The following is a 109,810-nucleotide window of genomic DNA, read 5'->3' as shown; positions in this document are numbered from 1 at the left end:
GGCGGGTGAGCCTGGCGATTATCAGACCGTTGTCAGCGGCCTTCCTCTTTTGGCGATGGATCGGCACATGCATGCCGATATCCTGTCGGAATCCTTCCGTATGCTGAGGCAGGGCGGGGGCTTCATCCAGTTCACCTATTCGACCCGGCCACCTGTCAGCCGCGACGTTCTTCAGGCGCTGGACCTGGATGTTGCCCGCGTGGGGCAGACGGTTCGCAACTTCCCTCCGGCGACCGTCTTTCGCTTTTTCCGCCGGGGTGAATAGAGGCGCGGTTGCGCCGTGCGAGCAGCCACCTATCTTTTCGTTGTTTCCAACATAAGGGGGCATATGCGCGCATGGCGTCCATAATCACCGTCAGAGGCCTGACGAAAAGCTATGCGTCGGGGTTTCAGGCGCTAAAAGGGGTGGACCTCGCGATCGAGGAGGGAGAAATCTTCGCGCTGCTCGGCCCCAACGGTGCTGGCAAGACGACAATGATCTCTATCATCTGCGGCAATGTGAGGCCCAGCAGCGGCACCGTTACGGTGGCTGGGCATGACATCATCAGCGGCTATCGCGGATCACGATCTGTGATCGGCCTGGTGCCGCAGGAACTGCATACCGACGCGTTCGAGCGGGTGATCGATACGGTGCGCTTTTCGCGCGGTCTTTTCGGCAAGCCGCGTAACGATGCCTATGTCGAAAGGGTGCTGCGCGACCTGTCGCTGTGGGACAAGCGGCACAGCAAGATCCTGGAGCTTTCGGGGGGCATGAAGCGGCGCGTCATGATCGCGAAGGCGCTGAGCCATGAACCGCGCGTGCTTTTCCTTGATGAGCCGACGGCGGGGGTGGATGTGGAACTGCGCCGCGATATGTGGAAGCTGATTGGTGAACTGCGGCAGACGGGCGTCACCATCATCCTGACGACCCATTATATCGAGGAAGCCGAGGAGATGGCTGACCGGGTCGGTGTTATTAATCGGGGGGAACTGGTGCTGGTCGAGGAAAAGACGGCGCTGATGAAGAAGCTGGGCCGAAAGACCTTGAGCATATCGCTTGACGAACGTCTGGAACGCCTGCCCGCCGAGCTGGCCGATTGGGACCTGACGCTGAAGGCCGAGGGCATCGAAATCGAATATGTATTTGACACGAAGGCGGAACGGACGGGAATTTCCTCGCTGCTGCGTCGGCTGGGCGACCTACGCATCGGCTATAAGGATTTGAACACGCAGCAGAGCAGCCTGGAGGACATCTTCGTCAACCTGGTGAATGACGGAGCCGGCGCATGAACGGGTTCAATCATCGGGCCATTTGGGCGATCTACAAGTTCGAGTTGCATCGCTTCAGCCGCACCCTGCTGACCGGCTTGCTCGTGCCGGTCATCACAACTTCGCTCTATTTCGTGGTGTTCGGGGGCGCGATCGGATCGCGGATGACGGAGATCGACGGCATCCCCTACGGTGCCTTTATCGTGCCGGGCCTCATCATGATGTCGATGTTTACCGAAAGCATCTTCAATGCAAGCTTCGGCATCTACATGCCCAAATTCACCGGCACCATATATGAACTGCTGTCAGCACCGGTTTCCGCTGGGGAGACGGTAATTGCCTATGTCGGCGCGGCGGCGACCAAGTCGTTGATCGTGGGCACGATCATTTTCGTGACGGCTCACCTGTTCGTCGACGTGCAGGTCGCGCACCCGGCGGCGATGGTGGCCTTCATGCTGCTGATTGCGGTGAGCTTCTGCCTGTTCGGCTTTATTTTGGGAATATGGGCGCAGAGCTTCGAGCAGTTGCAGATCATCCCGCTGCTGCTCATCATGCCTATGACATTCCTGGGTGGCGCCTTCTATTCGATCCACATGCTGGGTGAACCGTGGCGAACGATCACGCTGTTCAACCCGATCGTCTATCTCATTTCCGGGTTCCGCTGGACCTTCTTTGGCCGCGGCGACGTGTCGATCGGCTACAGCCTGCTATTCGTCGCGGCCATGCTGGTTATTTGCCTGGCGGTCATCAGTTGGCTATTCAGGTCGGGTTACCGGCTCAAGAAATGAAAAAGGTCGTCCTCGACAAGAGGTCGCCCTTGGACGGTGGGACAGCGGGGCGTCAGGCTGCGGCGCTCTCCGGCGCAATCGCGAAGAGCGTCACGTCCTTATATTTCGCGTCATTTTCGTCATAGAGGCCATACATCGCCTCAAACCCCTCATCCAGCAGCCTGACGTCGTTGAGACCGGCAAGCTTGAAGGTGCCAAGCTTCAGTTCACGGGGCGGACGCTCATCGCGCTCGAGGGTCACGGCATCGATGAACATCTCATCATGGCGTGTGTAGAGGATGTGGGGCGCCAGCTTGACGACCATTTTATTGTAGGTCGCCATCAGGCATTTCTGAAGCGCGATCGCTTCGAAAATGATGGTCGGGGGTGTCATGATGCCCCTGTTCATTACTGATTCGCCGCGCCGGTTCAATTGCTTTGTGCGTTGCGTCATCACGCTATGGCGCATCCGCTCCGTTTTCGCGACGAGCGGCCCCAGCCTTATTATGCGGACGCTAGCGTTTCCGGAGCAGGTGCAGGATAGCCACAACGATGCTGCCGATAACCAGCCCCACAATGGCGCCGCCGATGGCATTCATCAGCCATTCGACCAGGGATGCCAGCGCCGGGACAGCACCGGCCGCTCCCTGTGCCAGATGATCAATCGCGCCGGGAATGAGCTGCCAGTGGAACTCGTGCAGGCCATGGACGATCAGTCCGCCGCCCACCCACAGCATGGCGGCGGTGCCGACTACCGACAGGATCGACATGACCGCCGGCATGGCCTGAACAAGACCGCGCCCGATCATGCGCGCCGACGGCGAGGAGCGTTTCGCGAGGTGCAGGCCCATATCGTCCATCTTCACGATGAAGCCGACAACGCCATAGACCCCCGCCGTAATGAAGATGGCGACCAGCACCAGTATCAACGCCTGTTCCCACAGCGGTTCGGCAGCGACGGTGCCCAGCGCGATCGCCATGATCTCGCCCGAGAGGATGAAATCGGTTCGGATGGCCCCGGATACCTTATGGTCTTCCAGTGCCTGCGAACTATGGGTCTCCACCGCCTCTTCCGCGACATCATGACCTTGCCCGATCGCTTCGAGCAGCTTTTCGACGGCTTCAAAGCAAAGGAAGGCGCCACCGATCATCAACAGTGGCGGTAGCAGCCAGGGTGCAAAGGCGCTGAGGACAAGTGCCGCGGGCAGAAGGAAGAGCAGTTTGTTGCGGAGCGAACCGCGCGCGATCTTCCAGATGATCGGCAACTCGCGATCGGGGGTCAGCCCCATGACGTAGCGCGGCGTCACCGCCGTATCGTCGATCACCACGCCTGCCGCCTTCGACCCGGCCTTGCCAGCCGCGGCGGCAACATCGTCGAGCGAAGTCGCAGTGATCTTTACGATGCCCGCGACATCGTCGAGCAGCGCAATCAAACCCGAAGGCATTGATATTCTTCCCCTGTTAAGGCGCTCGTAAAAGCCCGTCCCAGCCTCGTCATACGAACGGCGATGGTCAGGGGCAACCGCCATGCGTTAGCGGCGATCGGGCGACGCCGCGATAGTTGCCGGGCGGATCGCTGGCCGGAAAGGATTCGTCCATCTGCTCGTCGACAAGATCCCAGTCAGCGGCATCGACATGCTGTTCCGCGGGGCCGGCATCCCGCACGATACCAAAGGAGCCTGCCGGCGCGCGATCATCCTGGACATCGGCGGAGGGGCGACGGGACAAGCTTTTCCACAGCGCCGAACCCAGTCCCGCAACCAGCGCCAGTTTCCACAACCGCTTCATCGCGACTTCTCCTGAGGATCATGAACATGGACCCATTCGGCATGGTTGCCGGTCACGCCTTGGGGAGGGAGGGAAAATTCACCCTCCTCGTCAGTGCCGGGCCTTGCTTCGCCGCCGCCGCTGGCGGGGGCTGCCGACCAGCGCTGGCGCAGCGCTGCATTGATCATCGCGCGCCAGACGCCCTCATCGCCTGCTTCGCGCATCGCAGCGTCGGGTACCTTTACGATGGCGAGGATGCTGGCCGCGTCGGCTGCCCGCGTCTGCCATTGGGCCGGGTCGTCGCCGGCAAGGTGGCGCGCCAACCGCTCGATCATGGTGCGTTCTTCCATAGAGGCTGGAACGCCTGCCCAGGCGCTTCCGTTCCTCGACGGTCGTGACGGATGCGGAGCGGTGTGAACAGGAATGGCGCGTGCTCGTTGAACGGGAGAGCGATGCCACGGAAAGGAGATCGATGATGCCTCAAGGTGACAAGAACAGCTATACCGACAAGCAGAGACGCAAGGCCGACCATATCGAGGAAGGCTATGAGAAGCGCGGCGTCTCCACGAAGGAAGCCGAGCGACGGGCCTGGGCCACAGTCAACAAGGAATCAGGGGGCGGCAACAAGTCCGGTTCCGGAAGAGGCAAGCCCGACACGCATGTCTCGTCCCGCAAAGGTGGCACGGCATCAGCCAAACGGTCAGCGGCCGACCGGTCCGCCGCCGCCAGAAAGGGTTGGGAGACGCGGCGGAAGAAAACTGGCTGATCCCCCTTACTTCACCGGGCCGCGTTCCAAGCGAATTTCGAACAGTTTCGCCCAGTTCTTTCCGGTGACGAACAAACGGTGGCCTTTGGCATCATAGGCTATGCCGTTGGGCACGGCCTCGCTGTCTGTTGCGCCGCTCAGCGGGACGAGCCGGCTGATGTCGATCCAGTCGATGACGGAGCCTGTGCGCGGGTCGATGCGGGCGATGCGATTTGCGTACCAGATGTTCGCCAATATCTCGCCATTCACATATTCCAGTTCGTTGAGCCGGTCGACAGGGCGCCCGCGGAAGCTGACGGTGAGGCGTCGTTGCTCGATAAGTTTTTCCGGATCCAGGAAGCGGAGTTGCGCGGTGCCATCGCTCATGATCAAGCTGTGGCCGTCCTGCGTAAGGCCCCAACCTTCGCCTTCATAGCGGAACTGGGAAACAGGCGAGAAATCGGCGAGTTTCCAGACGAAACCCTGGCGGTGGCGCCAAGTGAGGCTGATCAGCCGATCCTTCCAGTTGACGATGCCTTCGCCGAAATAGGGACGGGGGATGACCCGTCGTTCCAGCACAGTGCCGTCCTTGAGAGAAAGCTTGCGGATTTCCGACTGACCCTCCAGTCCAGTGCTTTCGAACAGCGCACCGTCATGGAAGAACAGGCCCTCGGTGAAAGCAGCCGGATCATGCGGATAGCTCCGAACCAACTTCCAGGGCGTGTCGGCCGCTGCCGGAGCGGCAAGCGTCAGGGCAGCCAGAAGCGCCAGCAGCAGGCGCTTCATCCTGCCTGTTCCGCTATCGCGCTGGCAAGCCACCGGGGAAGAATGGACGGGGTGATATCCTCGATGCGCCGCAGTTCGATCGAGAGGCCGAGGTCTTCCAGCACCGCGCGCTGCCGCTTGGGCTCCGCCTCAGCTAGCGGGACGGCGACCAGCCGACGATTAACCTTGTGCCGGTAATGCATCCGGGCGGTATTTTCCTGGCCGATATAGCAGCCCTTGTCATAATCGACGCCGTTCAGTTCCTCGGCATTGGCTTCGAGCCAGAGCGTCTGGTCCTGGCCAAGTTCCCTCACCCCCTCGAACACGCCGAATGACAGCCGATGAGCGCGAAATGCAGGTGAAGCATCGCCTTCCGTTGGCGGGGCTATCCAGCGGTGGCCCAGCGCGGGAAGGCGCGGGTCCAATGGTTGGTCGCTGGCCATTGCCGACCAGTGGACCGCCAGCCCGACCTCGCGCCCTATCGTTACCGCGCGGCGCAGGCGATAGAGCATGAGGCGCCTGGCAAGCGCGTCGATCTCTGCCCCCTCGCAGTCGATCACTATGTCGTCGCCGTCCGCCCACAGGATGAAGTCGAACAGCGCCTTGCCCTGCGGCGTCAGCAGGCCCGCCCAGCGCGGCTCGCCGGCTTTCAGCGTCAGCACGTCGCGGGTCAGCAGGCCCTGAACGAAGGGCCGCGCTTCTTCGCCTGAAATTCTGAGCAGGGCGCGGTCGGTAAGGGTGGTGCCGGTCATCGGCTTTAGGTAGGACAGGCGTCGATCATATCCAAGCGGTGAACGAGCATGTCCGAGACTTTCGACCTGATCCTGAAGAACGGCACCGTCCATACGCCGGGCGGCGCCGAACAAGTCGACGTCGGAGTGCGGAGCGGACGGATCGCGGCGATCGGGACCGGCCTGGGCGATGCCGGCGAGGTGATCGACTGCAGCGGACTGGATGTCCTGCCCGGCTGCATCGACAGTCAGGTGCATTTTCGCGAACCAGGGCTGGAACATAAGGAAGACCTCGAATCGGGCAGCCGCGCGGCGGTGCTGGGCGGCATCACCGCCGTGTTCGAGATGCCCAACACCCATCCGAACACCGACAGCGAGGAACGGGTGCGCGACAAGCTTGCCCGCGCGCATCATCGCATGTGGTGTGACCATGCCTTCTATGTCGGCGCCACGGCCGACAATGCCGAACAGCTCGGGCAACTGGAGCGCATCCCCGGCACGGCGGGGGTCAAGATCTTCATGGGCGCGTCAACCGGCAGCCTGCTGGTCGACGATGACGCGGCGCTTTCCCGCGTGCTGGCGAGCGGAACGCGACGTGTCGCGATCCATGCCGAGGACGAGGCGCGGATGAATGCGCGCAAGGACTTGCGGGTTGAAGGGGATCCATCCTCTCACTCCGTCTGGCGCGATGACGAGAGCGCGATGATGGCGACGAAGCGGATCATCGATCTTGCCCGCAAGGCGCGGCGCCGCATTCACATCCTGCATGTGACGACGCCCGCGGAACTGGAATATATTGCGGCGAACAAGGATATCGCGACCTGCGAGGTAACGCCGCAGCATCTGACGCTGGCGGCGGAGGACGCTTATCCGCGTCTTGGCACCTATGCGCAGATGAACCCGCCGATCCGGTCGGCCGCCCATCGAGACGGCCTGTGGCGCTGGCTGAACCAGGGCGTGCCCGATGTACTGGGCAGCGATCATGCGCCGCATACGATTGAGGAGAAGGCGAAAACCTATCCCGCCTCTCCCAGCGGCATGCCCGGTGTGCAGACGCTCGTGCCCTTGATGCTCAACCATGTCGCGCAGGGGCGGCTGTCGCTGCGGCGTTTCATCGAACTGACCTCGTCAGGGCCGCAGCGCGTTTTCGGGCTGGTGAGGAAAGGGCGGATTGCGCTGGGCTATGATGCCGACTTCACCGTCGTCGATCTCAAGAAGCGGTGGACCGTGGGCCGTGATTGGTTGGCATCGCGTTGCGACTGGTCGCCCTTCGACGGCATGGACCTGACCGGCAAAGCCGTTGGCACGATCGTGCGCGGCCACCGCGTCATGTGGGAGGATACGCTCGCCAATGAGGCGGTGGGCGAGGCCGTGCGGTTCGAGGCGACGGAATTCGCCTGAATGTGACAGCGCGGTCACCGGTTCAAAAGATGCCGCCGCCCAGGAACAGGCGCAATGCGCCGAACGCTGCGATGAAAAGGCAGAAGTTGCGCCCGCTGTTCCTGCTGGACAGCATGCCGATCAAGGCGCCGAAAAGCGCCATGGGCACCAGCAGCCAGTTGAGGATGCCGACAAAGGGCAGGATTGCGGGAATCATCAGGACGAGCGTCGCAAGCCCGATGAGCACGGAAAGGATGTTGAGCATTGTCAGGAGATGGCCCTTCGGCCTCCGCTGGCCAAGACGGTCACCACGTTAGTTCGGCAAATGCACCGGAATGTTCAAGCATTTACCAAATTCCCTAACGGAAAATTAACGCCTGTTCTTCATGCCTTGTTTACGAAGGAGTGAAGTCATGGCGCGTTTGCGATCCGTTTATGCTGTTGTCCTGTTGCTGGCACTGCCGCTCGGAGGCTGCGGCAAGCGGAACAAAGAGGCCGATCTCAACGCCCTTGATGCTCAGCTCACCAACAATGTGTCGGAGGGCAATCCCGAAGGCGGGTTGGCGGGGCAGATCCTTGTCAATCCCCGCCTTGCGCGCCATTCGCACGGCGGCGCTGGCGGCGGCCGGTCGGTCGTTGCCACCTTGCCGGCGCTCAAAGGCGAAGCCGCCAAGGCGCTAGCCGAATCGGTCAAGCAGGCAGGCGGCAGGCTGCTCGCCACCCCCGCTCTCTCCCAGAGCGAAGCGACGGAGTCGCAGGCGACCTTGGCCGCCGCTGCCCACGAGCAATCGGGCCCCGGAGGCAATGCCTATTGCCGCAAGCAGCTTGCCCAGGGCATGCAGTGGGCCAGCCGATTGCCAGATCCCTTTACCGTCTATCCCGGTGCCCGGCTGGTGGAAGCGGCAGGCGCGGACAAGGATGGCTGCACGCTGCGCGCGGCGACTTTCGTGACGCCCGTGCCGCGCCAGAGCGTGATGGATTATTATTATACCCAGGCCCTCCGATCGGGTTTCGATGCCGAGCACAGGCTGTTGGGCAGCGACCATGTGCTGGGCGGCACGCGCAAGGATGACGGAGCGGCCTTTCTGCTGCTGTTCACTGATGCGCCGGGCGGCAGGACGAATGTCGATATCATTGCCGACAAGGGCCGCTGAGACGGGCAAGCGCCGCGATTGAAGCCCGCAGCCATTTCCTTTGCTGCGTTTTGCCACTAGGGCGGGCGGCATGAACAATATCCTTCTCGTCATGAGTGGCGGCGCCGTGGGCGCGCTGGCGCGCTACCAGCTTGGTCGGTTTGCGGGCCACATGCTGCCGGGTGCGAACTGGCCATGGGGCACTTTCGCTGCCAATCTGCTGGGCGGTTTCGCGATGGGTCTGCTGGCGGGTTGGCTCGCTCGGTTCCACGCCTCTTCCGGCGAGCCGTTCCGCCTGCTGCTGGCGGTTGGCGTTCTGGGTGGCTTCACGACATTTTCCTCCTTCAGTCTGGAAACCATCCTCATGATGGAGCGGGGGCAGTTCGGCCTCGCTGCGGCCTATGCGGCCTTGTCGGTTGTCGGCGCGCTAGCCGCGTTGGCAGGGGGCCTTGCCGTGATGCGGAGCGTGGCATGAAGGGGCGGCCGCCCGGTAAGCCCGCGGGTCCGTCGCGCGGCGGGCGCAAGCCGGCGGACGGCGCACCCGCCGGCCGGGCTAGAGGCGCGGTCAAGGCTGCTCGCGCCCGCAAGCCAGAGGCGCCAAAACCGCCCGCGAAGGCCACCGCTAAGCCCATGGCGACGAAAGCCTCGCCGACAAAGGGCGTTTCGCTCGATGTGCGGCAGTTCCGCGTCGGCGCTGATGACGACGGCATTCGGCTGGACCGATGGTTCCAGCGGCATCTGCCGGACGTCAGTTTCAACACCGTCTCACGCTGGGCACGCACCGGCCAATTGAGGGTGGATGGCGCTCGCGCCGCGCCTGGTGATCGCCTCACGGAAGGACAGGCCATTCGCGTGCCTCCTGCCGAGCCGAAGTCGGTCGAGGCAGCGAAGCCTAAGCGTGTCCGCCCGCAACTCAGCGACGATCAGGTCGCCTTCGCGCAAAATCTGGTCATTCATCGGGACGCGCAGGCGATCGTCATCAACAAGCCGCCCGGGCTCGCAACGCAGGGCGGCACCAAGACTGACGATCATGTCGACGGCCTGCTCGATGCGCTGGAATTCGACCTGGCTCAGCGGCCCAAGCTCGTCCACCGACTGGACAAGGACACCTCGGGCGCGCTCCTGATCGCGCGAACCGCCCGTTCGGCGGCCTTTTTCGCCAAGGCTTTTTCCAGCCGTACCGCGCGCAAGGTTTATTGGGCGATCGTCATCGGCGTGCCGTCGATCGACGATGGCATGATTGAGCTGCCTATCGCCAAGCAGCCCGGCACGGGCGGCGAGAAAATGCATGTGGACGAGAAGGAGGGCCTACCGTCCCGCTCGCGCTACCGCGTGATCGAGCGCGCGGGCAACCGCGCTGCCTGGGTCGAATTGCAGCCCCACACCGGCCGCACTCACCAGTTGCGCGTTCACATGGCGGCGATCGGCCATCCCATCGTGGGTGATGGCAAATATGGCGGGAAGGATGCCTTCCTATCCGGCACCATCAGCCGTAAGATGCATCTTCACGCGCGCCGCATCCGTGTGGACCATCCCGATGGCGGCCGTGTGGACGTGCGCGCGGAACTGCCTGAACATTTCGCCGCCAGCCTCATCTCCCTGGGGTTCGACCTGTCGTCAGGTGACTTGCCGCTGGACGAGGAAGTGGAGCGCAAGCCGACGCGCGAGGATGAAAAGAAGGCGGCCCGCGCCCATGCCAAACAGGTGCGCAAGGGACGGCGCGGGGAGCGCCGGGGGCGCGGATCGGCCGCGCCGCGAAAGCAATGAGCAATCGACTGGCGGTATTTGATTGCGACGGTACGTTGGTTGACAGCCAGCATGGCATCTGCACGGCCATGACCCGAGCATTCGAGGGTGCCAATCTGGTCGCGCCCGATCGCGCGGCGATCCTCTCCGTTGTGGGCTTGTCCCTGCCTTCGGCGATGGCGAGGCTGCTGCCCGACGCGGATGCAGACTATCATCATCTGCTGTCGGAAAGCTACAAGAACGCATTCCAGCAACTGCGCCGCGACAAGGCCGTTTGGGAGCCTCTATATCCCGGAATCGCGGAGCTTGTCCGCGCGCTGGACGCGGACGGGTGGCTTTTGGGCGTAGCCACGGGCAAGTCGGATCGCGGACTCAAGCTCTGTCTTGAGCATCATGGTATCGATGCCCTTTTCGTGACGCTGCAAACGGCGGACCGCCACCCGTCAAAGCCGCACCCGTCGATGCTGCTGACTGCCATGGCCGACGCCGGCGCGTCTCCGGGCAGCACGGTAATGATCGGCGACACCAGTTTTGACATTGACATGGCCGTGGCGGCGGACGTGCGCGCGATTGGCGTGGGCTGGGGCTATCATGCGCCGTCCGACCTGATTGCGGCGGGCGCCCATGTCGTGGTGATGGACAGCGACGAACTGGATCGCCATATCCGCGGCCGATGACCAACATGCCGCCTCCACCGCCGTCGCCAGATCCCGACAGGGTTGCTCGTCAGCGCTTTTTCGCGTTGGGTCTGTTCCGCCTGTCGGGAGCATTCATCGTGATGTTTGGCTTCCTCATCCTGTCGCAACGGTTCGGCTGGGTCCAGGGAACGAAGGCCAAGGCGATGGGCGGGATCTTCGTGATGGTTGGCCTGTTCCAGTTCGTGATCGTCCCCCGCTTGCTGCTTTCCCTGTTCAGAAAGCCGCCGCAATGAGGCGCTTTTACAAGGATGTAGACGTCGTCGCGGGCGAGCAGGGCCATGAGATCAGCCTGGATGGCCGGCCGGTCAGAACGCCGGCGCGGGCGGCTCTCGCATTGCCGACGCTGAAACTTGCAGAGGCGATCGCCGGGGAATGGCGGACGCAAGGCGACACTATTGACCCTCGATCCATGCCTTTCACGGGTCTTGCCAACGGCGCGATCGACCAGGTGGCTCCCGGTCACCGCGACTTCGCCGCCGGGATCGCACGTTATGCGGAGAGCGACCTGCTCTGCTATCGCGCCGATGGGCCGCATGAACTGGTCGCGAAGGAGAGCGCGGCGTGGGACCCGCTGCTGGAATGGGCGCGCCACCGCTATGATGTGGCGTTTCAGGTGACGCAGGGCATCATTCCGGTGGAGCAGCCCGCCGAGACCCTGGAGCGGATGGGCGCAGCCGTTGCTGCCTTGGACCCGTTCCGTCTCGCCGGCCTTTCCACGCTGGTCACCTTGTCAGGTTCGCTTGTTTGCGGCCTTGCCCTGGTCGAGGGTGGTCACGATGTGGAAGATGTCTGGACGGCCTCTGAAATCGACGAGGCATGGGAAATCGCACAATGGGGCGAGGATGCGGACGCCGCAGCCCGCTCTGCTCGGCGCAAACAGGAATTCCTCATGGCGCATCGCTTCTGCGCGCTCGTGGGAGAATAGAGGATCGGACGGCCTGCTGTGGCGGCAAGACGCGTTTTGACGGCCGATCTAGGCGGTTTCGCTCAGTTTGTTTGCGTAGACCATTCGACCAGGACCGAGTAGACCCAGCAATTGCGGCAGCATATGCGGTGCCACGGCGAAACAGCCCTCGCTGCGGCCGATCTTGCCCCACGTGGCGATATGGTTTTCGCTCACATAGTCGGCCCCATGGATCACGATTGCCCGCATTTCGGCATTGTTGTTCTCGGGGTCCAGCCCCATCAGCCGCATGGCCCGGCCATGCTGGCCCTCGTAAATCTCCCCCGTCTTATATGCCCCCGCGCTGCTGGCCAGCGAATTGGGCTCATTGGAAAAGCTCTGTAGCCAGCCGGAATGTTCAGGGTCCGATCCGCGGCCATGCGCGACGAGGTACGAACTGGAATGGCCGCCCATCAGGTCGAGGATGTGGAAGCGTAATTCACGCGACGGGGCGTTGAAGTCCGCCAGCGCGACCCGGTCCCGCAGCTGGAACAGGTGGGCATGCTCGTCCAGAGCCGCCTTGGCCCGTTCCAGCAGTTTGGCGTAGGGCTGGGCCGCCAATGGCGTGGCAGGCAGCGGTGAGCCGGGCGCCGACAGGTTTGGCAAAGCCGCTCGCCCAGCGCTGTCGGCAAGAAAGGAAAAAGCAATCCCGCTTAAAGCGAGTTTCGTAAAACTACGGCGATCCATGAATCGCAATATAGCAAAATCGCGGCTTTGGTCCAATAGCAGTAGGGATCCTTCACAGCGCCTTGTCGTAAAGCATCCGGAATTGGCCTCAATTCATGGAGTTGCCGGACTCGGTTGATCCGCCGTCCAGCCGGGCCGTCATCCCGGTCGCGGCCGCATCGTCCTGGATTTGCTGCTGTTCGGAGATGGTCGGCGGCGGCGCTGGTGCGGGCGCGGCCGTGTTGTTGCTGGGCGGCAAGGGGGCCTCCGGCTCTTCGACGATGACATTCTCGACCGGCGGTTCGGTCAGATTATTGGCCACCGGCGCCTCTTCCTCTTTCTTCTTGCCGCAGGCGGAAAGGGCGAGCGCGCCGGCGAGTATGACAAGAGCGGATGTGCGCATGGTATCAGTCCTTGGATGCGATTGTGGAGGCCGGGGCGGCAGTCGGGTCGAGCCGCCGGCTGGAGGCCTCGATCTTTTCGGCGAGCAGCTTGTCCCAGCCATAGGGATCGGAACGGAAGTTCATCGTGCCGTTGCCGCTGGCGAAGGCGGTCCAGTATAGCAGATATACCGCCACCTCTTTCGGCAACTGCACGCGCTGGGTCTTGCCAGCGTCGATCATTGTCTGGACTTGGCCGGACAGCTTGGGGTCGCTGGCAAGCATCAGTTCAGCGAGGGGCACCGGCTTTTCAAGCCGGATGCAGCCATGGCTCGCGAGCCGGTCATAGCTGGAGAATTTGGCGCGGGCCGGCGTGTCATGGAGATAGACCGCGAAGGGATTGTCGAAGTCGAACTTCAGCCGGCCCAGCGCGCTGCCCGGCCCGGCCGGCTGAACGATCCGCTCGCCGGTTTCGGGCGTGCCGACAATCTTGTATCCCTGCCGCAGTAAGGCCGCGCGCCCCTTGGGCCACAATTCCCTCTTGGCGATGGAAGTGGGTACGTTCCATGGCGGATTGATGACGATCGAGTGGATGCTGGAAGACAGCATCGGCGTCGCATTGTCGGGCGCGCCGGTGACGGCACGCATCGAGGTGACGGGCTGATCGCCCTGAAACACGGTAAGCACCGCTGCGGCGATGTTCACCTGCACACGATTGACCGGAAGTTGCCGCGGCATCCAGCGCCACCGCTCCATATTCGCCATGATCGCGGCGATGCGATCCTCGACCGGAACGTTCAGCTCCTTGAGCGTGCGTGCGTCGAGCAAGCCCGTAGGATTGAGGCCGTAGCGACGTTGCGCCCGCTGGAGCGCATCGGCCAGCTTGTCGCCGGGCTGCACGCCTTTGTCCTCGATCGCCAGACGTTTGAGCACGGCGTCGGGAGCGGACTTTGCAGTGAGAATGAGCCAGCCACCCGCATCGCGAATCCGTTCATAGGCCGAAAGGCCTTTGCGCAGGCCGTCATAGCCCGAATAAGGCGGCGTCAGGCTCGCGGTCCATTGCGGCAAACTATCTTCGGCGATGGCGCGGGCAAGTCCGGGGCGCGGATCGAAAGCGGCGGGGCGCAGCGCCCAGATATTGAGGAAGTCTGCGGTGTCCACGCGGCCCGTGCTGAGTGCCTTGGCTCGATCGAGCACCGCGCTGATCAGTGCATCGCCGCTCAGCGCCCCATTGACCTTGCTGCGGGCCATCAATCCCTGCTCGGCGCCGCTCTTGAGCCAGCCGTTCAGCCAGGCCTGCTGGGCTGCGTTGGGGGTGGGAATCGGCACCGGCGGGGGCGTAATCACGGCTGGCGGCGGAGGAATGACCGGTTGCGCGGGGACGGGCAGGGTGGGCGCGACGACGGGGGGTTGCGCCAGCGTGGGCGTGGCTGCCAGACCCAGGAGGCTGGAAAGGCAGAAGCGGATCAAATCAGGACGGTTCATGCTGGACCAGATAGCGCAAAGCCCCCATCGTTCAAACTCGCGATCGCGGAAAAAGATGATGCTCCACGTTGTTCACCATCCGGCCTATGTCTCCCCCGCGCCGGCGGACAGTCAGTTCCGCTTCGACAAATATGGACTGGTGATGGAGGCGCTTAGGCTAGGAGCCGCCGCCTTTACCGTGCATGAACCCGATCCCATGCCGCGTGAATGGATCGAGGCGGTCCACGACCCCGCCTATGTCTCAGAGGTTCTGACGCTCAATCTCCCGCGTGAAAAGGAACGTCGCATCGGTTTCCCGATCAGCGAGCGCGTGGCGAGGCGATCGACGCTTTCGCCCGGTGGTACCTGGCTGGCGGCGAAGCTCGCGATGGAGCATGGCTATGCCGCCAACGCTGCGGGAGGCAGTCATCACGCGCTGCATGAGAGTGGCGCAGGCTATTGCATCTTCAATGACCTGGCGATCGTCGCAAACCGCCTGGTTGCGGAGGGGCTGGCGGAACGAATCCTCGTCCTTGACCTCGACGTCCATCAGGGAGACGGAACGGCACGATTGCTGGAGGGACGAAGCGAGATATTCACCTTGTCGATGCATGCGGAAAAGAACTTTCCTGCGCGCAAGGCCCGCTCGTCGCTGGACATAGCCTTGGCTGATGGCGTGATGGATGACGAATATATGGCCGCGCTCATGGACGCCCTGCCGATGGTTCTCGACCGGTTCGGGCCGGATATCATCCTGTACCAGGCCGGTGTGGACGTCCATGCCGACGATCGGTTGGGGAGATTGGCCCTGAGTGATGCAGGCCTCGAAACGCGCGACAGGGCAGTGATGAGCCAGGCGGCGCAGCGTGGCATCCCGCTCGCCAGCACGATGGGCGGCGGTTACGGTGCCGATCGCATGGCGGTGGCGCGCCGACATGCCGCCTCCATGACCACGCTCGCGGATGAAGCAGCGCGGGCTGGCCTCTCAGTGCACCGATGAGCGCCCGGCTGCGGCTAGGGTGCGCGGCTCCATGATCTTCGCGGCGATAAGGCCCCCCGCGGCCAGCGCCAGGAAATCGCTGAACCCCAGGTAGAGCATGTAGCCCCATGGCGCATGGTTGAAGACGGATTGCCCGATGTGCAGCCACATCACGGCCGCCAGCGCGAACAGAATGACAAGGCGCGCGCGATTGCCAAAATCGCTCGCCGCGTAACGTAGCGACAGCGCGATCAGCACGCCGGTGGCCAGCGCCAGGATCAGGCCGCCGACCATCGCCGCGCTGTCGGTCACCGGAAAGCCGGTGGTGTTGTAGAAGACCGTTGCAACGGGACCCTTGCCGTAGAGCACCGTGCCCTGCGCGGTTGCCGGATTGGGGATCACATAGACTCCCGTGCCGCTCTTTGTCAGCGCCTGAGCCATCGCATTCTGCAGATTGGCGCCGGCCTGTTCGTCCGTGTGGCTGAAGGCAATGCCGCTGAGCGGCGTTCCCCAGAAAAGGAAGCCGACAAGATACATGCCGAGGCCGCCGAGTAGGCCCCCAATGACTGTCCGAACCATAAGCCCTCCCTGCTGCTGTAAGGATTGGCACAAGAACGCAGTGGCGGCGATATCTTTCCGGGGAAGGCGTTCAGTCCTTTGGACGTGCTGCCTTCTCGGCGATGCCGGACAGGCCCTCGCGCCGGTCCAATTCGTCGAGCACAGCGTCGAGCGGGATATCGAGGTCAGCGAGAAGGACGAGCAGGTGAAACAGCAGGTCGGCGCTTTCGCCCACGACGCCATCACGGTCGGCAGCCATGGCCGCAATGACGGTTTCGACCGCTTCCTCTCCGACCTTTTGCGCGATTTTGGCGCGGCCACGTGCGGTCAGCTTCGCCACATAGGACTGCGTGGGGTCGGCTGACCGCCGCTGGCGGATGGTTTTTTCTAGGGCAAAGAGGGTCGTGCGCATGCCGTGCATCAAGCGCCGGACGGGGGGCGCGTCAACGAAAAACTGGTCAGCCAGCCCGAACCGGAACCCCGGCGGCGGCAAGAGCCTGATGCGCTTCGGCGATGCTATGCTGTCCGAAATGGAAGATGGAGGCGGCGAGCACGGCGCTGGCATGACCTTCGATCACGCCCTCGACCAGATGCTGGAGCGTACCGACGCCGCCGCTGGCGATGACCGGGATGGACACGGCGTCGGCAATGGTGCGGGTGAGGGCGAGGTCATAGCCCTGGCGCGTCCCGTCACCATCCATGGAGGTTACCAGCAATTCGCCCGCGCCCAGTTCGGCCAGACGGATCGCGTGTTCGATGGCGTCGATGCCGGTTGGCTTCCGGCCGCCATGGGTGAAGATTTCCCAGCGATCGTCCCCCACGCTGCGCGCATCGACCGATCCCACCACGCACTGACTGCCGAACCGGTCGGCGATCTCGGCGACGACTTCGGGGCGAGCTACCGCCGCGCTATTGACCGCCACCTTGTCAGCGCCAGCGAGCAGCAAGGCCCGCGCGTCCTCCGGGCTCCGAACGCCGCCGCCCACGGTGACGGGCATGAAGCAGACTTCGGCGGTGCGGCGTACCACATCCAGGATCGTGCCGCGCGCCTCATGCGTCGCCGTGATGTCCAGAAAGCAGAGTTCGTCGGCGCCCGCCGCATCATATACCCGCGCCTGTTCCACCGGATCGCCGGCGTCGCGCAGGTCGACGAAGTTGACGCCCTTGACCACGCGGCCATTGGCGACATCGAGGCAGGGGATGACGCGGGTGCGGACGGTCATGCCGCCGCCTTCGCCACTGCGAGTGCGGCCTTGAGGTCAAGCCGGCCATCATAGAGCGCGCGGCCCGTAATGACGCCTTCGATGCCTTCGTCGGCATGGAGGCTGAGGATGCGGATATCGGCGATGCCCGCTACGCCGCCGCTGGCGATCACCGGAATGTCGGTGGAGCGGGCTAGGTCGACCGTTGCATCGATGTTGCAGCCCTTCAGCAGGCCGTCGCGGCCCACATCTGTGAACAGCAGGCTGGCCACACCGGCATCCTCGAAGCGGCGGGCGAGGTCGGCGACCGCCATGTCCGATTTTTCCGCCCAGCCATCGGTCGCGACAAAGCCGTCGCGGGCATCTACGGCGACCACGATGCCGCCCGGGAAATCGCGCGCGGCGGTCTTTACGAATTCCGGGTCCTTGAGCGCGGCGGTGCCGATGACGATGCGCGACACGCCGAGGTCAAACCAGTGCTCGACCGCTTCCCGATTGCGGATGCCGCCGCCCAACTGGACATGGCCTGGAAAGGCCGCGACGATGCGTTCGACCGCTTCGGCATTGACGGCGTGACCGGCGAAGCTGCCGTCGAGATCGACGACATGGAGATGTTGTGCGCCCGCTTCGGCGAAGATCAGCGCCTGTGCCGCAGGATCATCGCCATAGATCGTGGCGCGGTTCATGTCGCCCTCGGCAAGGCGGACGACCTGGCCGCCTTTCAGATCGATGGCGGGAAAGACGATGAGGCTCAAGGACGCCACTCCAGAAAGCGGGAGAGGAAAGAGAGGCCATAGCTCTGGCTCTTCTCGGGATGAAACTGGCAGCCGATGATCGTGTCGCGGGCAACGGCGGCGACCAGAGGGGCGCCGTGGTGTGTCACCGCCGCGACATGCGCAGGATCGGCCGCTTCGAAATGGTAGCTGTGCAGAAAATAGGCCTCGCCCGCTTCGAGCAGGGGCGGCGTCCCGTTCAGGATCACGTCGTTCCAGCCCATGTGCGGCACCTTGATCGCGGGATCGGCCGGCTCGATCAGGCGAACGGTGCCGGGGATCCAGCCCAGCCCCTCATGCCGGCCGAATTCCTCGCCCGCGTCCGCGAGCAATTGCATGCCGACACAAACGCCCAGGAACGGCGTGCCCCGCGTGCCAACCGCCCGGTTCATGGCATCTACCATGCCGGGGATGGCGACCAGCGCGTCGCGGCAAGCGCGGAAGGCGCCCACGCCCGGCAGCACGATGCGGTCTGCGTTTGCCACCACATCGGCATCGGCGGTGATGGTGACGTCGCTCGCGCCCGCCTTGCGCAGGGCGTTATAGACCGAATGAAGGTTGCCTGCGCCGTAATCGATGAGAGCCAGCGCGGTCACAACATCCCCTTGGTGGACGGGATCGCGTCCGCCTTGCGCGGATCGATCTCCACCGCCTGGCGCAGCGCACGGGCAAGGCCCTTGAAGCAGCTTTCGACGACATGATGATTGTTGCCGCCGTAGAGATTTTCGACGTGCAACGTGATCCCGGCCGCCTGAGCGAAGCTGTGGAACCAGTGCTCGATCATCTCGGTGTCCCACTCGCCCAGCCGCGGGACGGTGAAAGGGGCCTTGAACACTAGCCAGGGGCGACCGGAAATGTCGAGCGACACGCGTGTCAGCGTCTCGTCCATCGGCGCATAGGCCGTGCCGTATCGGGAGATGCCCCGCTTGTCGCCGAGCGCTTTGGCTACCGCCTCGCCGATGGCGATGGCGGTATCTTCCGTCGTGTGATGCTGGTCGACATGCAGGTCGCCGACCGTCCGCACGGTCATGTCGATCAGCGAGTGGCGCGACAGCTGCTCGATCATATGATCGAGAAAGCCGATGCCGGTGGAGACGGTGTAGATGCCGGTCCCGTCCAGGTTGACGGTCACGTCGATCTGCGTTTCCGCAGTGTTGCGGTGAATTTCGGCCGTGCGCATGGCTGCGCCGTATAACGAACTGGTGGCGCCATGCAATGTGGCGTTGCATGTGTGGGGCACACTTGACCCGCCGCGTCGCGCCGCTAGGACATTGCGGGATGAGCGAAGACTTGCCCGACAGCCTGATTCCCTATGATGAAATCGTGCAGGAGGCCCTGCGCGCGGTGGTGGGCCGGGTCCTGGGTGAGGTCGAACGGTCCGGCGGCCTGCCGGGCAGCCATCATTTCTATATCACATTCAAGACCCAGGCCGTGGGCGTCGATATTCCACGCCATCTCGTCGAGCGCTTCCCTGACGAGATGACGATCGTGCTACAGAACAAATTCTGGGATCTGAAGGTCGATGAAGATGCCTTCGCCGTCAGCCTGACCTTCAACCAGGTCGCGGCGCATCTGCACATTCCCTTTGCCGCCATCACCGCATTCGTCGATCCCGCCGTCAATTTCGCGCTGCAGTTCCAGGTCCAGTCGGACGGCGCGCCGGAGCCGCATGAAGAGGCGGAGAATGACGCGCCGCTCGTAAAGACCGAGGACGGATCGAATGTCGTTACCGTCGATTTCAACAAGAAGAAATAAGGGCTGGCGGACAGTCGCTTCGCTTCCCAGATAGTTTCTTGAACTCACCCCGTGCGGGCTGAGCTTGTCGAAGCCTTTTCTTCCTCATTTCCGAGGAGCGCCCTTCGGGAGGTTCAGGGCGGACGGCGCGCCTTTCGGGAGTCGCAGATGAAGACCCGCACCGAAACCGACAGCATCGGCGCCATCGAGGTGCCGGCCAGCGCCTATTGGGGGGCGCAGACCCAGCGCAGTATCGAGAATTTCCCCTTTGGCGCGGACGAGCAAATGCCGATCGGCATCGTTCATGCGCTCGCCATCATCAAGCAGGCGGCGGCGCGGGTCAATCGCAGCCATGGACTGGCTTCCGATCTGGCCGACGCGATCGAGGCCGCCTCTGCTCAGGTAATCGAGGGTGGACATGATGATCAATTCCCGCTCGTCATCTGGCAGACCGGCAGCGGCACCCAGTCCAACATGAACGTCAATGAGGTGATCGCCGGTATCGCGAATGAGGCGCTGACCGGCAAGCGGGGTGGTAAGACTCCGGTTCACCCCAATGATCATGTAAATATGGGGCAATCTTCCAACGACAGCTTTCCCACCGCGCTCCACATCGCTGCCGCCCGCGCGGCAACCGAGGCGCTCTTTCCCGCGCTGGATCGGCTGCACAAGGCGATTGACGACAAGGCGAAGGGCTGGGCCGGAATCGTGAAGATCGGCCGCACGCATTTGCAGGATGCAACGCCGCTCACCCTGGGGCAGGAGTTTTCCGGCTACGCGCACCAGCTGTATCGATGCCGCAAGCGGATAGAACCTGCCGTGATGCACGGTATGACGGCGCTGGCGCAGGGCGGGACAGCCGTGGGAACGGGTCTCAACGCCCCAGCCGGCTTCGGCCAGGCGATGGCCCGTGAGATCGCCGCGCTCACCGGATTGCCGTTCCGCACGGCAGAAAACAAGTTCGAAGCCCTGGCGTCGAACGACCCGCTGGTTCATTTATCCTCTACCCTGGCAACGCTGGCGGTTGCCCTCACCAAGATCGCCAATGACATAAGGCTGTTGGGCAGCGGGCCACGATCGGGCCTTGCCGAACTCGACCTTCCCGCCAACGAACCGGGCAGTTCGATCATGCCGGGCAAGGTCAATCCCACGCAATGCGAGATGCTGACGATGGTCGCGGCGCAGGTCATCGGTAACCATCAGGCGGCGACGATCGGCGGTTTGCAGGGGCACCTGGAACTGAATGTCTTCAAGCCGATGATCGGCGCGGCGGTGCTGCGCTCCATCCATCTGTTGAGCGTCGGGATGGACAGTTTCGCAAAACGCTGCGTCGAGGGGCTGGAGCCCAACGAGGTGCGCATCGCGGAACTGGTTGATCGTTCGCTGATGCTGGTGACCGCGCTCGCGCCAGAGATCGGCTATGACAATGCGGCGAAAATCGCCAAACATGCCCACGCGCACGGCCTGACGCTCAAGCAGGCCGGCATTGCGCTTGGCCTCGTCGACGAGGCGTCGTTCGATCGGCTGGTGCGGCCGGAAAATATGGTGTGATGCTGGCGGAACCGGCGCCCATCCGATACATTGAGGGGCTATGAAGAAACGAGTCCCCACCCAGCCGCTTGTCACCGTTCGCCCCTCGCGAAAGTCCGGCTTGCTGCGCAAGACCGCGCGGTTGGGCGCGGCGGTCGTTGCGGCTCGTGTGGCGGCGGCAACTGGCAAGAAGGGCGTCGTCGGCCTGCTTGCGGGGGCGGGGGCAAAGCGGCTGATCATGCGCTATCCTTTCGGCGCCTTGTTCGTCACCAGCGCTTATCTGGCTGGCAAGGCCTATGAAACAAAGCGGGAGGCCGACCGCCGGCGCGCGGCCAAGGCGCTGCGGGACCAGGGCAATGAGCCGATCCTGATCGAGGAAGCCCGCAAGGCGCGTGGCAACACCCAGCCCTAAAGAGCGGACTGCCAGACCTTCACCGCTTCGATCGGCCACACCAGCATCAGCACGTTCAGCGTCAGATTGTCGCGGATCACCGCCAGGGCGATGAGTTCAAGCGCGATCCCGACGGTTATCGTCACTGCCGCGGGCGCCCTTGCGGCGAAGAGGAAGCCGATCACCATCATGCTGATGTCGCTCATCGAATTGAGGATACTGTCGCCGCTGTAGCCCAGCGCGATCGTCGCGCTCCGGTAGCGATCGATGATGACAGGTGAATTTTCCAACAGCTCCCACAAGGATTCCACTGCAACGGCTACGGCGAGTCGGGGACCAACGGGTTGCCGCCGCATGATTGCCCACGTAACGGCATAGAATAGAAACCCATGGATCACATGGCTTAGGCTGTACCAGTCGGCGATATGCTGGCTGTTCCCGCTGTCCAGCCGCCCGTGCCACAGTTCGACATAGCCGCAGGTACAGATCGCAGGGCGGCCCATCAGAAACAGAAGGGCGCATGTCGCGAGCGCGATCAGCCCCGCGATCAGAAACCCGCGCTGATTGCGCATCCGCTTGCGTCTCAAGATCATGCCCCCTTCAGACCTCTTGCCAAACGCCATCCACGGCGTCACTAGCGGCCATGGCTGACAGCATTCCCACTGAAGCGCCCGATTTCAAGCGTCGTGGCGTGCTTTTCGTTCTGTCGTCCCCCTCGGGCGCCGGCAAATCCACTATTGCGCGCAAGCTGCTCGTGGCCGAGCCGGATCTGGCCATGTCGGTTTCCGCGACGACGCGGCCGATGCGGCCGGGTGAGGTCGACGGCAAGGATTATCATTTCGTCGACCTGGAAGAATTCCGCCGGATGACGGCGGACCATGAGTTTCTGGAATGGGCGCATGTGTTCGGCCAGCGTTACGGCACGCCGCGCGCGCCCGTCGAGGCGATGCTCAAGAGCGGGCGCGACGTGCTGTTCGACATCGATTGGCAGGGCGCACAGCAATTGCACCAGATCGCCGGCGGCGACGTCGTGCGCGTGTTCATTCTGCCGCCGTCCATGGAGGAACTGGAGCGACGTCTGCGTGGCCGGGCCACGGATAGCGAGGAAGTGATTGCCGGGCGAATGGCCCGAGCCGCCAACGAAATCGCCCATTGGGACGGCTATGACTATGTGCTGTGCAATGTCGATGCGGACGACTGTTTTCGCCGTGTGCAGACGATCCTGCATGCCGAACGGATGAAGCGGAGCAGGCAGACGGGCCTGATCGGCTTCATCCGGCGGCTGAGCCGTTATCATCAGGAAGACTGATTGCGCTCAGCTGTTGAAGCCGGCCGGGTCGGCCCAGTCCGGATGGACCCAGGCCATCGCCTTGAACAACGTGCCCATGGCGTCATGGTCGGTCAGCCGGTGGCGCGCCGTTTCGATTTCCTCAGCGCGAGCGGGGGCGCCACGGGCGAGCTGCTCGGCCCGATGGTCAATGCCCAACTGACGCAGAAAGGCGCCCTGGCCTACCGGCCCCAATATGCGCAGACCCGCCTGGCGGGCCATGTTGCCGATCATCGTGAAATCGACATGGGTGGTCAGGTCGCTTTCGCCCGGCTGCAGGAAGGGGTCGGCGAACTGATGATTGCGCACGGCTTGTAGCGTGTCGCCTACGGCTGGTCCTTCATAGCCATAGTCGATGATGATTGCAGCGCCGCCCTGGCGCGCGATACGCTGGGCCAGTTCCAGCGCAATCGCCGTGCCGGCCAGCGGGATTTCCAAGATCGCGCCCTCCGACGCATCCGCCGCGATCGCGGGCACGGGCGATTCGACGCGGCGATATCCCGCCATGGCAAGGAAACGGTCCGGCTCGGCGGGGTCGGGACGGATCACGACGCGCTCGCGCCACTCCATCTCGGTACGCACCAGCTGCCGAACCGGCAGCGCGTCGAAAAATTCGTTGGCGATGACCAGCAGCGGACCGTCGGCCGGCAGCGCGCCGACGGAGTCATGGTGGAAGACATTGGGGATGAGCGCCCGCTGCCGCTCGCGCAGGGCAAGGCTTGTCTCGACAAAATGCGTACGCGGCACGAAGTCGGTGCTGCTCATTGCGCGCAGGGCGTCGGAAGCCAATGTGCCGCGGCCCGGGCCCAGCTCTGCATAGAATGCGTCCGGACGGCTGCCGGACCGCATCCATGTGTCGGCAAGGCAGAGGCCGATCAACTCCCCGAACATCTGGCTGATCTCGGGCGCGGTGGTGAAATCACCATCCGCGCCCAGCGGATCGCGGGTGCTGTAATAATGCTGGTTCGATTCGGCCATATAATGCGCGACCGAGATCGGGCCGCCCGCGTCGATCTGCCGCGCAAGCCGTTCCGAAAGGCTCGACGGTTCAGCTGACACTCGCGCTCCCCGCGATCGGTTCCACGCGAACCAGGCGGCTCTTGGCAGTCACCACCAGGTAGAGGCCGCCCAGGATCATCGGCAGGCAAAGCCACTGGCCCATGTGCAGCCCGGTACGCGCGGCGAATTCCATCAATTGCGCATCGGCTTCGCGGAAATATTCGACGCCGAAGCGGAAGAGGCCATAGAACAGCAGGAACAGGCCGACCAGCATCCCCGGCTTGTAGCGGGCACGCGTCTTCCAGAAGGCGAAGGCAAGGATCAGAAAGAGGATGATGCCTTCGAAAAAGGCTTCGTAAAGTTGGCTCGGATGGCGGGGAAAGGGGCCGCCGGTGGGGAATATCATGGCCCAGGGGACGTCAGTCTCCTTGCCCCATAATTCGCCGTTCACGAAATTGGCGAGGCGCCCGAAGAACAGGCCGAAGGGCACGCAGCAGGCGACGAAGTCATGAATGCGCAGCCAACTGAGCTTTTCCTTGCGCGCCATGTAAAGGATGCCGAGCGACACGCCGATCGCGCCTCCGTGGAACGACATGCCGCCATTCCACAATTTGAATACATCCAGCGGGTGTTGCAGGATCTCTGGCTGGTAGAAGAAGACATAGGCCAGCCGACCGCCGATGATGATGCCAAGCGTCGCATAGAAGATCATGTCGTCGGCATGCCGCCGCGCCATCGGCGATCCGGGCTGGGCAATGAGCCTCAACAGATACCAGTAGCCGATCAAAATGCCGGCCAGATAGGCGAGGCTGTACCATTTCAGCGTGAAGAAGCCGAGGTCGAGCGCGACCGGGCTGAGCCCCAGCTGATCGAAACGGATGGCGCCTGAAGCAGCGGCGGCGGCGAGGTCAAGGATCAAGTTCTCGTTCCCCTTGGGAAATGTGGTGATCGCCATAGAACAAGGAGGGGCGGGGAGGGAAGGGTCCTCGCTCCGTGCAAGGGCCAGTGCGGCCGAATACGCGTCACTTCATCAGGTCAGCATAGCAGGTTGGCGGTGTGGGCAGGGTCAAGCGCGCGATGGTGCCAGATAACAACAGGAAGCCGAGCGCGGCGAGGGCTGGGCGATATCGCACTCCGGCCATGCCTGGTCGCCACAGGATCACCCAAGCCAACGCTGTCGCGAACATGGGCCAGAGATGGTAGCGCAGGTCCGACGAAATGCTGATGACGGCAAAACTGGCCTCCTGGACCAGGGCCGATGCCAGCAGTGCCAGGGCGAGGGTCCGGTCATTGGCCGACGCGCGCGTACTGGCGATCCCTATTCCCCAAAGAGCGAGGGCGAGCCAGATCACCGGCCAGCCTAAGGGTGTTTCAGCGACCCAGCCGGCCAGCTTCTGCCAATGGGCTGCCACGACCGAAGGATTGGGGAAACCGAGGTCATTGGGCTCGGCCTCGGCTGGCGGTGCGGCTAGCGGCCAGTGCAGCGGGACGATCCAGCGCTCGGTCGAATTGAGATGCGCCATCCGGTGACTGACATAAGCCACCGGATGGGCGAGCGCCGCGCGAGCCAGTTGGCCGTAAAGCCAGCCGACCGGTGCCTTGGTCCACGGGCGCACGACGGAAGCGCAGGCCGGGACTTCGCCCAGGCGGTCCCAGAAGAGCGGCTTGACGCAATCATGGGTCGTCAGCGCCCGGGCAGCCTGCGGGTCGAGCCCGGCAGGCCGCTCTCCCGTGCGCACCGCGATGGCGGCGAGGTCATATATGGGTTCGCTCCGGCGAACTCCGCTATCCTGCGCACCCAATAGCCGCTGGTTGATGGGCTGCGATAACAGCAGGATGGCGAAAATGCCGGCTGCTATGGCGGCCAGGCGGGTAAGCGGCTTCAGGGGAGTGGGGAGGAGCAGCACCGCCAGGGGCACCGTCGAAAAAGCGCCGTTCGCCCGGACGAGCGTTGCGTAGGCGAGGCACAGGCAGGCTATGATCAGGGCAGGTAGCGTAATCGGCCGGTTCCTGAGCCGGTAATGGCCGATACAGCCGCTGGCCAGGCTCAGCGCTCCGATCATTTGACTGTCCTTGAGCACAAGAGCGACCCAGCCGACGAAGAGCGGCGACGCCCCCAGTGCGAGGAGCGCGGCTGCTTTCCCCCGGGCCATCGGCTGCGCGAGCAGGCCAATTCCCACCCAGTAACCCGTGAACTGGAGCGCGAGCATCGGACCCGACCCGTGATCGAGTAACAAGAGCACGGACCACAGACGGGCCATGATCGGCGGGTGCCAATCATCATAGCTCTGGGCGAGTATCTGCTGATATTGCGTTAGCGTGTCATATCCGGCGATGCCCGGCCAGAACAACAGCAGCGAACAGAGCAGTAGCGCCAGCGCCACCACTATTGGCCAGCGGGGCAGGATAAGCGCATCCCTGTATATGTGGGTGGTGGAGTGCATCGACGCCCTTGTCAGCGATCAGGCCAGCGACGGTCATTGGCCTGAAAGGCGCGGGCGATCAATCCTTGCTCGCCAGGTTCCGGCACTGCAGCCCCGTGGCAAGCAAGGCGAGAGCGGCGGCGGCGATGCTGACGCCTGTCCAGCCGAACCCGCTCCAGACAGCCATTGCGGTGGCAGAGCCTGCTGCCCCGCCCAGAAACATCGATCCCATGAATATGGTGTTGAGACGCGCCCGGGCATCGGCGCGAAGCGCGTAGATGATGTGCTGGTTCGAAACGAGGGCGCTCTGCACCGCGAAGTCCAGCAGGATCACACCGACGACCATGCCCGCCAGACCGGGCGACAGACCCAGGACAGCCCATGCCACGAGCGTCAGGGCTGCTCCAAAGGCGATAACCTGACGAGGACCGCGCTTGTCGGCAAAGCGGCCGGCCAGTGGCGCCGCCAATATACCGACGGCGCCAACGATACCGAAAAGGCCGGCCGCATCTGCGCCCAGTCCGAAACGCGGTTCCTGCAGGTGAAGGGCCAGCACCGTCCAGAAAATCGAAAACGCGCCGAACAGAAGCGCTTGGGTCGTGGCGGCGCGACGCAGGGCGGGCAACTCCCGCCACAGCGTGGCCATCGACTTCAGCAATTCCCCGTAACGCAGATCGGAAGAGGGTGTGCTCGAGGGCAGGCGCCAGGCCATCAGCAACGCTGCGGCGAGGGCCAGGGGAATGCCCAGCCAGAACATCTCGCGCCAGCCGGCGTGGCTCGCGACAAATCCCGCGAGCGTCCGGCTGAGCAATATGCCGCACAATATTCCGGCCATCACCGTGCCGACGGTGCTTCCGCGACGCTCAGGCGGCGAAAGATGCGCGGCAAATGGGACTATCTGCTGTGCGACCGTCGCCATCGCGCCAACGGCCAGTGAGGCGAGCAGCAGCACCGGTCCGGTCGGAGCGACGGCGGCGACGGTGAGAAGGGCGGCAAGGACAGAAAATTGCAGCACGATCAGGCGCTTCCGCTCCAGCAGGTCACCCATGGGAACGAGGAGGAATAGCCCAGCCGCATAGCCCAGCTGCGTGGCCGTGGGGATCATCTTCGTGACCGGTCCTGGGAGGTCATTCTCCATAATCCCGATCATTGGCTGGTTGTAATAGATATTCGCCACGGCGACACCCGCGGCGATGGACATGGTGAGCGTAAGCCCACCCGACAAACCGGGCGACGCCTGGTCTGAAGAAGCGTGAATTGTCGGAGCTTGCGCGCTGTGTATGGTGCTCATGACGTGGCCTTTTTGATGGGACGACGCCTAGATGCAACATTCACATGGTGCGGGGTAGTTGCTGATCTTGATAGGCCAGCATAACGTAAAACGATATGATCAACCTTTCGAACCTTGTTGTCTTCGTAGAGGCGGTGGATGCTGGCAGCCTTGCCGCTGCCGCGCGTCGGTTGAAGATACCGACGATGACGGCATCCCGCCGCCTGGCCGCGTTGGAGGCTGAACTGGGCGTCCGGCTCGCCCATCGCACCACTCGCAGTCTCTCGCTCACCAGTGAGGGCGAGGCTCTTCTTCCTCACGCGCTGGCTGTGATCGAGGGGGAACGATCACTCAGGGAAGCGATCAAGCCCTCGGTTGAGACGATATCGGGCGTGCTGCGCCTGTCGGCTTCCGTGCCTTTCGGGCGCAAAATCCTGACGCCATTCATCGGTCAATTCCTGCGAGAGCATCCCGGTCTCAAGGTCGAACTCCTCCTGCAGGACGGGATCGTCGACATTGTCAGTCAGGGAATCGATTGTTCCATCCGGATCGGCATATTGCAGGACAGCAGTCTCATTGCGCAGGCGATTTCCGACAATCCTCGGGCCCTCTATGCCAGCCCCGCCTATCTTGATCGGATGGGGCGGCCGACCACGATAGGCCAACTGGCCGAGCATCAATGCCTCGTCCAGTCGGGAACAACGCAGTGGCGGTTCGGGCAAAAGGGCCTCCGCCAGCCGATCCATGGAGCGTTCAGCGCAAACTCGGTCGAAGCGCTTCACCAGGCTGCCGTTCATGACATGGGCATTGCCCTGTTATCGGACTGGGCGGCTCGCGAAGATGTGGCTGACGGCCGGCTCGAGCCGGTTGCGATGGACGAGGGAATCCCCAAACCGCTCAAAATCTGGGCGATCTATCCGAGCGTGCGATTCGTCCCCCCGAAGGTCAGATATTTCATATCCAGCTTGAAGCGCCATTTCGCGGCGGGCGTCCTCGTTGCCTCAGGCGGGGCGAGAGGGGGCACCTGAATTCGAAAGCCGGTCTTCAGGGCGCGGAAGAGCGCTTCGCTGTCGGGAAGGCCGCAATTCCAACAAAAAAGCCGCCCGGTGAAGGGCGGCTTCCTTTGTTCAGTCCGACGAGGAAGTCAGGCTTCTTCGGCCGGAGCTTCTTCGGTCGCGGCGGCGATTTCGCCGGGCTCCGCGTTCGGATCATAGTCTTCGGTGAAGCCGCTCTCGTCCTTTTCGAACAGGTCGGCCATCACGTCGACGCCCTGCGACTGAAGCTCGGCTTCTTCCGGCGAGCGGGCGACGTTCACCGTGATGGTGACGGCGACTTCAGGGTGCAGCGCAACCTTGACGTCGAAGACGCCGAGGGTCTTGATCGGGCGCTCCAGCACGACCATCGCCTTGCTGACGTTGGTGGTGCCTTCGGCGTGCAGCGCTTCAACGATGTCGCGAACGGCGACCGAACCGTAAAGCTGGCCGGCGTTGGACGACTGGCGGATCAGCACGATCTGCTTGCCATTTACGCCTTCGGCAGCCTTTTCGGCGTCCGAGCGGCGAGCGGCGTTTTCAGCCTCGATCTTGGCGCGGTTGGTTTCGAAGACCTTCTTGTTGGCGGCGTTGGAGCGCAGCGCCTTCTTGTTAGGCAGCAGGAAGTTACGCGCGTAACCGTCCTTCACGGTGACAACGTCGCCGATGGCGCCCAGCTTCTCGATCCGTTCGAGGAGAATGATTTCCATGGAGATTACTCCCTCACTTCACGATGTAGGGCAGCAGGCCCAGGTGACGAGCGCGCTTGATGGCCTGGGCCAGTTCACGCTGCTTCTTGGCGGATACCGCAGTGATGCGGCTGGGGACGATCTTGCCGCGTTCGGACACGAAGCCCTGCAGCAGACGGACGTCCTTGTAATCGATCTTCGGCGCATCCTTGGCGGCGAAGGGGCAGCTCTTGCGGCGGCGGAAAAACGGGCGTGCCATGTTTCAGATCTCCTTATTCGCCAGCCGGGACTTCGTCGCGCTCGCGGCGCGGGCCGCGATCTTCGCGCGGACCACGATCACCGCGGGGACCGCGATCACCACGCTCAGAGCGTTCCTGCTTGCGCATCATCACCGACGGGCCGGTTTCCAGCTCGTCGACCTTCACGGTCATGTAGCGGATGATGTCTTCGTTGATCTGGGTCTGACGCTCCAGTTCCGCGACGACGCCGGCGGGGGCGTCGATGTTCAGCATCACATAGTGCGCCTTGCGGTTCTTGGCGATCTTGTAGGCGAGGCTGCGCAGGCCCCAGGTTTCCACCTTGGTGACCTTGCCGCTGTTATCCTCGACGATCTTGGTGGCGGTTTCCGCCAGCGCGTCCACCTGCGCCTGTGCCAGATCCTGGCGCGCAAGGAACACATGCTCGTAAAGAGCCATGGGTAAGCCTCATCTGTTGGCCGATCGCTGACGCCCACCCCATGTGGAACGCCCCTCCGGCTGTCGTCTCGTGCATTGCCACGCACAGCCGCGAGTCACCCGGGGCCATGCGAAGCGGCGCCTATGACCGAAGCGGGACCGAAAGGCAAGGGCGAGTTGGGCCCGGTCGGGTTTGTCGAAGGGCTTGCGCAGGTGGAGCGACGGCGCTTCATCCGGTTTGACGCGACACCGCCCGCTGAATCAATGAGGCGCCCAACATGACATCGCTCGCCGGTATCAGTGGGTCGGGCGTCTGTCGTCTAACGGGCTGGGTCTAGGCCCGGTGCATCTCGGCCGTGCCGACGAAGTGGGCGCGGGTCGAGCCGCCGGCCCGTTCCAGCAGGGCCGTGACCTTTTCCTTGAGACTGGTCGACCGTTGGAAGGGGGTGTCGTAGGCCATCGCCCAGTTCCCGAACTCGCGTTCCGCGATGGCGGTTTCGCGCAGCTTCACGACGGCGCAATGCCGGCCGTCGGCGCATACGCGATCATAGACCCGCTCCACCGCCTCGCGGGGACCTTCCAGCACCTGGAGGAAACGCTTGCCGTTGAAGAGAAGTAGGCCGGTCACATCCTCGGTCTTGTTGCGGGCAGCAGCGGCGCGGGCGATTTCGGCGCACGCAGGGGCGTCATGTCGCCATGCGCGCTGCTGATGTACATGATCTGATGGAGGGGCATGGCGGTTTCCGGTTGATTGATGACCGGATCTTCACCGCAAAGCATTGATATATGGTGTTTAACCCAGATCATGAAAAATGCCCCGGAGGAGAGGTCCGGGGCATTCCACGGGTTTTTTGCTGGAGGCGCGTCCGCTTAACGGATGGCGCCGCTGATGACCGAAGCGATGATGCCGCTGGTGATCGCGACCAGTACCGCGTCGTTGCCCGATCGGACCCAGTGGTAACCTCGCGGCGGGGTCCTCAGCCGATAGCCGCGGTAATTGTCGATGACGCGGTAGTCGCTGGCGTAGCGGCGATCGAAGCGCTGCCCCTTCGCCCAGCGGCGATAATCGCCCCGGTGATCGTTCTTGCGGACAACGGTCGTTCTGGTGACGGTCCTGCCGTGAGGGCCTTCCTTAACGACGCGATGAACTTCCCGCTGCGGAGCGGCTTGCGCCTGGGCAGTCACCATCGGACTCGCGATCATGGTGGTAGCGCTCATGGCCAGCAGAAACGTCTTGAACATGCTCTTTCCTTTCAATCTCTTGCCGCCGTTCCCGGCGTCGAAGACAGAGATAGGACTCAATTGTCGCAGACTTGTGCCGTCCGCTCGAAAGATTGTCGGAAATTGTAACAGGGCGATTTCACGACCCTATTCGTGGCGCAGCGCATCGATCGGGTTGAGCGCGGCGGCGCGCCTTGCCGGAAAATAGCCGAAGACCACGCCGATGGCGGCGGAAAAGAGGAAGGCGATGAGGTTCACCTTCACATCGAACATGAAGGGTACCTGCATCAACGGCGCAAGGGCGACCGAGGCGAGGAGCGCGAGGAACAACCCGATGAGCCCGCCGAGGCAGGATAGCACGATCGCTTCCACCAGGAATTGCATCAGCACTTCGCGGGCGACCGCGCCAATGGCAAGACGAATGCCGATCTCGCGCGTACGCTCCGTCACGGAAACGAGCATGATGTTCATGATGCCGATGCCGCCCACTAGCAGAGAAATCGCGGCCACCGCCGCGACGATCTGCGTCAATATGGTGGTGGTGCCGGTCAGCGTATCGGAAATCTGCTTTGTGTCGAAGACGTTGAAATTATCCTCCGCGCCAGGCTTCAGCTTGCGCCGTTCGCGCATCAACTGCTCCAGGCTCGCCTGCACGGTTGAGGTGTCATAGGCATCATCGACCGCGATCACGATCTGGCTGATGTCACGGTCGCCAGTAAAGCGGCGCTGAACGAACTTGATCGGCATGACGACGACATCGTCCTGATCGCCGAACCCTCCTTGCCCGCGTGTCGCGAGCGCGCCGATCACCTGGCAGGACACGCCCTTTATGCGCAGCCGCTTGCCCACCGGATCGCTGCCCTGGAAGAGGTTGGTTCGCACGGTGTTGCCGATGATGCAGACGGGTTTGCCCGCTTCCTCCTCCTCCGGCATGAACAGGCGGCCGGCGCTGGCCTTCCAGCTCTGCACTTCGAAATAGGCGGCGGTGGTTCCGTAGACAGTGGTCGACCAGTTGGAGCCTTCATAGATGGCGGTCCCGCTGGACTGGACCATCGGCGCGACGGCGCGGACGCCGGTCAGCTGGTTTTCGATGGCGGACAGGTCCGCCGGCTTGAAGTCGGGCGGGCGCGGGCCGCCGCCGCCGCGACCAAAGCCCTGACCGGGCCGCAGTTGCAGGACATTGGCGCCCAACGAGCTGATCTGCTGCCGCACGGCTGCGGTGGCGCCGTTGCCCAGCGTCACCATGGTAACGACTGCCGCGACGCCGATGATGATGCCAAGTGTCGTCAGAAAGCTTCGCAGCTTGTGCCGGTTTATCGCGCGGAAGGCGAGGATGATGGTGGTGCCCAGCATCAGGCGCTCACCCCGTCCTCGATTTGCTCAACAAGGCCATCCTTGAAGTGGACGATGGTGCGGGCGAAGGCTGCCATGTCCGGTTCGTGAGTGACCATGAGCACGGTGATGCCGCTGTTCCGGTTGAGGTCGGTCAGCAGTTCCATGATCTCGATCGAGCGTTCCGAATCGAGATTGCCGGTCGGCTCATCCGCCAGCAGCACGGCGGGCGAGGTAACGATCGCGCGGGCTATGGCCACGCGCTGCTGCTGCCCGCCGGACAACTCGGCTGGTGTATGGTCCCACCAGTCCTTCAGACCCACTTTGTCGAGCGCGGCCATCCCGGCCTCGTTGCGGGTCTTCTTGTCCTCGCCGCGATAGAGCAGCGGGAGTTCCACATTTTCCAGCGCCGTGGTGCGGGCGAGCAGATTGAAGCCCTGGAACACGAAGCCGAGATAACGGCGGCGCAGCAAGGCGCGCTGGTCGCGGTCGAGCGTTTCGACATGGCGCCCCTTGAACAGGAATTCCCCGGCCGATGGCACGTCGAGGCAGCCAAGTATGTTCATGGTCGTCGACTTTCCCGAACCCGAAGGCCCCATGACGGCTACGAAATCGCCTTCGCTGATGTCGAGGTCGATGCCTTTCAAGGCCGGGAACGCTGTCGGCCCGGACCCGTAGATCTTGGTGACGCCGCGCAGGGAGATGATGGGATCGGCCATCGGATCAGGTTCCGTTCTGACGGCCGGTCCCGCGTGGCTCGCGGCCCTGGCCCGATCGGCCGGGCTGAGGGCCGCCGCCATTGCCCCCGGCATTGTCTTCGGCTGGCTGCGCCTGCCCCGCTGCAAGTTGGCCTGTAATGACGCGCATGCCGGGCTTGAGGTCGCCGCCGGTTATGACCGTGCGCGCGCCGTCGCTGGCGCCCACGGTGACCTGCACCGCCTTCGGGTCCCCATCGGCTCCCACGACATAGACGGTCTGGCTGGACCCTATGCCGAAGCTGACCTGGCGATTGGCGCCACCGCGACGGAAGCGGCGGGGACCCGGCACGATCTTGCTGGTGATGCCACCGCCCTGATCCGCGGCGGTCGGCTTGAAGCGCAGCGCGGCGTTGGGGACAAGCAGCACATCATGCAGTTCCTGCGTCACGACATCGGCGGTTGCGGTCATGCCGGGGCGCAGCGTCTGGTCCTTGTTGTCGACGGACAGGACAGCGGTATAGGCGACCACCGTGCCGGTCGTGCTGGCGGTGCTGCTGCTTGACGAGGACGATGTCGAAGAACTGCTCGATGCGTTGGAGCCGACATTGACGCGGGTTACGCGTGCCGGGAAGCTGCGGCCGGGGAAGGCGTCGACGGAAAAGGTTGCGGACTGGCCTTCCTTGACCTGGCCGACATCGGCCTCATCGACCGCGACCTGAACTTCCATCTGCGTCAGATCCTCCGCTATGGTGAAGAGCACAGGGGCGTTCAGCGAAGCGGCCACGGTCTGGCCGGGCTCGATATCGCGTGAGAGCACCACGCCGGTTACGGGCGAGACAATCTGCGCGATCGAAAGATTGGTCTGCGCGGTCGAAAGCTGGGCGCGCGCAACGCTGACCTGCGCCTGCTGGGCGCGCAGGTTGCCGAGGGCGGACTCATAGTTGGCGCGGGCGGTGTCCAGCTCGGTCTTGGCGGGCACACGACCGCCCGAAAGGCGGAACACGTTCAGCTGGCGGTCGAGCGTGGCCTTTGCCAGTGCGGCCTGCGCCTGCGCCTGCGCCACGCCGGCCTGGCTGGCGGCGACCTGCGCGCGGTTCTGGTTGATCGTATCGACGAGGCGGCGGGTGTCGAGTTCGGCGAGCCGCTGGCCCTTGGTGACGCGGTCGTTCACGTCGACATAGACGCGCGTGATCTTGCCCGACTGTTCGGACCCCACATCGACCTGGTTGATGGGCTTGAGGTTTCCGGTCGCCGAAACCGTGACGGTCAGGTCACCCCGGCGCGCTTCTCGCGTCGCATAATTGGGCTTGTCGCTGCCCGAAAAGCAGCGTGCGAGGAGCAGGACGAGGATCAGCAGCCCGACGCCGACCGCGCCCCGGATCATCCATTTGCGCCACGGCTTTTCCGGGCGCGTGCCAAGGAAGTCGTCGAGGTCCTGGTCCTGGTCCTTGCTCACATCATTGCTCATTCGGGCGTTTGTCCATGTTCTGCCAGCCGCCACCCAGCGCATTGTAGAGCTGGGCGATGGCAAGCACCTCGTCGGCCTGGGCGGCGGCGAGGCTGTTGCGCGCGTTCAGAAGGGCGGTTTCGCTGGTGGAGAGCGTCTGAAAGTCGATGAGCCCGGCCTGATATTGGCTGCGGGCGAGCAGCGCGGCGTTGTTCGACGCTTCGAAGGCGATTGTGAACTCGGTCTTGCGCTGTCGCGCGCTGGTGAGCGCGGCCATGGCGTTTTCCACATCTTCGAGCGCGGTCAGCACGCTCTGTTTGTAGGCGGCGAAGGCGGCGTCGGTCGCGGCCTTTTGCGACCGGACCTGCGAGGCAAGACGGCCACCGTCGAAAATCACCTGCGCGACATTGGCGAAGATGCCGCCAGTGACGAGGTCGAACAGATTTTTGATACTGGTGGCGCTGGTGCCGATATTGCCGCTGATCCCCAGCGAGGGATAAAGCTGCGCCTGCGCGACGCCGATGCGCGCGGTTGCCGCGGCCAGCGCGCGTTCGGCCGCGCGCACATCAGGACGTTGACGTAGCGTGTCAGCCGGGATGCCAACGGTGATCTGCGTCGATGCGTTCGGAATAGGCGCGGGCGTTTCGAGCCTGCGAGTCGCCTCGCCCGGCACCTGGCCCGTCAACACGGCGATGCGATTGAGGCTGCCGCGCAGGCTGTTTTCCAGCTGCGGGATCGTGGCGCTGGTCTGGGCAAGTTGGGCGCGGGCCTGCTGTTCATCGAGCGAGGAGACAAGGCCGGCCTGCAGGCGCCAGCTGGCGATATTGTAATTGTCGCGTTGGACCGCCTGTGTCTCTCGGGCGATCCGCAGCTGCTCCTGCGCCTGTCGCGCCTGAATATAATTGGTCACCAGTTCGGCGATGATCGTCATCCGCACATTGGCAAGGTCGTATCCCGAGGCGGCGAGGTCTGCGCGCGCGGCCTCGGCCGACCGGGAAAGTTCGCCGAACAGGTCGATCTGCCAGCTCGCATTGGCGCCGAGCGAATAGCTGCTCGACCAGTTGCCGGACCCCGTCGAAATGACGTTGCCATTGTCATCGACGCGCGTGCTGCTGCCGCGACTGGAATAGGAGCGGCCTCCACTGCCCGAAGCGTTCACCTGCGGCAGGAAGGCGGCGTTCGCCTGGCGCAGGGATTCCCGCGCCTGACGCAGCCGGGCCTGAGCCTGGACGATGTCGAGATTTCCGGAGATCGCCTGGTCGATCAGCCCGCTCAGCGCCGGGTCGTTGAGGCGCGTCCACCAGCTGGCGAGATCGGCTTCATTCACGGCGAGGCTGCCCGGCGCTGAATAATAGGTGGCGGGCACGCCCAGTGCCGCCGGCTGCGGCGCCTTGTAGTCAGGTCCGGCGGCACAGGCGGACAGCGTCAGTGCGGCTTCGGTGATCCAGGCAATGCGATATCGCACCTTTTCCTTGCACTCCGTCGTCGTTAAAGGGGCCGCAGTCGAGCCCCCGGGACAGGGGCAAAGTGATCGATCATAGGTGGCTGAAGGGGCGGGCCGCTTCAATTCGATTTATGTCTCAAAGTGTAACGGTGCTGCAAATCAGCGGCGTTTGGACGCCGTCCAGAACAGAAGGTGGATGATGAGGGCATTTCTTTTCCCGGGTCAGGGCAGTCAGGCAGTCGGCATGGGCAAGGCGCTGGCCGACGCGAGTCCGGCCGCGAGGGAGCTGTTTCAAGAGGTCGATGACGCTCTGTCGCAACATTTGTTCCGCATCATGGTGGAAGGCCCCGAAAGCGATCTGACGCTGACCGAAAATGCACAGCCCGCGATCATGGCGAACGCCCTGGCGACGCTGCGCGTGATGCAGAAGGAAGCAGGCTTTTCGCTGGCGGAGAAGGGCGATTTCGTCGCCGGCCACAGCCTGGGCGAATATAGCGCCTTGTGCGCCGCCGAAGCCTTCGACATCGCAACGACATCGCGCCTGCTGAAGCTGCGCGGACAGGCGATGCAGGCGGCCGTGCCGGTGGGTGATGGCGCGATGGCGGCGCTGCTAGGCGCGGACATTGAAAAGGCGCAGGCCCTGGCCGATACGGCGGCGCAGGGTGAGGTCTGCACCGTCGCCAACGACAACGATCCGACGCAGGTGGTGATTTCCGGTCATCGCGGTGCGATCGAGCGCGCGGTGGCGCTGGTGAAGGAGCATGGCATCAAGCGCGGCGTGCTGCTGCCCGTGTCCGCGCCCTTCCACTGCCCGTTGATGCAGCCTGCCGCGGAGGCGATGGAGGAGGCGTTGGGCAAGGCGAGGATCGCGGCGCCGCTGCTTCCCGTCTACGCCAATGTGCTGGCCGCGCCCATTGCCGATCCGGAAGAGATCAAGCTGCGGCTGGTGGAGCAGGTCACCGGCCGGGTGCGCTGGCGCGAATCCATGGCGGCGATGTGGGACGCTGGCGTGACCGAGTTCGTCGAACTGGGCGGCAAGGTTCTGAGTCCGATGGTCAAGCGCATTGCGCCCGACGCGACCGTGCGCAGCATCATCACGATGGACGATATCGAGGCCGCGCTGGGGGCGATGTGAGCGACGCATCGCCCATCCTCGCGCGCCGCGACGGTGCGGTCCTGACGGTCACCCTCAATCTTCCGGACAAGCGCAATCCGATTTCGGACAACGCGGTGGTCGACGCCCTTTGCGAGACGTTCGAACAGGCGGACCGCGACCTGTCGATCCGTGTCGCCATCCTGACGGGAGCGGGCAGCGCCTTTTCCTCCGGCGGTGATCTCAAGACGATGAAGCCGGACGCGGGCAGCCTGCTCGCCAGCCTGCCGGCGCAGACGCGGCGGAATTACCGGAGCGGCATTCAGCGGCTGCCGCTGATGTTCCACGCGCTCGAACTGCCGGTGATCGCGGCGGTCAACGGCCCGGCGGTGGGTGCGGGATGTGATCTTGCGCTGATGTGCGACGTGCGAGTCGCGGCGCAGTCAGCGCGCTTTGCGGAAAGTTTCGTAAAGCTCGGCATTGTCCCTGGCGACGGCGGCGCCTGGCTGCTGCCGCGCATCGTCGGCTTTTCGAAGGCGACCGAACTGGCGCTGACGGGTGAAACGATCGATGCTGCGGAGGCGCTGCGGATCGGGATGGTCAGCGAGGTCGTGCCGGACGAGGAACTGATGGCGGCGGCGCGACGTATCGCCGACAAGATCGCGGCCAATCCGCCGCATGCCACGCGCATGACCAAGCGCCTGCTGCGCGCCGCGCAAACGGCCGAGCTTGCCGCCATTCTCGACATGTCGGCGGCGATGCAGGCCTTGGCGCACGCCACGTCCGATAATGACGAAGCCATCAACGCCTTCATCGAAAGGCGCCAACCCGATTTCAAGGGAGACTGACATGTTCGATCTGACAGGCATGACCGCGCTGGTGACGGGCGCTTCGGGCGGCATCGGATCCGCCATCGCCAGGGCGCTGAGCAGCCAGGGCGCGACACTGGCGCTGTCGGGCAGCAACGAGGCCAAGCTGAAGGCTTTCGCCGCCGAGCTGGGCGGCGACCACAAGACGCTGGTCTGCAACCTGTCCGACCCCGCCTCCGTCGATGCGCTGGTGCCGCAGGCGATCGAGGCACTGGGCGGCAAGATCGACATTCTGGTCAACAACGCCGGCATCACTCGCGACAACCTGATCCTGCGGATGAAGGACGAGGAGTGGTCCGACGTCATCTCGGTCAATCTGGAAGCCGCCTTCCGCCTGACCCGCGCCGCTGCCAAGCCGATGATGAAGGCGCGCTTTGGCCGCATCATCTCGATCACCTCGGTCGTCGGTGTCACCGGCAATCCGGGGCAGGCCAATTACGCCGCGTCCAAGGCGGGCATCATCGGCATGTCGAAATCGCTGGGCCAGGAACTGGCAAGCAGGGGCATCACCGTGAACTGCGTCGCGCCCGGCTTCATCCGGTCGGCTATGACCGACGCGCTCACTGACGCGCAGAAAACAGCGATATTGCAGAAGATCCCGGCCGGTGAGCTTGGCGGTGGCGAGGATATCGGCGCTGCGGTCGTCTATCTGGCAAGCCGGGAGGCAGGCTATGTCACGGGGCAGACGCTCCACGTCAACGGCGGCATGGCGATGATCTGATCACACTGCGCCATTTGCGCCGGGGCTTGCGATATGCCATCGGGCGCGCGGCGCGGGCGGAACATGCTTTTCGAAGCTTTCTTGCCTCTTGCCTCCGTCCGGGCTTGCCTCTAGGGCATGCCTTAACAAATATTCACAACCATCAACGATACCCAGTAAAAAGGATCACTCATGAGCGAGACCGCGGATCGCGTTAAGAAAATCGTCGTCGAGCATCTGGGCGTCGAGGCCGAAAAGGTCACTGAGGACGCGAGCTTCATCGACGATCTGGGCGCCGACAGCCTGGATATCGTTGAGCTGGTGATGGCGTTCGAAGAAGAATTCGGCGTCGAGATCCCCGATGACGCGGCTGAGAAGATCGCCACCGTCAAGGACGCGATCGATTATATCGACAGCAAGCAGTAAGAGCGTGTTTCGCGGCCCGCCTGCATTCGGCAGGGCCGCAACATTTCAAAGGAAATGGCTCCTCCTGTCCGGGCGAACCGGGTCTTGGGGAGCCTTTTCGTATCTGGTCCCCGTTCACAATGTCGTCGCGAGCGGCTAGAGGGGCGGCGTTGAGCCAAAGAGAAGATTTCGGAGCAAGCATATGCGTCGTGTTGTCGTCACCGGCCTTGGCATGGTCAGCCCGCTCGGCGGGGATGTGGAAACGACCTGGAAGAACATCCTTGCGTCGAAATCCGGCGCGGCGACCATCGCCCGTTTCGATGCCACCGATTACAAGTGCCGCATCGCCTGCGAAGTGAAGCCGGCCGATCACGAATATGGCTATGACGCCTCGCTGGACGTCGATCACAAGATCCAGCGACAGGTCGACCCGTTCATCGTCTATGGCATCTCCGCCGCCAGCCAGGCGCTTCGCGACGCTGGCCTGGACGCCATGAGCGAGGAAGAGCGGCTGCGCGCCGGTTGTTCGATCGGCTCGGGAATCGGCGGCCTGCCGGGCATCGAAAGCGAGTCGCTGGTGCTGGCCAACAAGGGGCCAAGCCGCGTCAGCCCGCACTTCGTTCACGGACGCCTCATCAATCTGATCTCGGGCCAGGTGTCGATCAAATATGGCCTGATGGGTCCGAACCACGCGGTCGTCACCGCCTGCTCGACCGGCGCGCATTCGATCGGCGACGCCGCGCGCATGATCGCGATGGACGACGCCGACGTCATGCTGGCCGGGGGCGCCGAAAGCGCCATCTGCCCGATCGGCATAGCCGGCTTTGCCCAGGCGCGCGCGCTGTCGACCGCCTTCAACGACACGCCGGAAAAGGCGTCGCGTCCTTATGACATCAACCGTGACGGCTTCGTCATGGGCGAAGGCGCGGGCGTGGTCGTGCTGGAGGAATATGAGCGTGCAAAGGCGCGCGGCGCCAAGATCTACGCTGAAGTCGTCGGATACGGCCTTTCGGGCGATGCCTATCATGTCACCGCGCCGCATCCGGAAGGCAATGGCGGTTATCGCTCGATGGAAATGGCGCTCAGGAAATCGGGCCTCAGCCTCGCCGATATCGACTATGTCAACGCGCACGGCACCTCCACCCCGCTGGGAGACGAGCTGGAACTGGGCGCGGTCAAGCGGCTGTTTGGCGAGCATATCGCGACCATGTCGATGAGCAGCACCAAGTCCGCCATCGGCCATCTTCTGGGCGGCGCGGGTGCGGTGGAGAGCATCTTCTGCATCCTGGCGCTTCGCGACCAGATCGTCCCGCCGACGCTCAACCTGGACGAGCCGAGCGAAAGCTGCGCCGGCGTCGATCTCGTCCCGCATGTCGCCAAGGAGCGGAAGGTTCGCGCTGTGCTGAACAACTCGTTCGGCTTCGGCGGCACCAATGCCTCGCTCATCATGAAGGCGATCTGAGATCAAAGGCATGCGGCGGATCGGCCTTGGCATATTGCTGATTGGCCTGGCCGTCGCGGCCTTTGTCGGTTTCCGCTTCGTCTATGGCTGGACCGAAGCGGGGCCGGCGGCCCACGCCATTACCATCGTGGTGCCGGAAGGTGCCACGGTCGCCGATGCGGCGGTGATGTTGAAACAGGCAGGTGCGGTCCGATCCGCCGACGCTTTCCTGACGCGAACCAAGGTGTTCGGCCGTGGCAAGTCGATCAAGGCCGGCGAATTCCTGATCCCCAAGGGCGCCAGCAACAGCGACATCTTCGCGATCCTGCAAGGCGGCAAGACGTTCGCCCGTTTGATCACAATCCCGGAAGGCATGCCTTCCATCCTGGTCCAGGAGCGCCTGATGGCCAATGACCAGCTCAACGGCGCCGTCGCCGTGCCGGCCGAAGGCAGCGTGCTGCCCGACAGCTACGCCTTCGACAAGGGCGAAAGCCGCGCTGCGGTGCTGAAACGGATGCAGGCGGCGATGCAGCGCACATTGGTGAAGATGTGGGCACAACGCTCTCCCGACACGGTGGCCCGCTCGCCCCGCGAAGCGATCATCCTGGCCAGCATCGTCGAAAAGGAAACGGCCGTGCCCAGCGAAAGACCGATGGTCGCGGGCGTCTATGGCAACCGGCTGAAGGCCCGCATGATGTTGCAGGCCGACCCGACGATCATCTATCCGATCACCCGGGGCAAGCCGCTCGGTCGGCGGATCAAGCGGTCTGAAATTGCGGCGGTCAACGACTATAACACCTATGCGATGACCGGCCTGCCGAAGGGGCCGATCGCCAATCCGGGCCGGCTTTCGATCCAGGCTGTGTTGCATCCGGCGGATACCAAGGCGCTCTATTTCGTGGCGGACGGCAAGGGCGGCCACATATTCGCCGATACGCTGCAACAGCATAATGAAAATGTGCGAAAATGGTTTGAAATCAGGCGCGCGCGGGGCGAGCTCTGAAGACCGGCTTGGGCGTCGCCCCGGCTTAGCGCAACAGGCCCTTCGCTGACAGACGGCCCGCATAAAGCAGTTGTCCCACGGCGATCAGCAGGATGGCCGCCGGGAAGATCAGGGTCACGGGTCCCTTCACCGTCAGCAAATCAGTGCCAAAGAAACTGTAGCTGAACTGGGCCACGATGCCGAGCACGGACAGCGAAAAGGCGAGGACCGCCGCCGCCTTCCGCAACAGCAGCAAGGTTGCGCCCAGGGTGCCGGCGGCGACCGCCGTCCCGTAGGCGGCCCAGACCCATGCCGGCATTTGCGCGAAGATGCGGGCGGTATAGGGATCGGTCTTCGCAAGGGATGGCAGGTCAGCAGAATATTGCGCGATGAAAGCCATGACGCCGATCAGATTCCACATCAACAGTGCGATAACGATGACCGTAAAGGATCGGGATGCCGCCATGAGTGTTTCCCCCTTTCCGCAAGGGTCCGCTTGCCGGGTCCGGCGGATGCGAGGATAGCGCGAAAGACGGGCACGCGAAAGCGGGCTGTGAAGAGGAGACAGGGAAATGCTTGGACGTTCAGTGCCTGATGTGACGCTCAAGACCCGCGTGCGGGATGAAAGTGTCGGCGGCCCCAATCCTTTCCGCTGGCAGGAACTGCAGACGGGCGAGCTGTTCAAGGGGAAGCGCGCCGTGGTATTTTCGCTGCCTGGCGCCTTCACCCCGACCTGCTCGACCGAACAATGCCCGGCCTTCGAACGCTATTATGATGAATTCAAGGCGCTTGGTGTTGACGAGGTTTACTGCATTTCGGTCAATGACGCCTTCGTCATGTATCAGTGGGGCAAGCATCTGGGCGTCAAGAATGTGAAGCTTCTGCCTGACGGGTCGGGCGATTTCACCCGGCGCATGGGGATGCTGGTGAAAAAGGACCATCTCGGCTTCGGCGAGCGTAGCTGGCGCTACGCAATGGTCGTCGACGACGGGAAGGTCGTTGCCTGGTTCGAGGAACCGGGCATCAACGATATAGGCGAAGATGACGACCCATATGGCATGTCCAGTCCCGAGCCGGTGCTCGAATGGCTGAAGGCGCATCGGGCTGACTGACACGCCCGGCACGGCGCCCATCATCCTCACCGCGCTGATGGGCGCGGACGACTTCGCCTGGGCGGAAGGATTGCGACGGGCACATTTCCCGCCGGATCGCAATCTGGTGCCCGCCCATATCACCTTGTTCCACCATCTCCCGCCCTCGCTTCTGCCCGAACTGGCCGTGCGCATGAAGATGCTGTGCGCGGAGCGGGCGCCGGCGGCGCAGCTGAGCGCGATCATGCCCCTGGGACACGGGGTCGCGTATCGGGTGGACAGCGATGCGCTAATCGCTATCCGGGAGGAACTTTCGGCCGCCTTTGCCGGGCTGTTGGTGCCGCAGGACGAAGCGCGCCCGCGTTTGCACATAACCGTTTCGAACAAGATCGACCCGCAAAGCGCGCGCGCCCTGGCCAGCGCGTTGCGCGCCGATTTTCGTCCGCGCCGGTTGCAGATTGCGGGCCTTGCCGCCTGGTATTATCGCGGCGGCCCCTGGGAACTGGCGGTCAAGGCCCGCTTCCGGGGCTAAGCCGATTCAACGGATGGAAGCGGGCTCCCCCGGCGCAGGACCGCCATGAGACGAGCCGGAGCGTGCGGAGGCGCCGTCAGGCCAGTCCCACTTCCTTGAGCGGCACCGACGGATCAGCCAGTTGACCCTGGTCCAACACCGCGCCGGACAGGATATGAGCGCGACCCTGGACATAGTCCTTGACCGCATTGACGCAATCCAGCGCGATCAGCTTGCCGCCTCTCAGGTAGAGGACGGAAAAGCTGCGGGTGGCGGGATCGCCGCGCAAGATGGTCTGATCATGGCCGATCGAAAGGCCGACGGTCTGGAGCTTCAGATCATATTGGTTCGACCAGAACCACGGAACCGCATCATAGGCTTCCTCCTTGCCCAAGATGTGGGAAACCGCGGTCTTCGCCTGGTCGTTGGCGTTCTGTACCGATTCGAGCCTGATCTGCGCCCCACGGGCGAAGCGGTTGGCGTGCGAGGCGCAATCGCCCACCGCATAGATGTCGGGCAGGCTGGTGCGGCAATATTCGTCCACGTCAACGCCGTTGCCGCCCGCTGCGCCTGCCGCGATCAGGGGGCCGGTTTCGGGGATGATGCCGATGCCGACGATCACCATGTCGGTTTCGATCCGGTCGCCATCGGCCATCAGGACGGCGGTTGCCTTGCCATCGGTGACCTCGATACAGTCCATCTGCGCGCCGGTGCGCAGATCTACGCCATGGGCCCTGTGCTCGGCCTCATAGAAACGCGAAAGTTCTTCCCCCGCGACACGCGCGAGGACGCGGTCGAGTGCTTCGAGCAGGATGACATGCTTGCCGAATTTCTTGAGGACGGCTGCCGCCTCGAGGCCGATATAGCCGCCGCCGATCACGGTCACATGGCTGATTTCGCCCAGCTTCGCCATCATAGCGTCGACATCGCTGCGGCGACGGACGGCGTGTACATTGGGCGCGTCGGCGCCGGTGCAGGTGAGCGTACGCGGAGACCCCCCTGTTGCCCAGATCAGCTTGTCATAGCCGATCTGCTCGTCGCCTGCGGTCACGGTCTTCGCTTGCGGATCGACGGCCTTCACGCGACGTCCCAACAGCATGTCCACATGGCGTTCGGGCCAGAAACTGGCCGGGCGGATCATGATCCGCTCGAAGCTCTTGTCGCCCGCGAAATATTCCTTCGACAGCGGGGGGCGTTCGTAGGGCGGATCCTTTTCGTCGCCGATCATCGCGATCGAACCTTCAAAGCCCAGCTGGCGCAGGGAAATCGCGGCCTGCGCCCCCGCGTGACCAGCGCCTACGATCAAAACATCATATTGGCTCATCAGCCTGCAATCCCCTCAATTCATATGGGATCGTAATTGGCGCGCTTTGGCGGGGCTGGCAAGGGTTTGCCGGTTCCGGGCTTTCCTGACCGAAATTTAATGACGGCTGCGCTTCTTCCCGTGGCGCTCCCATGCCGCTCTGTGGCATAGGCGCAGCCCGCAGAGGGGTTCAAAGCCATGGCCATGGATGAAAGTCACGGGCGTAGCCACGCCGAAGGGCCGCACGGTCCGCTTCCGGCGCTGGCGCTGGGGGCGCTGGGCGTCGTTTTCGGCGATATAGGTACGTCGCCGCTCTACGCGCTCAAGGAAAGTTTCGTCGGGCATCATCCGCTCACGGTGGACCGGCCGCATATCTATGGCGTGCTGTCGCTGATCTTCTGGACGATGATGCTCGTCGTCACCGTGAAATATGTTTTCATCGTCATGCGCGCGGACAATGACGGCGAAGGCGGCAGCATGGCGCTGCTGGCGCTGATCGGGCGCAGCCTCGGGGAAACGCGATGGAGTCCGGCGATTGCCGTGCTGGGTGTGCTGGCGGCCTCCCTGTTCTACGGCGACGCCATTATCACACCCGCGATTTCCGTGCTTTCTGCCGTCGAAGGGCTGACCGTCGTCGAAGGCGGGATGGGGGCGTTCGTGCTGCCGATCGCCATCGTCATCCTCATCGCGCTGTTCATCATCCAGAGTTTCGGTACGGCGAAGGTCGGCGCGCTCTTCGGGCCGGTGATGGCCATCTATTTCATCGTTCTGGCCGTGCTCGGCGTCGTCAACATCCTGCCCCATCCCGAGATCATCAGAATCATCAACCCCTATTGGGCGCTGCACTTCTTCGAACTCGATCCCAAGCTCGCCTTCCTGGCGCTTGGTTCCGTCGTGCTGGCGGTGACGGGCGCCGAGGCGCTCTATGCCGACATGGGGCATTTCGGCCGAAAGGCGATCAGCATCGCCTGGCTCTATGCCGCCATGCCGTGCCTTATGCTCAACTATCTGGGCCAGGGAGCGCTGCTGCTCGACCAGCCGGCCGCAGCGGAAAATCCCTTCTTCCTGCTGGCGCCCGAATGGGCGAGGCTGCCGCTGGTGATCCTGGCGACGGTGGCAACGATCATCGCCAGCCAGGCGGTCATCTCCGGCGCCTTCTCGGTGACGCGCCAGGCGGTCCAGCTCGGCTTCCTGCCGCGTCTGCGCATCCTGCATACCAGCGCGTCGGCGGCAGGGCAGGTCTATGTGCCTGCCGTGAACTGGGCTCTGCTCGTGCTCGTCATCATCCTGGTGCTGGGCTTCGGCAGTTCCAGCAACCTGGCCGCGGCCTATGGGATCGCCGTGACCGGCACGATGGTCATCACCACCTGCATGATGGGCGTTCTGACCTTCAGCGTCTGGCGCTGGAATCCGGTGTTGGCGGGCCTGGTGATTGGCCTGTTCCTGATTGTGGACGGGGTCTATTTCCTGTCGAACGCGACCAAGATTCCGGCTGGTGGTTGGTTCCCGCTGCTGGTTGCGGGGATTTCCTTCCTGATCCTCACGACCTGGGCGACCGGGCGCAAGATCATGCGCAACTATCTGCGCGAGGATTCGATGGACCTTGACCTCTTCATCCGGTCGGCCGGTTCCTCGCTCAAGCGCGTGCCGGGCACCGCCATCTTCCTCTGCTCGAACCCCGATGGCGTGCCGCCGGCCATGCTGCACAATGTGAAGCACAATCGCATCCTGCATAACCGCAACATCATCCTGACTGTCCGGACCGAGGATGTGCCGCACCTGCCGCATGACGGGCGCACCAGCGCGACGGATCATGGTCAGGGCTTCTATCGGCTGATCCTGCGCCACGGCTTTATGGAAAATGTCGACATCCCCGCGGCAATGAAAGCCGTGCATGATTGCGGCGGACCTATCAGCATATCCGACACCAGCTATTTCCTGAGCCGCGAGACGCTCGTGCCCTCGAAGCGCCCCGGCATGGCGCTCTGGCGGGAACGGCTGTTCGCCTGGATGGTCCGCAACGCGGAAAGCCCGATGGCGTTCTTCAAGCTGCCGACCAATCGCGTCGTCGAACTGGGGTCGCAGCTGGAAATCTGACCAACGCCGCGCGCCCCGCTGCCGGAACGTCAACCGATGCACTTGGACCGCGCCGCTCAATCGGTCATCATGATGGAAGGCTTTGGTAGCGGAGGAGGGACTTGAACCCCCGACACGCGGATTATGATTCCGCTGCTCTAACCAGCTGAGCTACTCCGCCCCAAGGGCTGCGCCGGGCTGCCGCCCAGCGGTGAGGGGGCGCTATAAGCAGGAGCTTCGGTGGGGTCAACGGGATTTGGCATGCGGCCCGGCAAATATCTTGGGGCCGCCTCGCTCGCCAAGTCGCGGAAAAGTCGAAAGCAGCTGCGGAAAATGCGGCGATGTCCTGCGGAGCCTCGCTTTTGCGCTTGCAATCGTGTCTTCAGGTTGCACTAATGTTGCAATGCACAACCGGCGGTCGCCGCCGAGGGAGGATCGACACCTTGCCCTTCCACGAAATGTTTGAGCCCGATGGGTCGATACGCCCCTGCTATGCCGAAGTGCAGAACTGGGTGGAGCGGACAGGCATCGCCGGGCTCAATCGCCGACTGGAGGAGGCTGAGGCGATCTTTCGCCGCATCGGCATCACCTTCGCTGTCTATGGCGAGGGTGGAGATCCCGAACGGCTGATCCCCTTCGACCTTCTGCCTCGCATCTTCACCGCGCAGGAATGGCGTGTGCTGGACCGGGGCATCCGCCAGCGGGCGCGGGCGTTGAATGCCTTCCTGCACGATGTCTATCATCGCGGCGAAATCGTGAAAGCCGGCATCATGCCAGCCGACATCATCTACCAGAACAGCGCCTATCTGGCGGAGATGGCCGGCTTCAGCCCGCCGGGGAAGGTCTATAGTCATATCGTCGGCGTCGACATCGTGCGGACGAGCCCGACGCGGTTCGAGGTGCTGGAGGACAATTGCCGGACCCCTTCGGGCGTTTCCTACATGCTCGAAAACCGCGAGATCATGACGCGAATGTTCCCCGAACTGTTCGGTCAGGGCCTTGTCGCGCCGGTGGACGATTATCCCGCCGAGCTGCTCAAGAGCCTGAAGGAAGTCGCCCCCCCGGCGTGCAAGGGCGACCCGGTGGTCGTCGTGCTGACGCCGGGGTCGCTCAACAGCGCCTATTATGAACACAGCTTCCTCGCCGACCTGATGGGGATCGAACTGGTTGAGCCGGCCGACTTGTTCGTCGATGAAGATCGCGTGTGGATGAAGACGACGCTGGGTCCGCGCCAGGTGGACGTCATCTATCGCCGTATTGACGATGAATATCTCGATCCGCTGGTATTCCGGCCCGACAGCCTGGTCGGCGTGCCGGGCATCTTCAACGTCTACCGCAACGGCGGGGTGACGCTGGCGTCGGCGCCGGGTTCGGGCATAGCGGATGACAAGGCGGTCTATATCTACGTGCCGGAGATGATCCGCTTTTATTTGGGCGAACAGCCCATCCTCGACAATATCCGCACCTGGCAATGCTCCCGACCCGACGAATGCGCCTATGTGCTGGAGCATCTGCACGAACTGGTCGCCAAGGAAGTTCATGGATCGGGCGGCTATGGGATGCTGATCGGTCCCAAGTCCAGCAAGGCGGAGGTGGAGGCCTATGCCGCCCGCATCCGCGCCAATCCGAGCGAGTTCATCGCCCAGCCGACGCTGGATCTGTCAAGCGTGCCGACGCTGGGGCCGGCGGCCGTGGTTGGCCGCCATGCCGACTTCCGGCCCTATTGCCTGGTTGGCAAGCAGATCCGGCTGGTGCCCGGCGGGCTGACCCGGGTCGCCCTGACCGAAGGGTCGCTGGTGGTGAATTCAAGCCAGGGGGGCGGGGTCAAGGACACATGGGTGTTGCAGGATTGATGGGGATGGCAGCCGAACGCACCGTCCTGCCATGCGCTGCTGGTCTGTCGAAGCGGACAGGGGAGGGCGTCGCATGTTGAGCCGGACCGCCGAGAATCTGTTCTGGATGGCCCGCTACATGGAGCGGGCCGAGGCGACAGCGCGGCTGCTGACCATGGGGCAGCGCATGGCGATCCTGCCGGGCGCGCATCATCGCGACGAATGGCGCTCCGTTGTACGGGCCACCGGCAATGGCGGCGATTTTCCCGCTGGCGTGCCTCTGACGGAAAGCGACGCCGTCGCCTATCTCATGCTGGATCCCGACAATCCCAGCTCCATCCGCTCCTGCCTGCTCAAGGCGCGCGCCAACGCCAAGTCGGCGCGGACGATGCTGACGCAGGATATGTGGGAAGCGTTGAACGAAGGGTGGCGCAAGCTCGACAGCTATGATGTCGGTGAAGCCCGCCAGCAGTTGCCGGCGCTGATCGATTGGGTGAAGACCCGCGTCATGACCTTTCGTGGCGCCGCGCATTCGGGCCAGTTGCGTAACGAAGGGCATGATTTCCTTCGCGCCGGGTCAGCGCTGGAGCGGGCGCAGATGACGCTGCGGCTGCTGGACGTCAAATATTATGTCCTGCTGCCGGAGACGGAGGTTATCGGCGGCAATCGCGATCATTATCAATGGACCTCGGTGCTTTACGCGCTGTCGGGCGCGCGGGCCTATCATCACGTCTATGGCGGCACCTACACGCCCTGGCAGATTACCGACTTCCTGATGCTCAACCGCCTGTTCCCGCGCAGCGTCGCCTATTGCTACGACCAGCTCGCCTACCGGCTGAACCGGCTCGCCGGCTGGCACGATGGCCTGGGGTCCTGCCATGAAACGATCCGACAGATGGTCAGCGACCTCGAAAAGCTCGACAGCGGAGAGATATTCCGTGTCGGCCTGCACGAAACGGTGCAGGGTGGACTGCGGATGACCAACCGGCTGGGCCGGGACATCGCCCAGACCTATTATTTCGGCTAAAGGAGAAGCGCGCGACGTGAAATTGCTTGTCCGCCACCAGACGATCTACCGCTACGCATCCGCCGCGGCACGCGTCGCGATGCGGCTGAAGCTCGTGCCGACCAACACGGACGCGCAGCAGGTGCTCGATTGGCAGGTCAGCGTGAATGGAGAGCCGGTGGAAGGCTTCCGTCGCAACAGTCTCGGCGAGATGGAGGCGGTCTGGGTTCGGCACGACCAGCTCGACAACGCGGTGATCGTGGCGGAGGGCCTGGTCGAAACCAGCGAAACCAATGGCGTCATGCTGCCCGGCATCGGCGGCATTCATCCCCACTATTTCCTGCGCGAAACCCCCCTGACGCAGGCGTCCGCGCCCATCCGCGACATGGCGCTGTCGCTGCCCGACGGCGACGGCGTACTGGCGCGGCTGCATGCGCTCTCGGCCGCCGTCAGCGACGCCGTCGCCTATCGCAGCGGCGTCACCACCGCCCATACGACCGCTGCGGAATCCTTTGCCCTGGGGGCGGGCGTATGCCAGGACCATGCCCAGATCTTCATCGCCGGCGCCCGCGCGATCGGCATCCCCGCCCGCTACGTCACCGGCTATCTGCTCGCGGAAGGGGGCATCGCGCTGCATGAAACCCATGCCTGGGTTGAAGCATTGGTGCCGAACCTGGGCTGGGTCGGGTTCGACCCATCCAACCGGGTTTGCGTGACCCAACGGTATCTTCGCCTCGCATCGGGGCTGGATGCCCGGGCCGCGGCGCCCATACGGGGATCGGTAACGGTGGCGGGCGATATCTGGATTGACGCGGACGTTCGGATCGCGCAGGCGGAAGAGGGGATGGAGGAAAGGCAGCTGCAGCGGCAGCAGCAGCAAAGTGCTCAGCCGACCATCCTGCAGGGTTGAATGAAGATAGGACCCCTCGGGCGATGACCTATTGTGTGGCGGTGCGCGTTGACCAGGGGCTGGTCATGCTGTCCGACACCCGCACGAATGCGGGAATGGACAATATCGCTCGTTTCAGGAAGACGTTTACGTACAGCGTGCCGGGCGAGCGCGCGATCGCGCTGATGTGTTCGGGCAATCTGTCGATCACCCAGGGCGTCAAGACGATGCTGGGCCGCGCGATCAAGGATTCGCAGTTCGATCCAGAGGTTGAAACGATCCTCAACTGCGCGACTATGCACAGGGCCGCGCAGCTGGTGGGCGACGCGATGTGCGCGATGCAACACCATTATCGCAGCACGATCGAGATGCAGGGTTCCGCCGCCGACGCTTCCGTCCTCCTTGCTGGTCATCGCAAGGGCGGCAAGCCGCGCCTCTACCTCATCTATTCCGCCGGCAATTTCATTGAAGCGACAGAGGACACGCCCTTCTTCCAGATCGGCGAGCATAAATATGGCAAGCCGATTCTGGACCGCATCATCAAGCGCGAAACCACGCTGGAAGATGCAACCAAGGCCGTCCTCGTCTCGATGGATTCGACGCTCCGCTCGAATCTGTCGGTGGGCATGCCGCTGGACCTGACCGTGATTGAGCGGAACAAGTTCGACTTTCGTGTCCGCACCCGCATAGAGGCGGATAATGAGGAGTTCCAGCTGCTGTCGCTCAGCTGGTCGGCGGCGCTGCGCAAGGGGTTCGAAGACCTGCCGAATGTGATCGACTGACAGGCCGGGGCGCGGGCGTAGCTTCCTGTCTCCCAAGCAAATCCATTCGATCGCCGGGCTTGCGCCTTTCGTCGCGCCGCCTATTTCATCCCGACGAACGAATCCAGAAAACGCCGGGGACATCAGATGACCGCAACCCATTCCACCCGCATGCTGATCCTGGGCTCCGGCCCGGCGGGTCTGTCCGCCGCCATCTATGGCGCGCGCGCGGGGCTGGCGCCGATCGTGGTGCAGGGGATGCAGCCGGGCGGCCAGCTGACCATCACCACGGACGTGGAAAATTATCCTGGTTTTCGCGACGTCATCCAGGGGCCCTGGCTGATGGAGCAGATGCAGGCGCAGGCCGAACATGTCGGCGCGCAGATGATGTATGACCAGATTGTCGATGTCGATCTGTCGGAGCGGCCTTTTCGCCTCACCGGCGACAGCGGCACGCGCTATTTTGCCGACAGCCTGGTGATCGCAACCGGCGCGCAGGCCAAATGGCTGGGCGCGGAGGGCGAGCAGCTGCTGCAGGGCAAGGGCGTGTCGGCCTGCGCCACCTGCGACGGCTTCTTCTATCGCGGCAAGAAGGTGGTGGTGATCGGCGGCGGCAATACCGCGGTGGAGGAAGCGCTCTACCTCACCAACCACAGCCATGACGTGACGCTGATCCACCGCCGGGATTCGCTGCGGGCTGAAAAGATCCTTCAGCAGCGGCTGTTCGCGCATCCCAACATCAAGATACTCTGGAACCAGCAGATCGATCGCTTCGTCGGCGGCGGCAATCCCGAAGGGCTGGTCGGCGTCGACCTGATCGACACCGTCACGGGGAAGGCGTCCCATATCGAAACAGATGGCGCGTTCGTCGCGATCGGCCACCAGCCGGCGACCGAACTTTTCGCGGGCAAGCTGCCGATGGACGAGGGGTATCTGGTCGTGGAACCGGGCACCACGCGCACGGCCGTGCCCGGCGTGTTCGCCGCCGGCGACGTCAGTGACAAGGTCTATCGCCAGGCGGTGACGGCGGCTGGCATGGGCTGCATGGCGGCCCTGGATGTGGAGAAGTTCCTCGCCGAAGCGGACTTTGAGGCAATGGCGGCGGAATGACGGGATCCGGGGCGGGCCAGGGCGTTTTCCAAGTGGATGGCATCATCTGCTGACTTGGGAAAAGGCGGCGCATAATGACCGGGGGCATTCGGGCCGATGCAATCGGATTGGAACAGGGGCCAGCTTGTCCGGCCCCTCCAGCGGCTTCGCTGCTGCAACGCGTTTGGCGTGATCGTGAGGCCAGCCAGGCCGGCGCTTCGATCCAGGGTTCAGCCTGCGGCTTTCGCGTGGGCGAAGGCGACCAGCGTCCCGAAAGTCTCGAAGGTTTCGCCGTCGATATCGTCATCCTCGATCAGGATGTCGAGCCGGTCCTCCATTTCGGTGAGAACGCCCGCGACCGCCATGGAATCGAGTTCGGGCAAGGCGCCGAACAGCGGCGTATCGGCATCGAACGCATCAACGCGGTCTTGCGACAAGGCCAGTACATCGCGCAGCAAATCGCGCATCACAGTGCTGATATCGCTTGTCCGGTCGACCGGCATCATCATTCCCGCCCGCATGATGTGCGACTTCCTAATCGGTTCGTCCTTAGCCCACAAGGGCGGAAATCGCCGTGCGCGCGGCTGGCAGCCAGGTTGAGGCAAATCGCGGGTTGAAGAAATCGAGCCTGAACAGGGTCTCGCGACGCTCCATCCACTCCGCCTTGTAGGGATTGTCCCCGGTGCCATAGTCGATTGTCTGTACGCGATCGACGTCTATCGCGTGGTCAAACATGGCGTGGCTCAGCAGGGTCCCCGGCGACGACCCATCGAACGCCCGGTCGTGCGACAGCTTGTGGATCAGCGCGACGCCATTTTCGATGGTCCACAGCTGCGTCGCGACCGGCTGCCCATTCAGCCGCGCAAAGCCCAGTCGCAATGTCCCCGCCGCAGCCTCCCGACCGGCAAGGTCGCGCAGGAAGGACAGGCCGGGCTCGGGCTGTTTCCAGCTGCTCGCATGGACTGCGATATAGTCGCGCCAAAGGACGTCGTTGATGTCCTTCCTGATCTCTATCGTGAAGCGATCGCTCCGCGTCTTGCGATGGACCTGGCTGCGCAGGCGACCGGGGCGTCCCGCCCAATAGGTCGCGAAGTCGCGGTCCTGAAGGTCCAGCAGGTAGCGCCCGCCCATCGGCCGGCGCACCGCGAACCACCCGCACCGGCGAAAGGCGTCCAGCAGCAGATCGGCACCTTCTGCCACGGGGTAGAGTTCAATTTGCGTCGCGGTCCTGAACAGATGGTCGGCCAGTACCTCCACCAGCCGCCGCCGCGTGGGGGCATCCGGATCGCCCAGATAGACCGGCGCCCAGGAGAAGCTGTACCAGTTGGCCAGCGCACTCGCCCGGCGGCCGGTCGGCGCCAACAGGAACAGCCACGCTTCGGCCGATCCCTCTACCGCCTGAAGGATCCGGACCGGCACTTTCGCGAAACAATGGTTGTATAGCGCTTCGAACCAGTCGATGCGGTCGAACAGCGACGGCGTGCTGGACCGGCCAAGCCCGCCCGCGAGCGCAGCGCGGGCTTGGGCGATCGTGCTATATTCCCTTGTGACCAGCAACCTACTATCTCCCCGGCGCAGCGCCGACCTTAGGTGGAAAGTCTGGACATGGAGTTAAACGACAGCCTGGTCTCCCGCCCGACCATCATCGATGGCGCGCTGGTGCGGCCCATCGATCACCTGCTGCTGTCAGGAGGGCCGGATCGCCCCGCGCTGGATGGTCGTGCGGGCACACAAAGCTACGCTGAACTGCACGACGCGCTGGGACGCCTCGCGGCCTGGCTCGCGGCGTTCGGGCTGGACCGGGGCGCTCGCGTCGCCAGCTGGATCGCCAAGGGGCCGGTGGCCGCGCTCATGCCGCTCGCGGCGCCGCGCGCCGGACTGGTGCATGTGCCGATCAATCCGCTGCTGAAACATGCCCAGGTCGCCCACATCCTGGCCGACAGCGGCGCACGATTGCTGATCGGCACGGGGGGCAGGCTCGATACGCTCGGCCCCGGCGACGTGCCGGACGGCTGCCGGCTGCTGCGCGAAGAGGAAGCCGCCAGCGCCATGAGCGTCGGCGACCCGCTGCCGCCCTCGGGTGCCGATGTCCAGGATCTGGCCGCGATCCTCTACACCAGCGGGTCGACCGGCCGTCCCAAGGGCGTGATGCTGAGCCACGCCAATCTCTGGCTCGGCGCCGTTTCCGTGGCCGACTATCTGGGGATGGGGCCCCATGACCGGACCCTTTGCGTGCTGCCCTTCAGCTTCGACTATGGCCAGAACCAGCTGTTTTCGACCTGGATCGCGGGCGGCTGCGTCTGTCCGCTCGATTATCTGACGCCGCGTGACGTCATGAAGGCGATCGACCGGCGCGCCGTCACCACGCTGGCCGGCGTGCCTCCGCTCTGGGTGCAACTGACCGAACTCAGCTGGGCGCCGGAGGTCGCGGGCAAGCTGCGCCGCATCACCAACAGCGGCGGAGCGCTGACCCGGCCCCTGGTCGCAAAGCTCCGCAGCCTGTTTCCGAACGCCGATCTGTTCCCGATGTACGGGCTGACCGAGGCTTTCCGCTCCACGTACCTGCCGCCTTCGCTGGTCGACAGCCATCCCGAATCGATGGGGTCGGCCATCCCCCATGCGGAGATATTGGTGGTGCGCCCCGACGGCAGCGTCACCGACGACGAAGAGGTGGGCGAACTGGTGCATTGCGGCCCGCTCGTGGCCCAGGGCTATTGGGAGGACCCGATGCGCACGGCCGAGCGGTTCCGCCCTACGCCGGCCGCCTCGCGCTATGACGGCATGGCTGTCTGGTCCGGCGACAGCGTCCGCCGCGACGCACAGGGGTTGCTTTATTTCGTCGGCCGGGACGACGCGATGATCAAGTCCGCCGGCAACCGCATCAGCCCGACAGAGGTAGAGGAAGCGGCGGTCGCCGTGCCCGGCGTGGCGGAGGCTGTCGCCTTCGGCGTCAAGGATGACAGGCTGGGGCAGGCGGTTCGGCTGCTGATCCGCTCCTCCGACTTGGATGCCGCAGCAATCGTGGAGGCCCGGCTGAAGGCGGACCTGCCCAATTTCATGCACCCGCGCGACATCATCCGGCTAGAGGCGTTTCCGCGCACGCCCAACGGTAAGATTGATCGCGTGGCACTTGTCAGGGAACATGACCGATGAAGCCGATGGGACCCATCCCGCCCTTTTTCGACAGCGAGGAAGGCATGCTGCTGATCGGCGGATGCGGAGCGGCCAGCCTGGTGGACGAGGCCGGCGACACGCCGCTGTTCGTCTATGACATGGCCATTGTCGATCGGCAGGTGCGCGCCTGGCGCGGCGCCATGCCGGCGGCGCTTTCCTTGCATTATGCGGTCAAGGCCAATCCCTATCCGCCCTTGCTGCAACGTATGGCCGGGCAGGTCGACGGATTCGACGTGGCGTCGGGCGGCGAACTGGCGCGCGCCCTGGAAGCGGGCATGAACGCCGCGCATGTCAGCTTCGCTGGCCCCGGCAAGCGGGACGATGAACTGGCCGCCGCGATCGATGCGGGCGTCACGCTCAATCTTGAATCCGCGGGGGAGGCCCGGCGCGCCGTCGCGATCGCGGAAAGGCGGGGGCGCACGCCCCGGCTCGCCATCCGGGTCAATCCGGACTTCGACCTCAAGGGGTCGGGGATGCGGATGGGCGGCGGGGCGAAGCCGTTCGGCGTCGACGCGGATCGGGCGGCCGACCTCGCCCGCTGGATCATCGACGCGGGCGCGGACTGGCGCGGTTGGCACATCTTCGCCGGATCGCAGGCGCTGTCGGCGGAGGCGCTCATCGACATGCAGGCGGCCACGATCGGTCTTGCGGCCCGGCTGTCGAACGCCGTCGGCACGTCCCCGCCGCTGGTCAATCTGGGCGGGGGCTTTGGCATCCCCTATTTTCCCGGCGATGAACGACTCGATGTCCGGCCGATCGGCGAGGCCTTGGGCCAGACGCTGCATGCCCGCGCGGACATATTGGCCGACAGCGAGTTCGCGATGGAACTGGGCCGATGGCTGGTGGGCGAGGCAGGTGTCTATCTCACCCGCGTGGTCGACGTGAAGCAGAGCCAGGGCGAAACCTTTGTGGTGGTCGACGGCGGACTGCATCACCAACTGGCGGCGAGCGGCAATTTCGGCACCGTGGTGCGGCGCAACTATCCGATCGCCGTCGCCAACAGGTTCGGTGCCATCCCGGCGGAAGAGGCGGTGACGGTCGTCGGATGCCTTTGCACCCCGATCGACAAGCTAGGCGACAAGCTGATGCTGCCCCCGGTTGAGGAGGGCGACCTGATCGCGATCTTCCTCGCGGGGGCCTATGGCGCTTCCGCCAGCCCTGCCGCCTTCCTGGGCCACCCTCCCGCCCTGGAGCTATTACTTGGCTGATATGCCAAAGGTTTCACGCCTAACCCTATCTTTACCCTTTGACGGCAAGAAGTAGCCCAAAGCTCGACGCGTGATAGCGTGCCTTGCCTTCGTGGCGGGCACCGCGCGCGCGGCTTGCCACGATGAGGTGAAGATATGCGTTTCCTGTCGGTTTCCCGCGCGCTGATCGGCCTGTCCCTGCCGGCGGTCGCCCTTTCCGGTTGCGCGTCGAGCGGCGGTGGCCAGCAATTGCCGCCCGCATCCTTCGTGTCCCAGCAGGAAGGGCCGGGCGAAGAATATGTGATCGGCCCGCTGGACGACCTCACCGTCTTCGTCTGGCGCAATCCCGAACTGGGCGCGAAGGTGCAGGTGCGGCCCGACGGGCGCATCACCACGCCGCTGATCGCCGACATGCCGGCCGTGGGCAAGACGCCCAAGCAGCTGGCGGACGACATGAAGGTCGCCCTGTCCAAATATATCGAAAACCCGCTGGTGTCGGTGATCGTCAATAATTTCTCGGGCACCTTCAGCCAGCAGGTGCGGGTCGTGGGCGCGACCGAAAAGCCCGCCTCCATTCACTACCGGGCGAACATGACGCTGCTCGACGCGATGATCTCGGTCGGCGGCCTGTCGGAATATGCCGCGGGCAATCGTGCCCGGCTCGTCCGCTTCAACAGGGAAACCGGCAAGCAGCAGGAATATCAGGTCCGCATCGGCGATCTGCTCAAGCGCGGCGACAGCAAGGCGAACGTCATGCTGTCGCCCGGCGACGTCATCATCATTCCCGAAAGCATGTTCTGATATGGCCGGTCTCTATGACGAACTGCTGATCCTGCTGCATGGCATCTGGACGCGGCGCTGGCTCGCGCTTGGCGTCGCATGGGGCGTTTGCCTGGTCGGCTGGCTGGGCGTGGCGCTCGTGCCCAACACCTATGAAAGCAAGGCGCGGGTCTATGTGAACACGCAATCGCTGTTGCAGGACAAGGTGGGCATCACCCAGGTCCAGTCGCAACAGGACCTCGACCGCGTCCGCCAGACGCTGGCGAGCACCGGCAATCTGGAACGCGTCGTCAAGGAAACCGACCTCAACCGCACCGTTAGCGGTCCGCGCGACCTGGCGGCGACAATCACCAAGCTGCGTGAAGGTATCACGGTGATGGCGCAGCTCGACCCGAGCATGATCGACATCAGCGCGAAATCGGCCGACGCCAGCCTGTCGGACGGAGCCAATGCGCGGATCGCCCAGCAGGTCGTGCAAAAGCTGATCGACATCTTCCAGGAAGCGAACCTGTCCTCCGACCGGGTGGAAACGAAGCAGAGCCTTGCCTTCCTCGACCAGCAGCTTGCCGAGCGCGGCCGCCAACTCGCCGCCGCCGAGCAGCGCCGCGTCGAGTTCGAACAGCGCTATGCGGGGCTGTTGCCGGGCGCCGGATCGATCGGCCAGCGCATGGACGCGGCCCGGGTGGAGATCAACAATATCGAATCGCAGCTGGTGCAGGCGCAAAGCGCGCTCAGCGCCATGAACGGACAGCTGGCGGGCACGCCGGCAGTGCTGCCGGGCGTCGGCGCGTCGGGCGGTCCCTCCGCTCTCGCCCAGGCCCAGGCTGACCTTGCCGGCATGCGCGCACGCGGCTGGACCATTGACCATCCCGACGTGATTGCTGCCCAGCGGCAGGTCGAAGCGCTGCGCCGACAGGGCGGCGGCGCCGGGGGCGCCGGCGCCGGGGGCGCCGGGGGACAGGCCAATCCCGCCTATCTCTCGATCAAGTCGATGCAGGCCGAACGGGCTGCGACCGTGCAGGCACTCCAGACCCGCAAGAGCCAGTTGCAGGCTGATCTTGCCGCCATGTCGTCGCGCCAGACCGACGAGCCTGGCCTCGCCGCCGAGCAGGAAAAGCTCGAACGCGACTATGATGTGCTCAAGACGCAATATGACAAGCTGCTTTCTGACCGCGAGGATGTGCGCCTGCGCGGTGACGTGAAGACGGAAACCGGATCGGTCCAGTTCCGCGTCATCAATCCGCCGAGCGCGCCGACCGTGCCCAGTGCGCCCAACCGGCCGCTGTTGCTCGTTGCGGTGCTGGTGCTCGGCATCGGCGCCGGCGTCGGGACGGCCTTTGCCATGAGCCAGCTCAAGGGCAGCTTTCCCACCGTCGCGAGGCTGGAACGGGCGATCGGCCTGCCGGTCATCGGGTCGGTCACCCAGACCGTCAGCGCCGGCCAGAAGCTGGTCGAGCGGCAGCGCCTGAAATGGTTTGCCGGTGCCAGCGGGGGTCTTGCGGCGGTCTGTCTGCTGCTGATCCTCGTCGAATTCGTCCAGCGCGGCATGGCCTGAGGAGGGTCGGACAATGAACAAGCACAGCTCCCTTGCCCGAGGTTCGCTGATCGAACGCGCAACGGAAATCTATGATTTCAGCGCCGCCTTGCGCGGCCGGGGCGCGCCGGAGGTCGATCTGTCCGCTGACGTGCCCGTCGCGCCTCCCGCGCCAATGGCCGACATGGCGCAGCCTGCATCCTTCGAAACGGGTTACCGCGCGCCGGACTGGCACGGGCCGGTCCAGGCGATCGACCGGATCGCGCTGGTCGAGGGCGGCTATCTGCTGCCCGATGCGCCTGTAACTGCGATGAGCGAGGAGTTCAGGCTGCTCAAGCGGGACCTGCTGGCCCTGCTTGGCGATGATCCACGCGGCAATCGCGTTCTCGTCTGCTCCGCCCACGGCGGCGAGGGAAAGAGCTTCTGCGCGATCAACCTGGCGCTCAGCCTGGCGGCGGAACGGGACAGGGAAATCCTGCTGGTGGATGCCGATTTCGGCAAGCCCGGCATCCCGGAGGCGCTGGGGCTGGCGAGTGGACCGGGCCTTATGGACGCGCTCGCTGACCCGATGATGGCGATCGAGGATTGCGTGATCCGCACCGACATTCCTTCGCTTTCGGTCCTGCCGGCCGGCCAGCGCAGCAACAATGACACAGAATATCTCGCCTCCGCGCGCACCGACGCGCTGCTCGGCCGGCTGACGGAGGGGCGGCCCGAACGGATCATCCTGTTCGACTCGCCGCCGTTGCTCGCCGCTTCGGCAGGCGCGGTGCTGGCCAGCCACGCCGCCATCGCGCTGTTGGTGGTGCGCGCCGATCGTACCAGCGAAAGCGCGCTGCGCGATGCGGCAGGCCTGTTGAAGGCGGCGGGCCAGGTGCAGTTGCTGCTGAACGGCGTCACTTTCTCCGCCAGCGGGCGGCGCTTCGGCAACTATTATGCCCAGGAAGGCGAAGAGACATGATGCTTCGCGCCTCCTTTCTGTTCCTCGGCGCAATGGCAACGACAGCGCCGGCTCTGGCAGGCGAACGCAAGGTCGATGTGACGCCCTATCTGGGCGTCGATCAGGTCGCGCTGGTGCCGCTCAAGGGCGACGGCGACGTCCTCACCTATACCAACGTCACGGCCGGCGTCACCGCTCAGATCCAGACCCGTCGGCTGGAGGCTGCGGCCGACGTGCAATATAATCACAGCTTCGGCTGGGGCAGCGAAGCGACCGACCAGGATGTCATCAGCGGCATCGTATCGGGCCATTATGGCCTGTCGCGCGGACTGACGCTGAACGCCGGTGCGCTCGCGACGCGCATCCGCACCGACGGCTTTTCCGGCGCGACGACGCTCAACGACAGCCACACCGCCCAGGTCTATGCCGGCTATGTCGGGCCTTCCTACGCGGGATCGTTCGGCGACATCGACGTCAGCGCATCCTACCGCCTGGGCTATGCGCGGGTGGACGAGGATGTCGACGCCGATCTCGCCGGCGCGCCCGCCATCGGCTCGTTCGGCAAGTCTGTGTCGCACACTCTCACCGGCTCCGTCGGCGTCGCGCCGGGCCTGTGGTTGCCGCTCGGGATCGTGGTCAGCGGCGGCTATGACCGCGAGGATGCGAGCGAACTCGACCAGCGGTTCGAGGATGGCTGGGGCCGGGTGGACGCGACGCTGCCCGTTTCGCCCACCGTCGCTCTCGCGGGCGGCATCGGCTATGAGGATATCAAGGTCAGCCAGCGCGCCCCGCTGCTTGACGGCAACGGCGTGCCCGTCGTCCGCAACGGCCGCTACGTGACCGACGACAGCTCGCCGCGTGCCCTGATCTACGATTTCGACGACATTATCTGGGACGTCGGCGTGCTCTGGCGCCCCAGCCATCGCACCTCTCTGGAGGCACGGGTGGGCGAGCGCTATGGCGGCATGAGCTACACCGGCAGCTTCGTCTGGCAGGGCCGCAACCAGAGCGTCGCGCTGGTGGTGTTCGACGGCATTGACAGCTTCGGGCGGATCATCACCTCCAACGTCGCGACCTTGTCGGGCAGCAACATGAATGTCGTGCGCAATCCCTTCACCGGCGACTTCACCGGCTGCGCCTTCTCGCAAAGCGGCGGTGGCCAATGCTTCAACGACGCCCTGTCGGGCGTGACCGCCGCCAATTTCCGCTACAGGGGCGTCGCTGCCCAATATGCGGCGCAGCGCGGCCCCTGGGGCCTTGGCGTCGGCATCGGCTATTCCCAGCGCAAGTTCGTGACGCCGTCCACCGAGACCATTCTGGTGCGCGGCTCGAAGGACCAGAACTGGTATGGCACGGCATCGCTCAGCTATGTGATCGACAGCAAGTCCAGCCTCGATGGCGCGATCTACGCCAATTATTTCGACGCCAGCGGATCGCGGCTGGACGTGCTCAACATGGGTGCCTTCACCAGCTACAACCGCCTGATCGACCGCCGTCTGCAGGCGTCCGCCTCGCTCGGCCTCGACAGCGCCAAGGCGGACGATCTCGACGCCGTCATCAACGCCATGGGCCAGATCGGCCTTCGATACAGCTTCTGAACCCGTCCGGGTGGAGACGAAACATGTACGACCAGTTCTACGGATTTGAAGCGCGGCCCTTCCAGCTTACCCCGGATCCGCATTTCTATTTCGAAAGCGCGACGCATCGCAAGGCGCTGTCCTATCTGGGCTACGGCCTGGCGCAGGGCGAAGGCTTCATCGTCATCACCGGCGACATCGGTGCGGGCAAGACGACGCTGGTCGGTCACCTGATGGCCACGATCGATCCGGCGCGCCTCACCGCCGTCAAGATCGTGTCGACGCAGGTCGGGGGCGACGACATGCTGCGCCTCACCGCGCAGAGCTTCGGTCTCCCCACCGAGAACTTGCCCAAGGCCCAGATCCTGCGTCAGGTCGAAGCGTTCCTGCACGCCCAGGCGCGCGCCGGCCGCCGTTCGCTGCTGATCGTCGACGAAGCCCAAAATCTCTCGGTCTCCGCGATCGAGGAACTGCGGATGCTTTCCAACTTCCAGCTTGGCGGCCATTCGCTGCTGCAGATCTTCCTGCTCGGCCAACCGGAATTTCGCGACCTTTTGAAATCGCAGGATCTCGAACAGCTGCGCCAGCGCGTGATCGCGACCCACCATCTCGACCCGATGCAGCCCGACGAAGTCGAACCCTATATCCTGCATCGCCTGTCGGTGGCGGGATGGAACGGCGACCCGCATTTCACGCCGGACGCCTTCGCCGCCATCTATGCCGCGACCGGCGGCGTTCCGCGCCGCATCAACGTGCTGGCGAGCCGCGTGCTGCTGCTCGGCGCGCTGGACCAGCTGTCGGAAATTGACGGCGATGCGGTCCAGGCCGTGGTCGCGGACATGGGCGCCGACAGCGATGCGACCATCCAGCCGATGAGCGCCTCGCCGCTCGATCGAGCGGAGGAGGAACCGAACCCGCCCGCCGCGAGGACGATCGAGACACGGCAAGTCGATGAGGTCGCCGCGCTGCGCGCCGAACTGGCCGGACTGCGCAGCCGCCAGCCCGAGCCGCAGGTCACGCTGACGCAGGAGATCGCCGCGCTGCGGGCGGAAGTCGACGCGCTGCGCGTCGAGCAGGCCGTCATCCAGTCGGTCGACCCCGAAGCGCTGAAGGATTGCTTCGCCCTGATCGAGGAACGCCTGTCCTCGCTCGAATTCCGCGTCGGTGAACAGGACACGGCGCTGCGCCGGGTGCTGACGCTGCTGGTCGAATGGGTCGAGCGCGAACAGCGCATGGGTGATTCGCCGCGCAGCGCCGCGGCCGCCTGATCCCTCCCTCGCGCGCCGAGCCGATGATGCAGAACGCACTGTCCGTCGATGTCGAGGACTGGTTCCATGTCGGCGCGTTCGAGCGCACGATCGATCGCGCCGACTGGGTGGACCTCACCCATCGGGTCGAACGCAACACCGACGCGGTGCTGGCGCTGTTCGCCGAAGCGGGCGTCCGCGCAACCTTCTTCACATTGGGCTGGGTAGCCGAATATTATCCCGCGCTGATACGGCGGATCGCCGAGGCGGGGCATGAGGTGGCGAGCCATGGCTATGACCATGCCCGCGTCTTTTCACTGTCTCCCCAGGCCTTCCGCGCTGACCTGCGCCGCTCCCGCGCGTTGTTGCAGGATGCGGGCGGACAGCCGGTCCTTGGCTATCGCGCGCCCAGCTTTTCCATCGATCGGCGCACGCCATGGGCACATGAGATATTGGCCGAGGAAGGCTATCTCTATTCCAGCAGCGTGGCGCCCATCCGGCATGACCATTATGGCTGGCCGCAATCGCCGCGTTTCGGTTGGAAGCCGGTGGCGGGCGCCCCCCTGCTCGAACTCCCCGTCACCACGGCGGAATTTCTGGGCCGCAGGCTGGCGGCGGGTGGCGGGGGTTTTTTCCGTCTTCTGCCCTATGGCTTTTCCCGCTGGGCGATCCGGCAGGTGAACGCGCGCGACCAGCGGCCAGCGATTATCTATTTCCACCCGTGGGAAATCGATCCCGACCAGCCGCGCGTCGCGGGCGCGCCCCTCAAATCCCGCTTGCGCCATTACAGCAACCTGTCCGTCATGGCCGACAAGCTGCGCCGCCTGACGCGCGACTTCGCCTGGACCCGCGTCGACGCCCTTGTCGCCCGGGAAGCGGAGCGCGCGGCATGATCGCCGGCAATCGTGCGGACCTTGCCGTCACCACGCTTGACCTTCGCGATGCAGCGCAGGTCGAGGCCGCCGACGCCTTCGTGCGGGGCAGGGCGGATGGCACCCCCTTCCACCGGCCCGCCTGGCTGCGCGCGATCGAGCGGGGCACCGGCAATGCGGCGCACATGCTGGCGGCAGTGGCACCGTCGGGGCGCATCGTCGGCCTGCTGCCGCTGACCCATGTAAAAAGCCGGCTGTTCGGTCAGGCGCTCGTATCCTCCGGCTTCGCTGTCGACGGTGGCATAATGGCGGACGACCCCAGCGTGGTCGCAGCGCTCGCGGCGGCAGCGCAGGCCGTGGCGCGGACCCACGGCATCGGATCGGTGGAACTGCGCGGCGGCGCGGCGCCCGCCGCAGACTGGACGCGGCATGATGGCAGCCACTTTGGCTTCACCCGGGCGCTCGCCGTCGATGACGAGGCCGAACTCCTCGCCGTCCCCCGCAAGCATCGCGCCGAACTGCGCAAGGCGCTCGGCAATCCTGCGCTTGAAGTGAAGGTCGGCCGCGGCCCAGGGCTCGTGCGCGACCATTATCATGTCTATGCGACCAGCGTTCGCAACCTCGGCACGCCCGTCTTCCCCGCCCGCCTGTTCCGCGAGGCGCTGACGCATTTCGGCGAGGATGCCGACATATTGGCCGTTTATGAAGGCGGCCGGCCGGTGTCCGCCGTGCTGAGCCTCTATCATGCGGGCCGCGTAATGCCCTTTTGGGGCGGCGGCATTGGCGACGCGCGGCGGCTGCGGTCGAACGAACTCATGTATTACCGGCTGATGGCGCATGGCCGCGATCGGGGGATGCGCCTGTTCGACTTCGGCCGGTCGAAGGCGGGCAGCGGGCAGGCCGCCTGGAAGAAAAGCTTCGGCTTCGACCCCGTTCCGCTATCCTATTACAGCTGGTCTGCCGACGGGCAGCGGCGCGACGTCAACCCCAACAGCCCGCGCTATCAGCGGCGTGTGGATTTGTGGAAGAAGCTGCCGCTTCCGGTCGCCAACCTCATCGGCCCCTTCATCGCGCGTGGCCTGGGATGACGGGCGAGATCCTCTTCCTGTGCCACCGCATTCCCTTCCCGCCCGACCGGGGGGACAAGATCCGCTCCTATCATCTGCTCAGGCGCCTGGGCGAAATCGCGCCGGTCCATGTCGGCTGTTTTGCCGACGACGACCGCGACATGGGTTTTGGGGCTGATATGGGCCGCCTGACCGCAAGCCAATGTGTGCTGAAGCGCGATCGCTCGCGGGTTGCGGCGGGGCTGGCTGGCCTTGTCAAGCGTCAGCCGATGCTCATCTCCCTTTTCGACAGTCCCGCCCTGCATGACTGGGTCCGCCGCACCCTGGCCGATCGGCCGATCACCGCTGTCGTCGCCTATTCGGCACAGATGGCGCATTTCGTGCCGACCCTGCCGACGGGCGTCCGCTTCCTCATGGATTTCGTCGATTTCGATTCGGCCAAATATGCCGCTTATGGACGGGGCGGCGTCGGCCCCATGGGCTGGATCAACCGCCGCGAAGGGCGCACATTGCTGGCCTTCGAGCGCGCGACGGCGGCCCGCGCCGACATCAGCGCCTTCGTCAGCGAAGCGGAAGCGGCCCTGTTCCGCGCGGCGAGCGGCCTCGGGCCTGATCGCGTCATCGCCATCGATAATGGCGTGGCGCTCGACTATTTCGATGCCAATGCCGCCTTCCTGCGCATTGATCCGCCGGCGCGCCCCTTGCTCGTCTTCACCGGCCAGATGGATTATCGCCCGAATATCGAGGCGGTGGACAGCTTCGCCCGGCGGACCTTCCCCGCGCTACGGGCGCTGCATCCGCAAGCCTGCTTCGCCATCGTCGGCCGCAATCCCGCGCCGCAGGTGCAGGCGCTGGCCGCGCTTCCGGGTGTAGTCGTCATCGGCGCGGTGCCTGACGTGCGTGGCTGGCTCGCTGCGGCCGATGTGGTCGTCGCCCCCTTGCGGATCGCGCGCGGCATTCAGAACAAGGTGCTGGAGGCCATGGCCATGGCTCGCCCGATCGTGGCTTCGCCGCAAGCCGCGGAAGGGATCGACGCGCGGGATGGCCAGCATCTGCTCATCGCCGCCGATCCGGCCGATGAGGTCGCGGCAATTGCCGATCTGCTCGCCGATCGGGAAAGGGCGGCACGACTGGGCGCCGCCGCCCGCGCGCGGATGGAAGAACGCTATCGCTGGTCCGAAACGCTGCGCGATCTGCCCGCCATGCTGTTTGGCCCTGCCGACGTGAAGGATGCGTGCGCCGCATGAACGGCCGTGCGGTCCGATGGAAGGGCGCCGTGCCCGCCTCGCGCAGCGCATGGCGCGCCCATCTGACCGCGCTCGGCCTGTTGGCCAGCGCCATCCTGCTCCTGTTTTATCGCGATCTGTTCTCGATGCTGTCGATATGGTGGAACGCATCCACCTTCGGCCATTGTCTGTTCATTCCCTTCATCATCGCCTGGCTTGTCCAGCAACGGCTTTCGGGCCTGCGCCATCTGCGGCCCGTTGCCTGGGCGCCGGGGCTGCTCTGGCTGGCCATCGGCGCCTTTGCTTGGCTGCCAGGCGCGGCGGCGGGCGTGGCGCTGTTCCGTCACGCCGCGCTGATCCTCATGCTGCAGGGCGCGGTCATCACAGTGCTGGGACCAGCGGTCGGCAGGGCGCTGGTCTTCCCGCTTTTCTACGCCTTTTTCATGGTGCCGGTGGGGGAGGAGATTGTCGCGCCGCTGCAAATCGTTACCGCGCGGCTGGCGATGATCTTCCTTGGCATCGCGCAGGTGCCCGCGCATCTGGACGGCATCTTCATCACGACCCCAACCGGCTACTTCCGGGTGGCCGAGGCTTGCTCGGGCGCCAAGTTCGTCATCGCCATGACCGCTTATGGCGCGCTGGTCTGCAATGTCTGCTTTGCCACCTGGCGGCGGCGCATCCTCTTCATGGCCGGCGCGCTTTCGCTATCGGTGCTGGCCAACGGGCTGCGGGCGTTCGGGACGATCTGGGTCGCGCATCTGACCAGCATCAATGCGGCGAAGGGCTTCGATCACGTCGTCTATGGCTGGATATTCTTCGCCATCGTCATGACCGTGGTGATGGCGGTGGCCTGGCGATTTTTCGACCGCAAGCCCGGCGACCCCTTCTTCGACCCGCAGCGATTACGGGCTCAAGGGCACGGGACCGTCGCGCTGGGAACGGCCTGCGGCATGGCGTTCGCGATCATCATCGCCGCGCCCTTGTGGCTGGCGGCTGGCGTGGCATCGGGCGCCCGGCTTCCGGGGCCGCCCGCCTTGCCCGTGGTCAGGGGATGGGAAAGGCAGGGCGGGCATGCCGGCTACCCCTGGCGACCTCGCTTTGATGGGGCGGATTATCTTGTCCTCGGGCGCTATCGCCACGCCGGCGGGCAAGTGGTCGACCTCGCCATCGCCACGTTCGACCGGCAGGATGAAGGCCGCGAACTGGTCGGCTTCGGCCAGGGGGCGGCCGATCCCGACACGCGATGGAGCTGGTCCTCGCCCGCGCCTGCGCCCGACAACGCACGCGGCGAACAGATTACGGCGCCCGGCCCGGTGATCCGCCATGTCGTCAGCTTCTATCGCGTAGGCGCGGGCGATTTCACCGGCAGCGGCCCTCGAGTCAAACTGGCCACGATGAAGGCGCGGTTGCTGGGTCAGGATGAACGCGCGGTGGCGCTGCTGGTATCCGCCGAGCAGCGGCCGGGCGCGCCCGCCGACGCCGCCATCGCCGCCTTTCTGCGCGATCTTGGCGACATGAAGGATTTGGCCGGCCGCAGCGTCGGCATCCGCTGATGTGCTTTTCCGCATTCTGCGAGCCGTCGACTGTTCCAGCCGACTTCAGAATGCTCTAGAGCCCTTTCGCATGTGCGGGATAGCGGGCATCTTCCACCTCGAAACGGCCAAGCCGGTCGATCCCGCGCGGGTGCGGGCCATGCTGGACGCCATGCCCTATCGCGGTCCCGACGGCAGCGGCATCTGGACCGCGCCGGGTGTGGGCCTCGGGCATCTGCGCCTCTCGATCATCGACCTTGAATCCGGCGCGCAGCCCATGTTGACGGAAGATGAGAGCCTGGCCGTCGTCTTCAACGGCGAAATCTACAATTTCGCCGAAGTCCGCGCCGAACTGGAAGCCAAGGGCCATGTCTTCCGCACTCACAGCGACACTGAAGTGATCCTGCACGGCTATCGCCAGTGGGGCGAAGCCTGTGTGCAGCGTTTTAACGGCATGTTCGCCTTCGCCCTGTTTGACGCGCGGGCGCAGGCGCTCTGGATGGCGCGGGACCGGCTGGGCGTGAAGCCGCTTCATTATGCGCTGCTGTCCGATGGCAGCCTGATCTTCGGGTCGGAACTCAAAAGCCTGCTCGCCCACCCGCTGCTCCGCCGCGCGCCGGACCTGTCGGCGGTCGAGGATTATATGGCCTATGGCTATGTCCCCGACGACGCCTGCCTGGTCGCCGGGGTGCGCAAGCTTGGCGCGGGCGAGACGCTTCGCCTGGTGCGCGGCAAACCGATACCGCAGGCGCAACGCTATTGGGACGTCAGCTTCGCCGATCGCAGCAAGGCATCGCCCCAGGCGCTGGAGGAAGAACTGGTCGCGCTGATGCGCCAGGCGGTGCGGTCGCGCATGGTCGCCGACGTGCCGCTCGGCGCCTTCCTGTCGGGCGGCGTCGACAGCAGCAGCGTCGTCGCGCTGATGGCGGAGGCGTCGTCCCAGGCGGTCAAGACCTGCACCATCGGCTTCGACGTCGCGGCGCTGGACGAAACCGCCTATGCCGACCGCATCGCCCGCCGCTTCGCGACCGACCACCGCACGCGGATCGTCTCGCCCGACGACTTCGCGCTTATCGACACGCTTGCCTTTCATTTCGACGAACCCTTCGCCGACGCTTCGGCGCTCCCGACCTATCGCGTGTGCGAACTCGCGCGCGAGCAGGTGACGGTGGCGCTGTCCGGCGATGGCGCCGACGAGGCGTTCGCCGGCTATCGCCGCCATCGCTTCCAGATGCAGGGCGAAAGGGTGCGCGCCCTCATCCCCGCATCGGTGCGGCACTCGCTGTTCGGCACTCTGGGCCGCTGGTATCCCAAGCTTGACTGGGCGCCCCGGCCGCTGCGCGCCAGGGCGACCCTGCTTGAACTGGCGGGCGAGGGCGCCGAAGCCTATGCCGCGTCGATCGGCGTGACGCCCCGCCACCTGCGCCAGCGCCTGTTCAGCCAGGACATGCGGACGCGGCTGGGCGCCTATCGCGCCGAGGATCGCTACATCCGCGCCATGAACGACGCGCCCGCCCGTGATCCGCTCGACCGCGCCCAATATGCCGACATCCGTATCTGGCTGCCCGGCGACATCCTGACCAAGACCGACCGGATGAGCATGGCCGTCAGCCTCGAAGCGCGCGAGCCGCTGCTGGATCACCGGCTCGTCGAATTCGCCGCGCGCCTGCCGGTGAACCAGCGCATTCGCGGCAACAGCGGCAAATATCTGATGAAGAAGGCGATGGAGCCCTATCTGCCGCAGGACATTCTCTATCGGCGAAAAATGGGTTTCGTGACGCCCATCAGCGACTGGTTTCGCGGGCCGCTCGCGGGCGAGGCCAGCGCCATCGCCGGCGGGTCCGCGCTGGCGAAGACGGGCTGGTTCGACGCCAGGATGCTGGGCAAGGTCGCGGCCGACCATAAGTCGGGTATTGCCGATCATGGCCGGCTGCTCTGGCAATTGCTGATGCTGGACAAGGCTCTGGTGCGGCTGTTCGGACTATAGCTGCCCCGTTCGCTTCGCGCTTATCGAGAAGCGCCCAGGATTTGCTGCCTGTTTGTCGGCCGGCCCGAAACGAACGGAGGCGAACCGGGCCACTCGCCCCTTGCAACCCGCGCCAGCCGGTGCCAACGCAGCGGCGGGGCCCAGGACGATCAGGACGCAAGTGACAGTTTCCAAGGAAATCGTGCGGGCGCGACTTTACCTGCTGTGCCTGCTGGGCGACCTGGCGGGTCTTTTCCTGTCTTTCCTCGTTGCCAACCAGCTCGTGCTGGGCGCGATCGGGGGAGAGCCGGGCAAGCCCCATGGCCTCGTCATGTTCGCCATGATCGCGCCGCTCTATATCCTGTTGGCGGTGCAGGGCGGCGCCTACGGCATCCATATGCTGGAGGACATCCGGCGCGGCATCGTGAGGGGGCTGCTGGCGCTGTTGCAGGCGGCGCTGCTGATGCTGCTGATCGTCTATCTGGGCAAGATCGCCGAACAGCTGTCGCGCCTGACCTTCGTCACCGGCCTTTCCTTTTCCGCGATCAGCGTCGCGCTGGTCCGCCTCGCGATCGAGCGGCTGGGCGCGCGCCTGCTGGGGGAGGTGCCGCATCTGACGGCCGTCATCATGGACGGCGTGCGGATCGACACCCGCCCGCACATGGAGGTCATCGACGCCGCCAGCGCCGATCTTCATCCCGAACGGCACGATGCCGACATGGCGGCGCGCCTTGCCGCCGCCGTGGGCATGGCCGAGCGCGTGATCGTGGCCTGTCCGATGGATCGCATGGATGACTGGTCAATCGCGCTCAAGTCGCTGTCGGCGCGGGGGGAGATCGTCGTCCCCGAACTGCTGCGCTTCGCTCCCGCGCGCGTGGATGAATTTGACGGCCAGCCCACCATCATCGTCGCCGGCGGTCCGTTCCAGTTTCGCGATCGCATCATCAAGCGTATCTTCGACATCCTGCTCGCCACCGGGGCCACGCTGGCGCTCTCGCCCGTGCTGATCCTTGCCGCGCTCGCGGTAAAGCTGACCAGCCCCGGCCCGGTGATCTTCAGGCAGCCGCGAATCGGTCGCGATGCCCGTCCGTTCAACATCTACAAGTTTCGTTCCATGCGCGCCGAAGCCAGCGACCGGAAGGCCGACAAGCTCACCGCGCGCGATGATGATCGCGTGACGGCGGTCGGTCGCTTCCTGCGCCGCACCAGCATCGATGAACTGCCGCAGCTCTTCAATGTGCTGCGCGGCGACATGAGCATCGTCGGCCCGCGCCCCCACGCGGCGGCCGCCAAGGCGGGCGACAGCCTCTATTGGGAGGTCGACGATCGCTATTGGGAACGGCATTGCATCAAGCCGGGCATGACCGGCCTTGCCCAGGTGCGCGGCCATCGCGGATCGACGGATCATCATCAGGACCTGATCGACCGGCTCCAGTCCGACCTTGAATATGTCACCAAATGGTCGATCTGGCGCGACCTGCGGATCATCGTCGCGACCATCGGCGTGCTCGTCCATCACAAGGCCTATTGATGCGGGCGGTCGACCTGTTGCTGGCGCTTCTGCTGCTTGTCTCGCTGCTCGGCCTGATGTGGCCGTTCCTCGTCTATCCGGCGATCCTGCGCCTGTTGCCGACGCGCGCGGAACAGCCCGCGCCCGGCGCGCCGCCCTCTGCCTCGCTGCTCTTCTGCGCCTATAATGAAGCGGCGGCGATGCCGGAAAAGCTCGCCAATCTGGCGATGCTCAAGGCGCGCCATCCGGGCCTCGAAATCCTCGCCTTCGACGATGGGTCGTCGGACGACACGGCCCGGCTGATCGAGGCGCAAGGCGATCTGGTGACGCTGCTGCGCGGCCCCGGCCGCAGCGGCAAGGCGCACGGCATGAAGCAACTGGCGGCGCGCGCGCGCGGCGACATACTGATCTTCACCGACGCCAATGTGCTGCTGGACGAAGACGCGATCGCCAGGCTGCTTGCCCGCTATGCCGATCCGCGCGTGGGCGGCGTGCTGGGCTCGCTTCATTATATGGGCGAGGGCGAAAGCGCGACCGCATCGGTCGGCTCGCTTTACTGGCGGATCGAGGAACGGCTGAAGGACGAGGAATCGCGCACCGGCAATGTCATGGGCGCGGACGGCTCGATCTTCTCGATCCGCCGCGCGCTCTATCCCGACTTTCCCGACAGCGTGCTCGACGACCTGACCGTGTCCATGGCGGTGGTCTTTGCCGGGCACCGGCTGGTCAAGGCCCGGGACGTGATCGCGCGCGAACGGCTGGTCGCGGGGCGCGGCGACGAATATCGGCGCAAGGTGCGGATCGCCGCGCGCGCCTGGCACACCCATCACCACCTGCGTCCGCAACTGCGCCGGATGAGCGCCCTCGATCGGTTCAAATATGCGTCGCGCAAGATCGTGCGCTGGTTCGGCGGGCTGTTCATCCTGACCGGCGCCATCGCCGCGGCCGTGCTCGCTTTCCGCCTGTCGCCGCTGTTGGCCCTGGCAGGGGCGGCGCTGGCGCTGCTGCTGCTCGGCCTCGGGCTGCGTGCGAAAGGGGGCGCGCTGGCCGCCATCGTCGACATCCTCATCGCCTATGCCGCCACGCTCCAGGGCGTCGCCAGGGCCATGAGCGGCCGGACCGTCACGGTGTGGAATCCGGCCAAGTCACGCTGATCCCCCTCGCCAAAGGGCCGACATATTGTATAGGCCGTGCGGTCGCTGACTTCCCAAGCTCGATCGGAGCCAAGGCGTGATTACTCTCCAGCGGGTGGCGAAAGCTGCCGGCAAGCATCTGACCCGGGCCGCGCTCGCTGTGCGCAAGGCGCTGGGCGCGCGCGCGACGCGCGGCTGTCCCGCCTGCGGACAGGCGGTCGTCGGCTTCTTCCGCTATGGCGACAATGCCGAATGGGGCTGCCCCAATTGCGGCGCATCGCCGCGCGAGCGGCTGATGAACCACCTCATCGCCGGCAAGGTCCTGACCGTGCCACAGCAGGGCGCCATCCTGCACATGGCCCCCAATGAAGCGAGCCTCGTCCGACGCTTCTCCGTCGCCGCCGACTATACACCCGCCGATCTTGATCCCGCCCGCTACACTGTCCCCAACATGCGCCAGGTCGACCTGATGGCGCTTGCCGAGACGGATCGCTACGATCTCTTCTACGCCAGCCATGTGATGGAACATGTGCCGGACGACCATCATGTGCTGCGTAATATTCATCGTGCGCTCAAGCCTGGCGGCGAGGCATGGCTGATCGTGCCGCTCTGGGACAGGCCGACCGAGGATGGCAGCTTCGACATCCCCCCGCGCGAACGCGAACGGCGCTTTGGCCAATGGGACCATGTGCGGCAATATGGCCCGGATTTCGCTGATCGCATCCGCGCGGCCGGCTTTGATCTTGAGGAGGTCGACGCCAGCGCGATCGACCCGGCCACCCGCCATCATTTCGCGCTGGACGACCGGCTGTTCCGCGCCCGCAAGCCTGCCGGACCCGCCGCCCGGTGAGCATCCCGCTTGGCAAGTCAATGGCGCGGATGGAAGGGTCCGCCCGCTTCCTCGCCCTCATCAAGCTCGCCAATGTCGGACTGGTGCTGATCTGGGGCTTCGCTGTCACCTATGTGTTCGTGCGCGTCCTGCCGCTGCGTGAATTCCAGTCCTTCCTGCTGCTGGTGGCCTTCGGCAACTTCACCATTTCCGCCGAATTTGGCCTCACCAGCATCATCTATGCGCGGTTGCGGCGCCACTGGCTGGGCGTCGGAGAAGAAGGAATGGGGCCTTTCCGGCTGGAGGAAATGGGGGTGCTCTTCCTGTTCCTCGGCCTGTTGATCCTGTGTGCACTGACCATCCTGGTCGTGGCGCTGGCGGCGGGGGCGGTCGGCACGGCCATGCCGTTGCTCTTCGTCCTTTTCTTCCTTTCGGCCTGCGTCAACCTGCCGGCCCTGCTGGCAAAGCGGGCGCTGGCGGCGGTGGACGGCAATTTCCTCTGGGAAGCGCTCGACTGCGCGCGCCGGGTCGTGACGATCCTGTTGCTGCTGCTCATCCTGCGCGGACTTGATCCGCGCCTCTCGGTTGCGCTGCAACTCGCCGTCAGCATGACCGTGATCGGCTACGCCATCGCGCTCGTCCATCGCCGGTTGGGCATGGGCCGGCATCACTGGCTTTCCTTCCGCATCGGCGGCGCACATGTGCGCAGCTATTATCTGAGCGATATCGGTTCGTCGGCGCTGCTCACCATTTCCGATATCCTGGCCTATAACGCGCCCTATTTCACCATCGCGCTGGCGACCCATGACGCCCGGCCGATGCTGTTGTTCGACTTTTTCTTCAAGATGTCGCGGGCGCTGTCGATGGCCGTACGGGCCACGGTGGAGGCCGCGCTGCCGCGCGTCACGCGGGCGTTCCATGCGGGCGATGCCGACCGGCTGCGGCAGTTGCTCATACGGGCGCTGGGCGTTGCCTTCTTCTTCGCGCTGACCGCCTCCGCCGCGCTGCTGCTGGCGGGACAGTGGCTTTTCGCCAAGCTGTTCGCCCACCGCGCGGCGATCGGCATGACGGAGTTGCTGATGGTTGATCTTGCGCTGCTGGCGCTCGCCGTCATCTGCGTCTCCGTCTATGTGCAGGGCGCGCTGGGCCGCTTCGCCCATCTGTTGAAACGGTCGTTGCCCTTCCTCGCCGGGTCGTTGCTCAGCGTCCCGCTCGCGCTCATCCTCGCGCCGGGTCGCTTCGACGATGCTTTCCTTGCCTTCTACTCGGCGACGCTGCTGGTCGCGGCGGGGTTGCACGCGTTCTCGCTTCATCGGCTGTTGCGGGAAGGCGGCGTGCGATGAAGGTCGCGATGATCGACCCGTCGCTTTTCACCGGGCGCTACGATGACAGCCTTTGCGCTGCCCTGGCGCAAGCGGGGCAGGATGTGACCCTTCTCGGTCGCCCGATGCGCGCCACCGATGCGATCGTGCCGCGGGGCTATCGCTATGTCGCGCGCTTCTTCCGGGCCAGCGAGGCGCTGCGTCGACGGCTGGGGGATGGGCGGGTGTTCCGCCTGGCCAAGGCGGCCGAATATGGCGCGACCTGCGCCGTCGGCGGCCTTGGCGCGCTTGCGGCCTCCGACGTGGCGCATGTCCAGTGGCTGCCGCTCGCGCCCGCCGACCGGTTGATGCTGCGCCGGCTGAAGGGGCGCATGGCGCTCGTCCATACCGTCCATAATGCCGATGCCTATCATGCCGACGCGGGCGTGCAGGGCAGGGGCTATCGCGCGCTGCTTGACCTGTTCGATGCGCTGGTGGTGCATGGCGACACCACGCGGGACGCGCTGGCGCGTCAGGGGATAGACCCGGCGCATATCCATGTGACGCCGCATCCGCCCATGCGCCTTGCCGCTGCCGGGCCGGACGATCTGGCGGCGGTGCCCGATGCCCTCCTGCCGCGCCTGCTCTTCTTCGGCACCATCCGTCCCTACAAGGGCGTCGACCTGCTGATCGACGCCTGCCTCTCGCTTTGGCGGGCGGGGCATGGGTTCGAACTGGCGCTGGCGGGCAAGCCCTTCATGGACATCGGACCGCTCCTGGCGCGCGTGCGCGATGCGGGCTTTGCGCGTCACCTGATCGCCGATCTCGGCTTCCTCACCGAACCCCGGCTCGACGCGCATATGGCCAAGGCCGACATTATCGTCTTTCCCTATCGTCACATCGATTCGAGCGGCGCTTTCATGTCCGCGCTCCACCATGGCAAGGCGATGGTGACATCGGACACGGGCATGTTCGCCACGCTTCCGGCCGACGTCGCGGTCCGCGCGCCGGCCGGAAATGCGGCAGCGCTTGCACAAGCGCTCTTGCCGCTCCTAGAAAGCGCGGCCATCAGGCAGGCGAACGGCGCACGGTCGCGCGCCTATGGGGAAGCAATGGGCAACTGGAAGGACATGGCCTTGGCGACGATCGGCATCTATCGCTCGGTGACGCAGCCCAGGCCATGAATCGTTACGTAAACGAAATAAAAAACCGGGCGCTGGCCGTCCGCCTCGCCCTGGCCGGCCGCGTCCATCAATATCCTGAAATCCTTTCAATTCGCCGTTTCATTCATGCATTCGCGATCGACTGCGTCTTCGACGTCGGCGCCAATCGCGGTCAGTACGCCACGATGCTGCGCAAGGACGCGGCTTTTGCCGGCACCATCCTCTCGTTCGAACCCAACCCCGACATCTTCGCCGACCTGTCCCGCCGCGCGGCTTCGGACGGCAAATGGCATGTGTTCAACCTCGCGCTGTCCGACTTCGATGGAACCACCAACTTCAACATCATGGCGGCCGATCAGTTCAGTTCCCTTGAAAGGCCCTCCGACACGCAGGACGCCGTCTTCGCCGATCGCAACCGCGTAACCCGCACCGTCGAAATGCAATGCCGCCGGCTCGACGGATTGCTCCCCGAACTGCGTGGAAGGCATGGCTTCGCACGGCCCTTCCTGAAAATGGATACGCAGGGCCACGACCTGTCGGTCTGTGAGGGCGCAGGCACAATGCTGGCCGAATTTGCGGGGGTCCAGACTGAACTCGGCGTCCGTCCCATCTATCAGGGCGGCACCGGCTATCGCGCGATGATCGACTGGCTCGAAACCAGGGCCTTCGTGCCATCCGCCTTCTTCGCCAACAACAAGGGGCATTTCCCGCTGCTGGTGGAGATGGACGGAATCTTCGTCAACCAGGCCCTGTTGTCGGATTCCTGATGGGCGCGCAGACCCGCCTCATCGACAGCCGCCGCCTGTTCCTGACGGGCGCGATCGGCCTGACGCTCTGGCTGGGTGGGACGTTCCTGTGGCATGTCGCCTACCGACAAGGCATCAGCCTTGCCGTCATCCTGTTCCTTGACCAGGATTTCCCGGCCCTTCTGGGCGCGACGCTGCTGCTGGCGCTCGTCGCACCTTTTGCCGAGGGTATGGGCTTTCGCCTGCCCGAACCACGTGCACGCGTGATCGTGCCTTTGATACTTCTTCTGGGGCTTCTCGCCTGGGCGGGGCATTACTGGCTGTTCCAGGATTATGCGATTTCCCGGGACGAGGAAGTTGCCCGCTTCGCCGCAGCCTATATGCGCGAGGGTTTGTTCGCGCGGCCCATCCCGGCGGAATGGGAACCCTATCGTCGCGCCATCATGCCCGAATTCTTCTCTCCCTTCGGCGCGGCGGATTATTGGACGGCCGCCTATCTGCCAGTGAACAGCGCGATCCAGGCGGCCTTCTGGCAGCTTGGCGATCCCAATCTGGCGGGACCCGCGCTCCTCATGGCGGGGCTCTTCGCGCTCTGGCGGGTGGCGCTGCACCTGTTCCCCACCCGGCGCGATGCGGTGTGGGTCACAATGCTGCTCGGCCTTTCATCAGCGCAACTCTGGGTCACGGCGATGACCCCCTACGCCATGACCGGGCATTTCGCGCTCAACATGATCTGGCTGGCGCTGGTGCTGCGCGGCGGTGCGATCGGGCATGTCAGTGCGGGCGCTGTGGCGCTGCTCGCGGCCGGGTTGCACCAGTGGCATTTCCCCCCCATTTTCATCGCGCCCTTCATCCTGTGGATGTTGCTCGCCAGGCGCTGGGCGGCGGCGGGATTTCACATCCTGGTCCTGCTCGCCATCGTGATTGTTTGGGCCAAGCTTTGGCCCGGTTTCCTGGTCCAATATCTGGGGCCGCCCACCGACATCCGCCCTGCGGCCGGCGTGGCGGACAAGGTGGGCAGCCTGTTTGAAAGACTTGGTGACCGCTGGCAGCCGCTCGTCAACCTCAGTCGCTTCGCCGCATGGAACAATATATTGATGGCGCCGCTCGCAGCGCTCGGCGTCCTTGCCATTGACTGGCGCCGGGCGCTGAGGGGGCAGGAGATCGCCTTGCCGCTGGCGCTGGGATGTTTCGCGGGCTGCGCGTTGGCATTGGCTCAGGGCTATGGCTGGGGATTCCGCTATGCTCACGGCTACATCGGGCCCTTCTGCCTGCTTGCGGGTCTGGGCTGGGCGCGCTTTCGCCCCGCGGCCATGCGTCCTGTATTTCTGAGCGTCGCCATCACCCTGTTCGCCAGCGCTTTTCTCGTGTGGCGGACGCATGCCTTTGTTGCGCCCTACGCGGCGAGCCACCGAATGATCGATGCCTCGCAAGCCGACGTGGTGCTTGTCGATCCGCGCGGGGGCCTTTATGTCACCGACCTCGTGAGGGGCCGCGACGGGGTGCCGGGTAAGCCCATGGTCATGAATCTTGGCATGCTCACCCTCGATCAGGTCGATGCACTGTGCAGCAAATATGTCGTGGAACTGTTCGACCGGGCCGAGTTTCGGCCGCTGGGCGTGCCGCTGGCGCGATGGAATCTCGGTCGCATGGATGCGCTTCGGGCGCACATGAAGGCGGAAGGCTGCGACAAGCCGGTCCTGCCGCCCCTGCCGGAGACGATGGAGGATGCCTTCAACGCCTCCGGGGATGTGCTGTAGCAAAGAAGGGGCGCTACCCGCTCTAGCGCCCCTTCATATAGACTCGCTTGCCACCAATCCATGTTTCCAGCACCTGCGCGGCGCGGATATCCGCTGGCTGTGCCGCTGAAATATCCCGGTCAATCAGGAGGAAATCCGCACGCTGGCCGGGGATAAGGCTGCCGAAGCGCTTTTCCGCGAAGCCTGCCATGGCGCCTCGCCGGCTGTAGCCATCGAGCGCCGCTTCAAAACTCATTCGTTGCTCGGGCGTCCCGCCACCTGCAGATTCACCCTGGGCCGTTTCCCGAGACATCACCATCGCCATGCCGACAAAGGGATTGGCGCTTTCGCCCGGCACATCCGATCCCAAGGCGAGAGGCACGCGATTGTCGAGCATTGATTTCCAGGCATAGGCGCCTTTCAGTCGCGCTTCCCCCAGCCGGGCGGTCGCCATTCGCCAGGCTGACGACCAGGCCGGCGGTTGCATGGAGGCGATGATGTCATTCTGCGCGAACCGAGGAAGGTCGCCAGGGCTGACGATCGCGGCTTGTTCGATCCGCCAGCGTCGGTCACCCTTGTAGGTTTCGCTCAACTCAGTGATCGCGTCCAGCATCTCGCTATTGGCGGCGTCGCCATTGGCGTCGACGGCGATCTGGAAATTGTCCATCGCCGCGCGGCTCATGACGTTGCGCAACTGGGTCGAAGGGATGAGCGACAGGCCGTGCTGCCCAGGCGCATCGGCATAATCCGCCTTCAGCCAGGCCCCGCGCGTGCCAAGGCCACCGTCGAGCAGCAGATTAACGCCGCCCAGCCTCAGATGATCGTCATAGAGCCAGGGCGTCGGCTCCGGCCCCGCGATCAGCACCATATCGTCGATGCCGTCCGCATAGGCGATGATCCGCACGCGCAGCGCGCCCCGATCGGCGGAGCGCCGGAACGCTTGCCAATCCTCCAGCGTCGTACCCATGTCGGCAACGCTGGTGACGCCATTCGCCAGAAGCATCTGCTGCGTCTTTTCGAGCGCGATATCGCGGTCCTTGGGGGCGGGCGGCGGAACAATCCGCTGGACAAGGTCCATCGCCCTGTCGACGAACAGGCCCGAAGGCTTGCCCCCCGCCAGATCGACGCGGCCTCCCGGTGGCGCCTTGGTCGCGGCGGTTATTCCCGCCGCCTTCATCGCCAGGCTGTTGGCCCAGCCGGTATGACCGTCTGCCGATACCAGCCAGACCGGCACTTCGCTAGCCGCTGCGTCCAGGTCCGCAGCCGTGGGGAAACGCGTGAGGCCCCACCGCTCCTGGTCCCAGCCCGTACCGATGATCCACTTGCGTCCGGGATTGGCAGCCACATAGTCCCGGATCTTGGATTGCGCATCGGCCAGAGACCGCGTGCCCGAGAGGTCGAGCGTAATCTGCGCCAGCCCGAGCCGCATGACATGCCCATGAGAATCGATAAGGCCCGGGATCAGCGTCCGGCCGCCTGCGTCCAGCTTGAAGTCTGGCCCCTTGGCCCAGCTTTCGCCCTTCTTCAGCTTCTTGGGTCGGGCTGGTTCCTGATAACGGCCGGGCAGGAGATTTTCGACTCTGCCTTCGTCGTCAATGGTCATCGCGCCAAACCGCACCAGCCTGCCATCGGCGTCCAGTGCGATGCCGTTCACATTGTCGATGACGCCCGAGGCCTGCGCAGGCGAGGGCAGCGCAAGCGCGGGTGGGACGAATGCGGTCAGGGCCGCCAGCAATCGCATCCTCATGCGCGCGTGATCCGCCGCACCAGCGCGCTCGTGTCCTGTCGGCTGCCGCCCATCGCCTGCACGTCGGCGTAGAATTGGTCGACCAGCGCGGTGACGGGAAGGGTAGCACCATTCGCCCGCGCTTCCTCCAGAGCGAGCCCCAGATCCTTGCGCATCCAGTCGACCGCGAAACCGAAGTCGAAACTGTCCTGCGCCATCGTTTTCCATCGATGGTCCATTTGCCAGCTTTGCGCTGCGCCGCCCGAAACGGCTTCGAACACCTTGTCGAGGTTCAGCTCCGCTGCCTGGGCAAAACGCAGCGCTTCGGCAAGACCCTGGATGACGCCGGCGATGCAGATCTGGTTCACCATCTTGGCGGTCTGGCCCGCCCCCGCGCCGCCGACATGGACTATACGCGCGGCATAGGCCTGCATGACGATCCGCGCCGCCTCGACCGCCGGTTCGGTGCCGCCGCACATGATCGACAGCCGTCCATTTTCGGCACCGGCCTGGCCGCCCGATACCGGCGCGTCGACGCAGTGCAGGCCCAGGCTCTCGCCCTCGACGAACAGTTGCCGGGCGATCCGGGCCGACACGGTGGTATGATCGATGAACAGGCCACCTGGCCGCATCGTGCGGAATGCGCCTTCCCGGCCTACCGTCACTTGCGACAGGTCGTCATCGGTGCCCACGCAGCTGATGACGATGTCCGCATCTTCGGCGGCCTTCGCCGGGCTAACGGCGACCGATCCGCCATAGGCTTCCGACCAGCGCTTGGCCTTTCCGATGGACCGGTTGTAAACGGTCAGTTTGTGCCCCGCCTTGGCCAGATGGCCCGCGATCGGGCCGCCCATGATTCCCAGGCCGATAAACGCGATATTAGCCATATGCCTCTTGACGTTATCCCGGTGAGCTTTTGCCATAGGACCAGATTTCGGAGAGGGCCAGTTCCTTCCGGCGCAATTTTAGGGTAGGGCGCAGCCCATGAATAGCTTGAGCAAGATCGAAAGCACGATGCCGTTGCCCGTTACCGTCGATGACATACTTGCGGCGCGCGTGCGGATTTCGGGCGCGGTCGTGCACACGCCGACGCGGGTCAGCCAGACGCTGTCCGACATGCTCGGCTGCAAGGTGTATCTGAAATTCGAGAACCTGCAGTTTACTGCCGCCTACAAGGAACGCGGCGCGCTCAATCGCCTGCTCCAATTAGGCGACGAGGCGAAGCAGAAGGGCGTGATCGCGGCGTCCGCCGGCAATCACGCCCAGGGCCTCGCCTATCATGGCCGGCGTCTTGGCGTGCCAGTTACCATCGTAATGCCGATGACCACCCCGACGGTGAAGGTGATGCAGACCCAGGGGCATGGCGCTACGGTTGTGCTGCATGGCGAAAAGTTCGACGACGCCAGCGCTTATGCGCGCCAATTGGCGAGCGAGCAGGGTCTGACCTTCGTCCATCCATTCGACGAACCTGACATCATCGCCGGTCAGGGCACCGTTGCCCTGGAGATGCTGGAGGATGCGCCCGAGATCGACACGCTGATCATCCCGATCGGCGGTGGCGGACTCTTCTCCGGCATGGCGACGGCAGCCAAGGCGATGAAGCCGGACATCAGAATCTATGGCGTGCAAGCGGAACTCTATCCGTCGATGTACAGCCATGTGAAGGGCACCGTACTCGCGTGCGATGGCGATACGCTCGCGGAAGGCATCGCGGTAAAGGAACCGGGCGAGCTGACCCGCCGCTTCGTCGAACGGCTGGCGGATGATGTCCTTCTGGTCGACGAACGACATCTGGAAGAATCGCTCAGCCTGCTGCTGCAGATCGAAAAGACGGTGGTTGAGGGCGCAGGTGCCGCCGGTCTTGCCGCGCTGCTGACTCACCGGCAACTGTTTGCCGGACGCACCGTCGGCCTCGTCCTGACGGGCGGCAATATCGATACGCGCCTGCTGGCGAACGTGCTGCTGCGCGACCTTGCTCGGTCGGGTCGGCTTGCGCGGCTGCGGGTCATCTTGCAGGATCGGCCGGGCGCGCTGTTTCATGTCGCTCGCATTTTCGACCAGGAAGCGGTTAACATCCTGGAGCTGTCGCATCAGCGGATCTTCACCAATCTGCCGGCCAAGGGCTTGAGCCTGGACGTCGAATGCGAAACGCGCGATGGCGCTCATCTCGACCGTCTGATCGCCGCCCTGCGCGAAGCGGGGTATGAGGTCGCGCCCATAGAGGTTGCCTGATGGCGCGCCGTCCGCGGGCCGCATTATTTTCGTGGTAAATGACCTTTTCATGGACCGCTGGCGGCGGCATAGTCTGTCCATGACTCAAGTTTCGCGCAGCGTTTGGACGGAGACCGTGGCGTGAGCGCACCCTTCCGCTTTCCTCGCTTCTTTGTGACGAACCCGAGCCCATGTCCCTATCTGCCTGGCCGGAGCGAGCGGAAAGTCTTTACCGAACTCAATGGCGATAACGCATCTGAACTGAACGATGCGCTCGGCCGCATCGGTTTTCGCCGTAGCCAGAATGTTGCCTATCGCCCCAGCTGCGCCGACTGTTCTGCCTGCGTCTCCGTGCGCGTGGTCGCCGACGAATTTCGTCCCAATGCGACGCAACGCAAGCTTATCCGCCGCAATGAGGACCTGATCGTCACGGCCTGCAAGCCCTGGTCGACCGAGGAGCAGTTCACCCTGCTCCAGCGCTATCTGCGCGCGCGTCACCCTGGCGGCGGCATGACCGAGATGGACGAGATGGATTTTGCCGACATGGTCGAACAGACCCCGGTGGAAAGTCATGTGGTCGAATATCGCGAGCCCGGTGTGAATGGGCGCCCCGGCAAGTTGATCGGCGCCTGCCTCACCGACCGGCAGGGCGATGGCCTGTCCATGATTTACAGCTTCTTCGACACGGAGTTGGAACACCGCAAGGGGTTAGGCAACTTCATCATCATGGATCACATCCTGCGCGCGGCGAAGGCGGGATTGCCCTATGTTTACCTAGGATACTGGGTCGAAGGGTCGCGGCGAATGCAGTACAAGGTTCGCTATCGTCCGCTCGAAAAGCTGAGCCGCAGCGGCTGGGTGCGCTTCGATCCGGGCGAGCAGGCGGAAGCGATACGAGGCGTCTTGCCGAGAGACGAGCCGCCGCTCCCGGTCGAATTGGCGGGCATTTTCCGGAAATAATGCGCTGTGAAGGCAGTTGCGATCAGGCGCTTGGGCAGTGTGGCCTAACTTTGTCGACCGTCCATAGGAGGCGATTTCCTATCGTGAGATCCTGACGCAGCTGGCGTCGATCGCAACCTGGTGATCATTTCCGCTTGTGGCGGCGCGGCCTTGATACCGATTCCGTGACATAGGTTTTGGTTGTCGTCACCGCAGGCTGCACGACTATGGTCGTGGTGGTGGCGCCAGGGAAATAATAGCCTCCGGCATAATGGCCAGGCGCTTGCGTTGTCGTGACGACAGGCGCGCCGGGGCCGCTTTGATGAACGATCGGAGCCGTAGCGGCTGCGGAAGGCAGCGCATAAGGCGGGGCGTCGTAGTCCGCGCCATAGCTGCTGCGCACATCTCCTTCGAAGCGGCCCTGATACTCGCCGTTGAAGACGCGCCCATTTTCGTCCCGCCAGCTTCCGGTCCAGCGGCCTTCAAATTCGTGCGGGGGTGGACCGTCAGGTGCGGTCACGTCATCATCATAGCCTATGGTCGGCGAGGGAGGGCTACCGTCCTTGCCCCAGTCCATATCGTGCCGCTGATCGCGGACATGACCGTCGCCGTCGGTCATCACGGCATCATCATAATAGCGCGACCAGCCATAGCCTGGCGGCGGCGCGGGAAGGCCATAGGCAGGATAATCCTGGATACGGTAAGCCGGGCTCATCCAGTAGGTGGGCAGGACATAGCCTAAAGCCGGACGGCGATAGGCGGCCCAGCCGCCGGGCGCATACCATCCGGCAAACCAGCGCCCTTGGACCGGAGCACCCCATCGGCGAACGGCAGCGCCATTGGGAAGGGCGTCATGCACCGGTCGGGTGGAAAAGCTTCTGGCTGTCGAAGACCCCATCGGGGTCGTGCCGGTCGCCAGCCCAGGAGCGGCAAGACCCAGCGCCACACTCCCCAGCATGATGTTCCGGAACCGCATGCTTGCACTCCCATTGCCCTGGCGCACCTCGTTCAGGCGCGTGTCCTTAACGATCAGTTTAGCATGGCGATCCGCGCCGATCCACGCGATCAACCGGGCACGACGTCCCGAAACGGGTCAGGCGCGGTCAAGCAACGCGCGCAGCAATACGTTCGACCAGCGCCTCCAGCCCGGCCTGATCGCCCGCATCGAACCGGCCCTTCAAGGGGCTATCGAGATCAAGCACCGCGACCAGATTGCCTCGTGCCAGAATGGGCAGGACGATCTCCGACGCGCTCGCCGGGTCGCAGGCGATATGACCGGGAAAGGCATGCACATCTTCCACGCGCTGCGTCTCACCCGACGCCGCCGCCGCGCCGCACACGCCGCGCCCTACAGAGATGCGAATGCATGCTGGCTTGCCCTGAAACGGGCCGAGCACCAGTTCGCCATCCACCATGCGATAGAAGCCGGCCCAGTTGAGATCGGGCAGAAATTGCCAGATCAGCGCCGCGACGTTCGCCATGTTGGCGATAGCGTCGGGTTCGTCCTTGGTTATCGCCTCGCAGGCGGAAATCAGGTCTTCATAGAGTGTCGCCTTGTCGGCTTTGGGGGAGGGAGTGAAATCGAACATGGTTCTTCTCTTTCAGTCATCCTTCAGTCGAGCCGCACCTTGCCTCGCCCCTGCTTCACCGAGCTGCGAGCCTTTTTGGCGTCCACCCGCCGCGCCTTGGCGGCCTTGCCCGGCTTGGTCGGCTTGCGGGCCTTCGGCACGATCGTGGCTTCGCGGATCAGGTCGACAAGGCGTGCTAGCACTTCCTGCCGGTTCATGAGCTGCGATCGAGAGCCTTCTGATCGCAGGATCAGGACGCCGTCCGCCGTCATTCGCCGGCCCGCAATGGCTGCCAGCCTGCGTTTTACGGCTTCGGGCAGGGAGGGGCTGTTCCCCACGTCGAAGCGCAACTGCACCGCGCTGTCGGTGGTGTTGACATGCTGCCCGCCCGAGCCGGTCGAACGGACGAAGCTTTCCTCCAGTTCGTCGGCGTCGATCGAGATCGACCGGGTGACAGCTATGGTTGGCACGCAACCTACAACCCGGCCGCATCCAGATATTCGGCGCCAAAGCCGGCCACGGCGAAGCTGTCGGGCAGGGGCGCGGTCGCTTCAGCCGCGGGCTTGGTTCCGCGCGGGATGCTCAGGAAACGGCTGTGCAGCAGCATGACGCCAGCGCCGTCACCATATACCGGGTCGCCAGCGATGCCGAACCCCAGTCCGTGCAAGGCATGAGCGCGTATCTGGTGGGTGCGGCCGGTCTTGGGTGTGAAGGCGATCAGCGAGCGTCCATCCGTTTCCGCCAGCTTGCGCCAGTCGGTCAATGCCGCCTTGCCGTCAGGGGCAGCCACCATCCGCCATCCCTTGGCCGCGCTGCTCACTTTCTTGAGTGGCAGCTCGATGGTGCCGCTATCTTCCGGCGGCACGCCTTCCACCACAGCAACATAGCGCTTGACGACGGTCCCGGCTTCGAACGCAGCGGCAAAGCGCTTGTGCGCCTTCGGGTTGCGGGCGAGCAACAGGCAGCCGCTGGTGTCACGGTCCAGCCGATGCACCGGCAGCGGCCAGCGCTGGAACCCGAAAGTCAACGAAGAAAGATGATTTTCAAGGGAAATCGTCCCGTCGCGCGGAGCATCCACAGGCAGGCCCGCGGGCTTGTCCAGGATGATGGCCTCGCCATCTATGAAGAGAACTCGGTCGTGAAGCAGCAAGGCGTTTTCCGGCAAAAAAGATGGGCGATTGACCCACGCGCGCCTTCCTATAGGGCCTGGATGCCATGGAGAACAGGGGGGACAGGACCGGGGTCGAACCGGCGCAGCCACAATCGCGCCTGGGCGGCGGCAGGCTCGACTGGATCGATGTCGCGCGCGGTATCGGGATCATTGCGGTGGTCATCGGCCATGTCTGGACGCGTGGCCCCTTGAGGGATGCAGTCTACAGCTTTCACATGCCGCTTTTCTTCCTGTTGTCAGGCCTGCTGTCGCGGTCCCAGCCCGTTGCGGCCTTCACGCTTCGTCAGCTTGGCTCGCAGATGCGGCCGTATGCCGCATTCCTGACGCTGCTAATCCTGGTCGATCAGATCATTGAGCCGCTGCGCGGTCATCGCCCCATCTTCCACCACTGGCCGCAAGACCTTCTGCCAATCCTGCTCGGGGGGGCGTGGCTGCGTGGACCCTACACCATCTTCTGGTTCGTGCCCTGCCTGATGGTCTCGCGCATACTCTTCAACGCGTTGCTGGCACGCTGGCCCGATCCGCTCGACCGGCGATGGACTTGGGTCCTCATGCCGATGTTACTTCTGGCTTATGGCGTCGGCAATGTAACACGAAATTCCGCGCTGGGTCTGCTGACCGTGCCGATGGCGCTCATGCTGCTGTGGGTCGGCTCCCTCTGGCAGACAGTTGGATGGCGTGATTGGATATGGGTGCCGCTCGGCGCGCTTTCGCTGGCGGGACTAAGCGGCATCCTTCCGACGCTTAATATGAAAGCGGCCGATTACGGCCTGCCGCTGCTGTCTATTGCATCCGCCATTGCGACCTCATTGCTGCTGTTTCGCATTTCGATCCGGGTTTCGCCGGTCGGCGCGTTGCTGGGCGCGATCGGCCGAGCGTCGTTGGTCATCATGTATCTGCATGTCGCGGTGATTCACTATCTCGCGCCGATACTGGGGAAGCCTTGGCTTCTGCTTCTGGCGCTGCTGGTTCCGACCGCCGCTTATTATGGGCTTCGCGCCCTTCCAATCGCGCGCCGCGTCTTCCTGTGATGGTGACAGGGGTCGGCGCGTCATCCGCCGCACCGACCCCCGTCCGTTGACGCCTTGCGACCCAGGGCTCAACCGCTGCACCGGAAGGGCAGCGCAGCTTACTCAGCCATGCAGCTTGATCGCCGTCTCCGCGATCCGCCGTCCTTGATAGCGAGCGCCTTCCAACTCCTCGGCGCCCGGCTGCCGACTGCCGTCTCCATCCGCAATGGTGGTGGCACCATAGGGCGCTCCACCGCGAACCTTGTCGACGCCCATCTGCGCCGTGAAGCCATAATCAAGCCCGACGATCACCATGCCGAAATGCAGCAGGTTGGTGATGATCGAAAATAGCGTGGTTTCCTGTCCGCCATGCTGGCTGGCAGTCGAGGTGAAAGCCCCGCCAACCTTGCCGTTCAGCGCTCCGCGTGCCCACAGTCCGCCCGCCTGGTCGAGGAATGCCGCCATCTGGCTCGACATGCGACCGAAGCGGGTTCCGGTGCCGATGATGATCGCATCATAATTTTCCAGATCTGCGACGGTCGCGACACTCGCGTCCTGATCCAGCTTGAAATGGGCGTTCTTCGCTACTTCGAGCGGCGCGGTTTCCGGCACGCGTTTGATATCGACCTGCGCACCCGCCGATAAAGCGCCTTCAGCCACAGCCTTGGCCATGGTTTCGATGTGACCGTAGGACGAATAATAGAGAACCAGTACCCTAGCCATGGTCGTGTTTCCAATCTAAGTAATACATTGATAACAAAAATGTTTCTTAAGAATTTTACGGCCGCCCGCACCAAGGGGGAGGGGGCACAGGCGGCCGTCGGCCCGGGGAGATCGGGCCTTATTCGCTGTCGACGAGAACAATCTCTGCGTCATCAGTAGCCATGATGGTGATCGGACGACCACCGATGATCGCTGCGCCGTCGCGTGCTTCGAAAGCTTGCCCGTCGATCTCGATTCGGCCGGTCGCGGGCACGAGGTAGAGGTGCCGCTCCGCCGCGGTCTCATAGGTCACGCTCTCGCCGGCGCGGATCGTCCCGCCCAGCAGCCGTGCATCGGCGCGGATGCGCAATGCTTCGCTGTCTTCCTCACGGCCGCTGGCCAGCACCACCAGCTTGCCAGACCGATCGCCTTTGGGAAAAGGCTTGGCGCCCCAGGTCGGCGCGTCCCCGCGCCGGGTCGGCATGATCCAGATCTGGAAGAGTGTCGTCGTTTCATCCTCCAGATTATATTCCGAATGACGGATGCCCGTGCCTGCGCTCATAACCTGGACGTCGCCCGCCTCTGTCCGACCCTTATTGCCAAGACTGTCCTGGTGGGTGATCGCGCCTTTGCGGACATAGGTGATAATTTCCATGTCCCGGTGCGGGTGCGGCGGAAAGCCGGTGTGCGGGGCGATTTCATCGTCATTCCACACGCGGATAGCGCCCCAGCCCATCCGGGCCGGGTCATGATAGTCCGCGAAAGAAAAATGGTGACGGGCTGTCAGCCATCCATGATCGGCCGCGCCGAGCGAACCGAAAGGACGCCTTTCGATCTGCGTTTCAATGGTGCTCATTTGCCGTTCCTTCATTCCTGCAGCGCGAAGGCAGCGTACCGTTATTGCGCTTTCCCGCTTGCTTTGACCCTATCTAGTGATCAGGATTGTTTCAGAAATAGGCAGGATTGAAACGGATTGTTTCCTCATGCGATTACCTGATTTTGAAGCCTGGGCGATGTTCGCCGCAGTGGTGGAGCATCGCAGCTTTACCGAAGCCGCCAGCGCGCTGGGCCTGTCCAAAGCGACCGTCTCCAAGGCGATAACCCGCCTGGAACAGCAACTGGATACCAGCCTGTTCAGCCGCACGAGCCGCCGCCTTGCCCTTACCGAAAGCGGCAAGCGGCTGGCCGACCACGCCGCGCGGATATTGGCAGAAGGGCAGGCGGCTGAGGAAGCCGCGCGCGATGAGACGGCGGAGCTTTCAGGCACTGTGCGGCTGGGAGCGCCGATGACGTTTGGCCTGCTGCGGGTCGCACCGCTTGTTGCCGACTTCACGAAACTGCATCCGCTGGTCGATGTAGACCTGCATCTGTCGGACGCGCGGATCGACGTGGTCGAGATGGGCCTCGACGCCACAATCCGCATTGCCGAGATGCCTGACAGTTCGTTGCGCGCGCGGCGGCTCGCCGATGTGCACATGCATGTGGTGGCGTCGCCGGCCTATCTCGCCGAGCGTGGCCATCCCATGCACCCGTCCGATCTTGGTCGGCATGATTGCCTTTGCTATTCGAACGTGCCCACGCCTGATGTGTGGCGTTTTTCCGGCCCCGGGCTTCAGAATGTCGCCGTTCAGGTTCGCGCCCGCATCACCGTGAATAGTGGAGAGGCGATGCTCCCCGCGTTGCGCGCCGGCGTTGGGATCGCCCGGCTGCCTGATTTTATCGTGGGCGCTGACCTTGAGGCGGGGGTGCTGGAGGAAATATTGCTGGATTGGCGCCCTCCGGCGGTGGGCATCCACCTGGTCACGCCTCCCTCGCGATTGCGACCCGCGCGGGTAGAGGCCCTGCTCGATTTTCTCGCCCGCAACCACGGCTGCCAGAGCGGGGTCTGAAAATCATTGCGCGAGCGAATCTATATTGACTCCCACTGAATCATTTTGTGAAAAAACTCTTCCAAACTGATTCAGTTTGGCGCGACTCGTGGATTTCTGCGGGTTAGCGAAAAATTAACCTTTGTCCTTCAGAAGTTTTTTGGTTAATGAATTGGAGCAGACGCCGTTCTGAGGGGTTGACGGGATCTGCAAGGACAGGGGCTTCACATGCGCGTTCTGCTAATCGAAGACGAACCGACCACCGCCAAGGCGATCGAGCTGATGCTCACGACCGAGGGGTTCAATGTCTACACAACGGATCTGGGTGAAGAGGGCCTGGATCTGGGCAAGCTGTATGATTACGACATCATCTGCCTGGACCTGAACCTGCCCGACATGCACGGTTACGATGTGCTCAAGAAACTGCGCGCGGCCAAGGTGCAGACGCCGGTCCTGATCCTGTCGGGCATTGCCGAAATGGACAGCAAGGTTCGCTCGTTTGGATTCGGCGCTGACGATTATGTGACCAAGCCTTTCCATCGTGAAGAGCTGATCGCCCGGATTCACGCGGTCGTCCGCCGCTCCAAGGGGCATTCGCAGTCCGTCATTCGCACCGGCAAACTCGCCGTCAATCTGGATGCCAAGACGGTCGAAGTGGATGGCAATCGCGTTCACCTTACAGGCAAGGAATATGCGATGCTCGAGCTCCTTTCGCTCCGCAAGGGCACGACGCTGACCAAGGAAATGTTCCTGAATCACCTTTATGGCGGCATGGACGAACCCGAGCTCAAGATCATCGACGTCTTCATCTGCAAGCTGCGCAAGAAGCTGGCGCTGGCTTGCGGCGGCGACAATTATATCGAAACCGTATGGGGTCGCGGCTATGTGCTGCGCGATCCCGACGAGGCTGCGGATTTCGCGACCAAGGTCGCCTGAACGAAATTTTTCCGGGGGGAGGTGAGCCGGTGGTCCGCAAGGACTGCCGGTTTTCTGTGTAAGGACAGTCAGATTTGACCGGCGAGTGACCGCCCATTCGTCGATCCACTGACATAAAAAGGACCAGCGATCCTTGGGATCGCTGGTCCTGTCGTATGGGGGAGGGCGGGTGAAGAGCTGGTGGAAGACTCCCCCTCAACGGTCAATTCGCCGTTTGACTGGAAGGCGCAGCCCCACCCGATTGAGAGGCTTGTCCGCTCCCGGAAAGCTGGCCCCCGACGTTGAGCGACGCAGAGCCGGCCGCCGAATCAGTCGCTTCGCTTGCCGCATTATCCGTGGCCGAATGGGCCTTGCCTGCTGCTGAGCCGGCTGCATTCGCCCCGGCCTGCGCCGCGGTGTTGGCATGGCCCTTTGCTGAACTGACAGCATTGCTGACCCGGTCGCGAGCGGCTCCCGCGGTGCTGCTAAGGCGATCGCGCGCCATACCAGCGGTGTCGGTCGCACGATCGCGAACGCCGCCGACCGCATTGGTGACATCGCTGGTGCCCAGCGTGTCGGCAGTCAGGCTTCCGCCGGCCGATCCGCTGGTCGAACCCGCCGCGCTGCCGCTGTGGTTCTTGCCGTGACGGCTGATCGATCCGGTCGCCGAGCCGTCGGCATGTCCGTTGCCAGACCCGCCGACGTGGACGCGGCCATTTTCCAGATCGAGGCTGCGGTCGAGGCCTGCGCCGCCCGAGCCACTCAACGTACCGCCGAGCGATCCGCCGACACCACCCAGCGCGCCGCCCAAACCTCCGCCAAGACCACCGCCGCCGCCCAGCAACTGAGCCGAAGCGGGAGCCGCAGTGAGCGCAGCGAGGCAGGCAGTGGCAAGAATGAACTTCGCTTTCATCGATCGTCTCCTTGTTCATTGTCGATCCGATGAAGGCACAACGGCAGGGCTGTCGCCTTTAATCCCGAGGTTTACCGAAAATTTTCAAGCATTTGAAAATAATTAGATATTTCTGCACGCTCCGCAGACGATACCGTGCCCGAAGCCTGCGCCTCTGGCGGCTCTCGCCTCAGCCTGAAGGGCGCGAAGGCTTCCCGTCGCGAACAAACGGCCCGCGACTAGCGGCGCGGCGAAGGAGGTCCCGCGCACGCGCGCCTTACCGCCGTCCATCCGCGCTGCGGCCATGTCTGCGCCCGGTGCGGCGAAGTCGACATGACGAGCGCGTCCCGCTTCGGGCAGCAGTTGTCCGCGCCCGTCAATCCCTGTGACCGCCACGACCTCCGGGTAGGATGCGGGATAGGCGGGAGGCGCTGCCGGCCCGTCGTTGCCCACGGCTGCGACCACCGTCACGCCCTTGTCCCGCGCCAGGCGGATCGCGCCTGCCAGCAACGGATTGTCCGGCCCGACCAGGCTGACCGTCACGACACGGACCCCGCGCGCCGCCATCCAGCCGAGCGCCCGGGCGATGGCGAAAGCGCCACCGCCAGCCGGGTCGCTGCCGTAGACGTCCGCTACCATAAGTGGCGCGCCGGGTGCGGCACCCTGCACACGCCCCGTGCCGCTGATCAGCGAGGCTACCGCTGTGCCATGCGCGCTCGGCCGAGGTGCGCCCCGCGCGAAGCCTTGCTGCTCGACAGGGCCGGTCAAGGAAGGATGACGAGCCACGCCGCCGTCGATCAGCCCTGCCGCGTGCCCTTCAGGCGCTCCCGCAGCCGCCAGTGCGGCCGTGCCGTTCGCTATGGCTGACCCACTTGGGAAATAGATGTTGTCCGCGCTTGCCTCCGCTTCGGGCGCGATTGATCGCACCTGTTTCAGCGCTCGTGCGAGCGTGCGGTCCTGTGGCACAGTGAGACGCGCGACGCTGAGATCCAGTCCGTCCACCGCCTCGACCTGCACGCCAAAGCCTGCCGCCCGCAATGCATCGACACTGGTGGCTTTGGCGCCAGTCAGCAATATAATCCCGCGTCGGGCAGGTTCGCGCCGATCGTCCAGTTCCACACTGTCGCCATGTCGTCGCAGCAAGTCGCTAACCCGCGCGGCCCGGGCGGCGAGCAGTTTGTCGGCCAAGCCTGCAGAAGCGAGGCGGTCCAATCCTGCGTGGCCGAGTGTGTCTTCCAGATGGTCAAGCGCCCCCGGAACGACGCCGCCCACCCGTTCCAGCGCGCCACCTGGCGCAGGCAGAAGCTGCGCCTGCGCGCCGGGTCCTGCGAGCAGCAGTCCAGCCATGATCCAGGGACGTGGGAATTTCATCTCGACCTCTTTGCCACCGGCCCCATTTCCGGATCTTTCGCATGCAAAATGAGTCATTAGCAAAAAATTTCCGATAGGAGGGCGCGTCAGGGATGAAACGCCGCGCGGGGACCGTTTCATCCCAACAGGGCAGAGAAATGGAGACAGGATGTCCTTCGAAAGCGATCTGTTAGCGATCCTGCCCCGGCTCCGGCGCTTTGCCGCCAGCCTGTCGCGGGATCGAGCCGACGCGGACGATCTCTGCCAGGCCGCGCTGGAAAAGGCCTTACGGGCGCGGGAGCAATGGCAGCCGGGGACAAGGTTGGACAGCTGGATGTATCGGATCATGCGCAATCTCTGGATCGACGAGGGTCGCTCTCGGCAGCGCGCTGCCCGGACTTTCGCGCCCGAAGAAGCGGGGGACCATGTGGGACATGCGGGCGATCGTGACGTAGAAGCACATGTAATGTTGTCCGACGTCGACCGTGCCATGCAGGCGCTTCCGGAAGAGCAGCGGGAGGCGATCGCGCTCGTGCTGGTCGAAGGACTATCCTACAAGGAGGCCGCTGAAGTGCTGGGGATACCCATGGGGACGCTCACCTCGCGCCTGGTGCGCGGGCGCGGTGCGCTCCTGGAGCTGATGGGAGAAGCGGCGTGAACGACATCGACGAAGCCATGCTGGTCGCCTGGGTTGATGGCGAGTTGGACGAAGTGACGCGCCGCCGCGTCGACCGTGCCGTGGCGGAAGATCCCGCGCTGGCGGAGCGCCTTGCCCTGCATCGTCACTTGCGCGAGCGCGTATCGGCTCATTATGCGCCGATTGAGGCGGAGCCCGTGCCCCCCGCAATGGCCTCGCTGTTGGAAGGCGGCAGCAGGGTAGTGCCATTCGCGCGGTCCGCATCGCGCTGGCGCAACTGGGGCATGGTTGGAGCTGTCGCCGCCAGCCTCGTGTTGGGCCTGGGCATAGGTCATCTTTCCCGCTCGCCCTCCGGGCCTGTCGCGGTGCAAGGTGGAACGCTCGTCGCGCAAGGTCCCCTGGCGTCTGCGCTCGACAGCCAACTGGCCTCGGCGCCGGACGACGCCGCGATCCGCATCGCCCTCAGTTTTCAGCGTAAGGGCGGCGGTTGGTGCCGTAGCTTCGACGGGGCCGCTGTTGCGGGCGTGGCGTGCCGAGAAGGGCGTGGATGGCAGGTCCAGCAACTGGTGCCGGGTAATGGTCAGGGCGGCGCCTATCGCCAGGCCTCATCAGGCGACGCCCGTGTCATGGCGACTGTCGATGCGCTGATTGACGGCGCGCCCGCCGACGCCACGCAGGAAGCCGCGGCCAGGAAGAAGGGGTGGCGTTAGGCAGGACGAGCGCGCGAAGCTAGGTCTGCAGGTACCAGCGCGCGGTTCCCTCCAGCCCAATCGCCGTAAGCCTGCCCGTCCGCCACGCGCCGGTGTCTATGCCGATCCGGTTGGGCCGTTCTTCGATGTCGGTCGAGATGCTGTGACCGTGTACGACCACGCGGCCGTGATCCCCTCGATGTGTCAGGAATTCTTCTCTGATCCATCGCAGGTCTGCGGACGTCTGTTTGTCTAATGGCACGCGGGGGCGGATCCCTGCATGCACGAACATATAGTCCCCTATCGACAGCATGTCTGAAAATCCGTCCATGAAATCGACATGAGCACGTGGCACGTTGTTGAGCATCCAGCGCGCGAGCGCTGCATCGTCCATTGCCGCAGCTTCCCCGGTCGGCAGGCCATAGCTCGCGAGTGTTTCGATGCCGCCGATCCGGCGAAAAGATCCCACATGCCGCGCGCTGCCCCGCGCAGCAGCGACGAACAGTTCCTCATGATTGCCCTTGATGAAGAGTGTGTCGCTGAATTGCATTGCGCGTTCCACCACCTGGGCAGAGCATGGGCCACGATCAATAAGATCGCCCAGCAGGATCAACTGCCGTGTTTGGGGAGGGCGCGCCGCGTGATCCCTTTCGATTGCGCTCAGCAGCGCATCCAGCAGGTCCAACCGTCCGTGGATGTCACCGACGGCGTATATCCGCATAGCGTTGCCGACGCTGGGCAGCGGGCGATCGGCAAGCGCCTTCTTGCGGCGGAAAAGGTTCATCAGCATCGAGGACAGCTTCCGGGCGTCATGCCGGTATTGTCGCAGGCATTCAGAGTCGCGGCAACGTCACGCCCTGCTGTCCCATATATTTACCTGCTCTGTCGGCATAGCTGACCTCGCACGGCTCATTCCCTTGCAGGAACAGGAACTGGCACGCTCCTTCATTTGCGTAGATCTTGGCCGGTAGTGGCGTCGTGTTGGAAAATTCCAGCGTCACATGGCCTTCCCAACCCGGTTCCAGCGGCGTCACATTCACGATGATGCCGCAACGTGCATAGGTGGATTTGCCAAGGCAGATGACAAGCACGTCGCGAGGCACCCGGAAATATTCAACCGTGCGGGCAAGCGCGAAGCTGTTGGGAGGGATGATGCAGCAGTCGGTCTTGCGGTCGACGAAGCTGTTGGCGGCAAAATCTTTGGGATCGACTACGGCACTGTCGACATTGGTGAAGATCTTGAACTCGTCTGCCACGCGTGCGTCATAGCCATAAGACGACAGGCCGTAGCTGATGCATCCGTCCCTGCGCTGGCTCTCGACGAAAGGCTGGATCATGCCATGGGCGAGCGCCTGTTCGCGAATCCACTTATCCGACAATATCGACATAATTTGCCTTATCTCTTTGTCTCAGGATTGAGGCCCAAATTGTTGGAACCAAAAGCAAATGGGAGAAGTTCAGAAACGGTGTGAACGGTGACTGCGCTCCCCTCCGGTGCGGCGCAATAGACCGTGATTTGCCGTCCTGCCAGCTGCTGAGCTTCGTTCAGGATCTGCCGGCATCGTCCGCACGGCGTGACCAGGCCGTCCGTTGGTGCGTCCAGCGCCTTTCCAACTAGGGCAATGGCCTGGATTTCCCGCAGCCGCCCGCTTGCATTGGCGCTGGCCAACGCGACCGCTTCTGCGCAGAGCGACAATCCATAGCTGGCATTCTCGAAATTGGCACCAGTGACGATATCGCCGTTGCTCAGCAGAACCGCGGCCCCGACAGCGAAGCGGCTATAGGGGGCGTAAGCGTGCGCCATCGCATCGCGGGCGGCGGCCACCATCTGCTCCATATCCTCGGCTTGGCGGCTCATGGTGCCACGACGCCCCATCTGACCGGCCTTTCAACCCCTTCGATATGCCGCATGTCATTGGCTGTCCACATGACCCATCGGCGCGTCGCATAGTCAGGCGGGAAGAAATTGCCGTCCAGCCACAGTGTCCGGTTGACGCCGGATGCGACGTCATATTCGTCCTCGAACGCGCTGCTGACGTTGAGTAGCACGGGCCTTCCCGCATTGCTTTCTATAAGGTTCACCAGCGTGTTGAGTTCCGACAATAGCGCGTCCCGGCTCGGGCGCGCGTTGCAGTCGGGGGCGAAGTCCAGACGGATAACCGGCGGCAAGGCGGCATTGTCGCGCGGTACTGTCGTTATGAAGCGCGTCGCTTGCTCGGCTGCCCGGTGGCAGAGGCTGAAATCCAGAACCGCGCCGTAGCGCAGGCCTGCTGATCGCGCGCCCGACCAATTGCGCGCGAAGGCTGGATCGCGGCCCGTAGCGCCTCTTGCGGCTCGAATGTAGACGAAGTCGACGCCGTTGGCCGCCAGCGTGCCCCAATCGATGGCGCCGTCACCTGACGAGACCGCCACCCCCTGAACGGGATATACGTCCCGCGCTGGCGCCCAGTGACGCGCATAGGCCCACAGTCCGAAGCAGGGGAGCGCGGCAAGGCCCAAGCCCGCAAGGACGCGGACCAGCAACTGGCCTGTTGAAAGCTGGCGAATAGCCCCTTACCCCTTGATATGCAGTACGCAGATCAGCGTGAACAGCCGCCTGGCCGTATCGAAATCGACCTTGATCTTGCCGTCCAGCCGTTCGATCAGCATGTTCGCGGCGTCATTGTGGATGGCGCGGCGCGCCATGTCCACAGTTTCGATCTGCGCCGGCGATGCGTTGCTGATCGCCTGATAATAGCTGTCGCAAATGGCGAAATATTCCCGAATCGGGCGCCGGAACCGGCCAAGACCAAGTATGATCGCCTCCAGCGGCTCACCATCTTCCCGCTTGATCTCGATGACGAGGCGCCCGTCCTCCACCCGCAGCAGAACGCGATATGGCCCTTGATAGCCATCGGCATGCGTCCGCTGAGGCGCGAAATAATTGTCCTCCAGCAGGTCGAATATGGCGATGCGCCGTTCCTGCTCGACATCCGCGCTGCGCCATAGGATCGTCCGCTCGTCGAGCGTGATGTCTATGATGCGCGGGTCGGTCATGGGCCTACGGTCCCTGCGGCTGGAACGGAGGAAAAGCAAGGGGGACTTCTCCACAGCTTTGCCGATCGCTTCGCACCTTGGCCCTTGCGCGCAGCTGCTGCCGGGGCGATGAGGACGCATGGCCGAATTGATCCAGATGACCCCCGCCGTGGAGCCGAGCGCCCTTGCACTCCCTCGCAATGTCGAGGCGGAGGCCGCTCTGCTGGGTGCGCTGATGATCGATAACCGCATCGCCGAAGATGTGCAGCTCAAGCTCAAGGCCGAGCATTTCTTTGAGCCGCTGCACGGACGCATCTACGACGCCGTCATGAAACTGGTCGAACGCGACATGGTGGCCAATCCCGTGACGCTAAAGCCGCTTCTGGAGCAGGATCCCGCGCTCAAGGAACTGGGCGGCGTCGGCTATCTGGCGCAGCTCACGGGAAACGGCGCGGCCCTGCTTGGCGCACGCGACTTCGCGACCCAGATCTATGATCTGGCCCTCTTGCGGCAGCTGGTAAACGTTGGTCGAGAACTCGTTGAAAACGCTCTTGATACGAGCGAAGATGTCAATCCCCGTGAACAGATAGAGCAGGCCGAAGTCGCGCTTTACAAAGTGTCCGAGGGGGAGGGCGAGGTCGGGTCGGTGAAGAGCTTCGCCACGGCCACCACCATGGCAGTGCAGGTCGCCGAACGGGCGCTCAACAGCGGTGGCCATGTATCGGGTATCACGACCGGGCTCGCGAGCCTCAACGAAAAGATTGGCGGCCTGCACAATTCGGACCTCATGATTCTGGCGGGGCGGCCCGGCATGGGCAAGACCTCGCTCGCCACCAACATCGCTTATAACGCCGCTTCGCGCTGGATGCGGGATCATGCCGACGGCATCCCGCCGGCCAAGAATATGGGTGCCAAGACTGCCTTCTTCAGCCTGGAAATGTCCGCCGACCAGTTGGCCACTCGCGTGCTGGCGGAGCAATCCGGGATCAGCGGCGAAGCACTGCGTATGGGCAAGATCAGCCGTGCCGATTTCCAGAACCTGTCCCGCGCGGCGCGCGAGCTGCAGGAGCTGCCACTTTTCATCGACGATACCCCTGGCTTGACCATCGCGGCGCTGCGGACTCGCGCCCGCCGATTGAAGCGGCGGCACGATATCGGCCTTATCGTCGTGGACTATCTCCAGCTGCTGCAGGGCACCGGCAAGGGGAGCGACAACCGCGTTCAGGAAATTTCGGAAATATCGCGTGGTTTGAAGACCTTGGCGAAGGAACTTAATGTTCCGGTTCTGGCTCTGTCGCAGCTCAGCCGCGCCGTTGAGCAGCGCGAGGACAAGCGACCGCAGCTTTCGGATCTCCGCGAATCAGGGTCCATCGAGCAGGACGCGGACATGGTATGGTTCGTGTTCCGCGAGGATTATTATGTGGCCGCCAAGGAGCCGGGAAACAAGGAAAGCCCCGAGCATCTCGAATGGGCGCAGGAGATGGAGCGTATCTATGGCCTCGCCGAACTTATCGTCGCCAAGCAGCGTCACGGTTCGACGGGCCGTATCCGGTTGAAGTTCGACGCCAAGATCACCCGCTTCTCCGACCTCGCGGACGGCGGCTATATGGGCGACTATGAATAGACCCGGGGTGAGCGCCCCTCAGCCACTCACCAAAGCCTGAAAGACCAGTCCCAGTCCGACCAGGCTGATCAGATAGATGATCGTGCGCACGACAGGTACGCCCATGGCGTAGAGCGGCAGGTAAACGATACGGGCTCCTAGCCATAGCCAGCCGCCGACCGCCGTCCACTCGCTGGTCCGACCGGCAATTACCACGCCTAGAAGGGTAATGATGGCGATCGGATAGGTTTCCAGGAAATTGGCCTGCGCGCGCACGAGCCGCCCGGCGCCGCGCTCAAGCGGCGGAAGTTCCTCGTCCCTGGCGCCCATGTTCCACTTGGTGCCATATTGCTTCGTCTTGAGATGCGCGGCAGCGAAGATGTGAATGAGCAGCAGCACGCAACTCCAGGCCAGGATATTCAGTTCAACCGCCATGATGCCAGCCCCTTGTCCCATTCCGTTGCGCCATCCTGCCGAGCTTGGCCCGATGCTGCAAGCCAGTAGCACACAGTGCTCGTCGCGGGATCCGCAGTGAACCGGCTATCTTTCATCCGGCCCGCGATGAAGGCGGCCGACCGTGTTCGCCGCTTTCTGTGGCGTTTGCGGCGCAAAGCCATCCATGGGGTGATGGCGCTCGCCTATACGCCAGCGGGCAGGCTCGTGCTCGTTCGCCAGACCTATATGGATGGCTGGTGCCTGCCGGGCGGAGGGAGGCAGCCGAAGGAAGACCCCGTCGAGGCCGCGCTGCGCGAATTGCGGCAGGAGATTGGGTTGGTCAGCTGGACCGAGGCGACACGGCTGGGCACGGTGGAGCGCCAGCTGTCGGGCGCGCCCGCGCACATAGATCTTGTCCGCGTCAAGGATGTGGTCTTTCAGTTCAGGAAGAACTGGGAAACGGAGGAAGTCGGTCTGTTCGATCGCAAAGATTTGCCTAACGATCTCAACAGTTGGTCGCTGGAGTTCATCAGCGCTGCGCAAAGATTGGAGTGACCGCCACCGATTGCTTCCCTCCTCTTGTCCGGTGGGAGGGAAGCGATCAAGTGGGTTCAGAACACCGGCTGATTTGCTGGATCGTCCGGGTCCGCGGCAGGTGCGGGAATGGGTGTCGCGGGCGAGTGAATGCCGCATTCGACCTTGTCCCAGCCGCGCCAACGTCCAGCGCGTGGATCTTCGCCCGGCAGCACCTTGGACGTGCAGGGTTCGCAACCGATCGACAGGTAGCCCTGCGCTTCCAGCGGATGGCGGGGCAGGCCCTGCTCCGCGAAATAGGCTTCCAGATCGGTCTTTGTCCAATCACCCAGCGGATTGATCTTCAGCCGTCCGTCCTCGATTTCGAAACGGGGCAGGTTCTGCCGCGTAACTGACTGGAACGCTTTACGTCCGGAAATCCAGGCGTCCAGCCCTTCCTTGGCGCGTCGCAGCGGCTCGACCTTGCGGATATCGCAGCAGCCGTCGGGATCGTAGGACCAGCGAAGGCCGGTCGCGTCCTTCTTCGCCAGCACATCGGGCTGGGGGACCACCGTTCGGCTGTCGACAAAGCCCAGCGTCCTGATCAGCGTTTCGCGATAGTCCAGCGTTTCTCGAAACATCTTGAGCGTATCGACGAAAATGACCGGCACCGTCCTGTCGGCCTTTGCTACCAGGTCGAGCAGCACAGCGCTTTCGGTGCCAAAGGATGACACCACCGCGACATTTCCCGCCAGCCGTTCGGCAAAGACGGTCTTCAGCATCGACAGTGTGTCGATGCCTTCGAAACGCGCGTTCAGCGCGTCCGCATCGGCCTGGGTAAAGGCGGGGCGAGCGTCGATGAAGTCCAGTTCACGAACGGGCAATTGGCGGGCAGGTTCAGCCATTCACATTCTCCAGGTGCCGCTTGGCCCAAATCGGGCGGCGGCCATCGACCGTCTTCTGATAGACGTCGGCATAGTGATTGAGCGCGCGCTCCACGGCGGCATCGTCGAGCGCCTTGTTAGGGTGGAAGCTGTCGAAGCCGCAGCGGCGCATCGCGATCAGTTGGTCCACCAGCACGTCCCCTACGGCGCGCAACTCGCCCTGATAGCCCGCCTCGCGCAGAATCCGCGCCGCAGAATAGCCGCGCCCGTCGCCAAAGGCGGGGAAGTTCACCTCGACCAATGACAGTCGGTCGATATAGGGGAGCAATTCGCGCGCATCTTCCCCGGCCTCGATACGGACGGCGGTCGAGTTGGACTGCCCGGTGAAGGATTCGACCGTGACGGCCGGTTCTTGGCCAGCTTCACCGTCACGGAAAGACAGGAACTCAACCATAGATCACCTCCTTGAAGGGCTTCATGCCGAGACGGCGATAGGTGTCGAGGAAGCGTTCGCCATCCTCGCGCTGCGCGAGATACAGGTTCGTGACCTTCTCGATCGCATCAACCACGCCGTCCTCCGAAAAGCCCGGGCCGGTGATCTGGCCGACGCTGGCATCTTCCGCGCCTGATCCGCCAAGCGACAGCTGGAAATTCTCAACGCCCTTCCGATCGACGCCCAGCACGCCGATATGGCCCGCATGATGGTGGCCGCAGGCGTTAATGCAGCCGCTTATTTTAACCTTCAGTTCGCCCAGTTCCTTCTGCCGGCCAGTGTCGGCAAAACGCTCGGACAGTTTCTGCGCCAGCGGAATCGACCGGGCGTTGGCCAGGCTGCAATAATCAAGGCCAGGGCAGGCGATGATGTCAGTGATGAGGTCCAGGTTGGCCTCGGCGAGTCCTGCCTCCTCCAGCTTTTGCCAGATGGCATAGAGATCGGCCTTCTTGACATGCGGCAGGACAAGGTTCTGGGCGTGGGTCACGCGCAGTTCGTCGAGCGAGTAATGCTCGGCGAGGTCCGCAACAAGTTCGATCTGTTCGGCCGAAGCATCGCCAGGAATGCCGCCGTGCGGCTTCAGGCTGATGTTGACGATCGCATAACCCAGTTGCTTGTGCGCGACCACCTGGCGGTCGACCCATAGCGCGAAGGCCGGGTCAGCGCGATCGATCTCGTCGTTCAACCCCTGCTCATATGCCGGACCGGCGAAGAAATGCCGGATGCGGTCCAGTTCCTCGGTCGGTGGATTGAGGCCCAGTTCCCGCATGTGGGTGAACTCTTCCTCGACCTGCCGCTTATATTCCTCGACGCCCAGCTCATGGACCAGGATCTTGATCCGCGCCTTGTACTTGTTGTCGCGACGGCCATAGCGATTATAGACGCGCAGGCACGCCTCCAGATACGGCACTATCTCATCTTCTGGCACGAAGTCATTGATAAGAGGCGCAATCATAGGCGTCCGGCCCATGCCGCCGCCGGCATAGACTTCCGCGCCCATCTGGCTGTCGCGCCTCACCAGCTTGAGGCCGATATCGTGCAGCCGCATCGCCGCCCGATCTTCTTCCGCCGCGATCACGCAGATCTTGAACTTGCGGGGCAGATAGGTGAATTCGGGGTGGAAGGTCGACCATTGGCGCAGCAGTTCAGCCCAGGGCCGCGGATCCGCCACTTCGTCAGCCGCGACGCCGGCATATTGATCTGAAGAGATGTTGCGGATGCAATTCCCACTGGTCTGGATAGCATGCATCTCCACCGTCGCCAGTTCGGCGAGAATGTCGGGTGCGTCCGCCAGCTTGATCCAGTTATATTGCAGGTTCGTGCGCGTGGTGAAGTGGCCATAGCCCCGATCATATTTGCCCGCGATCTCGCCCAGCTTCCGCATCTGCCGCGCGTTGAGCGTGCCATAGGGGATCGCGACGCGCAGCATATAGGCGTGCAGCTGGAGATAGAGGCCGTTCATCAGCCGCAGCGGCTTGAACTGGTCCTCCGTCAGCTGCCCGGCCAGGCGGCGCTGAACCTGGTCGCGAAATTCCTCGACGCGGGCGTCGACGATGGTCTGGTCGTAGCTGTCATAACGATACATGGTCAGATCACCCAATTGCCGGCATCGGCGTCATTCGGTTTAAGTGTCAGGTCTGGCCGCACGGTCGGTCCCAGCGCGCGGATGCGGTCCTTGATATGCGCCGGCCGCACGCCTTCCTCCGTTACGGTGGCGTCGATTACATAGGCGCCAACGACGCGCAGCGCGGCTTCTTCCGCTCGCGCCAGATCGTCGCCCTTGTCGCCTACGTCGACTGAATCGCCGACCTGTCGCGACCAGCCGTCGCCTGCCCACCAGATCACGTCCCCGGTGCTGAGGTCATTGCCGGTCAAAATCTTCACGAAAGCATCTCCGCCCCATTGTCCCATTGCGCCGGCAAGCTCGCCAGCACATCCTGCGCCAGCGCATAGGCCGCAACATCGCCCACCACAATCAGGGCGGGACTTTTTACCTTCTCCCGCTCCATCATGTCGCCAAGGTCGGCGAGCAGGGTGCGCAGCGTGCGCATGTCGGCGCGCGTGCCATTTTCCAGCACGGCAACCGGAATGGCCGGAGCCACACCATTGGCGATCAGCTTGTCGGCAATCTCGCCGGCCGTCGCCACGCCCATGTAGATGACGAGGGTCCGCCCCGCGCCAGCCAGCCCGGACCAGTCCTGGTCAGTCAATCCCTTGCACTGGCCCGCCACGAAAGTGACAGCACTTGCCGCATCGCGATGGGTGAGGGGGAGCTGAGCGCGCGCGGCGCAGCCGATCGCCGCGCTGATGCCGGGGACGATCTCTATTGGCACGCCCGCGGCGCGGCAAGCCTCCATTTCCTCACCGCCTCGTCCGAAGATAAAGGGATCGCCACCCTTCAGCCGTACCACCGTTCGCCCGGCCAAGGCCATCTCCACCAGCAGGGCGTTGATCCTGTCCTGCGGCATCGAGTGGCGGCTGCGTTGCTTGGCAACAGAAATGCATTCGGCTTCCGGCGAAGCCATCGCAAGGATGTCGGCCGACACCAGCCCATCATGAACGATAACCTCCGCCCGCGCGATCAGTCGCGCGGCGCGAAGAGTCAGCAGTTCCGGATCGCCCGGACCCGCGCCGACCAGAAAGACGGTGGCAGGTGCTTGTTGGGTCATGTTCGGCAAATGGCGAAAAGGCCCAAGCATTTCAATTCAGAATGGTTTGGCCGTCGCGTAGGAAAATTTGGGGGAGTGGAAAGTTCGGTCCTGGGAAAGAGGGCAAGCCGCTCTCAATCCCCCATCGTGCTGGTATCAACCTCTTTCAGTCCGACGCCGATCGACGCGCGCGGCTGCTCGATTTCGGACGAGGAAACCGGATATGCGCAATAGTCGGCGGCATAATAGGCGCTCGGGCGATGATTGCCTGAAATCCCGACGCCACCGAACGGGGCAGAGGAGGAAGCGCCGTTTGTCGGGCGGTTCCAATTGACGATACCCGCGCGGATGTTCGACCAGAACTGATTATATTGTTCAGGAGAACCGCCGATCAGCGATGCCGACAGGCCGTAGCGCGTGTTGTTTGCCTCCGCGATCGCCGCCGGAAAATCGGACACGCGGATCACCTGCAAGATTGGCCCGAACAGTTCGACATCGGGCCGCTCCGTCATGGCGGTTACGTCGATGATCGCGGGTGACAGGTACGGCCCGTCCGCGGCCGGGCGGACCAGATGCTTGATCGGTCGGCCACCGTGGCTCATGAGGTAGAGGAAGCTTTCCGTCAATTGGTCGGCCGCGTGGTGATCGATCACCGGGCCCATGAAAGGGGCCGGGTCGGCATGAGGATGGTCGACAATCAGCCGGTCGGCGATCTTCTTGACCTCCCCGATCAAGAGGTCGGCTAGCTCTTCCTTCACGATCAGCCGCCGCGCCGCCGTGCAGCGTTGCCCGCTCGACAGGAAGGCGGACTGCACCACCAGCGCCGCCGCGCTGCCGATGTCCCCCGTATCCCACACGATGACAGGATTATTGCCGCCCATCTCCAGTGCCAAGATCTTGCCGGGGTCTGCCGCGAACTGCCGATTGATCGCGATCCCCGTAGGTGCGGACCCGGTGAAGAGGATGCCGTCGACCTGCGCGTGCGCTGCCAGCGTCTTGCCTGTGTCAGGGCCTCCCAGCACCAGCCGCAGCGCGTCCTCGGGCACCCCGGCCTCGTGCAAGAAGCGCACCAGCATCTCGCCTACGGCTGGCGTCTTTTCGGAAGGCTTGAACAAAACGCCATTGCCCGCCAGCAGCGCAGGGACGATATGCCCGTTGGGCAGATGCGCCGGGAAGTTATAGGGGCCCAGCACCGCCATGACGCCGTGCGGCTTGTGCCGTACGGACTGACGCGCGCCCAACGCTGCTTCCAGCCGTCGCTGCCCGGTGCGCTCCGAATAGGCGCTGACGGAAATGTCCACCTTGTTCATGACCGCCGCGACTTCGGTGCGCGCGTCCCATAGCGGCTTGCCGGTTTCTCGCGCGATCAGGTCGGCAAGCGCGTCCTCGTTGGCGCGCACGACATTGACGAAGCGGCGCAGCGTTTCGATGCGATAAGAAACGGGTTTGGCGGCCCAGTTTGGCCAGGCGGCCTGAACCCGTGCGACCTCCGCCTCCACGTCACTGGCAGATCCCTGCCACAAAAGAGCACCAGTGGCGGGTTCTGTCGAAGTCAGGGTGGCGGACATTGCACCGATATGGTGGAAAATCGCGCGTTAGGGAAGGGGCGGCGGGCTGCCCAGCGCTTCACCCATCCGCCGCATCGACCCGACCTTGGCATGCAACGGCGCCCAATCATCTCGCTCTGCGATTGCGTTCCAGATCGCCTCCACTTCGTCGATATGCATGGAGCAGGGCGCCGCATCGCTCCAATAGGGATGATCCGTCCCCCCGGCTGCCTCGAACCCTGCAATCGCATCGCGGAAGTCGCCCCAGACGTCGCCCGAATAGTCTGCGCCCTCGCGGTGGTCGCCTCCGCGCCAATCATGGAAAAAGCGATCGATCGGTGTTTCGCTCGCGATCAAGCCGCGAACTGCCGCCGCGACCATCGGCGAAGCATCGGCCGAAGGCACCACGCCGAGCCGCCAGCAGAACCGCTGAGCCAGCGCGTCGCCATAAAGCTGGGGGAAGCGCTCCAGCTGGGCGATCAGCGGCTCGGCTTCGGCCACCGGGCGTAGCGATACGGCAAGCTGCGCCACGTCCCAATGGATCGCCTCTGCCTGCCGACCGAAGGCATACAGTCCCGCATGGTCGAAATAAGCGGCGGTGAACGCCGGATCCCACAAGGGCGTAAAACGCCACGGGCCGTAGTCGAAGCTTTCGCCCGTGACATTGATATTGTCGCTGTTCAGCACGCCATGAACGAAGCCTGCAACCATGTAACTGGCGGCCAGATCCGCCGTCCTCTCGACCACGCGCCCCAGCAGGCGCTCGGGCGGATTGTCCCCCGGCGCCTCGTCATAGAGCTTCGTCAGTGCATAGTCGGTCAGTCGCTCCAGTAGTGGCTTGTTGTCGAAATAGGCTGCGCGTTGGAAAGACCCGATGCGGATGTGGGAATGGCTGAGCCGAACCATGACGGCCCCGCGAGTGGGGGAAGGCTCGTCATTACGCTCCAGCGCCTCGCCTGTTTCGATGATGGAGAAGGTTTTGGAGGTGTTGACGCCCAGCGCCTCCAACATCTCCGTTGCCAAAATTTCTCGCACCCCGCCTTTGAGCGTCAGCCGGCCATCGCCGAAGCGGCTGTAGGGCGTCCGGCCGGACCCCTTGGTGCCCAGGTCCATCAGGCGGCCATCGCCGTCCCGCATCTGTCCGAACAGGAAGCCGCGCCCGTCACCTATGTCGGGGTTATAGGCCCGGAATTGGTGGCCATGATAGCGCAGAGCCAGCGGCCCCGGCAAAGTGCCGGGCAGGGGATCAAACCGCCCGAAATGGCGCACCCAATCCTCGTTCGATAGCCCGGCCAGCCCGATGCTCGACGCCGCGCGATCGTTGCGATAGCGGAGGATCGTCTGCGGAAAGTCTGCTGCCGTGACGTCATCGGCAAAGTCGGGTTGCAGCGCGGTGATTTCCGTTGCTGGACTGTAACTGACAGCTTGCGAGGATTTGCTCATGCGGCGATATGGGGGAGCCGGGCAGGAAGTTGCAATGTCTTCCCGCAATCGCACGGGGCTGAGCCTGTCGAAGCCCTTCACCTAACTGCAGGATCCGCGACCGTTGAGCAGCTACACCGACGAATATTGGTGGTCTCCCGATGGCCTCAGGCTCCACTATCGCAATTATGGTGGAGGCGCTGACGGTCGCCCGCCCTTGCTATGCCTTCCAGGCCTTACTCGAAACGCCCGCGACTTCGAACCTCTAGCCGCCAGGCTGGCGGGCGACTGGAGGCTCATCTGCCCAGACCTGCGGGGGCGGGCGGAAAGCGCGCAGTCCAAAGACGCGATGACCTATGTCCCGCTGACCTATCTGCAGGATATCAGCCGGCTGTTGGCGGACCTGGCCATTACCCGCTTCGTCGCGATCGGTACTTCGCTCGGCGGTCTTATCACCATGCTGATCGCGGCCACGCACCGCGAGTGGCTGGCCGGCTCCCTTTTGAACGACGTGGGGCCCACGCTTGAGGAAGCAGGGCTTGCGCGCATCCGCTCCTATGTCGGCGTTGGCCAGTCGCACCCCAGCTGGGTTCATGCCGCCCGCGCCCTGGAGGAAGCCAACCGTACCATCTACCCCGGTTATGGACTGGAGCAGTGGCTTGCCATGGCGAAGCGCCTCTACCGTCTCAACAGCGGCGGTCGGGTTGTACTGGACTATGATATGCGTATCGCCGAACCGCTGCGGGTGGCCGGGGGCGAGGCCGGCGTCGACATGTGGCCCGCGATGGCCGCTTTCCGCAATATTCCGACGCTTGTCCTGCGCGGAGAACTGTCCGACATTCTGAGTGATGAGACGGCGCGCCGCATGGTCGTGGAGGTGGGGGACGCTGCCGAACTGGTTACGGTGCCCGACGTCGGCCACACGCCCGTCCTTGACGAGCCAACTGCGGCCGCAGCGGTCGATCGTCTGCTTAAGCGGGTCCTCCATGGGTGACCTCGACGGGCGACCGCCCCGACTGCTGCATGTCCACGGCAGCTTTTCGCTGGGCGGCAAGGAATCCCGGGCGATCCGGCTGATGAACCTGTGGGGTGACCGCGCTGAGCATGCGATCGTCAGCGCCGCCCCCCAGGCGATGGACGCCCGCGCCGCGCTCGACCCCGTGCTTCGCGTCAGCTTTCCCGATTCACCGCCGCTGACCGGCCGCCCCAGCCCGGCTCGGTTTCGGGCGCTCGGACGTTTCCTGTCGGGATTCGACTTGATCCTCACCTATAATTGGGGCGCGATGGACGCTGTCATGTCCCACCGCTTCTGCGCTTCTTCCATGCGCCTGCCCCCGCTCGTGCATCATGAGGACGGTTTCAACGCTGACGAGGCCCAAGGCCTGAAGCTCAAGCGCAACCTTTATCGCCGCTTCGCCCTTCAGCGCGCAGCAGCGGTGGTCGTCCCGTCCATCCGTTTGGATCAGATCGCGCGGAACGTCTGGCGCCAGCCCGCGCGCAGGGTTCACCTGATCCGCAACGGCGTCGATGTCGCGCGCTACGGGGGGCAGCCTGCGCCAGACGCCTTGCCCGGGCTAGACCCGTCCCCCGGCAAGTTGCTCGTCGGCACTCTTGCGGGCCTTCGCCCGGTCAAGAACATACCTCGCCTGATCCGCGCCGTCGCGCCTCACCGCGATCGCCTCCAGCTTGTCGTGGTAGGCGACGGACCGGAGCGAGAGGCGATAGCGGCCGAAGCTGCATCACAGGGACTGGACGATATCCAGATGATGGGCTTCCATCCGGAGCCCTGGCGCTATCTGGGCCTGTTCGACATCTTCGCCCTGTCGTCAGACAGCGAACAATTCCCGATATCGCTGGTGGAGGCTATGGCTGCCGGCTTACCCGTCGCGGCGACCGACGTGGGCGATGTCGCACATATGGTTGCGCCGGAAAACCAACCCTTTGTGGTGGAGGATGACGCTGCCCTCAGCCAGGCGTTGGGGACGCTCGCTGCCGACTCCGATCTACGTGATCGGTTGGGCCGGGCGAACCGGCTTCGTGCTCGGCGCGACTTCGATGAGGCCGCCATGGTCGACGCATATGCAAGGCTTTATGGGCAGGCACTATCCAGCCCCCACATTTTGCGGTAGGGCGCGCGGAAATTCGTCATCGACGACGAAAGCTGCTATAGGGGCTGCTTAGTTTTGTCGGGACCGAGCAGATTTGCGCGGGAGATTGCGTTGTTCAAGGGTTTGAAACCCATAGTCTATGGCGGCCGTGAGGTGTGGCCGCTCGTCGAAGGCGGAAAGGGCGTTGCCGTTTCCAACCATGCGAGTTCCGGCGCCTGGGCCGCAGCCGGCGGCATAGGCACTGTTTCGGCGGTGAACGCGGATAGCTACGACAGCTTTGGCGATGTCATTCCGCAAATCTATCATGGCCGCACCCGCCGCGACCGGCATGAGGAGTTAATTGCCTACGCCATCGACGGCGCGGTGGAGCAGGTCAAGCGCGCCTTTGAAATTGCTGGGGGCAAGGGCGCGATCAACATCAACGTCCTGTGGGAAATGGGCGGTGCCCAGCGGGTGCTGCACGGCGTTCTTGAAAAGACCAAGGGCATGGTGGCGGGCGTCACCTGCGGCGCGGGCATGCCGTATAAGCTGTCGGAGATCGCCGCATCCTATGGCGTCAACTATCTGCCGATCGTCAGTTCTGGCCGAGCCTTCCGCGCCTTGTGGAAACGAGCTTATTCGAAGGCGTCGGAATGGCTCGCGGCGGTGGTCTATGAAGATCCCTGGTTGGCCGGCGGGCATAATGGCCTGTCCAACGCCGAGGATCCGCGCCAGCCGCAGGATCCCTATCCGCGTGTGAAGGACCTTCGCGCCACAATGCGTGAAGGCGGCATTTCCGACGACGTGCCGATCGTCATGGCCGGCGGCGTCTGGCATCTCAAGGACTGGAACGACTGGATCGACAATCCGGAACTGGGCGCCATTGCTTTCCAGTTCGGCACCCGTCCGTTGCTGACCCAGGAAAGCCCCATTCCGCAATTGTGGAAGGAAAGGCTTACGCAACTGGAGCCGGGCGACGTGCTGCTGCACCGGTTCTCGCCCACTGGCTTCTATAGCTCGGCGATTCGCAATCCCTTCCTACGCCAACTCGAAGCGCGTTCCGAACGGCAGATCCCGTTCAGCACCGAGCAGGCGGGCGATCATACGCACCAGTTGGACGCGGGCGTGAAGGGCAAGAATTTCTGGGTGACCCGCGGCGACTTGCTGCGCGCACGTGAATGGGTCGGCCAGGGCTTTACCTCTGCGCTCAAGACTCCTGATAATACGCTGGTCTTTGTCACGGAAGAGGAAAAGGCCGAGATCCGCAAGGATCAGACGGACTGCATGGGCTGTCTCAGCCAGTGCGCTTTCTCAAGCTGGATGGATAGCGAAACGAACTCGACCGGCCGCCTTGCCGACCCTCGGAGCTTCTGCATCCAGAAGTCGCTGCAGGAGGCGGTGCATGGCGGGGAGCTTGACAAGAACCTGCTTTTTGCCGGGCACGGCGCTTATAAGTTCAAGCAAGATCCCTTTTATTCCAACGGCTTTGTGCCCACGGTAAAGCAATTGGTCGATCGCATCCTGACGGGCGACTGATGGCGGATATCAAAGGTTTGGCCGTGTTGCGTTATGCCACGCCCCACTTTGACGTGATACGGCCGGGGCAGTTCGTGCTCTGTGCCGTTTCAGGCGAGCGCATCGATATAGATGATCTCAAATATTGGAGCGCCGAGTTCCAGGAGGCCTATCGCGGGCCGGTTGAGGCAACCCACTCATTTCTGCGCCATCGGAGCGTTATCGCGGGTTGATGCTGCCCTTC

120 protein-coding genes and 1 tRNA gene (1 of these 121 cut by a window edge) are annotated in these 109,810 nt (G+C 64.1%); 63 read left to right on the top strand and 58 right to left on the bottom strand.

What is annotated here, in order from left to right; all coding sequences use genetic code 11:
* The 3 genes from AAC640_RS01430 to AAC640_RS01420 all read left to right on the top strand — a co-directional run.
* Positions 1–265, top strand: the 3' end of a protein-coding gene (locus tag AAC640_RS01430) for a class I SAM-dependent methyltransferase (RefSeq protein WP_340264860.1). The gene continues 365 nt to the left of window position 1, outside the view; 265 of the gene's 630 nt are visible here — the last part of the coding sequence; the start codon falls outside the window, past its left edge; the stop codon is at positions 263–265.
* A 71-nt stretch (positions 266–336) separates the two neighbouring features.
* The gene (locus tag AAC640_RS01425; protein ID WP_340264296.1) at positions 337–1,269 is read left to right on the top strand and encodes an ABC transporter ATP-binding protein; all 933 of its coding nucleotides are present in this window, start codon (positions 337–339) and stop codon (positions 1,267–1,269) included.
* Positions 1,266–2,036 (top strand): ABC transporter permease, encoded by a 771-nt coding sequence (locus AAC640_RS01420; protein WP_340264295.1) that lies wholly within the window; start codon positions 1,266–1,268, stop codon positions 2,034–2,036. The genes AAC640_RS01425 and AAC640_RS01420 overlap by 4 nt, the downstream gene beginning before the upstream one ends.
* 52 nt (positions 2,037–2,088) lie before the next feature.
* On the opposite strand, the gene AAC640_RS01415 is transcribed toward AAC640_RS01420, so the two are convergent.
* The 4 genes from AAC640_RS01415 to AAC640_RS01400 all read right to left on the bottom strand — a co-directional run bounded on the left by AAC640_RS01415 (position 2,089) and on the right by AAC640_RS01400 (position 4,132).
* The gene (locus AAC640_RS01415; RefSeq protein ID WP_340264294.1) at positions 2,089–2,409 is read right to left on the bottom strand and encodes a hypothetical protein; all 321 of its coding nucleotides are present in this window, start codon (positions 2,407–2,409) and stop codon (positions 2,089–2,091) included.
* Positions 2,410–2,530: 121 nt separating this feature from the next.
* A complete protein-coding gene (locus AAC640_RS01410) occupies positions 2,531–3,460 on the bottom strand; it encodes a DUF808 domain-containing protein (protein ID WP_340264293.1) in 930 nt (309 codons plus the stop codon).
* 67 nt (positions 3,461–3,527) lie between these two features.
* Positions 3,528–3,803, bottom strand: a complete 276-nt coding sequence (locus AAC640_RS01405; RefSeq protein WP_340264292.1) for a hypothetical protein — start codon at positions 3,801–3,803, stop codon at positions 3,528–3,530.
* Positions 3,800–4,132, bottom strand: coding sequence for a hypothetical protein (locus tag AAC640_RS01400; protein WP_340264291.1), 333 nt, complete (start codon positions 4,130–4,132; stop codon positions 3,800–3,802). The genes AAC640_RS01405 and AAC640_RS01400 overlap by 4 nt, the downstream gene beginning before the upstream one ends.
* A 125-nt stretch (positions 4,133–4,257) precedes the next feature.
* Between AAC640_RS01400 and AAC640_RS01395 the strand changes: the two genes are divergently transcribed.
* On the top strand, positions 4,258–4,548 hold the full coding sequence (locus AAC640_RS01395) for a plasmid stabilization protein (RefSeq protein ID WP_340264290.1): 291 nt from the start codon (positions 4,258–4,260) through the stop codon (positions 4,546–4,548).
* Positions 4,549–4,554: 6 nt separating this feature from the next.
* Here the strand turns inward: AAC640_RS01395 and AAC640_RS01390 are convergent, their stop codons facing one another.
* Both AAC640_RS01390 and ygfZ read right to left on the bottom strand, forming a co-directional pair.
* Complete coding sequence (locus AAC640_RS01390; protein ID WP_340264289.1) at positions 4,555–5,313, bottom strand: glutaminyl-peptide cyclotransferase; 759 nt, start codon at positions 5,311–5,313, stop codon at positions 4,555–4,557.
* A complete protein-coding gene (gene ygfZ / locus AAC640_RS01385) occupies positions 5,310–6,044 on the bottom strand; it encodes a CAF17-like 4Fe-4S cluster assembly/insertion protein YgfZ (protein ID WP_340264287.1) in 735 nt (244 codons plus the stop codon). The genes AAC640_RS01390 and ygfZ overlap by 4 nt, the downstream gene beginning before the upstream one ends.
* A gap of 48 nt (positions 6,045–6,092) precedes the next feature.
* Between ygfZ and AAC640_RS01380 the strand changes: the two genes are divergently transcribed.
* Positions 6,093–7,424 (top strand): dihydroorotase, encoded by a 1,332-nt coding sequence (locus tag AAC640_RS01380; protein ID WP_340264286.1) that lies wholly within the window; start codon positions 6,093–6,095, stop codon positions 7,422–7,424.
* Positions 7,425–7,446: 22 nt separating this feature from the next.
* Here AAC640_RS01380 and AAC640_RS01375 read toward each other — a convergent pair whose 3' ends face one another.
* The gene (locus AAC640_RS01375; RefSeq protein WP_340264285.1) at positions 7,447–7,668 is read right to left on the bottom strand and encodes a hypothetical protein; all 222 of its coding nucleotides are present in this window, start codon (positions 7,666–7,668) and stop codon (positions 7,447–7,449) included.
* A 148-nt stretch (positions 7,669–7,816) separates the two neighbouring features.
* On the opposite strand from AAC640_RS01375, the gene AAC640_RS01370 reads away from it, so the two are divergent.
* The 6 genes from AAC640_RS01370 to AAC640_RS01345 all read left to right on the top strand — a co-directional run bounded on the left by AAC640_RS01370 (position 7,817) and on the right by AAC640_RS01345 (position 11,905).
* On the top strand, positions 7,817–8,557 hold the full coding sequence (locus AAC640_RS01370; RefSeq protein WP_340264284.1) for a hypothetical protein: 741 nt from the start codon (positions 7,817–7,819) through the stop codon (positions 8,555–8,557).
* 70 nt (positions 8,558–8,627) lie between these two features.
* On the top strand, positions 8,628–9,011 hold the full coding sequence (gene crcB, locus AAC640_RS01365; RefSeq protein ID WP_340264283.1) for a fluoride efflux transporter CrcB: 384 nt from the start codon (positions 8,628–8,630) through the stop codon (positions 9,009–9,011).
* Positions 9,008–10,303 (top strand): RluA family pseudouridine synthase, encoded by a 1,296-nt coding sequence (locus AAC640_RS01360; RefSeq protein ID WP_340264282.1) that lies wholly within the window; start codon positions 9,008–9,010, stop codon positions 10,301–10,303. The genes crcB and AAC640_RS01360 overlap by 4 nt, the downstream gene beginning before the upstream one ends.
* The gene (locus tag AAC640_RS01355; protein ID WP_340264281.1) at positions 10,300–10,959 is read left to right on the top strand and encodes an HAD-IA family hydrolase; all 660 of its coding nucleotides are present in this window, start codon (positions 10,300–10,302) and stop codon (positions 10,957–10,959) included. Before AAC640_RS01360 ends, AAC640_RS01355 begins: the two co-directional genes overlap by 4 nt.
* Complete coding sequence (locus tag AAC640_RS01350; RefSeq protein WP_340264280.1) at positions 10,956–11,213, top strand: hypothetical protein; 258 nt, start codon at positions 10,956–10,958, stop codon at positions 11,211–11,213. The genes AAC640_RS01355 and AAC640_RS01350 overlap by 4 nt, the downstream gene beginning before the upstream one ends.
* The gene (locus AAC640_RS01345; RefSeq protein WP_340264279.1) at positions 11,210–11,905 is read left to right on the top strand and encodes an ATP12 family chaperone protein; all 696 of its coding nucleotides are present in this window, start codon (positions 11,210–11,212) and stop codon (positions 11,903–11,905) included. Before AAC640_RS01350 ends, AAC640_RS01345 begins: the two co-directional genes overlap by 4 nt.
* Positions 11,906–11,953: 48 nt before the next feature.
* Here the strand turns inward: AAC640_RS01345 and AAC640_RS01340 are convergent, their stop codons facing one another.
* From AAC640_RS01340 to AAC640_RS01330, 3 genes are all read right to left on the bottom strand, one after another.
* Positions 11,954–12,610: a murein L,D-transpeptidase catalytic domain family protein gene (locus AAC640_RS01340; RefSeq protein ID WP_340264278.1), complete on the bottom strand. Its 657-nt coding sequence runs from the start codon at positions 12,608–12,610 to the stop codon at positions 11,954–11,956.
* A gap of 88 nt (positions 12,611–12,698) precedes the next feature.
* Positions 12,699–12,992, bottom strand: coding sequence for a hypothetical protein (locus tag AAC640_RS01335; RefSeq protein ID WP_340264277.1), 294 nt, complete (start codon positions 12,990–12,992; stop codon positions 12,699–12,701).
* A gap of 4 nt (positions 12,993–12,996) precedes the next feature.
* Positions 12,997–14,454, bottom strand: coding sequence for a L,D-transpeptidase family protein (locus AAC640_RS01330; protein WP_340264276.1), 1,458 nt, complete (start codon positions 14,452–14,454; stop codon positions 12,997–12,999).
* A 58-nt stretch (positions 14,455–14,512) separates the two neighbouring features.
* Here AAC640_RS01330 and AAC640_RS01325 point away from each other — a divergent pair, with 58 nt between their 5' ends.
* The gene (locus AAC640_RS01325) at positions 14,513–15,433 is read left to right on the top strand and encodes a histone deacetylase family protein (protein ID WP_340264275.1); all 921 of its coding nucleotides are present in this window, start codon (positions 14,513–14,515) and stop codon (positions 15,431–15,433) included.
* Here the strand turns inward: AAC640_RS01325 and AAC640_RS01320 are convergent.
* The 6 genes from AAC640_RS01320 to hisB all read right to left on the bottom strand — a co-directional run bounded on the left by AAC640_RS01320 (position 15,419) and on the right by hisB (position 19,125).
* On the bottom strand, positions 15,419–15,991 hold the full coding sequence (locus AAC640_RS01320; RefSeq protein WP_340264274.1) for a hypothetical protein: 573 nt from the start codon (positions 15,989–15,991) through the stop codon (positions 15,419–15,421). The two genes, AAC640_RS01325 and AAC640_RS01320, sit on opposite strands and share 15 nt — an antisense overlap.
* A 70-nt stretch (positions 15,992–16,061) precedes the next feature.
* Positions 16,062–16,382 (bottom strand): phosphoribosyl-ATP diphosphatase, encoded by a 321-nt coding sequence (locus tag AAC640_RS01315; RefSeq protein WP_340264273.1) that lies wholly within the window; start codon positions 16,380–16,382, stop codon positions 16,062–16,064.
* A gap of 46 nt (positions 16,383–16,428) precedes the next feature.
* Positions 16,429–17,193 (bottom strand): imidazole glycerol phosphate synthase subunit HisF, encoded by a 765-nt coding sequence (gene hisF, locus AAC640_RS01310; RefSeq protein WP_340264272.1) that lies wholly within the window; start codon positions 17,191–17,193, stop codon positions 16,429–16,431.
* Positions 17,190–17,927, bottom strand: a complete 738-nt coding sequence (gene hisA, locus AAC640_RS01305; protein ID WP_340264271.1) for a 1-(5-phosphoribosyl)-5-[(5-phosphoribosylamino)methylideneamino]imidazole-4-carboxamide isomerase — start codon at positions 17,925–17,927, stop codon at positions 17,190–17,192. The genes hisF and hisA overlap by 4 nt, the downstream gene beginning before the upstream one ends.
* Positions 17,924–18,541 carry an imidazole glycerol phosphate synthase subunit HisH gene (gene hisH, locus AAC640_RS01300; RefSeq protein ID WP_340264270.1) on the bottom strand — a complete coding sequence of 206 codons (618 nt, stop codon included), beginning with the start codon at positions 18,539–18,541 and terminating at the stop codon, positions 17,924–17,926. The genes hisA and hisH overlap by 4 nt, the downstream gene beginning before the upstream one ends.
* The gene (gene hisB / locus AAC640_RS01295; protein WP_340264269.1) at positions 18,538–19,125 is read right to left on the bottom strand and encodes an imidazoleglycerol-phosphate dehydratase HisB; all 588 of its coding nucleotides are present in this window, start codon (positions 19,123–19,125) and stop codon (positions 18,538–18,540) included. Before hisB ends, hisH begins: the two co-directional genes overlap by 4 nt.
* 98 nt (positions 19,126–19,223) lie before the next feature.
* On the opposite strand from hisB, the gene AAC640_RS01290 reads away from it, so the two are divergent.
* The 3 genes from AAC640_RS01290 to AAC640_RS01280 all read left to right on the top strand — a co-directional run bounded on the left by AAC640_RS01290 (position 19,224) and on the right by AAC640_RS01280 (position 21,621).
* Positions 19,224–19,700: an SspB family protein gene (locus AAC640_RS01290; RefSeq protein WP_340264268.1), complete on the top strand. Its 477-nt coding sequence runs from the start codon at positions 19,224–19,226 to the stop codon at positions 19,698–19,700.
* A gap of 147 nt (positions 19,701–19,847) precedes the next feature.
* Positions 19,848–21,230 carry a class II fumarate hydratase gene (fumC, locus tag AAC640_RS01285; RefSeq protein ID WP_340264267.1) on the top strand — a complete coding sequence of 461 codons (1,383 nt, stop codon included), beginning with the start codon at positions 19,848–19,850 and terminating at the stop codon, positions 21,228–21,230.
* Positions 21,231–21,270: 40 nt separating this feature from the next.
* Positions 21,271–21,621, top strand: a complete 351-nt coding sequence (locus tag AAC640_RS01280; protein WP_340264266.1) for a hypothetical protein — start codon at positions 21,271–21,273, stop codon at positions 21,619–21,621.
* Here the strand turns inward: AAC640_RS01280 and AAC640_RS01275 are convergent.
* Positions 21,618–22,193 carry a DUF2585 domain-containing protein gene (locus AAC640_RS01275; protein WP_340264265.1) on the bottom strand — a complete coding sequence of 192 codons (576 nt, stop codon included), beginning with the start codon at positions 22,191–22,193 and terminating at the stop codon, positions 21,618–21,620. The genes AAC640_RS01280 and AAC640_RS01275 overlap by 4 nt on opposite strands.
* A gap of 50 nt (positions 22,194–22,243) precedes the next feature.
* Between AAC640_RS01275 and gmk the strand changes: the two genes are divergently transcribed.
* Positions 22,244–22,909, top strand: a complete 666-nt coding sequence (gene gmk / locus AAC640_RS01270) for a guanylate kinase (protein ID WP_340264264.1) — start codon at positions 22,244–22,246, stop codon at positions 22,907–22,909.
* 6 nt (positions 22,910–22,915) lie between these two features.
* Here the strand turns inward: gmk and AAC640_RS01265 are convergent, their stop codons facing one another.
* The 4 genes from AAC640_RS01265 to AAC640_RS01250 form a co-directional block, all read right to left on the bottom strand.
* The gene (locus AAC640_RS01265; protein ID WP_340264263.1) at positions 22,916–23,986 is read right to left on the bottom strand and encodes a class I SAM-dependent methyltransferase; all 1,071 of its coding nucleotides are present in this window, start codon (positions 23,984–23,986) and stop codon (positions 22,916–22,918) included.
* A complete protein-coding gene (gene lgt, locus AAC640_RS01260) occupies positions 23,976–24,881 on the bottom strand; it encodes a prolipoprotein diacylglyceryl transferase (protein ID WP_340264262.1) in 906 nt (301 codons plus the stop codon). The genes AAC640_RS01265 and lgt overlap by 11 nt, the downstream gene beginning before the upstream one ends.
* 67 nt (positions 24,882–24,948) lie before the next feature.
* Entirely contained in the window at positions 24,949–26,370 is a 1,422-nt protein-coding gene (locus tag AAC640_RS01255; protein ID WP_340264261.1) for a hypothetical protein, read from the bottom strand.
* A 58-nt stretch (positions 26,371–26,428) separates the two neighbouring features.
* Positions 26,429–27,640, bottom strand: coding sequence for an MFS transporter (locus tag AAC640_RS01250; RefSeq protein ID WP_340264260.1), 1,212 nt, complete (start codon positions 27,638–27,640; stop codon positions 26,429–26,431).
* Between the two features lie 95 nt (positions 27,641–27,735).
* On the opposite strand from AAC640_RS01250, the gene AAC640_RS01245 reads away from it, so the two are divergent.
* Positions 27,736–28,647: a LysR family transcriptional regulator gene (locus tag AAC640_RS01245; RefSeq protein WP_340264259.1), complete on the top strand. Its 912-nt coding sequence runs from the start codon at positions 27,736–27,738 to the stop codon at positions 28,645–28,647.
* Positions 28,648–28,763: 116 nt separating this feature from the next.
* On the opposite strand, the gene rplI is transcribed toward AAC640_RS01245, so the two are convergent.
* From rplI to AAC640_RS01200, 9 genes are all read right to left on the bottom strand, one after another.
* Positions 28,764–29,360, bottom strand: a complete 597-nt coding sequence (rplI, locus tag AAC640_RS01240; RefSeq protein WP_340264258.1) for a 50S ribosomal protein L9 — start codon at positions 29,358–29,360, stop codon at positions 28,764–28,766.
* 13 nt (positions 29,361–29,373) lie between these two features.
* Complete coding sequence (gene rpsR, locus AAC640_RS01235) at positions 29,374–29,598, bottom strand: 30S ribosomal protein S18 (protein WP_004212076.1); 225 nt, start codon at positions 29,596–29,598, stop codon at positions 29,374–29,376.
* A gap of 13 nt (positions 29,599–29,611) precedes the next feature.
* Complete coding sequence (rpsF, locus tag AAC640_RS01230; protein WP_340264257.1) at positions 29,612–30,034, bottom strand: 30S ribosomal protein S6; 423 nt, start codon at positions 30,032–30,034, stop codon at positions 29,612–29,614.
* A 313-nt stretch (positions 30,035–30,347) separates the two neighbouring features.
* Entirely contained in the window at positions 30,348–30,641 is a 294-nt protein-coding gene (locus tag AAC640_RS01225) for a BLUF domain-containing protein (protein WP_340264256.1), read from the bottom strand.
* Between the two features lie 242 nt (positions 30,642–30,883).
* Positions 30,884–31,255, bottom strand: a complete 372-nt coding sequence (locus AAC640_RS01220; protein ID WP_340264255.1) for an RcnB family protein — start codon at positions 31,253–31,255, stop codon at positions 30,884–30,886.
* Between the two features lie 126 nt (positions 31,256–31,381).
* On the bottom strand, positions 31,382–32,587 hold the full coding sequence (locus AAC640_RS01215) for an ABC transporter permease (protein WP_340264254.1): 1,206 nt from the start codon (positions 32,585–32,587) through the stop codon (positions 31,382–31,384).
* Positions 32,587–33,285: an ABC transporter ATP-binding protein gene (locus AAC640_RS01210; RefSeq protein WP_340264253.1), complete on the bottom strand. Its 699-nt coding sequence runs from the start codon at positions 33,283–33,285 to the stop codon at positions 32,587–32,589. Before AAC640_RS01210 ends, AAC640_RS01215 begins: the two co-directional genes overlap by 1 nt.
* Positions 33,286–33,289: 4 nt before the next feature.
* A complete protein-coding gene (locus AAC640_RS01205) occupies positions 33,290–34,732 on the bottom strand; it encodes an efflux RND transporter periplasmic adaptor subunit (protein ID WP_340264252.1) in 1,443 nt (480 codons plus the stop codon).
* On the bottom strand, positions 34,722–36,176 hold the full coding sequence (locus tag AAC640_RS01200; RefSeq protein ID WP_340264251.1) for an efflux transporter outer membrane subunit: 1,455 nt from the start codon (positions 36,174–36,176) through the stop codon (positions 34,722–34,724). Before AAC640_RS01200 ends, AAC640_RS01205 begins: the two co-directional genes overlap by 11 nt.
* 178 nt (positions 36,177–36,354) lie before the next feature.
* Between AAC640_RS01200 and fabD the strand changes: the two genes are divergently transcribed.
* The 6 genes from fabD to mltG all read left to right on the top strand — a co-directional run bounded on the left by fabD (position 36,355) and on the right by mltG (position 41,666).
* Positions 36,355–37,290, top strand: coding sequence for an ACP S-malonyltransferase (gene fabD, locus AAC640_RS01195; RefSeq protein ID WP_340264250.1), 936 nt, complete (start codon positions 36,355–36,357; stop codon positions 37,288–37,290).
* On the top strand, positions 37,287–38,096 hold the full coding sequence (locus AAC640_RS01190) for a crotonase/enoyl-CoA hydratase family protein (RefSeq protein WP_340264249.1): 810 nt from the start codon (positions 37,287–37,289) through the stop codon (positions 38,094–38,096). Before fabD ends, AAC640_RS01190 begins: the two co-directional genes overlap by 4 nt.
* Position 38,097: 1 nt before the next feature.
* The gene (gene fabG / locus AAC640_RS01185; protein ID WP_340264247.1) at positions 38,098–38,838 is read left to right on the top strand and encodes a 3-oxoacyl-[acyl-carrier-protein] reductase; all 741 of its coding nucleotides are present in this window, start codon (positions 38,098–38,100) and stop codon (positions 38,836–38,838) included.
* 171 nt (positions 38,839–39,009) lie between these two features.
* Complete coding sequence (locus AAC640_RS01180; protein WP_007689016.1) at positions 39,010–39,243, top strand: acyl carrier protein; 234 nt, start codon at positions 39,010–39,012, stop codon at positions 39,241–39,243.
* A gap of 181 nt (positions 39,244–39,424) precedes the next feature.
* Positions 39,425–40,684 (top strand): beta-ketoacyl-ACP synthase II, encoded by a 1,260-nt coding sequence (gene fabF / locus AAC640_RS01175; RefSeq protein ID WP_340264246.1) that lies wholly within the window; start codon positions 39,425–39,427, stop codon positions 40,682–40,684.
* Between the two features lie 10 nt (positions 40,685–40,694).
* Positions 40,695–41,666: an endolytic transglycosylase MltG gene (mltG, locus tag AAC640_RS01170; RefSeq protein WP_340264244.1), complete on the top strand. Its 972-nt coding sequence runs from the start codon at positions 40,695–40,697 to the stop codon at positions 41,664–41,666.
* Between the two features lie 25 nt (positions 41,667–41,691).
* Here mltG and AAC640_RS01165 read toward each other — a convergent pair whose 3' ends face one another.
* A complete protein-coding gene (locus tag AAC640_RS01165; protein WP_340264243.1) occupies positions 41,692–42,111 on the bottom strand; it encodes a sugar transporter in 420 nt (139 codons plus the stop codon).
* Positions 42,112–42,217: 106 nt separating this feature from the next.
* Here AAC640_RS01165 and AAC640_RS01160 point away from each other — a divergent pair, with 106 nt between their 5' ends.
* Both AAC640_RS01160 and AAC640_RS01155 read left to right on the top strand, forming a co-directional pair.
* A complete protein-coding gene (locus AAC640_RS01160; RefSeq protein WP_340264242.1) occupies positions 42,218–42,757 on the top strand; it encodes a peroxiredoxin in 540 nt (179 codons plus the stop codon).
* A gap of 37 nt (positions 42,758–42,794) precedes the next feature.
* A complete protein-coding gene (locus AAC640_RS01155; RefSeq protein ID WP_340264241.1) occupies positions 42,795–43,268 on the top strand; it encodes a 2'-5' RNA ligase family protein in 474 nt (157 codons plus the stop codon).
* A 76-nt stretch (positions 43,269–43,344) separates the two neighbouring features.
* Here AAC640_RS01155 and AAC640_RS01150 read toward each other — a convergent pair whose 3' ends face one another.
* On the bottom strand, positions 43,345–44,571 hold the full coding sequence (locus AAC640_RS01150) for an NAD(P)/FAD-dependent oxidoreductase (RefSeq protein WP_340264239.1): 1,227 nt from the start codon (positions 44,569–44,571) through the stop codon (positions 43,345–43,347).
* A gap of 177 nt (positions 44,572–44,748) precedes the next feature.
* Here AAC640_RS01150 and AAC640_RS01145 point away from each other — a divergent pair, with 177 nt between their 5' ends.
* Positions 44,749–46,647: a potassium transporter Kup gene (locus AAC640_RS01145; protein WP_422794938.1), complete on the top strand. Its 1,899-nt coding sequence runs from the start codon at positions 44,749–44,751 to the stop codon at positions 46,645–46,647.
* Positions 46,648–46,730: 83 nt separating this feature from the next.
* On the opposite strand, the gene AAC640_RS01140 is transcribed toward AAC640_RS01145, so the two are convergent.
* Positions 46,731–46,807 (bottom strand) — tRNA-Met (locus AAC640_RS01140).
* 262 nt (positions 46,808–47,069) lie between these two features.
* Between AAC640_RS01140 and AAC640_RS01135 the strand changes: the two genes are divergently transcribed.
* From AAC640_RS01135 to trxB, 5 genes are all read left to right on the top strand, one after another.
* Complete coding sequence (locus AAC640_RS01135; RefSeq protein WP_340264238.1) at positions 47,070–48,479, top strand: circularly permuted type 2 ATP-grasp protein; 1,410 nt, start codon at positions 47,070–47,072, stop codon at positions 48,477–48,479.
* Between the two features lie 73 nt (positions 48,480–48,552).
* On the top strand, positions 48,553–49,485 hold the full coding sequence (locus AAC640_RS01130) for an alpha-E domain-containing protein (RefSeq protein ID WP_340264237.1): 933 nt from the start codon (positions 48,553–48,555) through the stop codon (positions 49,483–49,485).
* A gap of 16 nt (positions 49,486–49,501) precedes the next feature.
* Positions 49,502–50,374, top strand: coding sequence for a transglutaminase family protein (locus AAC640_RS01125; RefSeq protein WP_340264236.1), 873 nt, complete (start codon positions 49,502–49,504; stop codon positions 50,372–50,374).
* 23 nt (positions 50,375–50,397) lie between these two features.
* Complete coding sequence (locus tag AAC640_RS01120) at positions 50,398–51,135, top strand: peptidase (protein WP_340264235.1); 738 nt, start codon at positions 50,398–50,400, stop codon at positions 51,133–51,135.
* Positions 51,136–51,261: 126 nt separating this feature from the next.
* Entirely contained in the window at positions 51,262–52,224 is a 963-nt protein-coding gene (gene trxB / locus AAC640_RS01115) for a thioredoxin-disulfide reductase (RefSeq protein ID WP_340264234.1), read from the top strand.
* A gap of 209 nt (positions 52,225–52,433) precedes the next feature.
* Here trxB and AAC640_RS01110 read toward each other — a convergent pair whose 3' ends face one another.
* Together AAC640_RS01110 and AAC640_RS01105 are read right to left on the bottom strand one after the other, a co-directional pair.
* Entirely contained in the window at positions 52,434–52,724 is a 291-nt protein-coding gene (locus AAC640_RS01110; RefSeq protein ID WP_340264233.1) for a phosphopantetheine-binding protein, read from the bottom strand.
* 28 nt (positions 52,725–52,752) lie between these two features.
* Complete coding sequence (locus AAC640_RS01105) at positions 52,753–53,760, bottom strand: GNAT family N-acetyltransferase (RefSeq protein WP_340264232.1); 1,008 nt, start codon at positions 53,758–53,760, stop codon at positions 52,753–52,755.
* A 48-nt stretch (positions 53,761–53,808) separates the two neighbouring features.
* Here AAC640_RS01105 and AAC640_RS01100 point away from each other — a divergent pair, with 48 nt between their 5' ends.
* The 19 genes from AAC640_RS01100 to AAC640_RS01010 all read left to right on the top strand — a co-directional run bounded on the left by AAC640_RS01100 (position 53,809) and on the right by AAC640_RS01010 (position 77,747).
* A complete protein-coding gene (locus AAC640_RS01100) occupies positions 53,809–55,356 on the top strand; it encodes an acyl-CoA ligase (AMP-forming), exosortase A system-associated (RefSeq protein WP_340264231.1) in 1,548 nt (515 codons plus the stop codon).
* A complete protein-coding gene (locus AAC640_RS01095; protein ID WP_340264230.1) occupies positions 55,353–56,585 on the top strand; it encodes a pyridoxal-dependent decarboxylase, exosortase A system-associated in 1,233 nt (410 codons plus the stop codon). Before AAC640_RS01100 ends, AAC640_RS01095 begins: the two co-directional genes overlap by 4 nt.
* Before the next feature lie 135 nt (positions 56,586–56,720).
* A complete protein-coding gene (locus AAC640_RS01090; protein WP_340264229.1) occupies positions 56,721–57,365 on the top strand; it encodes an XrtA/PEP-CTERM system exopolysaccharide export protein in 645 nt (214 codons plus the stop codon).
* 1 nt (position 57,366) lies between these two features.
* Positions 57,367–58,899: an XrtA system polysaccharide chain length determinant gene (locus AAC640_RS01085; RefSeq protein WP_340264228.1), complete on the top strand. Its 1,533-nt coding sequence runs from the start codon at positions 57,367–57,369 to the stop codon at positions 58,897–58,899.
* Between the two features lie 13 nt (positions 58,900–58,912).
* Positions 58,913–59,839 carry a P-loop NTPase gene (locus tag AAC640_RS01080; protein WP_340264227.1) on the top strand — a complete coding sequence of 309 codons (927 nt, stop codon included), beginning with the start codon at positions 58,913–58,915 and terminating at the stop codon, positions 59,837–59,839.
* Positions 59,839–61,416 carry a hypothetical protein gene (locus tag AAC640_RS01075; RefSeq protein WP_422794947.1) on the top strand — a complete coding sequence of 526 codons (1,578 nt, stop codon included), beginning with the start codon at positions 59,839–59,841 and terminating at the stop codon, positions 61,414–61,416. The genes AAC640_RS01080 and AAC640_RS01075 overlap by 1 nt, the downstream gene beginning before the upstream one ends.
* A gap of 23 nt (positions 61,417–61,439) precedes the next feature.
* On the top strand, positions 61,440–62,663 hold the full coding sequence (locus AAC640_RS01070) for an XrtA/PEP-CTERM system-associated ATPase (protein ID WP_340264225.1): 1,224 nt from the start codon (positions 61,440–61,442) through the stop codon (positions 62,661–62,663).
* A gap of 23 nt (positions 62,664–62,686) precedes the next feature.
* Entirely contained in the window at positions 62,687–63,535 is an 849-nt protein-coding gene (locus tag AAC640_RS01065) for an XrtA system polysaccharide deacetylase (protein ID WP_340264224.1), read from the top strand.
* Positions 63,532–64,602 (top strand): FemAB family XrtA/PEP-CTERM system-associated protein, encoded by a 1,071-nt coding sequence (locus AAC640_RS01060; RefSeq protein ID WP_340264223.1) that lies wholly within the window; start codon positions 63,532–63,534, stop codon positions 64,600–64,602. Before AAC640_RS01065 ends, AAC640_RS01060 begins: the two co-directional genes overlap by 4 nt.
* Positions 64,599–65,828, top strand: a complete 1,230-nt coding sequence (locus AAC640_RS01055; protein ID WP_340264222.1) for a TIGR03087 family PEP-CTERM/XrtA system glycosyltransferase — start codon at positions 64,599–64,601, stop codon at positions 65,826–65,828. The genes AAC640_RS01060 and AAC640_RS01055 overlap by 4 nt, the downstream gene beginning before the upstream one ends.
* A complete protein-coding gene (xrtA, locus tag AAC640_RS01050; protein WP_340264221.1) occupies positions 65,825–67,360 on the top strand; it encodes an exosortase A in 1,536 nt (511 codons plus the stop codon). Before AAC640_RS01055 ends, xrtA begins: the two co-directional genes overlap by 4 nt.
* Positions 67,361–67,430: 70 nt before the next feature.
* Positions 67,431–69,326 carry an XrtA/PEP-CTERM system amidotransferase gene (locus tag AAC640_RS01045; RefSeq protein WP_340264220.1) on the top strand — a complete coding sequence of 632 codons (1,896 nt, stop codon included), beginning with the start codon at positions 67,431–67,433 and terminating at the stop codon, positions 69,324–69,326.
* A gap of 160 nt (positions 69,327–69,486) precedes the next feature.
* A complete protein-coding gene (locus AAC640_RS01040) occupies positions 69,487–70,836 on the top strand; it encodes an exopolysaccharide biosynthesis polyprenyl glycosylphosphotransferase (RefSeq protein ID WP_340264219.1) in 1,350 nt (449 codons plus the stop codon).
* On the top strand, positions 70,836–71,969 hold the full coding sequence (locus AAC640_RS01035; protein WP_340264218.1) for a glycosyltransferase family 2 protein: 1,134 nt from the start codon (positions 70,836–70,838) through the stop codon (positions 71,967–71,969). The genes AAC640_RS01040 and AAC640_RS01035 overlap by 1 nt, the downstream gene beginning before the upstream one ends.
* Positions 71,970–72,045: 76 nt before the next feature.
* A complete protein-coding gene (locus AAC640_RS01030; RefSeq protein WP_340264217.1) occupies positions 72,046–72,798 on the top strand; it encodes a methyltransferase domain-containing protein in 753 nt (250 codons plus the stop codon).
* A 29-nt stretch (positions 72,799–72,827) separates the two neighbouring features.
* Entirely contained in the window at positions 72,828–74,120 is a 1,293-nt protein-coding gene (locus AAC640_RS01025; RefSeq protein WP_340264858.1) for a hypothetical protein, read from the top strand.
* Positions 74,117–75,262, top strand: coding sequence for a glycosyltransferase family 4 protein (locus AAC640_RS01020; RefSeq protein ID WP_340264216.1), 1,146 nt, complete (start codon positions 74,117–74,119; stop codon positions 75,260–75,262). Before AAC640_RS01025 ends, AAC640_RS01020 begins: the two co-directional genes overlap by 4 nt.
* Positions 75,259–76,008 (top strand): FkbM family methyltransferase, encoded by a 750-nt coding sequence (locus AAC640_RS01015; RefSeq protein WP_340264215.1) that lies wholly within the window; start codon positions 75,259–75,261, stop codon positions 76,006–76,008. The genes AAC640_RS01020 and AAC640_RS01015 overlap by 4 nt, the downstream gene beginning before the upstream one ends.
* Positions 76,008–77,747, top strand: a complete 1,740-nt coding sequence (locus AAC640_RS01010; RefSeq protein WP_340264213.1) for an MFS transporter — start codon at positions 76,008–76,010, stop codon at positions 77,745–77,747. The genes AAC640_RS01015 and AAC640_RS01010 overlap by 1 nt, the downstream gene beginning before the upstream one ends.
* 22 nt (positions 77,748–77,769) lie before the next feature.
* On the opposite strand, the gene AAC640_RS01005 is transcribed toward AAC640_RS01010, so the two are convergent.
* Positions 77,770–79,467 (bottom strand): amidohydrolase, encoded by a 1,698-nt coding sequence (locus AAC640_RS01005; RefSeq protein WP_340264857.1) that lies wholly within the window; start codon positions 79,465–79,467, stop codon positions 77,770–77,772.
* A gap of 2 nt (positions 79,468–79,469) precedes the next feature.
* A complete protein-coding gene (locus AAC640_RS01000) occupies positions 79,470–80,339 on the bottom strand; it encodes an NAD(P)-dependent oxidoreductase (RefSeq protein ID WP_340264212.1) in 870 nt (289 codons plus the stop codon).
* Between the two features lie 97 nt (positions 80,340–80,436).
* Between AAC640_RS01000 and AAC640_RS00995 the strand changes: the two genes are divergently transcribed.
* Together AAC640_RS00995 and AAC640_RS00990 are read left to right on the top strand one after the other, a co-directional pair.
* Complete coding sequence (locus AAC640_RS00995) at positions 80,437–81,684, top strand: threonine ammonia-lyase (RefSeq protein ID WP_340264211.1); 1,248 nt, start codon at positions 80,437–80,439, stop codon at positions 81,682–81,684.
* A gap of 120 nt (positions 81,685–81,804) precedes the next feature.
* Positions 81,805–82,623, top strand: a complete 819-nt coding sequence (locus AAC640_RS00990) for an arginyltransferase (RefSeq protein ID WP_340264210.1) — start codon at positions 81,805–81,807, stop codon at positions 82,621–82,623.
* A gap of 124 nt (positions 82,624–82,747) precedes the next feature.
* On the opposite strand, the gene AAC640_RS00985 is transcribed toward AAC640_RS00990, so the two are convergent.
* The 4 genes from AAC640_RS00985 to AAC640_RS00970 form a co-directional block, all read right to left on the bottom strand.
* On the bottom strand, positions 82,748–83,578 hold the full coding sequence (locus AAC640_RS00985) for an RcnB family protein (RefSeq protein ID WP_340264209.1): 831 nt from the start codon (positions 83,576–83,578) through the stop codon (positions 82,748–82,750).
* A gap of 127 nt (positions 83,579–83,705) precedes the next feature.
* Positions 83,706–84,191 carry a GAF domain-containing protein gene (locus AAC640_RS00980; RefSeq protein ID WP_340264207.1) on the bottom strand — a complete coding sequence of 162 codons (486 nt, stop codon included), beginning with the start codon at positions 84,189–84,191 and terminating at the stop codon, positions 83,706–83,708.
* Between the two features lie 23 nt (positions 84,192–84,214).
* Positions 84,215–84,640, bottom strand: a complete 426-nt coding sequence (gene arfB, locus AAC640_RS00975; protein WP_340264206.1) for an alternative ribosome rescue aminoacyl-tRNA hydrolase ArfB — start codon at positions 84,638–84,640, stop codon at positions 84,215–84,217.
* 5 nt (positions 84,641–84,645) lie between these two features.
* Positions 84,646–85,320: an RluA family pseudouridine synthase gene (locus tag AAC640_RS00970; RefSeq protein ID WP_340264205.1), complete on the bottom strand. Its 675-nt coding sequence runs from the start codon at positions 85,318–85,320 to the stop codon at positions 84,646–84,648.
* Between the two features lie 65 nt (positions 85,321–85,385).
* Between AAC640_RS00970 and AAC640_RS00965 the strand changes: the two genes are divergently transcribed.
* Positions 85,386–86,372 (top strand): acyltransferase family protein, encoded by a 987-nt coding sequence (locus tag AAC640_RS00965; RefSeq protein WP_340264204.1) that lies wholly within the window; start codon positions 85,386–85,388, stop codon positions 86,370–86,372.
* A gap of 102 nt (positions 86,373–86,474) precedes the next feature.
* Here AAC640_RS00965 and wrbA read toward each other — a convergent pair whose 3' ends face one another.
* Together wrbA and AAC640_RS00955 are read right to left on the bottom strand one after the other, a co-directional pair.
* The gene (gene wrbA / locus AAC640_RS00960) at positions 86,475–87,074 is read right to left on the bottom strand and encodes an NAD(P)H:quinone oxidoreductase (protein WP_340264203.1); all 600 of its coding nucleotides are present in this window, start codon (positions 87,072–87,074) and stop codon (positions 86,475–86,477) included.
* Between the two features lie 118 nt (positions 87,075–87,192).
* Entirely contained in the window at positions 87,193–87,909 is a 717-nt protein-coding gene (locus AAC640_RS00955; protein ID WP_340264202.1) for a pirin family protein, read from the bottom strand.
* Positions 87,910–88,036: 127 nt separating this feature from the next.
* On the opposite strand from AAC640_RS00955, the gene AAC640_RS00950 reads away from it, so the two are divergent.
* Together AAC640_RS00950 and ctrA are read left to right on the top strand one after the other, a co-directional pair.
* Positions 88,037–88,942: a LysR family transcriptional regulator gene (locus tag AAC640_RS00950; protein ID WP_340264201.1), complete on the top strand. Its 906-nt coding sequence runs from the start codon at positions 88,037–88,039 to the stop codon at positions 88,940–88,942.
* A gap of 207 nt (positions 88,943–89,149) precedes the next feature.
* Positions 89,150–89,857 (top strand): response regulator transcription factor CtrA, encoded by a 708-nt coding sequence (gene ctrA / locus AAC640_RS00945; RefSeq protein WP_340264200.1) that lies wholly within the window; start codon positions 89,150–89,152, stop codon positions 89,855–89,857.
* Positions 89,858–90,059: 202 nt separating this feature from the next.
* On the opposite strand, the gene AAC640_RS00940 is transcribed toward ctrA, so the two are convergent.
* Complete coding sequence (locus tag AAC640_RS00940) at positions 90,060–90,749, bottom strand: hypothetical protein (protein ID WP_340264199.1); 690 nt, start codon at positions 90,747–90,749, stop codon at positions 90,060–90,062.
* Positions 90,750–90,851: 102 nt separating this feature from the next.
* Positions 90,852–92,156 (bottom strand): S8 family serine peptidase, encoded by a 1,305-nt coding sequence (locus tag AAC640_RS00935; protein WP_340264198.1) that lies wholly within the window; start codon positions 92,154–92,156, stop codon positions 90,852–90,854.
* A 91-nt stretch (positions 92,157–92,247) separates the two neighbouring features.
* Here AAC640_RS00935 and AAC640_RS00930 point away from each other — a divergent pair, with 91 nt between their 5' ends.
* Both AAC640_RS00930 and AAC640_RS00925 read left to right on the top strand, forming a co-directional pair.
* The gene (locus AAC640_RS00930; protein WP_340264197.1) at positions 92,248–92,736 is read left to right on the top strand and encodes an RNA polymerase sigma factor; all 489 of its coding nucleotides are present in this window, start codon (positions 92,248–92,250) and stop codon (positions 92,734–92,736) included.
* Positions 92,733–93,425, top strand: coding sequence for an anti-sigma factor family protein (locus AAC640_RS00925; RefSeq protein WP_340264196.1), 693 nt, complete (start codon positions 92,733–92,735; stop codon positions 93,423–93,425). The genes AAC640_RS00930 and AAC640_RS00925 overlap by 4 nt, the downstream gene beginning before the upstream one ends.
* A gap of 19 nt (positions 93,426–93,444) precedes the next feature.
* Here the strand turns inward: AAC640_RS00925 and AAC640_RS00920 are convergent, their stop codons facing one another.
* From AAC640_RS00920 to AAC640_RS00900, 5 genes are read right to left on the bottom strand one after another with little or no spacing between them, the layout of a single operon-like run.
* Positions 93,445–94,194, bottom strand: a complete 750-nt coding sequence (locus AAC640_RS00920) for a metallophosphoesterase (protein ID WP_340264195.1) — start codon at positions 94,192–94,194, stop codon at positions 93,445–93,447.
* Positions 94,195–94,237: 43 nt separating this feature from the next.
* Positions 94,238–94,792 carry a dCTP deaminase gene (dcd, locus tag AAC640_RS00915; RefSeq protein ID WP_340264194.1) on the bottom strand — a complete coding sequence of 185 codons (555 nt, stop codon included), beginning with the start codon at positions 94,790–94,792 and terminating at the stop codon, positions 94,238–94,240.
* 8 nt (positions 94,793–94,800) lie between these two features.
* Positions 94,801–95,262, bottom strand: coding sequence for a cytidine deaminase (cdd, locus tag AAC640_RS00910; RefSeq protein ID WP_340264192.1), 462 nt, complete (start codon positions 95,260–95,262; stop codon positions 94,801–94,803).
* A complete protein-coding gene (locus tag AAC640_RS00905) occupies positions 95,259–95,927 on the bottom strand; it encodes a GH25 family lysozyme (protein WP_340264191.1) in 669 nt (222 codons plus the stop codon). Before AAC640_RS00905 ends, cdd begins: the two co-directional genes overlap by 4 nt.
* A gap of 30 nt (positions 95,928–95,957) precedes the next feature.
* A complete protein-coding gene (locus AAC640_RS00900; protein ID WP_340264190.1) occupies positions 95,958–96,440 on the bottom strand; it encodes a UPF0262 family protein in 483 nt (160 codons plus the stop codon).
* Positions 96,441–96,558: 118 nt separating this feature from the next.
* Here AAC640_RS00900 and AAC640_RS00895 point away from each other — a divergent pair, with 118 nt between their 5' ends.
* A complete protein-coding gene (locus AAC640_RS00895) occupies positions 96,559–98,043 on the top strand; it encodes a replicative DNA helicase (RefSeq protein WP_340264189.1) in 1,485 nt (494 codons plus the stop codon).
* Positions 98,044–98,061: 18 nt separating this feature from the next.
* Here AAC640_RS00895 and AAC640_RS00890 read toward each other — a convergent pair whose 3' ends face one another.
* Positions 98,062–98,457 carry an MAPEG family protein gene (locus AAC640_RS00890; protein WP_340264188.1) on the bottom strand — a complete coding sequence of 132 codons (396 nt, stop codon included), beginning with the start codon at positions 98,455–98,457 and terminating at the stop codon, positions 98,062–98,064.
* Positions 98,458–98,553: 96 nt separating this feature from the next.
* Here AAC640_RS00890 and AAC640_RS00885 point away from each other — a divergent pair, with 96 nt between their 5' ends.
* Complete coding sequence (locus AAC640_RS00885; RefSeq protein WP_340264187.1) at positions 98,554–99,012, top strand: NUDIX domain-containing protein; 459 nt, start codon at positions 98,554–98,556, stop codon at positions 99,010–99,012.
* Positions 99,013–99,068: 56 nt separating this feature from the next.
* Here AAC640_RS00885 and AAC640_RS00880 read toward each other — a convergent pair whose 3' ends face one another.
* The 7 genes from AAC640_RS00880 to AAC640_RS00850 form a co-directional block, all read right to left on the bottom strand.
* Positions 99,069–99,875: a phosphoadenylyl-sulfate reductase gene (locus tag AAC640_RS00880; RefSeq protein ID WP_340264186.1), complete on the bottom strand. Its 807-nt coding sequence runs from the start codon at positions 99,873–99,875 to the stop codon at positions 99,069–99,071.
* Positions 99,868–100,308: a DUF934 domain-containing protein gene (locus AAC640_RS00875; RefSeq protein ID WP_340264185.1), complete on the bottom strand. Its 441-nt coding sequence runs from the start codon at positions 100,306–100,308 to the stop codon at positions 99,868–99,870. The genes AAC640_RS00880 and AAC640_RS00875 overlap by 8 nt, the downstream gene beginning before the upstream one ends.
* Positions 100,301–101,932, bottom strand: a complete 1,632-nt coding sequence (locus AAC640_RS00870; protein ID WP_340264856.1) for a nitrite/sulfite reductase — start codon at positions 101,930–101,932, stop codon at positions 100,301–100,303. Before AAC640_RS00870 ends, AAC640_RS00875 begins: the two co-directional genes overlap by 8 nt.
* Positions 101,933–101,934: 2 nt before the next feature.
* Positions 101,935–102,231 carry a DUF2849 domain-containing protein gene (locus AAC640_RS00865; protein ID WP_340264183.1) on the bottom strand — a complete coding sequence of 99 codons (297 nt, stop codon included), beginning with the start codon at positions 102,229–102,231 and terminating at the stop codon, positions 101,935–101,937.
* Complete coding sequence (gene cobA / locus AAC640_RS00860; protein ID WP_340264182.1) at positions 102,228–103,016, bottom strand: uroporphyrinogen-III C-methyltransferase; 789 nt, start codon at positions 103,014–103,016, stop codon at positions 102,228–102,230. The genes AAC640_RS00865 and cobA overlap by 4 nt, the downstream gene beginning before the upstream one ends.
* 113 nt (positions 103,017–103,129) lie before the next feature.
* Positions 103,130–104,563, bottom strand: coding sequence for a succinylglutamate-semialdehyde dehydrogenase (gene astD / locus AAC640_RS00855; RefSeq protein ID WP_340264181.1), 1,434 nt, complete (start codon positions 104,561–104,563; stop codon positions 103,130–103,132).
* A gap of 27 nt (positions 104,564–104,590) precedes the next feature.
* Complete coding sequence (locus AAC640_RS00850; protein WP_340264180.1) at positions 104,591–105,985, bottom strand: protein adenylyltransferase SelO family protein; 1,395 nt, start codon at positions 105,983–105,985, stop codon at positions 104,591–104,593.
* Positions 105,986–106,088: 103 nt separating this feature from the next.
* Here AAC640_RS00850 and AAC640_RS00845 point away from each other — a divergent pair, with 103 nt between their 5' ends.
* The 4 genes from AAC640_RS00845 (at position 106,089) to AAC640_RS00830 (ending at position 109,799) form a co-directional block, all read left to right on the top strand.
* On the top strand, positions 106,089–106,958 hold the full coding sequence (locus AAC640_RS00845) for an alpha/beta fold hydrolase (RefSeq protein WP_340264179.1): 870 nt from the start codon (positions 106,089–106,091) through the stop codon (positions 106,956–106,958).
* On the top strand, positions 106,951–108,093 hold the full coding sequence (locus tag AAC640_RS00840; RefSeq protein ID WP_340264178.1) for a glycosyltransferase family 4 protein: 1,143 nt from the start codon (positions 106,951–106,953) through the stop codon (positions 108,091–108,093). The genes AAC640_RS00845 and AAC640_RS00840 overlap by 8 nt, the downstream gene beginning before the upstream one ends.
* A gap of 90 nt (positions 108,094–108,183) precedes the next feature.
* Positions 108,184–109,587: an NAD(P)H-dependent flavin oxidoreductase gene (locus tag AAC640_RS00835; protein ID WP_340264177.1), complete on the top strand. Its 1,404-nt coding sequence runs from the start codon at positions 108,184–108,186 to the stop codon at positions 109,585–109,587.
* The gene (locus AAC640_RS00830; protein ID WP_340264176.1) at positions 109,587–109,799 is read left to right on the top strand and encodes a DUF2093 domain-containing protein; all 213 of its coding nucleotides are present in this window, start codon (positions 109,587–109,589) and stop codon (positions 109,797–109,799) included. The genes AAC640_RS00835 and AAC640_RS00830 overlap by 1 nt, the downstream gene beginning before the upstream one ends.
* Positions 109,800–109,810 lie beyond the last annotated feature (11 nt).

It is taken from the genome of Sphingobium mellinum (genome assembly GCF_037860795.1).
In the GTDB taxonomy this organism is placed as follows: domain Bacteria; phylum Pseudomonadota; class Alphaproteobacteria; order Sphingomonadales; family Sphingomonadaceae; genus Sphingobium; species Sphingobium mellinum.
This window is presented reverse-complemented; position numbering and strand designations above follow the sequence as displayed.

Excerpts from the sequence above, each read along its gene's own strand:
- AAC640_RS01425 (WP_340264296.1), top strand. The coding sequence starts at position 337 with ATGGCGTCCATAATCACCGTCAGAGGCCTGACGAAAAGCTATGCGTCG.
- AAC640_RS01420 (WP_340264295.1), top strand. The coding sequence starts at position 1,266 with ATGAACGGGTTCAATCATCGGGCCATTTGGGCGATCTACAAGTTCGAG.
- AAC640_RS01415 (WP_340264294.1), bottom strand. The coding sequence starts at position 2,409 with ATGACACCCCCGACCATCATTTTCGAAGCGATCGCGCTTCAGAAATGC.
- AAC640_RS01410 (WP_340264293.1), bottom strand. The coding sequence starts at position 3,460 with ATGCCTTCGGGTTTGATTGCGCTGCTCGACGATGTCGCGGGCATCGTA.
- AAC640_RS01405 (WP_340264292.1), bottom strand. The coding sequence starts at position 3,803 with ATGAAGCGGTTGTGGAAACTGGCGCTGGTTGCGGGACTGGGTTCGGCG.
- AAC640_RS01400 (WP_340264291.1), bottom strand. The coding sequence starts at position 4,132 with ATGGAAGAACGCACCATGATCGAGCGGTTGGCGCGCCACCTTGCCGGC.
- AAC640_RS01395 (WP_340264290.1), top strand. The coding sequence starts at position 4,258 with ATGCCTCAAGGTGACAAGAACAGCTATACCGACAAGCAGAGACGCAAG.
- AAC640_RS01390 (WP_340264289.1), bottom strand. The coding sequence starts at position 5,313 with ATGAAGCGCCTGCTGCTGGCGCTTCTGGCTGCCCTGACGCTTGCCGCT.
- ygfZ (WP_340264287.1), bottom strand. The coding sequence starts at position 6,044 with ATGACCGGCACCACCCTTACCGACCGCGCCCTGCTCAGAATTTCAGGC.
- AAC640_RS01380 (WP_340264286.1), top strand. The coding sequence starts at position 6,093 with ATGTCCGAGACTTTCGACCTGATCCTGAAGAACGGCACCGTCCATACG.
- AAC640_RS01375 (WP_340264285.1), bottom strand. The coding sequence starts at position 7,668 with ATGCTCAACATCCTTTCCGTGCTCATCGGGCTTGCGACGCTCGTCCTG.
- AAC640_RS01370 (WP_340264284.1), top strand. The coding sequence starts at position 7,817 with ATGGCGCGTTTGCGATCCGTTTATGCTGTTGTCCTGTTGCTGGCACTG.
- crcB (WP_340264283.1), top strand. The coding sequence starts at position 8,628 with ATGAACAATATCCTTCTCGTCATGAGTGGCGGCGCCGTGGGCGCGCTG.
- AAC640_RS01360 (WP_340264282.1), top strand. The coding sequence starts at position 9,008 with ATGAAGGGGCGGCCGCCCGGTAAGCCCGCGGGTCCGTCGCGCGGCGGG.
- AAC640_RS01355 (WP_340264281.1), top strand. The coding sequence starts at position 10,300 with ATGAGCAATCGACTGGCGGTATTTGATTGCGACGGTACGTTGGTTGAC.
- AAC640_RS01350 (WP_340264280.1), top strand. The coding sequence starts at position 10,956 with ATGACCAACATGCCGCCTCCACCGCCGTCGCCAGATCCCGACAGGGTT.
- AAC640_RS01345 (WP_340264279.1), top strand. The coding sequence starts at position 11,210 with ATGAGGCGCTTTTACAAGGATGTAGACGTCGTCGCGGGCGAGCAGGGC.
- AAC640_RS01340 (WP_340264278.1), bottom strand. The coding sequence starts at position 12,610 with ATGGATCGCCGTAGTTTTACGAAACTCGCTTTAAGCGGGATTGCTTTT.
- AAC640_RS01335 (WP_340264277.1), bottom strand. The coding sequence starts at position 12,992 with ATGCGCACATCCGCTCTTGTCATACTCGCCGGCGCGCTCGCCCTTTCC.
- AAC640_RS01330 (WP_340264276.1), bottom strand. The coding sequence starts at position 14,454 with ATGAACCGTCCTGATTTGATCCGCTTCTGCCTTTCCAGCCTCCTGGGT.
- AAC640_RS01325 (WP_340264275.1), top strand. The coding sequence starts at position 14,513 with ATGCTCCACGTTGTTCACCATCCGGCCTATGTCTCCCCCGCGCCGGCG.
- AAC640_RS01320 (WP_340264274.1), bottom strand. The coding sequence starts at position 15,991 with ATGGTTCGGACAGTCATTGGGGGCCTACTCGGCGGCCTCGGCATGTAT.
- AAC640_RS01315 (WP_340264273.1), bottom strand. The coding sequence starts at position 16,382 with ATGCGCACGACCCTCTTTGCCCTAGAAAAAACCATCCGCCAGCGGCGG.
- hisF (WP_340264272.1), bottom strand. The coding sequence starts at position 17,193 with ATGACCGTCCGCACCCGCGTCATCCCCTGCCTCGATGTCGCCAATGGC.
- hisB (WP_340264269.1), bottom strand. The coding sequence starts at position 19,125 with ATGCGCACGGCCGAAATTCACCGCAACACTGCGGAAACGCAGATCGAC.
- AAC640_RS01290 (WP_340264268.1), top strand. The coding sequence starts at position 19,224 with ATGAGCGAAGACTTGCCCGACAGCCTGATTCCCTATGATGAAATCGTG.
- fumC (WP_340264267.1), top strand. The coding sequence starts at position 19,848 with ATGAAGACCCGCACCGAAACCGACAGCATCGGCGCCATCGAGGTGCCG.
- AAC640_RS01280 (WP_340264266.1), top strand. The coding sequence starts at position 21,271 with ATGAAGAAACGAGTCCCCACCCAGCCGCTTGTCACCGTTCGCCCCTCG.
- AAC640_RS01275 (WP_340264265.1), bottom strand. The coding sequence starts at position 22,193 with ATGATCTTGAGACGCAAGCGGATGCGCAATCAGCGCGGGTTTCTGATC.
- gmk (WP_340264264.1), top strand. The coding sequence starts at position 22,244 with ATGGCTGACAGCATTCCCACTGAAGCGCCCGATTTCAAGCGTCGTGGC.
- lgt (WP_340264262.1), bottom strand. The coding sequence starts at position 24,881 with ATGGCGATCACCACATTTCCCAAGGGGAACGAGAACTTGATCCTTGAC.
- AAC640_RS01255 (WP_340264261.1), bottom strand. The coding sequence starts at position 26,370 with ATGCACTCCACCACCCACATATACAGGGATGCGCTTATCCTGCCCCGC.
- AAC640_RS01250 (WP_340264260.1), bottom strand. The coding sequence starts at position 27,640 with ATGAGCACCATACACAGCGCGCAAGCTCCGACAATTCACGCTTCTTCA.
- AAC640_RS01245 (WP_340264259.1), top strand. The coding sequence starts at position 27,736 with ATGATCAACCTTTCGAACCTTGTTGTCTTCGTAGAGGCGGTGGATGCT.
- rplI (WP_340264258.1), bottom strand. The coding sequence starts at position 29,360 with ATGGAAATCATTCTCCTCGAACGGATCGAGAAGCTGGGCGCCATCGGC.
- rpsR (WP_004212076.1), bottom strand. The coding sequence starts at position 29,598 with ATGGCACGCCCGTTTTTCCGCCGCCGCAAGAGCTGCCCCTTCGCCGCC.
- rpsF (WP_340264257.1), bottom strand. The coding sequence starts at position 30,034 with ATGGCTCTTTACGAGCATGTGTTCCTTGCGCGCCAGGATCTGGCACAG.
- AAC640_RS01220 (WP_340264255.1), bottom strand. The coding sequence starts at position 31,255 with ATGTTCAAGACGTTTCTGCTGGCCATGAGCGCTACCACCATGATCGCG.
- AAC640_RS01215 (WP_340264254.1), bottom strand. The coding sequence starts at position 32,587 with ATGCTGGGCACCACCATCATCCTCGCCTTCCGCGCGATAAACCGGCAC.
- AAC640_RS01210 (WP_340264253.1), bottom strand. The coding sequence starts at position 33,285 with ATGGCCGATCCCATCATCTCCCTGCGCGGCGTCACCAAGATCTACGGG.
- AAC640_RS01205 (WP_340264252.1), bottom strand. The coding sequence starts at position 34,732 with ATGAGCAATGATGTGAGCAAGGACCAGGACCAGGACCTCGACGACTTC.
- fabD (WP_340264250.1), top strand. The coding sequence starts at position 36,355 with ATGAGGGCATTTCTTTTCCCGGGTCAGGGCAGTCAGGCAGTCGGCATG.
- fabG (WP_340264247.1), top strand. The coding sequence starts at position 38,098 with ATGTTCGATCTGACAGGCATGACCGCGCTGGTGACGGGCGCTTCGGGC.
- AAC640_RS01180 (WP_007689016.1), top strand. The coding sequence starts at position 39,010 with ATGAGCGAGACCGCGGATCGCGTTAAGAAAATCGTCGTCGAGCATCTG.
- fabF (WP_340264246.1), top strand. The coding sequence starts at position 39,425 with ATGCGTCGTGTTGTCGTCACCGGCCTTGGCATGGTCAGCCCGCTCGGC.
- mltG (WP_340264244.1), top strand. The coding sequence starts at position 40,695 with ATGCGGCGGATCGGCCTTGGCATATTGCTGATTGGCCTGGCCGTCGCG.
- AAC640_RS01165 (WP_340264243.1), bottom strand. The coding sequence starts at position 42,111 with ATGGCGGCATCCCGATCCTTTACGGTCATCGTTATCGCACTGTTGATG.
- AAC640_RS01160 (WP_340264242.1), top strand. The coding sequence starts at position 42,218 with ATGCTTGGACGTTCAGTGCCTGATGTGACGCTCAAGACCCGCGTGCGG.
- AAC640_RS01155 (WP_340264241.1), top strand. The coding sequence starts at position 42,795 with ATGGGCGCGGACGACTTCGCCTGGGCGGAAGGATTGCGACGGGCACAT.
- AAC640_RS01150 (WP_340264239.1), bottom strand. The coding sequence starts at position 44,571 with ATGAGCCAATATGATGTTTTGATCGTAGGCGCTGGTCACGCGGGGGCG.
- AAC640_RS01145 (WP_422794938.1), top strand. The coding sequence starts at position 44,749 with ATGGCCATGGATGAAAGTCACGGGCGTAGCCACGCCGAAGGGCCGCAC.
- AAC640_RS01130 (WP_340264237.1), top strand. The coding sequence starts at position 48,553 with ATGTTGAGCCGGACCGCCGAGAATCTGTTCTGGATGGCCCGCTACATG.
- AAC640_RS01120 (WP_340264235.1), top strand. The coding sequence starts at position 50,398 with ATGACCTATTGTGTGGCGGTGCGCGTTGACCAGGGGCTGGTCATGCTG.
- trxB (WP_340264234.1), top strand. The coding sequence starts at position 51,262 with ATGACCGCAACCCATTCCACCCGCATGCTGATCCTGGGCTCCGGCCCG.
- AAC640_RS01110 (WP_340264233.1), bottom strand. The coding sequence starts at position 52,724 with ATGCGGGCGGGAATGATGATGCCGGTCGACCGGACAAGCGATATCAGC.
- AAC640_RS01100 (WP_340264231.1), top strand. The coding sequence starts at position 53,809 with ATGGAGTTAAACGACAGCCTGGTCTCCCGCCCGACCATCATCGATGGC.
- AAC640_RS01095 (WP_340264230.1), top strand. The coding sequence starts at position 55,353 with ATGAAGCCGATGGGACCCATCCCGCCCTTTTTCGACAGCGAGGAAGGC.
- AAC640_RS01090 (WP_340264229.1), top strand. The coding sequence starts at position 56,721 with ATGCGTTTCCTGTCGGTTTCCCGCGCGCTGATCGGCCTGTCCCTGCCG.
- AAC640_RS01085 (WP_340264228.1), top strand. The coding sequence starts at position 57,367 with ATGGCCGGTCTCTATGACGAACTGCTGATCCTGCTGCATGGCATCTGG.
- AAC640_RS01080 (WP_340264227.1), top strand. The coding sequence starts at position 58,913 with ATGAACAAGCACAGCTCCCTTGCCCGAGGTTCGCTGATCGAACGCGCA.
- AAC640_RS01075 (WP_422794947.1), top strand. The coding sequence starts at position 59,839 with ATGCTTCGCGCCTCCTTTCTGTTCCTCGGCGCAATGGCAACGACAGCG.
- AAC640_RS01070 (WP_340264225.1), top strand. The coding sequence starts at position 61,440 with ATGTACGACCAGTTCTACGGATTTGAAGCGCGGCCCTTCCAGCTTACC.
- AAC640_RS01065 (WP_340264224.1), top strand. The coding sequence starts at position 62,687 with ATGATGCAGAACGCACTGTCCGTCGATGTCGAGGACTGGTTCCATGTC.
- AAC640_RS01060 (WP_340264223.1), top strand. The coding sequence starts at position 63,532 with ATGATCGCCGGCAATCGTGCGGACCTTGCCGTCACCACGCTTGACCTT.
- AAC640_RS01055 (WP_340264222.1), top strand. The coding sequence starts at position 64,599 with ATGACGGGCGAGATCCTCTTCCTGTGCCACCGCATTCCCTTCCCGCCC.
- xrtA (WP_340264221.1), top strand. The coding sequence starts at position 65,825 with ATGAACGGCCGTGCGGTCCGATGGAAGGGCGCCGTGCCCGCCTCGCGC.
- AAC640_RS01045 (WP_340264220.1), top strand. The coding sequence starts at position 67,431 with ATGTGCGGGATAGCGGGCATCTTCCACCTCGAAACGGCCAAGCCGGTC.
- AAC640_RS01035 (WP_340264218.1), top strand. The coding sequence starts at position 70,836 with ATGCGGGCGGTCGACCTGTTGCTGGCGCTTCTGCTGCTTGTCTCGCTG.
- AAC640_RS01025 (WP_340264858.1), top strand. The coding sequence starts at position 72,828 with ATGGAAGGGTCCGCCCGCTTCCTCGCCCTCATCAAGCTCGCCAATGTC.
- AAC640_RS01020 (WP_340264216.1), top strand. The coding sequence starts at position 74,117 with ATGAAGGTCGCGATGATCGACCCGTCGCTTTTCACCGGGCGCTACGAT.
- AAC640_RS01015 (WP_340264215.1), top strand. The coding sequence starts at position 75,259 with ATGAATCGTTACGTAAACGAAATAAAAAACCGGGCGCTGGCCGTCCGC.
- AAC640_RS01010 (WP_340264213.1), top strand. The coding sequence starts at position 76,008 with ATGGGCGCGCAGACCCGCCTCATCGACAGCCGCCGCCTGTTCCTGACG.
- AAC640_RS01005 (WP_340264857.1), bottom strand. The coding sequence starts at position 79,467 with ATGCGATTGCTGGCGGCCCTGACCGCATTCGTCCCACCCGCGCTTGCG.
- AAC640_RS01000 (WP_340264212.1), bottom strand. The coding sequence starts at position 80,339 with ATGGCTAATATCGCGTTTATCGGCCTGGGAATCATGGGCGGCCCGATC.
- AAC640_RS00995 (WP_340264211.1), top strand. The coding sequence starts at position 80,437 with ATGAATAGCTTGAGCAAGATCGAAAGCACGATGCCGTTGCCCGTTACC.
- AAC640_RS00985 (WP_340264209.1), bottom strand. The coding sequence starts at position 83,578 with ATGCGGTTCCGGAACATCATGCTGGGGAGTGTGGCGCTGGGTCTTGCC.
- AAC640_RS00980 (WP_340264207.1), bottom strand. The coding sequence starts at position 84,191 with ATGTTCGATTTCACTCCCTCCCCCAAAGCCGACAAGGCGACACTCTAT.
- AAC640_RS00965 (WP_340264204.1), top strand. The coding sequence starts at position 85,386 with ATGGAGAACAGGGGGGACAGGACCGGGGTCGAACCGGCGCAGCCACAA.
- wrbA (WP_340264203.1), bottom strand. The coding sequence starts at position 87,074 with ATGGCTAGGGTACTGGTTCTCTATTATTCGTCCTACGGTCACATCGAA.
- AAC640_RS00955 (WP_340264202.1), bottom strand. The coding sequence starts at position 87,909 with ATGAGCACCATTGAAACGCAGATCGAAAGGCGTCCTTTCGGTTCGCTC.
- AAC640_RS00950 (WP_340264201.1), top strand. The coding sequence starts at position 88,037 with ATGCGATTACCTGATTTTGAAGCCTGGGCGATGTTCGCCGCAGTGGTG.
- ctrA (WP_340264200.1), top strand. The coding sequence starts at position 89,150 with ATGCGCGTTCTGCTAATCGAAGACGAACCGACCACCGCCAAGGCGATC.
- AAC640_RS00940 (WP_340264199.1), bottom strand. The coding sequence starts at position 90,749 with ATGAAAGCGAAGTTCATTCTTGCCACTGCCTGCCTCGCTGCGCTCACT.
- AAC640_RS00935 (WP_340264198.1), bottom strand. The coding sequence starts at position 92,156 with ATGACTCATTTTGCATGCGAAAGATCCGGAAATGGGGCCGGTGGCAAA.
- AAC640_RS00930 (WP_340264197.1), top strand. The coding sequence starts at position 92,248 with ATGTCCTTCGAAAGCGATCTGTTAGCGATCCTGCCCCGGCTCCGGCGC.
- AAC640_RS00920 (WP_340264195.1), bottom strand. The coding sequence starts at position 94,194 with ATGCTGATGAACCTTTTCCGCCGCAAGAAGGCGCTTGCCGATCGCCCG.
- dcd (WP_340264194.1), bottom strand. The coding sequence starts at position 94,792 with ATGTCGATATTGTCGGATAAGTGGATTCGCGAACAGGCGCTCGCCCAT.
- cdd (WP_340264192.1), bottom strand. The coding sequence starts at position 95,262 with ATGAGCCGCCAAGCCGAGGATATGGAGCAGATGGTGGCCGCCGCCCGC.
- AAC640_RS00900 (WP_340264190.1), bottom strand. The coding sequence starts at position 96,440 with ATGACCGACCCGCGCATCATAGACATCACGCTCGACGAGCGGACGATC.
- AAC640_RS00895 (WP_340264189.1), top strand. The coding sequence starts at position 96,559 with ATGGCCGAATTGATCCAGATGACCCCCGCCGTGGAGCCGAGCGCCCTT.
- AAC640_RS00890 (WP_340264188.1), bottom strand. The coding sequence starts at position 98,457 with ATGGCGGTTGAACTGAATATCCTGGCCTGGAGTTGCGTGCTGCTGCTC.
- AAC640_RS00880 (WP_340264186.1), bottom strand. The coding sequence starts at position 99,875 with ATGGCTGAACCTGCCCGCCAATTGCCCGTTCGTGAACTGGACTTCATC.
- AAC640_RS00875 (WP_340264185.1), bottom strand. The coding sequence starts at position 100,308 with ATGGTTGAGTTCCTGTCTTTCCGTGACGGTGAAGCTGGCCAAGAACCG.
- AAC640_RS00870 (WP_340264856.1), bottom strand. The coding sequence starts at position 101,932 with ATGTATCGTTATGACAGCTACGACCAGACCATCGTCGACGCCCGCGTC.
- cobA (WP_340264182.1), bottom strand. The coding sequence starts at position 103,016 with ATGACCCAACAAGCACCTGCCACCGTCTTTCTGGTCGGCGCGGGTCCG.
- astD (WP_340264181.1), bottom strand. The coding sequence starts at position 104,563 with ATGTCCGCCACCCTGACTTCGACAGAACCCGCCACTGGTGCTCTTTTG.
- AAC640_RS00850 (WP_340264180.1), bottom strand. The coding sequence starts at position 105,985 with ATGAGCAAATCCTCGCAAGCTGTCAGTTACAGTCCAGCAACGGAAATC.
- AAC640_RS00840 (WP_340264178.1), top strand. The coding sequence starts at position 106,951 with ATGGGTGACCTCGACGGGCGACCGCCCCGACTGCTGCATGTCCACGGC.
- AAC640_RS00830 (WP_340264176.1), top strand. The coding sequence starts at position 109,587 with ATGGCGGATATCAAAGGTTTGGCCGTGTTGCGTTATGCCACGCCCCAC.